Source organism: Prosthecodimorpha staleyi (genome assembly GCF_018729455.1).
In the GTDB taxonomy this organism is placed as follows: domain Bacteria; phylum Pseudomonadota; class Alphaproteobacteria; order Rhizobiales; family Ancalomicrobiaceae; genus Prosthecodimorpha; species Prosthecodimorpha staleyi.
The window spans coordinates 57,672-142,220 of the sequence record NZ_JAHHZF010000012.1 but is presented as its reverse complement, the minus strand read 5'-3'; the positions used below and the strand labels follow the sequence as shown (position 1 = coordinate 142,220).

Genomic DNA, 84,549 nt, shown 5'->3' with positions numbered 1-84,549 from the left:
CCGGAAGGGTCTATCGGGTGGGCGGCGCGGCGGGCGCCGCCCGGCGCCCGAGACGACTGCCCTGTCGGCGGCCGAGATCGTCGATCCGGCCCGCCACGACGACATGGCCATTGCGGTCGCGCGCCGTCTCGGCGGCACCTCGAATCTCTGGGCCGGCCGCTGCCAGCCGTTCGACCCGATCGATTTCGAGCCGCGGGCGATGGTCGGCGATGCCCGCTGGCTGTTCGGCCTCGACGAACTGGCGCCCCACTATGCCGCCGCCTGCGCCTATGCCGGCTGCGGTGCGCCGGTCTTTCGCGATCCGCTGCCGGCTTCCGGCCGTGCCGCGCCGGACGACGCCTTCGATGCGGGGCGCCTGGAGCGCTTCAGCAACCAGCCCAAATTCCACAAGGCCCATGCGGCCGCGCTGGAGGGCGATCCGCACATCGACCTGCGGCTGAATGCGACCGTGGTCGACGCGGTATTCGCGGAGACCGGCCGGATCGCCGGCCTCGTCGTGGCCGGCCCGGACGGGACCCGGTATAGGGTGGCCGCCGATCGGGTCGCCATCGCCTGCGGCGGCCTTGAATCCGCGCGCCTGCTGCTCGCCTTCCGGCGCGACCGGTCGGATCGGTTCGGCGGGGCCGACGGGCCGCTTGGGCGCGGCTATATGGGCCACCTGATCGGCGAGGTGGCCGACATCACCTTTGCGGATGCGGCGACGGAAGCCGCCTTCGATTTCTATCGCGACGGCCGCGGCTCCTATGCCCGCCGCCGGATGATCCCGTCCGACGCGCTCCAGCGTGCCGAGGCCCTGCCGAATGTCTCCTTCTGGCCCGTGGTGGCGCCGAGCGCCGATCCGCGCCACGGCAGCGCCATCCTGTCCGCCGTGCTGCTCGCCCTGTCGGTCGGGCCGCTCGGGCGAATGGTCGTCGCGGAGGCGATCCGCAGGCGGCATGTTCCCGACCGCTTCAACCGCTGGCCGCATGTCGTCAACGTTCTGAAGGGGCTGCCGGCGGCCGCGGCCTTCCTGCCGGCTTTTCTGTTGCGCCGGCGGTTCGCCCGCGAACGCCTGCCGGGCTTCTTCGTGCGCAATGCCGCGCGCACCTATGGGCTCTCCTATCATGCCGAGCACTGGCCGGACCGGGCCAGCCGCGTCTGGCTGACGGGCGAGACAGACCGCCTCGGCCTTCCGCGGCTCGGCATCGACCTGCGCTTCGCGCGCGACAATGCCGAAGGGGTGGTGCGTGCGCATGATGCGCTTAAGGGCTGGCTGGAGCGCACCGGCCTCGGCCGCATGGCCTGGCGCGGCCCGCGCGAAATCGCGGTCGACTCGATCCTCGCCAAGGCGTCCCACGGCACCCATCAGATCGGCGTCGCCCGCATGGGCGTCAGCCGCACGACGGCAGTGGTCGACGGCAACCTCGCCTGCTTCGACTGCCCGAACCTGCATGTCGTGGGAACGGCCGTGCTGCCGACCTCCGGCCAGGCCAATCCGACCCTGACGGCGATCGCCCTCGCGGTCCGACTTGCCGCCCATCTCGCCGGTTCAGGCCGATAGGTCCCGGGCGCCTGACGGCGGGCGCCAAGGGGGCGGCCGGCCGCGGGGAATCGGTCATCGGGGCATCGAGCAAGGCGGCATCAGGCGACGCAAAAAAGCCGCCCGAAATCGAGCGGCTCTTCGCAAGGCCAGTCAGTCGGCCGGAACGGCCAAGATCACTTGATCTTGGTTTCCTTGAACTCGACATGCTTGCGCGCGATCGGGTCGTACTTGGTGAACGACAGCTTCTCGGTCTTGGTGCGCGAGTTCTTCTTGGTCACGTAGAAGAAGCCGGTATCGGCCGAGGAGAGCAGCTTGATCTTGATGGTGTTGGCCTTGGCCATGGAGGCACCTTCCGGGTGGCGGGCCCGGCATTCGGCGTGCCGGTCCGATGAAGTCGGATGCAGAAGGCCCGCGTGATGAGCGCGGGCCCGCTGACGTTGGGCGGATAACTGACCGATGCGCGCCGGATTGTCAAGCGCGCGCGCCGTCCCGGGAACCGGCACGAACGATCGCGACCACGGCCAGATAGGCCAGAAAGAACACCGCCGTGACCAGGATCGCGCCATGCGGCGCGAAGGCGTCGAGACCGAGCCCCATGGCTGGCGGACCGGCCATCATGCCGACCGCATACATCATCACGAAGGTGGCGTTGGCGGCGGCCAGATTGGCGCCGGAATAGCGCGCGCCGAGATGGGTCAGGCCGACGGTGTAGAGCCCCGCGATGATTCCGGCCCAGACGAACACGACGGCGAGCAGCGCCGGAAAGCGATCGGCCACCAGCGGGATCACAAAGGCGCCGGCCAGCCCGGCCAGCGCGCAGGCAACGAGCACGGTGACGCGGTCGATTCGATCGGCGATGAGCCCGATCGGGATCTGCAGGGCGACGTTGCCGAGCGCCGCCGCGGTCACGATCAGGGCCGCCTGGCCCTCCTCCAGGCCGAGGCGGAGGCCGTAGACCGGCAGGATCGCCATGGCGCCCGATTCGACCGCGCCGAACACCAGGGCCGCCACGCTGGCGATCGGCACGCCGACCACGAAGGCGAAGACCGAACGGCGCTTGCCGGTCTGGTGCAGGTCCGGCCGCTGCCCGCGCGCGAACAGGACCGGGATCGTCGCCAGCGCGATGATGGCGGCCCCCAGCCCGAAGGGCAGGAAGCCGTGGCTGCCGACGAAGCGCAGGATCAGCGGCCCGACCGCGAAGCCGAGTGAAAGGACGGTGGCATAGATGCCCATCACCAGACCGCGCCGCGCGCCGGGAGCGAGCGAGGCGATCCAGAATTCCGACAGCACGAAGGCCGTGCCGAGCGCGCCGTGGAAGACCAGCCGGAGCGGAAACCACAGGCGGAAATCGGTCGCGAAATAGAAGCCGATCAGCGCCACCGCGGTGGTCAGCAGCGCGCCGATCAGCAGCCGCATGGCGCCGATCCGGGCCGCCAGCGGCGTCACGAAGGGCGTGATTGCCAGCGCGGCAAACCCGGCCACGGCCGTGTTGAGCCCGATCCAACTGCCCGTGATGCCGCGGCTTTCCAGCACCAGCGCCAGCAGAGGCAGGCCGAGACTGAGTCCCGCACCGACGCCGCCCGCCGACGCGATCATGGCGACGAGAGCCGCTGTCCGGGCGCCGTTGTCGGGGGCGGAAGCGGACAGGGCGGAAGGCCCGGCGGAGGCGCCGGCCGCCCGGACAGACGGCTCGGTCATGTTAGATCATGCTGCGCTGGAAGGTCTTGCCGACCCAGCGGTAGTAGGGGATCGGCGCCGTCGGATCGAGCGCCGGATCGGAGGCGAGCCGGTCCTCGATCTCGTCCAGGATGGCGACCGTGATCGGCGGGATCTGCGTCTTCTTGGCTTCCTCGATGGTCAGCCAGGCGACGTCCTCCAACTCGCCGGAAGGGCCGACACCGGCCTCCAGGCGATCGACGACGTCGCCGGCGAAGCAGGCGAAGAAGCGAGTGTCGAAGCGGCGCGGCCGGCGCGGCGGCGTGATGGCGCGGGCGACGAAGCGCAGCCGGTCGAGGGCGATGGCGATGCCGCGCTCGGAGAAGGCCGCCATGTCGCCCTTCAGGGACGGGGCGCCGCGCTCCATCCGTGTCCCGATGAACAGGCCGGCCTCCTCGAAGGTCTCCCGGATGGCGGCCACCCCGAAGGCGCGGGCGCGCGCAGCCGTCTTCGGCCGCTTCAGGTCGAGGTTGATCTTGGCCGCGGTCGCCTCGTCATAGGGGGCGGCGACGGGGACGAAGGAATCCGCCGCATCGACCTTGCCGCCCGGGAAGACGTAGGCGCCGGGAAAGAAGCGGTGGCGCATGTGCCGCCGGCCCATCAGCACCCGCAGGGGCGCGCCGGCCGTGCGGTCCAGGATCAGCAGCGTCGCGGCATCCTTGGGGCGTTGGTTGGCGTGGGTCGTGTCGCGGATTTCATTGTTGAGCTTGGCCAGGCGATCCGAAAGTCCTGCCACCGCCTTCTCGTTCATGTTGCCGGTCCACCCGTCTGCCCGCTCGGGGCGTCGTCCTCGGCGCCTCCGGGATGGAACCCGTGCATATAGAGCGCCCATTGCAGGCCGATGATGGCGCCCTTGATCGGACGCAGCAAGGCGACCGAGAGGATGAGTGTCAGCGGCAGCCAGAGCGCCGCATGGATCCAGAGGTCCGGGTGCCAGAGCTTCTCGACGAAATACATCGCCGGAACGACGACGTGGCCGACGATGAAGATGGTGACATAGGGCGGAAAGTCGTCGGCGCGGTGGTGGTGCATGGCCTCTCCGCAGGCCGGGCATTGGGCCGCGACCGTCACGAAGCCGTCGAACAGACGGCCCTCGCCACATTTCGGGCAGCGCCCGAGCGCGCCGCGCCGCATCGCCAGCCCGACCGGACGCTTCGGCAGCGCCGGCTCCGCTGCGCCGTCTCCATAGACCAAAGACATTCCGACCCCTTTCCCGGCCTGCAGGCCGCCCGACCTGTCGCAGGCCGCCGCATTTCAGCTCCGAAGCCTGTCCGCGGATGCCGCATCGCGAAAGTCTAGCCGCGTCCCGGCCGCCCGCCGGACCCGCGACTGCGGTCCGTCCGTCCGGTCCGGACGCCCGCCGGACGCCCGGCGCGCCCGCCCGGTCCGCCCGGACGGCGCCCCGGCGCCTTCTGGTACGCGCCTTCGCTCAGAAGTTCAAATCGCAGCGCCCCTGCAAAAGGCTGGGCCTCGACCAGTTTGACGTCGACCCGATCGCCGAGCCGCCAGGTCTCGCCGGTCCGCTCGCCGATCATCGAGCGGGTCTTCTCGTCGAAAAGGTAGTAGTCTCGGCCGATGGTCGAGGCCGGGATGAAGCCGTCGGCGCCGGTCTCCTCCAGTCGCACGAACAGGCCGGACTTGGTGACGCCCGAGATGCGCGCCCGGAAGGTGGCGCCGATCCGGTCCATCAGCCAGCGCGCGATCAGGCGGTCGATCGTGTCGCGCTCGGCCGCCATGGCGCGCCGTTCGGCGGCCGAGATCTCCGCGCCGATCGCCGTCAGCTTGTCGTCGATGGTTTCCGGCAGGCCGTCCCGGCCGAGCCGGAGCGCGCGGATCAGGGCGCGGTGCACGATCAGGTCGGCATAGCGGCGGATCGGGCTGGTGAAATGCGCGTAGCGCCTCAGATGCAGGCCGAAATGGCCGATATTCAACGGGTTGTACTCGGCCTGGGCCTGCGAGCGCAGCACCACCTCGTTGACCAGCCCGGATTCCGGCTTGTCGACGAAACGCGCCAGGATGCCGTTGAAGGCCGCCGGCTTCAGACCGCCCTTCATCCCGATCTTGACATCGAGCGTGGCCAGGAAGTCCTTGAGGCCCTGCAGCTTTTCCGGCGAAGGCTGGTCGTGGATGCGATACAGCAACGGCGTGTGGTGCTTCTCCAGCGTCTCCGCCGCGGCCACATTGGCCATGATCATGCATTCCTCGATCAGCTTGTGGGCGTCGAGGCGCTCGGGAATGACGATCCGGTCGACCGTGCCCTCAGGGGTCAGCAGCACCTTGCGCTCGGGAAGGTCGAGGTCGAGCGGCTCGCGTGCGTCGCGGCCGCGCTTCAGCACCGCATAGCCGGCCCAGAGCGGCTTCAGCACGCCTTCGAGGAGCGTGTCGGTCTTGGCGTCCGGCCGCCCGTCGATTGCCGCCTGGGCCTGCTGGTAGGAGAGCTTGGCGGCCGAACGCATCATGATGCGGTGGAAGCTGTGCTGCTGCTTGCGCCCGTCGGCGCCGAAGATCATGCGCACGGCGAGCGCCGGGCGGTCCTCCTTTTCGCGCAGCGAGCAGAGATCGTTGGAGATGCGCTCCGGCAGCATCGGCACGACGCGGTCGGGGAAATAGACCGAATTGCCGCGATGCAGGGCCTCGCGGTCCATGGCGGTGCCGGGCTTCACATAGGCGGCCACGTCGGCGATGGCGACGGTGACGACGAAGCCGCCCGGATTGGCCGGGTCGGTGTCGGGCTCGGCATGGACGGCGTCGTCGTGGTCCTTGGCGTCGGGCGGGTCGATGGTGATGAGCGGCAGGCGGCGCCAGTCCTCGCGCCCGTCGAGCCCGACCGGCGTGGCGGCCTCGGCCTCCTTCAGCACCGCGGACGCAAAGACATGCGGAATGTTGTGCGAGAACAGGGCGATCTGGCTGACCGCCTTCTCCGACGCCGTCGAGCCGATGACCTCGCGCACCCGGGCGCGCGGCAGGCCGAGCCGGCCGGAGCGGATCACGTCGAGGGCGACCAGATCGCCGTCGCGGGCCTCCTTCAGGTCGGCCTCGGCGACGGTGAATTCCTTCGACTTCTTGTCGATCGGCATGATCCGGGCGCCGCCCGGCTGCAGGCGCACGATGCCGAGCGCGGCGGCGGGCTTGCGATCGAGGATGCGGGTGACGCGCCCTTGAGCCCCGATGCCTGCGGGCAGCGCCTCGTCGGATTCGGTCAGGCGCAGGAGCACGCGGTCGCCGACGCCGGCATGGGGCACGCCCGGCCGCTTGGAGCGCTCGGGCATGAGCAGGATCTTCGGCGCCGGGCCGAATTCGTCCTCGTCCCATTCGTCCGGCACGGCCAGCAGCTCGCCGTCGCCGTCGCGGCCGACCACGTCGGCGACCAGTACGGCCGGCATCTGGCCGGCCGGCGCCAGCTTGCGCCGATGCCGGGTGACGGTGCCGTCCTCGGCCAGTTCCTTCAGGAGCTTCTTCAGGGCGATCTTGGCGCCGCCCGTGATGCCGAAGGCGCGAGCGATCTCGCGCTTGCCGGCCTGCCCGGGATGCTCGGCCAGGAAGGCAAGGATTTCGTCGCGGGTCGGGAAGGTCGGGGCGGCGGTGGATTTCGGGCTTCGGGCCAAGGTTTCGGTTCCGGTTCGATCAGGATGCGACCATAGCCCCGATTGCCCGGTCCTGTCGTCCCGTTCCGGCGCGGACCTGGCTGCGGATCCCGCAGCGGTCCTGGATCCGGCGGATCGGGGCCGCGTGGCCCCGACGATCCCGGCGATCAGTTGATCAGCCGGCCGCCTTCTTGCGCGGTGCCGCCTTGTCGGACTTGGCGGCGGCAGCCTTCTTTGGGGCCGCGGCCTTCGGCTTGGCCTTGGCGCCCGCGGTCGATTTTGCAGCGGCGGCCCGGGCGGGCTTCGCGGAGGCCTCGCCGTCCGGGGCGGCCTTGTCCTTGGCGGCCGGCTTGGTCGACGCCTTCGCGGTTCCCGTCTTGGCGGCACCGCGGGCGGGCTTCTTTGCCGGGGCGTTGGCGGCGCGCTCGGCGAGGAGCGCGGTCGCGATCTCCATCGTCACGGTCTTCGGGTCCATGCCTTTCGGCAGGGTCGCGTTGACCTTGTCGTGGTTGACATAGGGGCCGTAGCGGCCGTCGCGGACGGTGACCGGGCCGCCGAGCGTCGGATGGTCGCCGAGTTCGGCCAGGGCGGCAGGGGCGGAGCGGCCCTTGCCGCGGCTGGCGGCCTTCTCGGCGATCAGAGTCACGGCGCGGTTGAGGCCGACGGTGAAGACCTCGTCGACGCCGGGCAGGTTGGCATAGCCGCCGTCATGCAGCAGGAACGGCCCGTAACGGCCGATGCCGGCCTGGATCGGCTTCTTGGTCTCGGGATGCAGGCCGACCTCGCGCGGCAGGTTGAGCAGCGCGAGTGCCTTTTCCAGGTCCAGGGTCCCGGCATCCCAGCCCTTCGGCAGGCTGGAGCGCTTCGGCTTGTCGCCCTCGCCGAGCTGGACATAGGGTCCGAAGCGGCCCGACCGCAGCGTGACGACCTGTCCGGTCGCCGGATCGGTGCCGAGTTCGCGCATGCCGTCGACGGCGAGCGCCGGATCGGCGGAATCGCCTTCGGCGCCGCTCGCCTGCAGCTGGCGGGTATAGCGGCAGTCGGGATAGTTCGAGCAGCCGATGAAGGCGCCGAACTTGCCGAGCTTCAGCGACAGCCGGCCGCCGCCGCAAGTCGGGCAGGCGCGCGGATCGACGCCGTCGCCCTTGTCGGGGAAGATGTGCGGGGCGAGCAGGGCGTCGATCGCGTCCAGCACCTGGCCGACGCGCAGATCCTTGGTCCCGTCGATGGAGGCCGAGAACTGGCGCCAGAAGTCGCGCAGCACGTCCTTCCAGGACAGTTCGCCGGCCGATATCTTGTCGAGGCTCTCTTCCAGCCCGGCCGTGAAGCCATATTCGATATAGCGCTCGAAGAAGCTCTCCAGGAAGGCGGTGACCAGCCGGCCCTTGTCGCCGGGGATCAGGCGCCGCTTCTCCAGCGTCACATAGTCGCGGTCGCGCAGCACCTGCAGCGTCGAGGCATAGGTGGACGGCCGGCCGATGCCGAGTTCTTCCATCTTCTTGACCAGGGTCGCCTCGGTGAAGCGCGGCGGCGGCTCGGTGAAATGCTGGTCGGCGGTGATCTTGCGCCGGGCGAGATCGTCCTTCTCGCGCATCGCCGGCAGGCGCTTGCCCTCTTCGTCCTCCTCGTCGTCGCGGCCTTCCGCGTAGAGGGCGAGGAAGCCGTCGAAGCGCACCACGCTGCCGACCGCGCGCAGGTCGCAGCGCTCGGACCCGTCCTCGGCGACGATCTCGACTGTCGTGCGCTCCAGCACGGCGGCCTCCATTTGGCTGGCGACGGCGCGCTTCCAGATCAGTTCGTAGAGCTTGGCCTGCTCGGCATCGAGGTAGCGGGCGACATCGCGCGGCCGGCGCGTCAGGTCGGTCGGCCGGATCGCCTCGTGGGCCTCCTGGGCGTTCTTGGCCTTGGTCTCGTAGTGGCGCGGCTTCTCGGGCAGGTAGCGGGCGCCGAAATCCTCGCCGATCACCTGGCGGATGCCGGTCACGCCTTCCGGGGCGATCTGCACGCCGTCGGTTCGCATATAGGTGATCAGGCCGACGGTCTCGCCGCCGATGTCGACGCCCTCGTAGAGCTTCTGGGCGGTCTGCATGGCGCGGCTGGCCGACAGGCCGAGCGCATAGTTGGCCGCCTGCTGCAACGTGGAGGTGGTGAAGGGCGGATAGGGGTTGCGCCGGACCGGCTTCGATTCCACCGAGGCGACGCGGAAGGTCGCGCCTTCCAGCATGGTCCGGATCTGGCCGGCCTCGCCGCCGGTCTTGACATCGAGCCGGCCGAGCTTGCGGCCCGAGAAGGCGGTGACGCGGGCGTCGAACTCCTCGTTGGCCGGCGTCGCCAGGCGCGCCACGATCGACCAGTATTCCTGGGCGACGAAGGTCTCGATCTCCAGTTCCCGGTCGCAGATCAGGCGCAGGGCGACCGACTGGACGCGGCCGGCCGAGCGGGCGCCGGGAAGCTTGCGCCACAGCACCGGCGACAGGGTGAAGCCGACCAGATAGTCGAGCGCCCGGCGCGCCAGATAGGCGTCGACCAAATCGACGTCGATCGCGCGCGGATGGCGCATGGCCTCCAGCACGGCCTGCTTGGTCACCGCATTGAATACGACCCGCTCGACCGGCTGCGCCTTGAGGGCACGCTTCTCTTTGAGGATCTGCAGGACATGCCAGGAGATCGCTTCGCCCTCCCGATCCGGGTCGGTGGCGAGGATCAGCTTGTCGGCGCCCTTCACCGCCTGGGCGATCTCGGCCAGCCGCTTGGCCGACTTGCCGTCGATCTCCCAGTCCATCGCAAAATCTTCGTCCGGGCGGACCGAGCCGTCCTTGGCCGGCAGATCGCGCACATGGCCGTAGGACGCGAGCACGGTGAAGCCGGACCCGAGATACTTGTTGATGGTCTTCGCCTTGGCGGGGGATTCGACAATGACGACGTTCATGGGTTCGGGTCGCTCGGCGGCTATCAATTGTGATATGAATGGCCGGCGAGTGCCGACATGCGAATGTCCGGAAGCGCCAGCGCCCCTCGCGGTCGCGCTCCGGAACCCTCGACCGGCGAGGGAACTGGCGGACGACTTCCGGCCAGCGGCGTCATGCATGAGCCGGGCCGCCCTTCAATTGGACGCATGCGGGGTCCCGGTCAAGCCTCCCTGCGGAAGGCAGCCTTCGCAGGTACACGCGACATGCAACCTGCGATAGATAGACGTTCAGTCAACTCGTATTAGTATGAGATCGGGCGCGGCAGGCCGCCGTGCCGGAAGTCCTGCCGAGCGCGCTGCCGCTGGGGAGGACGCGCAACGGCTGCGGCGCATGGCACGGGATCGGGGCTGGTGCATAGATGGATATTTCGGTTGAGAAGGCGCACAGGCGGGGGGATGCCGCAACCTATGTCGAGCAGGTCGCATCGGAATTGCGCGACCTCGCGGTCCGCAACGACCTCGATTTCCTGGCCTACATGCTGGATATGACCCGTCAGGCCGCCGCGATGGAATCCGCCAAGTCGCGCCGTCCGTCGACGGTCGCGACGGCAAAGTGATCCGTCTCCTGTGGCGGGTATGCAACGCCGCGCATCCGAGCACGCCGGATGGTCTCTCGGCCATAAACGTGCCCCCGTGCAGTCACGATCCTTCGCAAAGGTCTGCATGACATCGTGCAGGGCACAGGTTGCGAAATGGTCTCTTCTCTTCGGGCGCGTCGGCTCGGCGCGCTCGCCGTCTCCCTGACCACGGCTTTGGTCGCCGGCTATGTCGCGTCGAGTGGCGGCGAACTGCAGCCGGTCGCCTTGCCGGTGGTATTCGGCGTCGCCCTTGCGACGGCGATCGAGCCGCGTCTGTGGCTCGTCCATCTGACCCTGGTCGCGATCGGTCTTGCCGCTTTCGACATGGTTCCCGATCTCGCCCGCGGCGGCATGGACCGATTCAGTTTCGATCTCCGCACGAGCCTGTCCGCGCTCGGCCCTGCCTTCATAGGGGCCGCAATGGTGCGGCTGGCATGCCGTTCGGCCATGTAGCCGCCCGACGGGCACAGTGCAGACCCGCTCCGACTTCGCGGCTCCGGCGACCTTCCCGGCCCCGGCAGGTCGATGCCGGCCGCCGGTCGAGACCGGCCGGACGGCTACGAGGCCGGGTAGGTGTAGTCCACGATCCCACGGGCATCAAAACGGGCATCGAGCATGCCGTAGCTCGCCCGCCAGCCGCCGGCGAGGCGGGTATCGATGAAGGCATCGGTGATCGCACGCGGCGCGAAGCGGTGCAGGGCGGCGGCGGCCGTGGTGATGGCCAGTTGCTCGACGAAGATGCGGGCCGATCCCGGATCGTCCATGCAGGCATTCGCGGCGCCGCGAATCGCTTCCGCCGAAGCGCTCGCCTCGCGGCCGAGCACGGCGGTCACGTCGCCGAGGACGGCGTCGAGGGTTTCCGGCACCGATTCGATCATCGATAGGGCTTCGAGGGCGAGCTGATTGCTCGCGCCGCCCCAAATGCCGAAAGCTTGGGCATCGCGATAGGCTCGTGCCGCTTCCGAGCTTTCCGTGTAGCCGTTGATGCCCTGGCACTCCAGAGCCTCGGCGGCGATCATCGGGGCGACGCGGCCGATCCAGAACTTGGCGACCGGGATCATCAGGCGGGCGATGGCGTCTTCGATCACGTCGCTGGCGGCGCGGTCGCGGGCATTGGCGAGACGGATAACCAGCGCGGTCGCCGCGGCCACGTCGATCGCCATATCGGCCAAGACCCGCGCCATCAGCGGCTTGTCGAGCAGGCGCGTGCCGCCGGAGGCGCGATGCCGCACATGATGGACGGCATTGGCCAGCGCCCCGCGCATCACGCCTGTCGCCATGACGGCCGCGTCGTGGCGCAGGGTCAGATGGGCGTCGGCAACGAGCTTCGCCCCGTCGCCCTCGGCGCCGATCAGATGGGCCTCGGCATCGGCAAACTCGACCTCCGCAATTCCATTGCCCCGGAGCCCGATCGTCTCCTTGAGCCGTTGGATGCGGACCCGATTCAAACTTTCGTCCCGGCGGAAGCGCGGGACCAGGAATACGGAAGGCCCCCCGGCCGCGTCGGCGAGGACGATCAGCGCATCAGCCATCGGCCCGGACATGGCCCATTTGTGGCCGATCAGACGATAGCGGCGGCCTTCGAAGCGGGACGCCTGGGTCAGGTTGTCGACCCCCGGCACGCTGCCCTGCTTCTCAGTCAGGGCGAGAGAGAGCGTCAGCCCGGCCTTGCTGGCGGCGGGCTGGGGACGGTGGTCGTAGCGTCGGCCGGCGATCCTGGACATCCAGGGTTCGGCGAATTCCGGCGCGACGAGCGCGATGCCGGCCGCCGCGCAGGTCGTCGTCCACGGCACCAGATGGCTGCATTCGGTCTGCGCGGTCATGTAGAGCCGCGCCGAGCGCATGGCGTGGGCGCGGCCGGAATCATCCTCGCGGTCCGCCTGCCAGATCGAGATGCCGAGCCCGGCCTCTGCGCTACGCCGCATCAGCGCATGGTAGGCGGGGTGATACTCGACCAGGTCGATCCGGCGTCCCTGGCCGTCATGGGTCCGCAATTGGGGGGGATGGGCATTGGCAAGCCGCGCCAGTTCCCGCGCCTCGGCCGTGCCCCAGAAGCCGCCATGCTCCGACAGCAGCCGTTCACCGGTCTCGTCGAGAGCCGCCTCCAGGGCGCCGTAGAGGATCGGATCGGTCTCGAACACGTTCCGCACCGGCAATTGTGGCGGCTGGTTGTAGACGTCGTGCGTCTCAAAAGCCGAAGGAGCCATCCGCCTGTCTCTCGATTCGTGCCCTTTTCATGGAGACTAACACGCCGGAGCGAAAGCCAAATCGTTCACGCAGGGGGGATTGCCGCGGCAGGCAGCGGGCATGTAAACGTCCCTTGCAAATTGTTGCCTCAAGTATACCACACAGTTATCGCTGCGTAACATTTTGACAGTGCGGGGCGACCGGCGTATGGTAACTATCAGACCCGCTGTTTGAATACATCGGGTAATCAACCTCCTGCGCGCCGCGCGGGGGCAGCCCGGCCAAGCCATGCGCTCCGGGCCTTTGGATCGGGCACGATCTCCGGGTGGGATCGTGCCCTTTCCTGTCTGGTGGATGCGGTTCGCGAAGGTCCGTTCTGACGGTGCAGGCTTCATTCGCCTTCGGCTCCCGGCGTCCCATCCCGGTCTCCCGGCACCAGTTGGCTGAGTCTTGTGAATCTCGGCCGCAGCAGGGCCGGGTGGATGGGGGAGGGGCGGCGCCGATCGACACCCTCTCGGATTTCGGTGGATAGGCAATCTTGAGGCGGTCTCGTCCCTTGCCGACGGCAGCCGTTCCACCTATAGCGACGGCTTTAATGATCAGCTCCGAAACGTCCGCCCGCGCGCCTTTCGCGCACAAGCACCTCCTCGGGATCGAAGACCTCGCTCCCGACGAGATCGTCGCCCTTATCGATCGCGCGGAAGCGCAGATCGAGGTCTCTCGACAGGTCGAGAAGAAGCGCACCGTCCTGCGTGGACGCACGCAGATCAACCTGTTCTTCGAGGCGTCGACCCGAACGCAGTCGTCCTTCGAGATTGCCGGCAAGCGCCTCGGCGCCGACGTCATGAACATGTCGGTCGCCTCATCGTCGGTGAAGAAGGGCGAGACCCTGATCGACACCGCGACGACGCTGAACGCCATGCACCCGGATATCCTTGTGGTGCGCCACCATGCGGCCGGGGCGGTGCATCTGTTGGCCCGCAAGGTGTCGTGTTCGGTGGTCAATGCCGGCGACGGCGCGCACGAGCACCCGACCCAGGCGCTGCTCGATGCCCTGACCATCCGGCGGCACAAGGGCACCATCCGCGGGTTGACGGTGGCGATCTGCGGCGATGTCGCCCACAGCCGGGTGGCACGCTCCAACATCATCGCCTTGAACGCACTCGGCGCGCGCGTCCGCGTCATCGGCCCCTCGACCCTGATGCCCCGGGGCATCGAGCGGATGGGGGTCGATGTCTTTACGGACATGCGCCGGGGACTGGCCGATTGCGACATCGTCATGATGCTGCGCCTGCAGCGCGAGCGCATGGCCGGCGCCTTCGTGCCCTCGGTGCGCGAGTATTTCCACTTCTGGGGTCTCGACCAGGAGAAGCTCGGCCATGCCAAGCCGGACGCCTTGGTGATGCATCCCGGCCCGATGAACCGCGGCGTCGAGATCGACCCGGAGGTCGCCGACGGGCCGCAGAGCCTGATCGCCGAACAGGTCGAAATGGGCGTCGCCGTACGCATGGCGGTGCTCGAGACGCTCGCCGAACACCTTCCGAACGCGTGACCGGAGACGCCGCCTTGTCCATCTCCGAGGTCTCTTCACCCCGCGGCCGCCGCGGCGACGACCGACCGCTGGTCATCACCGGGACCCGCGTCGTCGACCCGACGCGCGATCTCGATGCGGTCGGAACCGTCGTGGTCATCGAAGGCCGCATCGCGGCGGCCGGCCCGGACGCACTGAACCAGGGCGTTCCGGATGGCGCGGAGGTCATGGACGGAGCCGGTCGGCTGGTCCTGCCCGGTCTCGTCGATGCCCGGGTCTTCGTCAGCGAGCCCGGTCACGAATATCGCGAAACCTTCGCGTCGGCGAGCCGGGCGGCGGCGGCCGGCGGCGTCACCACCATGATCACCATGCCGGATACCGATCCGGTCATCGACGACCCGGCCCTGGTCGATTTCGTCATGCGGCGTGCCCGCGACACCGCGGTGGTCCGCGTGCATCCGATGGCGGCGCTGACGCGCGGCTGCCTCGGCCAGGAGATGGTCGAGATCGGCCTCCTGCAGGATGCCGGCGCGGTCGCCTTCACGGATGGGCGCCGCTCGGTCGCCAGTGCCGCCACCATGCGCCGGGCATTGACCTATGCGCGTGATTTCGGCGCGCTGGTCGCCCATCACGTGGAGGATGCGACGCTCGCCGGCAGCGGCGTCGTCAACGAGGGCGAATTCGCAACCCGGCTCGGCCTGCCGGGAATTCCGCGCGAAGCCGAGACCATCATGCTCGAGCGCGACATGCGGCTCGTCGCGCTGACGCGGGGGCGCTATCACGCCGCACAGGTCTCGACCGCCGCCAGCGTCGACATCCTGCGCGCCGCCAAAGGGCGCGGGCTCGATGTCACCGCCGCGGTCTCCATCGCGCATCTGACGCTGAACGAACTCGACATCGGCACCTACCGGTCCTTCCTGAAGCTGTCGCCGCCACTGCGCGCCGAGGACGACCGGCGAGCGGTGATCGAAGGGCTCGCCGACGGGACCATCGATTTCGTGGTGTCCAGTCATGATCCGCAGGATGTCGAGACCAAGCGCCATCCCTTTGCGGAATCGGCCGACGGCGCCGTCGGCCTGGAGACCCTGCTGGCCGCGGCGCTGCGTCTGGTCCACAATCGCGATATCGGCTGGTCGACGCTGGTCGCCGCGCTGTCGACGCGGCCTGCCGCGCGTCTCGGCCTTGAAGGCGGCACGCTGAAGCCGGGAGCGCCGGCCGATCTGATCGTGGTCGATCCGCAGGTCGGCTGGGTGCTCGACCGGGCGGCTCTGCTGTCGCGCTCGAAGAACACCCCCTTCGAGGATGCCCGCTTCGAAGGCCGGGTGCTCCGGACCCTGGTTGCGGGGCGCACGGTGCACGCCTACCGTTGACCGTCGCCATTCCGTCCGCCGCCCGCTTCCGGAAACGCCCATGCCCGATCTCGCCTCCGCCTTTCCCCTGCTCGCAGTCGCCGCGCTATACGGCTACCTGATGGGCTCGGTGCCCTACGGGCTGCTGATCACCAAGGCGGCCGGGCTCGGCGACGTGCGCAATATCGGCTCCGGCAATATCGGCGCCACCAACGTCTTGCGCACCGGCCGCAAGGGGCTCGCCGCCGCAACGCTGCTCGCGGATGCGCTCAAGGGCACGATCGCGGTGCTGGTCGCCGGGCGCTTCGGGCAGGACGCCGCGCTCGCCGCTGGCGCGGCCGCACTGATCGGCCATTGTTTCCCGGTCTGGCTCGGCTTCAAGGGCGGCAAGGGGGTTGCGACCTATCTCGGCGTGCTGGCGGGCCTCTATCCGCCCGGGCTTCTGGTCTTCGCGGTCGTTTGGCTGGCCGTCGCCTTTTTCAGCCGCTATTCTTCGGCCGCCGCGCTCAGCGCCATGGTGCTGGTGCCGCCGGCGATCTGGTTCGGCCCCGGCATCGCCTTGTCCGCCGAGAAACGGACCGCCTTCGAGGGCGATCATCGGGTTGCGGTGGTCATGGCGGCGATGAGCCTGCTGGTGATCGCCAAGCATCACACCAATATCAGGCGCCTGCTCACCGGCACCGAGACCAGGATCGGCTCGAAGGGGTAGGGGTGCGATCCGCATCGCCCCCGAGGCGAGCGGCCAATTCCATTCGACGGTGGCGTCATCGGACCTTCGGATCGGCTACCGCGATCCGAGGGCTCTCGTTTTGGGCGCCGAGTGCGCCGCCCCCCACATGCGTGCGTTCTCCAGACCACCGCTCGATCCTTCGCGGGCGATGGTTCGGGCCGGCGATGCCTATCCGCAAGCCGGCACCCGGTCGACCGACGGCCGCACGGCATCCCTTCGACGACGCGACGAAATCCGGGTGCAGCGAAAATGAAAACCCCGCCAGGCCGGAAGCCTGGCGGGGTGAAAGCAGTCCGGACGGGCTCTCGCGCGGTCAGCCCTTCTTGGCCCACCAGCCGGAACGCTTCGGCTTCGACGGATCGATCTCGGTCGAGGTGAGTTCGGTCCGAACGCGGGCCGGCGGTGCGGGCTCCGGCTCCGGCGCGGGCTTGGGTGCAGCCGGTTCGGCGACCGCAGTCGGCTCGGGCTTCACCGCCGGGATCTCGACGGCGTCCGCCGTCTCGACCGATGCGGCGGCGGTTTCCGGCGCGGCCGCATCGCCATCCGCGGCCTGCGCCGCAGCCGCCTCGGCAGCCGCTTCCGCAGCCTTCGCCTTGGCCGACTTGCGCGGCGTCCGAGGCTTGGCCGGCTTGGGCTCCTTGGCGACCGCTTCTGTCTCGGTCGCGGCGTCCTTTGCGGAAGCCGTGCCCTTCGCGGAGGCGGCCTTGGCGCCGGCCGCCTTGCGGGTCGACTTGCGGGCGGCCTTGGCCGGCGCCGGTGCCTCACCCTCGGCGATCGGCGTCTCCGCCGCAGCCTCGTCGGTCACGGCTTCGGCGACGGGCTCGGACGCGACATCCGACGGCATCGGCGTCTCGATTCCGCCTTCGTCCAGTTCCTGGGCCGTCGGTCCGGTATCGATCTCTCCGTCGCCCGCAAACTCCCCGTCACCCGCGAAGCCTTCCTCGCGCTGATCACGGGTCTCGCCCGGCAGGCCGCCGTCCTCGCCTTCGCGACGATTGCGACGGCCGCCGCGGCGTCCGCGGCGACGGCGCTTGCGCGCCTCGTTGTTGGCGTTCTGGCGGTCGCCCTCGGCACGCGGCGTGCGGTTGCCCTCGGCATCGCCCTCGTCGTCGCCATCGGCGTCATCGACGCCCTCGCCTTCGTCCTCGTAGGAGACGCGGTCGGAAGCGTCGTCGTTGTCGGCCGCCTGTGGCGCGGCGCCCTGCACCTGGCCCTCGCCGTTGCGGCCGCGGCCACGCCGACGCCGGCGGCGCTTGCGACGATTGGCGCCTTCACCGTCGGTCTCCGCACGCGGACTGCCCTCGCTGCGGCGCCCGCCGTCGCTCTCGGCCTCGCCCTCGGCTTCGATCTCGTCCTCGTCGATCTCGTCCTCGATCTCGTCTTCCGGCTCCACCGTCTGCGGCGTGACCTGGGCGGGCGGCGGCGGCGCGATGGCCGGCCGGCTGACGGGTTCACCCTTCTCGACGACGAACAGATGGCCGCCCGTGGAGGCGTGATCGTCGGCCAGGATGGTGATGTCGAGGCCGAAGCGCCGTTCCAGGTCGGCGAGATGCGCGCGCTTCTGGTTGAGGATGTAGAGGGCCACGCCGGTGCGGGTCCGCACGATCAGATCGTTGGTCACCGACTTGATCAGCGCCTCCTCCAGGCTGCGCAGGACATGTAGCGCGACCGACTCGGTCGACCGCACCATGCCGGAGCCGCCGCAATGCGGGCAGACGATCATGGAGGATTCCAGCACGCCTGTGCGGATGCGCTGGCGCGACATCTCCATCAGGCCGAAATGCGAAATCCTGCCGACCTGGATGCGCGCACGGTCGTTCTTCAGGCAATCCTTGAGCTTGCGCTCGACCGACCGATTGTTGCGCTTCTCCTCCATGTCGATGAAGTCGATCACGATCAGGCCGGCCAGATCGCGCAGGCGCAGCTGCCGGGAGACCTCCTCGGCGGCCTCCAGGTTGGTCTGCAGCGCGGTATCTTCGATATTGTGCTCGCGCGTCGACTTGCCCGAGTTCACATCGATCGAGACCAGCGCCTCGGTCTGGTTGATGATGATGTAGCCGCCCGAGCGCAGGGTCACGCGCGGCGAGAACATCGCATCGAGCTGGCTCTCCACGCCGAAACGGGTGAAGACCGGAGCCGGCTCCTTGTAGGCCTGGACGTTCTTGGCATGGCTCGGCATGAGCATGCGCATGAAGTCCTTGGCCTCGCGATAACCGTCGTCGCCGGCAACCAGGATTTCGTCGATATCCTTGTTGTAGAGATCACGGATCGACCGCTTGATCAGGCTGCCTTCCTCATAGACGAGCTTGGGCGCCTTGGAACTCAGGGTCAGTTCGCGCACATTCTCCCACAGGCGCAGGAGATATTCGAAGTCGCGTTTGATCTCGGCCTTGGTGCGGGCGGCGCCGGCGGTGCGGACGATGACCCCCATGCCCTCCGGAACTTCCAGCTCCTGGGCGATCTTCTTCAGGCGCTTGCGGTCGGTCGGATTGGTGATCTTGCGCGAAATGCCACCACCGCGTGCAGTGTTCGGCATCAACACCGAATAGCGGCCGGCGAGCGACAGATAGGTGGTCAGAGCGGCGCCCTTGTTGCCGCGCTCCTCCTTCACCACCTGCACCAGCAGAACCCGGCGGCGCTTGATCACTTCCTGGATCTTGTAGTGGCGCTTCAGCTTCGGGGCCGAACGGCGCTCGGGCAGTTCCTCGAGGGCGTCCTCCGAGCCGACCGATTCAACCTGGTCCTCATCGCCGTCGCCGTCGTCGGCGGCATCGTCGCCGTTATTCGCGGCCGGCTTGGCGCGGCGCGGACGGCTGTCCTCGCGGTCCTCGGCCGAATGCATGCGCGACTCTTCCTCGAGCAACGCCACGCGGTCGGCATGGGGGATGTCGTAATAGTCCGGATGAATCTCGGAGAAGGCCAGGAAGCCGTGCCGATTGCCGCCGTAGTCGACGAAGGCGGCCTGGAGCGAGGGCTCCACGCGCGTCACGACGGCGAGATAGATGTTACCTCTGAGCTGCTTCTTGTTGGCGGCCTCGAAGTCGAATTCCTCGACCCGGCTGCCGCGCACCACCACGACCCGGGTCTCCTCCGGGTGGGTGGCGTCGATGAGCATCTTGTTGGCCATGGATGAATTGCTCCGCGGCCCACGCGCCAAAGCCCGGCAACCGCATGCGGTGACCGGGCTCAGGGGAGGCCGTCTTGTTGGGATTCATGAGAATTGACAGGTCGGTCGCGGAGGCGGCGAAACGCGTGGGCACGGACGGACAGTGACGGTAGAGCGTCCGGACCTGTGCCGACCCCCCTTCCGTCACGCTGCGACCGTTCGTACCCCTCATGGCCTCGGCATGGACCCTGTCGCTCGAGTATGTCCGCCGACGCGTGCCCCGCGCAGCGGTGGAGCCAGCCTCCCGACGCGCCCTCGCGAGGCAGCCGTTCGGGACGGTTGGCGGTTTTTGTTTCGCGTCGGAGCCGGACGGTATACGCACGGCACGTCGGCGGATGCTCCGATGTCCGCGCAACAGCGCCGGCAAGGAGCCCCGGAGACGCCTCCCGGTCGAACGTCCGGTGGGAAGATCACGATGCTCAAGCGCTCCTCGTGGTCGGCCGCTCTGGCGAACCTGACGGGCACTCGGTCGCGACATCGTTTACCGGACGCATGTTCGGACGGAGGACGGATTCCTTGTCCCCATCTTTTAAGGAGGCCGGTACTCCATTGCAAGGAAAAGCAGCGTGCCTCATCCAAACCCTTCGACCGTCTCGACGGTTGCTGTCGCGCGGCTAAAGTGCGGTTGATCCGGCATGACGAGTGGGGGGAATAGGGTGGCGACGACGCTGAAGATGACCCGGGAGGAGGTTTCCGACTTCCTCGACCGCGAATTTCCGCAGATTCACATCGGCGGGCGTGCCTTTTCGATCGACGACCTCTCGCCTGGAATAGCCGTGATGCGCCTGAGCGCGCAGGATCGGCACCTGCGACCCGGCGGCACAGTGTCGGGGCCGTCGCTGTTCGCCCTTGCCGATCTCGCCGCCTATGTGGTGGTGCTCGGCCATCTCGGGCCGGTCGGGTTGGCGGTGACGACCAGCGCGACGATCAACTTCTTGTCAAAGCCCGACCCCGGCGATCTTCTGTGCACCTGCCGTATCCTGAAGGCCGGCAAGCGGCTGTTCGTGGTCGAATGCGCGACGCGCGCCGAGGGCAGCGATACGGTCGTCGCGCATGTCACCATGACCTACTCGATCCCGACGCGATGAGGGGGCTTCGGATCGGGTCTGGCGAGACTTAGAATTCTCTTAGGCGATGGATCGATTCCGTGCCGGAACGCCGCCCGAAAGGGTTCTGCGTCTTAGGGATTTCCCAAGTCCTTCCGTGGATTGTCACCGTCCGGCCACAGTCCGGACGCTGCGTCCGTCGGGCTCTATCCGCCGGTTGCGGGGCGGATCACGGAGCGGCACTCTTCGGGGCAACTGGGGGATGCGAAGATGACGTTGAATCGGTCCGATCGCCGTGTGGTTGCCGCACCGTTGGCTGGATGGCTGCTTGCCTGCGTTGCTGCGACGCTTTTGACCTGCGCGGCGAGCGGCGCACAGGCGGCCTCCGCGAAGGCCCCCGTCAAGCCGGCGCCGGTCGCGGCGGCCAAGCCCGCGCCGGCACCTGCGGCGGCGGTCGAAGTCGAGGACGACGGTTTCGAGGTCGAGGACGCCTTCGGCTTCAGCCAGGGCGCGGCCACCGCCGGCGAGGGCAAGTGGGAGGCGAGCTCGACGCTGACCGGCGCCTTCGGCCGTTCCAAGGGCAGCTATCGCGCCTTCCAGACCGAGACCGAGGCCGAATACGGCATCACCGATCGCATCCAGATGGGCTTTGCGGCCTTCACCGACGCCCATCGCGTGCGCAAGGTTCCGGAGCTCGACAACATTTCCAGCTTCGGATTTGACGGACTGTCGGTCTCGCCGAAGATCGCCATCCTGCAGAAGGATATCGACGGCCCGGTCGGCTTCGCGGTCGAGGGCGAGCTCGAATGGCGCCGCCACGATGAGGCGAGCGGCCAATCCGGCCGATTCTATCAGGGCGGATTGACGGCGCTGAGCGACTGGGTCGTGATGCCCAACACGCTCTATGCGGCCGCCAATGCCGGCTTCGAGCTCGGCCGCGGCCGCGAGAACGGCGAGGCCTGGGAGAGCGAATCCTCGGTCTTCGCCTCGGGCGCGCTGTCCTGGCGCTTCACTAAGCGGGCCACGGTCGGCGCCGAGGCGCGTCTCGAATCGGCTTTCGAGGACGTGTTCGGCAAGCGCGAGGGGACGGCCCTGTACCTGGGGCCGACCTTCTTCTGGAAGATCAGCGGCAAGGTGTCGGTCGCGGCGGCCTGGAGCACGCAGGTCTGGGGCAACGGCCCGGACAGCCACGGCCGGCTCAATCTCGATGCCTTCGACCGGCATCGCGGCATGCTCAAGGTCGGCCTCGAATTCTGACGGCAACATCATACCGTATAGCGGTATTATATGGCCACATAGTTCTAACATTATGATCTTGAACGGATAATTGGATTTGACGCGCCCAATGTGACGCTTGACTTGTGGGCTTCGTGCCAGTACATCAGACCCCGAACGCGGCGGCCGGCGACGGCCGTCGTCTCGTTTTCGGACGATCCCGCAGGGTTCGCCCGATCCGTGCCGGGCGCCGAGGTGCCGGCAGCGGGTCCGGGAGGGCAGGGGAGCCGGTCCGACTCCTTCTACCTTTCTCCTGAACCAGGACGAAACCCATGAGCACCTATTCGGCGAAGCCGGCCGAGGTGGAGAAGAAGTGGATCCTGATCGACGCCGAAGGCGTCGTGCTCGGTCGCCTCGCTTCCCTCATCGCCATGCGCCTGCGCGGCAAGCACAAGCCGACCTTCACGCCCCATGTCGACTGCGGCGACCATGTCATCGTGGTCAATGCCGACAAGGTCGTGCTGACCGGCAACAAGTATAACGACAAGGTCTACTACTGGCACACCGGGCATCCCGGCGGCATCAAGGAGCGGACCGCGCGCAAGATCATCGAGGGCCGCTTCCCGGAGCGCGTGCTCGAGAAGGCCGTGCTGCGCATGCTGCCGCGCGGCCCGCTGGCCCGCAAGCAGATGACGCATCTGAAGCTCTATGCCGGCGGTTCGCATCCGCATGACGCCCAGCAGCCGGTGGCGCTCGATGTGAAGTCGCTCAACCGCAAGAATGTGGGGGCCTGATCATGACCGAAGTCCAGTCTCTCTCCGAACTCGGCCAGGCCATGGGCGTCGCCGCCTCCACGCAGGCGGCCGCTCCGGTGCATGAGCGCAAAGTCGACCAGCTCGGCCGTGCCTATGCCACCGGCAAGCGCAAGAATGCGGTCTCCCGCGTCTGGCTGGTTCGCGGCTCGGGCAAGATCACTGTCAACGGCAAGGACTTCACGAGCTATTTCGCTCGCCCGGTCCTGCAGATGCTGATCATGCAGCCGATCCTGGCGGCCAACCGCGACGGCCAGTTCGACGTGATCGCCACCTGCGAGGGCGGCGGTCTGTCCGGCCAGGCCGGCGCTCTGCGCCACGGCATCTCCAAGGCCCTGACCTATTTCGAGCCGGAACTGCGCGGCGCTCTGAAGCCCTACGGCTTCCTCACCCGCGACAGCCGCGTCGTCGAGCGCAAGAAGTACGGCCGCGCCAAGGCCCGCCGCAGCTTCCAGTTCTCGAAGCGCTGATCGGTTCCGATCGGCTTTCGCCACGGTTTCGAAGCGCCCCCTTGTGGGGCGCTTCGTCGTTTTCGGGTGGGCGTCTGCCGATGGGCGCGGGAGGGCTGGCCGCTCGCGCGGGAGCATGCTAGCCATCGGCCATGGCCGAGCCCACCAACGATCCCCTTCGCCCGCGTCCGACCGACAATGCCGTGTTCGGGCCGTCGCTGCTCGGCGGCGCGGCCGAGCCGACCTATGGCGGCGTGTTGTCCTTCATGCGGCGGCGGCTGACGCGCGATCTCGCCGGCGTCGATGCGGTCGTCTGGGGCATCCCGTTCGATAGCGCCGTCTCCAACCGCTCCGGCGCCCGCTTCGGTCCGCAGGCGATCCGTCGGGCCTCGGCGATCTTCGACGGCGACCCGCAATATCCCTTCGAGGCCGATCCCTTCGCCGCCCTCGCGGTGGTCGACTATGGCGACGCGGTCTGGGACTACGGCCGTCCCTGGGAGGCGCATGGCCTGATCGCGCGCCAGGCGCGCGAGATCCTGGATGCCGGCTGTCATCTTTTCTCGCTCGGCGGCGACCATTCCGTCACCTGGCCGCTGCTCAAGGCGCATGCGGCGGTCTACGGCCCGCTCGGCCTGGTCATGTTCGATGCCCATCAGGACACCTGGCCCGACGACGGCGAGCGGATCGACCATGGTTCCTTCGTCCTGCGCGCCGTGCGCGAGGGGGTGATCGATCCGGAGCGTTCGATCCAGGTCGGCATCCGCACCCATGCACCGGAGACCTGCGGCATCGAGATCATCCACGGCTACGAACTCGACGATATCGGCATTTTCGGCGTCATCCGCCGGATCGAGAACCGCGTCGGCTCCGGGGCGGCCTACATGACCTTCGACATCGACTGCCTCGATCCGGCTTTCGCGCCCGGCACGGGCACGCCGGTGGCGGGCGGGCTGTCCTCGCGCGAGGCGCTGTCGATCCTGCGCGCGCTCGGCGATATCGGCTTCGTCGGTGGTGACGTGGTCGAAGTGGCGCCGGCTTACGATCACGCCGACATCACCGCCATCGCGGCTTCGACGGTCGCACAGACCTATCTCGGCGTCCTGGCGGAAAGCCGTCGCGGCGACTGATCCGATTTCGTTAGCCGGCAATGACGCGCCGCCGATTGCCCAGGAATGATGCGGTACGACGTTACGGCCTGCCGCGCGAAACGGCTTTTGCCGACGCGCCGACCCGAGTAGCATCCCGGCGGGTGGGCGTGTCACGACGGGGACCGGATGGCGGAGGAACATCAGCAGCGGCAGAATGCTGTCACGCAGTTGCGCAACAATTTCGTGACCGGCATCGTGGTGGTCGGCCCGCTGGCGATCACCTTCTATATCGCTCGATCGCTGATCGACTGGGTCGATGCGACCGTCAAGCCGCTGATCCCGCCGTCCTGGAACCCGGATACCTATCTCCCCTTTGCCCTGCCGGGCTTCGGGCTGCTGGTCGGCATGATCGGCATCACCATGCTGGGCGCGGCGACCGCCTCGCTGATCGGCCGCTCGCTGATCTCCTATGGCGAGCAATTGCTTGACCGCACGCCCTTCGTTCGCCCGGTCTACAAGACGCTGAAGCAGGTCTTCGAGACCGTGGTCGCCAATCGCGCCAACAGCTTCACCCAGGCCGGCCTGATCGAATGGCCGCGCAAGGGGGTGTGGTCGATCGTCTTCGTCTCGGCCCCCGCCCGCGGCGAAATCCGCGCCCGGCTCGGCCCGGATTCAGACTTCCTGACCGTCTTCATCCCGACCACCCCGAACCCGACCGGCGGCTACATCATGTTCGTGCCGCGCCGCGATGTGATCCTGCTCGACATGTCGATCGAGGATGCGGCCAAGCTGGTCATTTCCGCCGGCCTCGTGGTGCCCGAGGAACGCCTGCGCTTCCCCGTCGCCGACACGCCGGGCTGAGGGCAGCGCACATTCAGTGCCCGCCCGGAAACCGCAATCCCGGCCGAAGCGCAGCGGAGAGCCGGGACCCACTCTGCTGGCGACGCGCCTTAAGCTCATGTTTTTGGGGATGAAGTTGATGTCGCTGTGAGGCGAGTGGGCCCCGGATCGGCGGCCCTGCGGGCCTTGTCCGGGGATACGCCGAGAGATCGACATACACTCGCCACGTGGTCGCGAGGCCGAAGTGCTGCCCGATATGCGCTCTATCGGAACGTATGGGCGAGCTTCTGGCGCAGGCCGTGGTCGGTCAGGTCGAGGCGGAGGGGGGTGACCGAGATGGCGCCCTGGTCGAGGGCCCAGAGGTCGGTACCTTCGAGCGGTTCCAGGCGCTTGGGGCGATAGGCGATCCAGTAGTAGGGGAAGCCGCGGTTGTCCATGCGCTCGTCGACATGGATCAGGTCGCCGTTGCGTTCGCCCTGGGCGGTCGCGATCACGCCGGTGACGGCGTCGGCCGGGCGGTTCGGGAAGTTGACGTTCATCAGTACGCCGTCCGGAATGCCGGCCTCGATCAGGCGCCGAATCACGTCCGGGCCATGGGTACGCGCGGTGTCCCAGGGCACGTCCGAGCCCTTCGGCCAGCCGAAGGCCTGGCTGAGCGCGATCGACGGCACGCCCAGGATGGTACCCTCCATGGCGCCCGCCACGGTGCCCGAATAGGTCACGTCGTCGGCGATGTTGGCGCCGCGGTTGACGCCCGACAGGACGAGATCCGGCCGCGCCGGCAGGACGTGGCGCAGGCCCATGATCACGCAGTCGGTCGGCGTGCCGCGCACCGCGACATGGCGTGCGTCGATCTCGCGCAGGCGCAGCGGATCGGACAGGGTCAGCGAGTGCGCCTTGCCTGACTGGTCGGTCTCCGGTGCCACCACCCATACGTCGTCGGACAGCGCACGGGCGATCTCTTCCAGCACGGCGAGGCCCGGCGCATGGATGCCGTCGTCATTGGTGATCAGGATGCGCATGGAAACCTCGGCGAGAGAATAGTGACCGCGGGCGGCCGACGGTGCGGGTGAGGGCGGAAGTGTGGAGCCGACGGCCGCGGAGCCGGTCAGCCGATCACCTCCAGGCCGCCCATATAGGGCCGCAGCACCGACGGGACCGTGACGCTGCCGTCGGCATTCTGGTAGTTTTCCAGGACCGCGACCAGGGCGCGGCCGACGGCGACGCCCGAGCCGTTCAGCGTGTGCACGAAGCGGGTGCCCTTGCCCTCCTGCGGCCGGTAGCGTGCATTCATGCGCCGGGCCTGGAAGTCGCCGCAGTTCGAGCAGGACGAGATCTCGCGATAGGCGTTCTGCCCGGGCAGCCAGACCTCCAGGTCGTAGGTCTTCTGCGAGGCGAAGCCCATGTCGCCGGTGCACAGCGCCATGGTGCGATACGGCAGTTCGAGCCGCTTCAGCACCTCTTCGGCCGCCGCCGTCATGCGCTCGTGTTCAGCCGCCGAATGCTCCGGCGTGGTGATCGAGACCAGTTCCACCTTGAGGAACTGATGCTGGCGGATCATGCCGCGCGTGTCGCGCCCCGCCGAACCGGCTTCCGAGCGGAAGCACGGCGTCCAGGCGGTGAAGCGGAACGGCAGGGCGGTCTCGTCGAGGATCTCTTCGCGCACGATATTGGTGAGCGGGATCTCGGCGGTCGGCACCAGCCAGAAGCCCTCGGTCGTGCGGAACAGATCCTCGGCGAATTTCGGCAGGTTGCCGGTGCCGTAGGCGCTCTCGGTCTTGACCAGGAACGGCGGGTCGATCTCGGTATAGCCGTGCACGTCGGTGTGCAGGTCGAGCATGAACTGCCCGAGCGCGCGTTCGAGACGGGCGAGCTTGCCCTTCAGGAACACGAATCGGGCGCCCGAGACCTTGCCGGCGGTCTCGAAATCCATCAGGCCCAGCGCCTCGCCGATCTCGAAATGCTGCTTGGGCGCGAAGTCGAAGGCGCGCGGCGTGCCGACCCGGCGCACCTCGACATTGCCGTGCTCGTCGGCCCCGACCGGCACGTCGGCCTGCGGGACGTTCGGGATCTCGGCGAGCGCGGCCTCGAGCTCGGCCTGGATGGTGCGGTCGGCCACCTCGCCGGCCTGGATGTCGGCCTTCAGCGAGGCGACTTCGGCCATCAGGGCCTGCGCCCGGGCCTCGTCCTTGGTCGCCTTGGCCTTGCCGATATCCTTCGAGGCGGCGTTCTGGCGCGCCTGCATTTCCTGCAGGCGGGTCATCTGTGCGCGGCGGCGGTCGTCGATTTCGAGCAGGCCGGCCGACAGCGGAGCCTTGCCGCGGTTCACCAGCGCGCGGTCGAAAGCCTCGGCATTGTCGCGGATCCAGCGGATATCGAACATCGTCGTCCCTCGGCACGGTCGGGCGCGCGATCTGCGCGGATCCGACGGAAAGCGGCGTCATGCCTTCGGGGGAAGAGGTCGTTGCCATCCCGGCGGGATCATGCGCCCGCGAGGGGCCGACCCCGCCCGGGCCTCACGCTCACGAAGCGTTCGCCGCGGATTTCTCTTTCTGCCGCTCGACGAAGCGGACGGCCAAGATGGTGAGTTCGTAGAGGAGGATGGTGGGTATCGCAAGCGAGATCTGGCTGAGCGGATCGGGTGGCGTCAGCACCGCGGCGGCCACGAAGGCGATCAGGATCGCCCAGCGGCGGCGCTCGCGCAGGTCCGTCGAGGTCAGGAAGCCGATCCGGGCGAGCAGCGTGAGCACGACCGGCATCTGGAAGACGATGCCGAAGGCGAAGGTCAGCGACATGATCAGCGACAGATACTCGCTGACGCGCGGCAGGAGCTCGATCTTGATCTCGCCCTCGCCGGTCTGCTGCATGCCGGCGAAGAAGCCGAGCACCATGGGCAGCATGAAATAGACCAGCGCGGCGCCGAGAACGAAGAAGACCGGCGTGGCGATCAGATAGGGCGTGAAGGCCTGCTTCTCGTGCTTATAGAGCCCCGGGGCGACGAATTTGTAGATCTGCGTCGCGATGACCGGGAAGGCGAAGAACAGGGCGCCGTAGAAGGCCACCTTGATCTGCGTGATGAAAAATTCCTGCGGCGCCGTGAAGATCATTACGGCGGGCTTGCCGGTCATGTGCCGGATGGTCAGGTCGTAGGGCCAGACCAGGAAGTTGTAGATCGACTTCGCGAAGGCGAAGCAGACGATGAAGGCGATCACGATTGCGATGATGGCGCGGATCAGGCGCGACCGCAATTCGATGAGATGCTCGATCAGCGGCGCCTTGGAGGCTTCGATATCGTCCTCTTCGCTCATGGAATCAGGCGCTCTTCGGCGGTACGGGGTCGATCGGATCGGGCGTAGCGGCCGGCATGGCGGCAAGGTCCGGCATCGGCGGCGGGCCTTCGAGGCCCATCGGGCGCGGCGGCATGGCCGGCGGCTCGTAGGGGGCGATCTCGGGCAGAGACAGGCTTTCGGCGCTCGGCATGGGCAATGGCTCAGCGGAGGCAGTCACGGTTTCGGCCGGCGCCGGATCGGCGGCAAAGCCTTCGGCCTGTCCGGCCGGCGTTGTCGCCGGCGTGGAGTCAAGCCCGGCCTCGATGCGCGACAGTTCGGCGTTCAGGTCCTGCGAGACCTGATGCACGGGCGCCATGGCGGCGTCGATCTCGCTGCGGATCATGTTGGCGGGGTTGAGGGCCTTCAGGTCCTCGACGCTCTTCTTCACGTCGTCGAGTTCCGCCTCGCGGATCGCCTCGCTAACCTGCCCCTGGAACTCCGCCGCCATGCGCCGGACCTTGCCGATGGTCTGGCCGACCATCCGGAGCATCTTGGGGAGATCCTTGGGGCCGATGACGACAAGCGCCACGACCCCGATGATGAGCATTTCGCTCCAGGCAATGTCCAGCATCTCGTCCCGCGGGCTGCCCCGGTCCCTGATGGGAGCCGGGGTCTGTTCGCCCGTCCCGTATTACCGCCAAGTCGCATGCCGGACGCCTCCGGCGCAAGTCGGCCGATGCGGAATTCCGCGCCGGCAGCGCCTGCCGGGCGTGTAGATCAGACGGCCTTGGACTTGTCCTCGGACGTGGCCCGGCTGTCGGTCGGATGGTTCTCGATGGTCTTCGGGGGCACGGTGGAAGCCGGCGGCGGGGGCGTATCGGCCTTTGCCTCGTCGTCCTGCATGCCCTTCTTGAAGTTCTTGATGCCCTTGGCGAAGTCACCCATCAGTTCGGGGATCTTGCCGCGGCCGAACAGAAGCAACGCGATCACCAGGACGATCAGCCAATGCCAGATGCTCAAGGAACCCATTTCGTCTTTCTCCGTGCGAGACGGTCCGGGGCCGGTCTGGTCCCCGCGCCGTCCGCGTGTCGTCGATGTCCCGTGATCGCTTCGCGCCGGGACGGGGTCCCGATTTCCTCGCGGAGATCACCTTTGGCGGCGATGCGGCCGGCACTATGGCAAAACTGCTGTTGTGCCGCAACATGACTGGCACCGCCGGCGCGAGATACGGTTTCCGCGTCCGGTCGCCCGGCGGCGGATCCGCGCGGCGGAACACGATCATGGCGGTCTATATGGGGCCGGCAGCCTCCTTGGGGAAGACCAGAACTTCCGCGGGATCGATTGTGACGCCGACATCCGCGCCGGGCGCCAGTGCGCCGCCGCCGCGCAGGCGCGCCTTGACGGTACCGTCGAGGCCTTGGACGGCGACATCGAACAGGTCGACCTCACCCAGGAAGCGTCGCTCCATGATGCGGCCGGGAATGCCGGTGCCGGGCCGGTCGAGCAGTACGCCTTGCGGCCGGATCGCGACATCCGCCCAGGCGCCTTCCGCCAATCCGGCCGCCGCGAAGCTGCCGACCGGCGTCGCTACCGCGCCCTGGGTGCCACGGCCCTGGATGACGTTCAGTTCGGAGAAGAAGCGCGCGGTAAAGAGGTCGGCCGGCGCATTGTAGATTTCGGCGCCCGTACCGACCTGGATCAGCAGTCCCTGACGCATCAGGGCGATCCGGTCGCCCATGCGCATCGCCTCTTCCGGATCGTGGGTGACGACCAGCGATGTGGCACGCGTCTCGCGCAGGACGGCGAGGGTCTCATCGCGCACCGAATCGCGCAGCCGACGGTCGAGGCCCGAGAAGGGTTCGTCCATCAGCAGGACCGAGGGCCGCGGGGCAATGGCGCGTGCGAGCGCGACGCGCTGCTGCTCGCCGCCGGACAGTTCGTGCGGATAATCGAAGGCGTGGCTCTCCAGCCCGACTCGGGCGAGCGCCTGCAGCGCCTCGCGCTCGCCCTCGCGCTTCGGCAGTGCGGTCAGGCCGAACATGACGTTGGCCAGGATGGTCAGGTGCGGAAACAGCGCATAGTCCTGGAACATCAGGCCGATGCCGCGCCGCTCGGGCGGCAGGAAGACGTTCGGACCGCTCACTTCGCGCCCGTTGACGAGCACGCGGCCGCCGGCCGGCCGCTCGACGCCGGCGGCAAGCCGGAGCAGGGTGGTCTTGCCGCAGCCGGAATGCCCGAGCAGGCACAGCACCTCGCCGGGCTCGACATCGAGCGTCACGCCGCGCAGGGACGGGGCTCCGTCATAGGCATGGCTGACGGCCTCGAAAGTCAGGCGGGCGGCGATGGTCGCAGCGGCCTTGGCGCGCGGGGCGGGCGTCGTTCGAAGCGGTGATGCGTGACGATCGATCGTGAACAAGGCGGCTCGGCTCTCCGCGGGACCGGCGGCTGGCTCCGCCAGGTTCCTCTATAGGGCTTCGGACCCGGCATTTCATCCCGGACCTTGGACATGTGATGCCGGCACGCGCCGCGATGCCGGGTCAGGTTCCATCGGCCTCTTCGGGCTCGTCTGCCTCGTCGGCGGTCAGCAGATCGGCGAGTTCGCCCGGCTCGATCGGGTCCTCGTCGGGCGTCAGTGCGGGATCGTCGGTCGGCATGGGCACATGGAAGCCGGGCGGAATGCGTCCTTCGAGCAGGCCTGCGCCCTTCAATTCCTCGAGACCGGGCAGATCGCGCAGGCTGTCGAGGCCGAAATGGATCAGGAAGGCTTCGCTTGTCCCGTAGGTGACCGGGCGGCCCGGCGTCCGCCGGCGCCCGCGCATCCGGACCCAGCCGGTTTCGAGCAGGACATCGAGCGTGCCCTTGGAGAGGCCCACGCCGCGGATCGCCTCGACCTCGGCCCGTGTCACCGGCTGGTGATAGGCGATCGCCGCCAGGGTCTCGAGCGCCGGGCGCGACAGGCGACGGGTCTCATGCGCCTCGCGCGCCATCAGCCAGGCGAGATCGGAGGCCGTGCGGAACATCCACTTGCCGGCGACGCGCAGGAGATTGACCCCCCGGGCCCGGTAGTCCGCCTCCAGGTCGCGCAGGGCGCCGCGCAGGTCGGCGCCGGCCGGCAGGCGCTCGGCCAGGGTCCTTTCGTCGAGCGGCTCGGCGGCGGCGAACAGCAGCGCCTCGACCATGCGCCGGACGTCGGCCCGTTCGGGACCACCGCCGGGCGCCGGATCCGGGGCTCCGTCGGCTGCGGTCGAGGCGTCCGGATCGGCGGATGGCGCGTCGTCCCGGTCCTGAGGGTCGCCGTCGGGCCGGTTCATTCCGACCCTCGCGCTGGTTCGTCGCGCGGGGCGGGCGGGGTGCGGATGAAGAGGGGTTCGAAGGCCTCGGCCTGGCGGATCTCCAGCTTGCCCTCGCGCACCAGTTCCAGGCTCGCCGAGAAGGAGGATGCGATCACGGTGGCGCGCATCTCCGGCGACAGATAGGCGCCGAGGAAGGTGACGATCGGTGTCCAGTCGGCGATCCGCCCGACCAGGCGCTCCAGGATGACGCGCGCGTCGGCGAGCGCCCAGACCTGGCGCCGCGCGACCCGCACGGTGGTGACCATTTGGCGCTGGCGCAGGCCCGCATAGGCGGTCAGGAGATCGTAAAGGCTCGCCTGCCAGACATCCTGCCGGTCGACCGCTACCGCCTCCGGGCGCCCGCGCGCGAACACCTCGCGGCCCAGCCGGCGCCGCTCCATCAGGGCACCGGCGGCGGCCCGCATGGCCTCGAGCCGCTGCAGGCGGAAGGCGAGCGCGGCGGCCAGCTCCTCGCCGCTCGGCTGGTCGTCGCTCGGCGGCGAGGGCAGCAGCAGGCGCGATTTGAGATAGGCGAGCCAGGCGGCCATGACCAGATAGTCGGCCGCCAGCTCCAGCCGGGTCTCCCGGGCGGCCTCGACGAAGGCCAGATACTGTTCGGCCAGCGCCAGGATCGAGATGCGCGCCAGATCGACCTTCTGGGCGCGGGCAAGACTCAGAAGCAGATCGAGCGGCCCCTCGAAGCCGTCGACATCGACCACCAGTGCGGGGCCGCCGTCTTCGGCCGGGCCGGCGGCCGGCGCGGTGCGCACCGGCCGGTTCCAGTCCTCCGCGGCGTCCGGCACCGGGCCGACGCGGCCTGCGGCAGCGGAGGCGGGGGGCACGGTCCGGGTGCTTTCGGCCGGCATCGTCGGATCCCCGGGTTCGGGCCGCCCGGTCAGACGACCGCCGCGGCCATCAGATCGGCGAGTTCCGCGCGCGCGGCCGCCAGATCGATCGGCTCCGGCCGCCGCCGCGCGTCGAGCGCCGCCTGCGCCCGCAGGGCCGCCGCACCGTCGAGCGGTCGGCAGGCGCCAGCGACCATCCGCATCTCCTCGAGGCGGCCGCTGCAATGAAGCACGAGGTCGACCCCGGCGTCGAGCGCAGCCCGGCTGCGTTCGCGCAGCGATCCGGCCAGGGCCTGCATGGAAATGTCGTCCGTCATCAGGCAGCCGTTGAAACCGATGCGGCCGCGGATGATCTCCTCGATCACCACGGGCGACAGGGTGCCGGGCCGATCGGGATCGATCGCCGTGTAGACGACATGCGCGGTCATGCCGAGCGGCAGGCCGGCGAGCGCGGCGAAGGGCGGGAAGTCGGTCGCCTCGAGATCTGCGCGCGGCGCATCGACCACCGGCAGCGACAGATGGCTGTCGACACCGGCGCGGCCGTGGCCGGGAATATGCTTGGCGACCGGCAGCACGCCGCCGGCCATCAGCCCCTCGGCGGCCGCCCGGCCAAGCGCCGACACGATCGTCGGTTCGCGGCCATAGGCGCGGTTGCCGATCACGTCATGGGCGCCTTCCACCGGCACGTCGAGCACCGGCAGGCAGTCGACATCGATGCCGACCTCGGCCAGGTCGGCCGCGATCAGCCGTGCGCCGAGCCAGGCTGCGCGCAGCCCGGCGGCGGAATCCCGCTCGGCAAGTTGGCCGAAGGCGCGCCCCGACGGATAGGCCGGCCATTCCGGCGGCCCCATCCGCTGCACGCGACCGCCCTCCTGGTCGATCAGCACAGGCGCGTCCGGCCGACCGACGACGTCGCGCAATTGCGCTGTCAGGGCAGAGACCTGCCGGCGATCCTGGATGTTGCGCTTGAAGAGGATGAAGCCCCAGGGCCGCGCGTCGCGAAAGAAGGCGACCTCTTCGTCGGTCAGTTCGAAGCCGGCACAGCCGGAAATGAAGGCGGCGTTGGACGACATGGCCTCGATCTCCTCGGAGCGGATGGGGGCGATCCGTGACAAGACGGCGATGCCGCAGGCTGCAGGCGCGATGGTCAGGCGGCCATTCCGGGGATCGGCCCGGCGCATGCTCCCGTTCCGGCCCCCGTCACGCGCTGCGGCCGCCGTTCAGAGAGCGGCGGCCGCCATGGCGATGCGTTCTCGCGCGGTCAGCGTCGGGTGGTGAAGCAGACGCCGCCCTGGGATTTGATCTGCTCGCAGAGCGCCTTGGCTTCGCTCTCCGAGCCCGCCGAAACGCGCGCCCGATGATAGTTGCCGAACACCTGCACGTAGGTCGACCGGCCGCCCAGGACGCCGGAATATTTGCGCTGAGCATCGGCGATGACCCGGCGCGCTTCTGCATCGGACGGAGCGGCAGCAAGTTGCACGGCCCAGGCGCCGTCGCCGGACGCTGCGGGAGGCGGAGCGCTGATCGGAGCGGGCGGCGCCAGCGCGGCGGGAGCGGGCGTGGACGTGGTTGCGGCCGGACCGTTCGAGGCGAGCCGGGTCGGCGGAACGGCGCCGAGCGCAAGCGGCGCGCCGGTCGCGGCGGGCAGAGGCTGCGAGGCGACGGCCGGCTTCGGGGCCACGACGGGCTTCGGCGGTGCCGGCGGCGTTCCGGGCAAGCCGAGATTGGCACTCGGCGGCGCCGTGACCGGGGTCGCCACAACGGGTTTGGGCGCGGCCGGCGGCGGGGTTGCGGCGGTGGTGACCGGCGCCGGGCCGGGGGCCGGCAACGGAGGCGCACCGGACCCGACCGACGTGACCGGGCCGGTCGACGGCGCCTTGGGGGCCGACAGCGCCGCGATCGGATCGTTGGCCCGCGGCGGCAGGGAGACGACCGGCTGCGCCGGTCCCGGCGGCAAGGCGGGCTCGCCGATGCGGACCGGCGTGGTGGTCACCGTGCGGGCCGGATCGCCCGACGGTACGATCGTGCCGTCCGGACGAACGACGACGGTGCGCACCGTGCGCGGCTGCTCGGCGACGGCGGAGTTCGGCGCGCCCGGAATGACCCGGACGTTGCGGCCGTCCTGGGTGCGGCCGGCGACCTGGTCGAGCGGTTCTTCCTGGCGGGTGACCAGACGCGACTTGTCCTCACCGCTGCCGTCGGTGGTCAGTTTCGGGCCGCTCGGTCCGGTCGCCTGACCTTCCGGCTTGACCTTCATCGGCTTGGGATCGGCCGCGATCAGGGGCGGCGTGCCGCCATCGCCGGGCGTCGCGAAAGCGCGCCAGCCGAGAAAGCCGAGGCCGCCGAGCACGAAGACGCCGAGCGCCATACCCGCCGCCATCAGGCCGCGGCGGGGCTCACGTGCGACGTGGCGCGCGGCGGACCGTTCCGAATGCGGATGTTCCGGCATGGCCGGAGCGCCGCCGAGATAGGGCTGCGCTTCCCGGGCGGCGGCGGCGATCTCCTCGCGTCCGAACTCGCCGAAGGTCGGCTCGACCTGCGGTGCGCGCACCCGGCTATCGACGGACGGCGGCATCGGCGGGGTGGCGAAATCGGAGGCAGCCGGCGCCGGCCGCTGGCTGCCCGGTTGCGCGCCGGGGAGGGGGCCGTGGCCACCCTGAGTGCGGCCGGAATACCCCTGGGAACCGCCCTGGCTCTGACCGCCGAGCGCATGGCCCGTGGCGCCGTGATGCGCCGCAGCGCCCTGATGGGCGCCGGCCTGCTGGCCGGTCCGCTGCTGCTGCGGATCGATCAGCATGGTCGGCTCGTCGAAGAAATCGTCGAAGGCGGGATCGTAGGACCCGGCCGCGACGCCGCTCTGCACGTACCGATACTGTTCGTTGGCAAGATGCGAGGCGAAGTCGCCGCCGGCAGCCTGGGACGGTGCCGGCGCGGGTTCGCGGCGGACGGGCTGCGGAGCGGGTTGCGCGGACATGGCGGCTCTCTGTGCGACCGGCTGCGCGGCGGCAGGCGGTTGGGGGGCCGGAGGCGGAGCGGCGCTCGCCGCGGGCTGGACGCGGGCGCGCGGGGTGCGATCGGGATCGACCGTCGAGCGCAGTTCGCTGAACAATTCCTGTTCCAGGGCGGACAGTTGATTCGGCATCGGCTGGCGACCGATTTCGGCACGCGGCTGGGGCTCGGGGATCGCCGCCCGCGGCTCCGGCGCGGCCGCACGGCCGCGCTGCGCCGGCTCCGGGAAAGGAGCGCCGCCACTGACGATTCGGGCCAGTTCGACCAGCGGATCATCCTCGTAGGAGCGATCCTGAGGTCCGCGATCGTCATAACCGGTTGGCAGTCGCTTCAGTTCGGCCATCGGATCTGTCCACCTCCGTCGCGCGACGGACTTCGTCGCGCGGAGCACCGCACCCGGAGTGTGCTCGCAATCCGATTATCGCATTTCATCGGGTGCCGTGACACCCAATATAGCGAGCCCGGACTCGAGAACCAAAGCAACGGCACGCACCATTGCCAATCGGGCTGAGGACGACAATGGATCGTCAACGTTAATAAAGCGTAATTGCGGCAGTTCCTTGCCCCGATTCCAGTGTCCGTGCAGTTCACTGGCGAGGTCGTGGAGGTAGAAGGCGAGCCGGTGCGGTTCGTGTGCGCTGGCTGCGGATTCGACCAGCCGGGGCCACTCGGCAAGGCGACGCACCAGTGCCAACTCGCCCTGATCGCTCAAAAGGGCCAGAGGCGCCGCCGCCAAGGCCGCGTCCGACAGGTCCAAATGCGGCAATTCCGCGGCAGCCTGACGGAAGACGGATCGGCAGCGGGCATGGGCATATTGCACGTAGAAGACCGGATTATCCTTGGATTGGTCTGTCACCTTCTGGAAGTCGAAGTCGAGCGGCGCATCGTTCTTCCGGTAGAGCATCATGAAGCGGACCGCGTCGCGGCCGACCTCTTCGACGACGTCGGCCAGCGTGACGAAGGATCCCGACCGCTTGGACATCTTGACCGGCTCGCCGGCCCGAAACAGCTTCACGAGCTGGCAGAGCTTTACGTCGAGCCCGCCCTCATCGCCGGTCATCGCCTTGACGGCGGCCTGCATGCGCTTCACGTAGCCGCCATGGTCCGCGCCCCAGACGTCGATCATTTCGTGGAAGCCGCGCAGATACTTGTCGTAGTGATAGGCGATGTCCGAGGCGAAATAGGTGTAGCTGCCGTCCGACTTCATCAGCGGGCGGTCCGTATCGTCGCCGAATGCGCTCGACCGGAACAGGACCTGCTCGCGATCCTCCCAATCGTCGGGCAGCTGCCCCTTGGGCGGTGCCAGCCGGCCGCGATAGATTAGGTCCTTGGCCTCCAGCGCGGCGATCGCCTGGCGGACCCGATCGTGACCCGGCTCCTGCAGGCTGGCCTCGGAGAAGAAGACGTCGTGATGGACGTTGAGGAGCTGCAGATCCTTGCGGATCTCCGCCATCATGGCATCGATCGCCGCCCGCTTGACGACAGGAAGCCATTCGGCCTCCGGCTTCGACAGCAAAGCGTCGCCATGGGCGGCGGCCAGCGCCGCGCCGACCGGCTTCAGATAGTCGCCCGGATAGAAGCCCTCCGGGATCTCGATCGTCTCGCCGAGCGCCTCGCGGTAGCGCAGATAGGCCGACCGGGCCAACACATCGACCTGGGCACCGGCATCGTTGATGTAATATTCCTTGGTCACCGACCAGCCCGCATAGCCCAGCAGATTGGCCAGCGCGTCGCCGAACACCGCGCCGCGACAGTGGCCGACATGCATCGGGCCGGTCGGATTGGCCGAGACATATTCGACGTTGACGGGTGCATTGCGGCCGAGGCCGGAGCGGCCGAAGGCGTCGCCGGCGCGCAGGATCGCACCGAGGAGGTCGGTCCAGTAGGCCGGCACCAGACGCAGGTTGATGAAGCCCGGCCCGGCGACCTCGGTTTCGGCGATGTCGGGATCGGCGGCGAGTTCGCCGACCAGCTTCAGGGCCAGCTGACGCGGGTTCTCGCCGGCCGCCTTGGCGAGCACCATGGCGGCATTGGTGGCGAGGTCGCCATGGGCGGGATCACGCGGCGGCTCGATCAGGATCCTCGTGAGATCGAGCGCCGATCCGTCGGTCGCCGTCAGCCCCAGGCTTTCGACCGCCTTGCGGACACGGATCGTGAAATCGACGAAGACGTTCATAAGGGTGGTCTCTGGCGTTGGTCGGAGCGGACGCGTGCCCGTCCCGCGTCCGCTTGCGGCCGCTGCCGGAGGGGCGCGCGGGGCCTAACGCAAATCCGGGGTCGCGTCAAACAGGCGCCGGTGCTCGATTTCGGCGAAGCGGTCGGTCATGCCGGCAATGTAGTCGGCCACCCGCCGGGCCCGGCGGCCGGCGTCGTCGGCGTCGAGGCCGCGACGCCATTCCGGCGGCATCTCCTCCGGCGCGGCCGTGTAGGCCGCATAGAGCGCCTGGACGACCTGCTCGGCGTTTCTCATCACCGCCATGACGCTGCCCGCCCGGTAGACATGGGCATAGAGGAAACGCTTGATGCCGCGATCGGCTTCGGCCATCGCCTCCGAGAAGGCGGCCATCGGTCGGGCCAGGTGGCGGACCGCGTCGGCATCGGCCGGGCGGTCGGCGGCAATCCGGGCAAGCGTCTCGGCGATCACGTCCTCGACCATGCGGGTGATCACCCGGCGGGTCACCTCCTGGATCAGGCGCCCGAGGTCCAGGTCGGGATGGCGTGTGCGCACCTCGCGCAGGATGTCGCCGACCAGCGGGACCTCGGTCAGCTGGTCGGGCGCGATCAGGCCGGCTCTCAGGCCGTCGTCGATGTCGTGGGCGTCGTAGGCGATATCGTCGGCAAGCGCGGCGACCTGGGCCTCCAGCCCGGCATGGGACCAGAGCCGGAGATCGTGCCGCGCCTGATAGACCCGAATGGCATAGGGCAGGGGGCCGACCTCGCCATGCACCGGCAGCGGCACGCCGGCGGTGTCGGTCAGCGGGCCGTTGTGCTTGACGAGGCCTTCGAGCGCTTCCCAGCTCAAATTGAGGCCGTCGAAACCGGCATAGCGTCGCTCCAGGCTGGTGACCACGCGCAGCGTCTGGGCATTGTGGTCGAAGCCGCCGTGATCGAGCATGGCGCGGTTCAGCGCGCGTTCGCCGGCATGGCCGAAGGGCGTGTGGCCGAGATCGTGGCCGAGCGCGAGCGCCTCGGCGAGATCCTCGTCGAGCCGGAGCGCCCGAGCCAGTGCGCGGGCGATCTGGGCGACCTCGATGGTATGGGTCAGACGGGTGCGGAAATGATCGCCCTCGTGATAGACGAAGACCTGCGTCTTGTGGGCGAGGCGGCGGAATGCGGTCGAATGCACGATTCGGTCGCGGTCGCGCTGATAGGGCGTCCGGGTCGGGCTTTCCGGCTCGGCGACGAGGCGGCCCCGGGTCGTGCGCGGATCGGAGGCATAGGGCGCGCGCGGCTCGCCGCCGAAGCCGATCCCGCTCAAACCGGTCGCGCCCACTGGCCCCTCCTCGATCGCGTCGCCCGGGCGCCGACAGCGCAAGCCCTTGCCCGTCCCCGGTGGCATCCCGCCCCTGCGCCCGGAAGGCCTTGAATCCTTGGACGCGCGAGGGCACTTAATTCCATGCTGATCGTGACGCAAGCACGACCGGCACACCCGATTGCAAGACTGCGCAGGCGAGGTCCCCATGGACGGCGGCATGCCCCCACTCTCCCAGACCCCCATCGCGGTTTCAGAGCGCGCGGCGAAGCGCATCCTGAAGATCACGGCCGCCGAGCCGGAGGGAACGGTGCTGCGCGTCTCCGTCTCCGGCGGCGGCTGCTCGGGCTTCCAGTACGGCTTCGACCTGACCCGCGAGCGCGCCGACGACGACCTCGTCATCGAACGCGACGGCGCCACGGTGGTGATCGACCCGGTTTCGATCGAATACATGACCGGCTCGGAGATCGATTTCGTCGACAGCCTGATCGGCCAGTCGTTCCAGATCCGCAACCCGAACGCCACCGCCAGCTGCGGCTGCGGCACCAGCTTCTCGCTCTGAGGACGGTCTGCAGGGCGGCGAATTCGTCTGTAGCCGCTCGTCCCATATAGAAAAGGCGCCGGATTGCTCCGACGCCTTTCCCGTTTGTAGCCGCGACCTTGACGGCTGCGATCAGAAGTCCATGCCGCCACCCGCGACGGCTTGGCCGTCGCTACCTTTCAAAGCTGGGCGGCGGCCCGGAACGGCCTGATCAGAAGTCCATGCCGCCCATGCCGCCACCCGGCATCGCCGGACCGGCGTCGGCCTTCTTCGGCCGCTCGGCGATCATCGCCTCGGTGGTGATCAGGAGACCGGACACCGACGCGGCGTCCTGCAGCGCGGTGCGGACGACCTTGGCCGGGTCGATCACGCCGAACTTGAACATGTCGCCATATTCGCCGGTCTGCGCGTTCCAGCCGAAGGCATTGTCCTGGCTCTCCAGAATCTTGCCGACCACGATCGAGCCGTCGTCGCCCGCATTGATGGCGATCTGACGGGCCGGAGCCTGGATCGCCTTGCGAACGATCTCGATGCCGGTCTTCTGGTCGCTGTTGGCCGGCTTGAGGCTGTCGAGCGCCTTGATGGCGCGCAGCAGGGCGACGCCGCCGCCCGGCAGGATGCCTTCTTCGACCGCCGCACGGGTCGCGTGCATGGCGTCGTCGACGCGATCCTTCTTCTCCTTGACCTCGACCTCGGTCGCACCGCCGACGCGGATCACCGCGACGCCGCCGGCGAGCTTGGCCAGACGCTCCTGCAGCTTCTCGCGGTCGTAGTCCGAGGTGGTCTCCTCGATCTGCGCCTTGATCTGCCCGACGCGGCCCTCGATCTCCTTCTTGGAGCCGGCGCCGTCGACGATGGTGGTGTTCTCCTTCTCGATCATCACGCGCTTGGCGCGGCCGAGCATGTCGAGCGTGACATTCTCAAGCTTGATGCCGAGATCCTCGGAGATGACCTGGCCGTTGGTCAAGATGGCGATGTCCTCGAGCATCGCCTTGCGGCGATCGCCGAAGCCCGGCGCCTTGACGGCCGCGATCTTGAGGCCGCCGCGGAGCTTGTTGACCACCAGGGTCGCGAGCGCCTCGCCCTCGACATCCTCGGCGATGATTAGCAGCGGCTTGCCCGACTGGACGACCGTCTCGAGCACCGGCAGCATGGCCTGCAGTCCGGACAGCTTCTTCTCGAAGATCAGGATGTAGGGGTCTTCCAACTCGACACGCATCTTGTCGGCGTTGGTGATGAAGTAGGGCGAGATGTAGCCGCGGTCGAACTGCATGCCCTCGACCACGTCGAGCTCGGTCGTCAGGCTCTTGGCCTCCTCGACCGTGATCACGCCCTCGTTGCCGACCTTCTGCATCGCCTCGGCCAGGAAGCGACCGATTTCGGTATCGCCGTTGGACGAGATGGTGCCGACCTGGGCGATCTCCTCGTTCGAGGTGACCTTCTTGGCGCGGGCCTTGAGGTCCGCCACGACGGCCTCGACGGCGAGATCGACGCCGCGCTTCAGGTCCATCGGGTTCATGCCGGCGGCCACCGCCTTGGCGCCTTCCTTCACGATCGCCTGGGCGAGCACGGTGGCGGTGGTGGTGCCGTCGCCGGCGATGTCGTTGGTCTTCGAGGCCACTTCGCGCACCATCTGGGCGCCCATGTTCTCGAAGCGGTCCTCCAGCTCGATCTCCTTGGCGACGGTGACGCCGTCCTTGGTGATCCGCGGGGCGCCGTAAGACTTCTCGATGACCACGTTGCGGCCCTTCGGGCCGAGCGTCACCTTGACCGCATTGGCGAGGATATCGACGCCGCGCAGCATCCGGTCACGCGCATCGAGGGAAAAACGTACGTCTTTGGCAGCCATGGGCAAATGCTCCGTTCAAAGTGTTCTTGGGGGCGGGAAAGGGTCAGGCGGCCTTCTTGGCCGCAGCGGTCGCCTCGACGATGCCCATGATGTCGCTCTCCTTCATGATCAGGAGATCCTGGCCGTCGATCTTGACCTCGGTACCGGACCACTTGCCGAACAGGACGCGGTCGCCGACCTTGACGTCGAGCGCCACGAGCTTGCCGCTGTCGTCACGCGCGCCGGTGCCGACGGCGATGACTTCGCCTTCCTGCGGCTTCTCCTGGGCAGTGCCCGGAATGATGATCCCGCCGGCAGTCTTCTGCTCCGCTTCGACGCGCTTGACGACAACGCGATCGTGCAGGGGACGGAATGCCATGATGCTTGCTCCTCCGAGTGAACGGAACTTCTGAAGTCGAACGTTCCGGTGGTTCGATGGAATGCCCGCCGGGCACGTGCCGATCGGCCCCGTGCCGGGTCGTGCGAACCTCAGGTAGGCAAGCGGAGCAATCGGCACAAGGGGGGTGGACCAGAAATTTGGCACTCTCCCCATCGGAGTGCCAGCGCAGGTCCGTAGTCCGGTCCGAGGACTGCGGGCCGAGGGACGAACGCCGCGTCCCGAAACGGCCTCCGCCTCTATCATGCCTCGGTCGGCCCAGCGAGGCCCCTCAGCCTGCGCCGAGCAGCCGGATGCCCTCGTCGCGGCCGAACAGGTAGAGCAGGGTGCGCAGGGCCGCCCCGCGCGGCGAGGTCAGGTCGGGGTCGCGCGCCAGAATCAGGCGGGCGTCGTCGCGGGCGGCCTGCATCAGGTCGCCATGGAGTTCGAGCCGGGCAAGGCGGAAGCCGGGCAGGCCGGACTGGCGCGTTCCAAGAATTTCGCCGCCCCCGCGCAGGCGCAGATCCTCCTCGGCGATGCGGAACCCGTCCTCGGTCTCGCGCATGATGGCCAGACGGGCCCGCGCGGTCTCGCCGAGCGGGCCGCGATAGAGCAGCAGGCAGGTCGAGGCCGCGGAGCCACGGCCGACCCGGCCGCGCAGCTGGTGCAACTGCGACAGGCCGAAACGCTCGGCATGCTCGATCACCATCACGGTCGCCTCGGGCACGTCGACGCCGACCTCGATCACCGTTGTGGCGACCAGTACCGAAAGTTCGCCGGCGGCGAAGCGGCGCATCACCTCGTCCTTCTCGGCGCCCTTCATCCGGCCATGCACCAACCCGACGACCGGCCCGAAGATATGCTCCAGGTCTCGCGCCCGGTCGCTCGCCGCAGCAAGGTCGATGGCCTCGCTCTCCTCGACCAGCGGACAGACCCAGTAGACCCGTGCGCCGCCCGCCATGGCGCGAGTGAGGCCCCCGACCACCTCGCCGATGCGTTCGGTCGGCACGGCCCGGGTGGCGATCGGCTGCCGCCCGGCCGGCTTTTCGTCCAACCGAGACACGTCCACGTCGCCGAACGAACTCATCATCAGCGTGCGCGGGATCGGCGTCGCCGTCATGATCAAGAGATCGGTGCCCCGGCCCTTCTGGGTCAGGGCGAGCCGCTGGTGGACGCCGAAGCGGTGCTGCTCGTCGACGACGGCGAGCGCGAGGTCGCGGAATTCGACCCCCTCCTGAAACAGGGCATGGGTGCCGACCGCGATCGCGATCGAGCCGTCCGCCAGGCCGGCCAGGATCGCCTCGCGCTCGCGACCCTTCTCGCGCCCGGTCAGGATGGCGATGCCGAGGCCGCCGGCACGGGCGAGGGCGGCGATGGTGCGGAAATGCTGGCGGGCGAGCAGTTCGGTCGGTGCCATGAAGGCGGTCTGGCCACCGCTCTCCGCCGCGTGCGCCGCCGCCAGCAGCCCGACCACGGTCTTGCCGGAGCCGACATCGCCCTGGAGCAGGCGCACCATCCGTTCCGGCCGCGCCATGTCGGCGGCAATCTCGGTGACGGCGCGGGCCTGTGCGCCGGTCAGCGCGAAGGGCAGGCCGGCGCGGACCGCCTCGACCAGACGGCCGTCGCCGGTCCGGGGCGGTTTCGGGCGCCGGCGCAGGTCACGCCGCACGATGGCAAGCGCCAACTGGCCGGCGAGGAGTTCGTCATAGGCGAGGCGGGCGAGCGCGGTCGCCTGGGCGGGCTGGCCGTCGTTTCCATCGGGGCGGTGCAGTCGGGTCAGCGCGGTGGTGAAATCGGGGAAGCGGCGCTGCCTCAGCCATTCCGCATCCTGCCATTCGGGCAGGTGGGGCAGGCGGGCGAGCGCGGCCGCCACCGCGCGGCCGACCAGTTTCGGCGACAGGCCCTCGGTGAGGGGATAGACCGGCTCGACCGCCGGCATCTCGTCAAGCCGGTCGTGCGGCAGCACATGATCGGGATGCGCCATCTGCGGCGCGCCGTTGAACCATTCGACGCGGCCGGAGACCCAGCGCCGCTCGCCCTCCGGCAACAGCTTCTCGAGCCAGTCCGCCTTGGCGTGGAAGAAGGTGAGGGCGATCTCCCCGGTGTCGTCATAGGCGAAGATCTTGTAAGGGGCGCGGCTGCCGGGCGCCGGCGGGCGGTGCCGATCGATGTGCAGATCGAGCGTGACGACCGCGCCCTCCGGCGCGCGCGCGACGCCCGGACGAAGGCGCCGGTCGACGATGCCGGTCGGGACGTGGAAGACGAGATCGACCAGCCGCGCGCCGATGCCGCCCTCCTCGGCGCCGAGCAGGCGGTCGAACAGCTTGGCGGTCTTGGGGCCAACGCCCGGCAGGCCGGACACGGCGGCGAATAGCGGCGTCAGGACATCGGGGCGCATCGATAGGGACTCGTCGTCGGGATTCCGGACAGGCGAAGAGCCTTAGAGCAAGTTCCGATCGGGCAGAACCCGGCTTGAAGCGGAGATGCGCTCACGGCCGGACAACTGCGCGACTCATCGCGCCGCGGTTCCGACCGGACTTGTGTCCATCGATCCCGCCTTCGTCCGACCGGAGCCGCGATGTCGGCCGCGAACGGTTTGGTCGCGAGGCGTGTGCAACGCGGCTGAGGACATGCAGTATTTCAAGGAAGCACAGGCGGACGACCGAAGTGTTTCCAATTGTTCCCTGAAACGATGGCTTTCAAAAAATGCGTCGCCAATGCGCAAGTTCCATAAAAGAATGATATGAATAAGAAATTCAGTAAATAATGCTAGGGATCAGGCTGGATAATGGATCGAAATGCGGATAATACTACACTGTGGAACGCATAAGACAGGAACATCGTCGATTCAGTATATCCTGAGCTCAAGGCGCGATGAACTGAATCAAGCAGGTCTGTCCTATCCGGCCAACGAACACCGGGATTATGCCGGGCAGAACTCGCACAATTGGATCGCCAAGGCGTTCACCGGCGTCTACGACTGCGCCAAGGAGGATGTCGCCGAAGCCCTGCGCCGCCATGCCGGGTCACCGACGGTCATCGTGTCGAGCGAAGACCTGAGCTGTTCGCTTCTGGGCTTCAACTTGTGGTCGGGTCTCGATCGGGACGATTTTCGAAGGCGCCAGAAGGAATATCTCCAGGTTGTCGCCGATACGCTGGGGGATTGGGAGGTTCATCCAGTGCTGGTCTTCCGGCGTGGTGACGAATTCGCACAGTCGCTGTACCAGCATCTGGTCCGCAAAGATCATTTCACCGGATCGTTTGCAAAATTTATAGAATATGCACGACCGCTCTTCGAGTATCACGAGCAGGCGATGGCATTCGAGAACGCGTTCGGTCGGGTCGATCTTCTCTCCTATCATGATCTGGCGGACGACATCTGCGGCAAATTCTTGGCCCGAGTCGGACTGCCCGGCTTCGAAGGCGGCAGCCCTCGACGCAATCGCTCTCCGGACGCGCGGCTGACCTATTGGCTCGCGGCGCGAAACGATCCCGAGGTTCGGGGGGCCCAGTCCCGCCTGGAACGGACCATCTTCGTCACGACGGCCGGTGCCCGCAGTCTGTTTGCTGATCGGCCCGGTGCCGGTTTCTGGCCGGACAACACCGAGGGGCAAGCCTTTCACGACCGCTGCGCGGCGGGTCTTGACGGATTGAACTTTCCGAAATCGGCGCTCGCCGAAGCCGGCTCGGCCGTGCTCGAGGCCGAAGACCTGACGACCGTCGACCGAGCCTTCGAGATCTGGCGGACGGCGCGCCGAAAGGTCGGCGCCAGGCGCCGTCCCTGGTGGCGGTTCTGGCGCCGGTCATCCGATCGCAATGCATGAATTCGCGGGCTCGGCGCCCGCCGGCATGTTTCGGGGGCGATCGTCTGCGATCAATCCGAGATCGTCGGCGGCCCCGGTTCGGGGCGGGTGCCGGCAGCGCGCCGCAACGGACGCGGCAGTCTGGCCCGCATCCAGTCCCAGAGGCGCCTCAGCGTACCGCCTGCACGGCGCGTATCGCCGACCGCCCGCTCCAGGCGTTCGACCAGGGCGTCGACCGTTTCGGACTGCCAGGGAGCCGGTGCATCCGGGTAGCGCGGGCCGCGCGGCTGGACATCGACGCCGTAATTTTCCCTGAGCCAGGCGATTTCAGGTTCCGCGCGGGCCTGAACGCGCTCCAGGGTGGCGCGCGGCAGCGAGAAGCGTTCGCCGGGAAGGCGCATCAGGGCAAATCTCAGCCGCCGGGATGCCGGCGATTGCTGCCCGTTGCGGGTCTCGTCGAGTCGTTTTAGCGCGTCGACCAGTTGAACGGCTTCCTGGGAGAGCGTCAGGTTCTTGTCCTGCCGCGGCAGCGGCTCGGCAAGTTCAGTCCGTCCGATCGCGGCGAAGAAGTCGGCGATCAGGTCGCCGTTCGGGAAGGCTTCGCGCGCAAAGGGCCGCAGGATCAGAGCGTCGCGGCCGAACACATCCTCCCAGATCCGGATCGCCCTGTAGGGCGGCACGAGCGGGCTCTGCTCCTGCTCGATCGAGGCGATGATCCGCTCCAGGGTGTCGGCGCCGTTCTTGATCTTCTGCTGCGTGCGGCTGCTCGCCCAAGACAGCGGCTCGCGCAGATAGGCGACGATCGAGATGCGGTCGAAATGGGGTCGAAACACATCCCGGATCTTTTCGACCTGTTCGTGCGTGAACGAGATCAGCGCCTCGCCCGAGACGATGCCCAGATCCTCGACCTTGCGCGCCTCCTCGACGATACGGCCGCCATAGGCCTCGGCCGTGCGTTTCAGGCCCTGCAATTCGATCGCGGTGGTGGCCGGAATGTCGCTGCGCGGGTGCGCGGCGCCGCAGAAGGTACGAAAGACTTCGTTATGGCATTCGCCAAGCCGCAAATAGTAGACGCCGGCCGCCGCCAGGACTTCGCGGTGGGTCCGGAGGGCGAACTGCAAGGTGCTGGACCCCGCCTTCGGCATTCCGATGTGGATGAAAAGCGTTTTGCCCATTCCGCGTCCGGCCCGCCTCCCGCTGCGCCATGAGGACGGGAACGGTGCCAGGCCGTGTCGCCGTCCTCACAATTTCAGGGGTTGGAACGAGATGCCTGGTTCCCGGCAAGTGGTTGTGCCGAGCGGCTGCAGTGACCCCGCCTCTGTGTGCCCGAGGCCGCCCGAGATGACAAGGGCAGGGCGGCTCGACGCGGTCCGGGCGGGACAGGATCGACGCGGGGAAGCCAGACGCAAGTCCTTGGCCGAGGTCTCGACGGGACCGATGCGAGGTCGCAGACGCACCTACTCCGGCGCCGAGAAGACGGGCGAAGCTCCATCGACGCCCAGTCGGGTTCGCGCTTCCCGATCGGGAAGAGCGGCTGCGTGCCGTTCGATTTCAGCCCGGATATCGTCCTCGCCGATCAGGCTGAGCGTCTGAAGTCCCTGCAACCAGGCTGCGGCGATTGCGCTCCAGTCTTCGATTCCAAAGCGTTCACAGATGCGCCGATCACAATGTTGGGGATCGGCGATGTCCGTAAAAAGTCCGCAGGACCCGCCTTCTCGCAAACCCTGCAACAATACGGGATCCGGTCCAACCGCCACCGTAACGATCGCATCATGGAGGATATGGATCGATCAGCCCTGATCGGGACATGCCTCTCGCGATCGGGCGAAAAATGAACGCAAGGTCCAGTCTTGGACAATCGGCATTGGGAAAAGCGAAGGTGCCGCGCCGTGGGCGCCTTGCGAGCGCAGATCCGGAGGTCGAAGTCGGGTCCGCACGCCCCCATTGCCTTCACGGTCCGTCTCCCTCCGATCGGGGAGACGGGCTGCGAAGGGAGGTGGATTTTCCGCCCCGACCGCTGGAGAAACCCGGCGTCAGTGCGTCGAGGTTGCTGTGCCCGTCGAATCGGCCGATGCATCCGACGACGCGGCGATCTCCACGAAGGCCGGGCCGATCAGGCTCGTCACGGTGGTGTCGACACGCGCCGTCGCGCGGCAGCGCACCCGCCTTGCCTTGCGATCGACCGCCACCGTGACATTGGCGATATCGGTCTCGGTCAGCAGGCGCGTCTGGATCATATGCTGGACGCGAGCCTTCACCTCTTCGTCCGACCGTGCGTCGAGATCGCCGACCGCCGATCGGGCTGCGGAGTCCAGTGCATTCTGCAGATCGGCCTTGGCCAGGACGGCATTGTTGTAGTCTACCACCGCGCCGATCACGCCGAAGGCGATGATGGTCGCGGCCAGAAGCGACATCCGCGGATGGCCGCTCACGAAGGAACTGACCGGCTGGATGGCGCGCACGATCCTACGCCGGATCGCGATGATCCCATGTGCAGACATGACTATCCCCCCGCCGTCGAGCCTGTTTCTTGTGTGGCCGTACGACGTCTTTTAATTCTGCCATTTCGGCAGACCCCGCGTCAATGGCAATGGCTCTGGTTCGAGGACTGTTGCTGAAACGTATTGCCGCAATAGGGACCAGCCGTGCAAAGCACAGCGCCGCCCGGGAGCGAAGAATAAAGCGCCGGCTTCGTGGTGTTTGCTGCGCTGCACACGAAGCGTAGCGAGGGATTTCGAGACGGAATCGCATGGAATTGCGTCGCTGAAACGGCGACCGTATGGGTGGCCCGTAAAACGTTTGGCTGGCGCTGCAGCTCAACTGAAGGATCGGCGGGTGTGGGGTGGCGACGCAGGGAAAGCCGAACCCGTGTCTGTCCCGCTACGGCCGTTCGCGGTCCCGCCAATGCCGGCTGCGGCCGCAAAATGGGCCTTGGCGCCAGGATTTCTGTTGGCAGGGGACTCGTCCGCGAGCGAAGTTTCGCGGCGCCGCTCCGGGACTCGAGACGATCGGTCCCAATGCGAAACGGGGACCGGATTTTCCATCCGATCCCCGCCCGAAACTGGCTCCGCGAGCAGGACTCGAACCTGCGACCATTCGATTAACAGTCGAACGCTCTACCAACTGAGCTATCGCGGATCACGCCATCGGCGCGCCGGGGAGCCTATAGCAGTGCGAATCCGGCTTGCCAAGCCCGGACTTGGATGCTGTGGAAAAAGGTGAGCCGGCAGGAAAGTCCCCGATCGTCTCCGTCCGGCGGGCCGCCGGACGGCGAAACACAAGCCCGCCGTAACCCCTTTGACCCTCAAGTCGTCCCCCGTGACGAGGAGTTGCCCCGCCCGTGCCGTCCCCATCCGAACGACCCAGGATCGATTTCGTGCTGGGCGGCGCCCGCTCCGGCAAGAGCCGGCTCGCGCAGACCCGCGCCGAGGCCTCCGGTCTCACCCCCGTCCTGGTCGCCACGGCGACGGCGGGTGATGCCGAGATGGCCGAGCGTATCGCGCGGCATCGAGCCGAGCGTGATGCCCGCTGGCTAACAGTCGAGGAGCCGCTCGACCTCGCCGGAACTCTGCGGCGCGAAGCCCGCCCGCACCGTATCCTGGTGGTCGACTGCCTGACGCTCTGGCTGACCAACCGGATGTTCGCCGCCGCCGACATCCCGCCGGAGGATGTCGATGCTGCCGGACGGGCCTTGGCGGCGTCGCTGCCGGACCTGACCGGACCAGTCGTTCTGGTCTCCAACGAGGTCGGGCTCGGCATCGTCCCCGACAATGCGTTGGCACGCCGGTTCCGCGATCATCAGGGGCGCCTCAATCAGACGATCGCCGCCGCAGCCGATCGCGTCACCTTCGTGGCCGCCGGCCTGCCGCTGGTGCTCAAGGGCCGGCTCCCGGAAGAAATGTGACGGCCGGCGACCGCATGCGTGGTCTGCATGGGCGATCGGCATCTTTCCATTGTCACCGAGATCCGCCATATCCAGCGTCCCCATTCGAGAGGGTCGTCATGTCAGAGAAGATCGCCGTCGCCATCCTCGGTGCGTCCGGCTACACCGGCGCGGAACTCGTGCGGATGCTTGCCCTGCATCCGCGCGTCCGCATCGCGGCTCTGACGGCCGACCGAAAGGCCGGCTCGACCATGGCCGAGGCCTTCCCGCAGTTCACCGGTCTCGACCTGCCGCGCCTGATCGCCATCGGCGAGGTCGATTGGGCGTCGATCGACCTGGTTTTCTGCGCCCTGCCGCATGCCACCACCCAGGAGGTGCTGAAGGCGGTCCCGGCCTCGATCAAGATCGTCGATCTGTCGGCCGATTTCCGCCTGTCTGACCCGGAGGCCTATGCCTATTGGTACGGTCATCCGCATAAGGCGCTCGAACTGCAGGCTGAAGCCGTCTACGGCATCACCGAGCTCGATCGTGCCGCCGTCGCCAAGGCGCGGCTGGTCGCCAATCCGGGCTGCTACACCACCTGTGGACAGCTGCCGGTGATCCCGCTTCTGGAAGCCGGCGCAATCGATCCCGACCAGATCGTGATCGACGCCAAGTCGGGCGTCTCGGGTGCCGGCCGGGCTGCCAAGGAAGCCAATCTGTTCACCGAGGTGTCCGAGGGCTTCCACGCCTATGGCGTCGGCCACCACCGGCACATGGCCGAATTGGAGCAAGGCTTCAGCAAGGCCGCTGGGCGTCCGGTCCGGGCAGCCTTCACGCCGCATCTGGTGCCCATGAACCGGGGCATCCTGTCGACCATCTATGTCAAGCTGCAGCCCGGACGGACTGCCGAGGATCTTCATGCGATTCTCGCCGAAAGGTACCAGGGCGAGCATTTCGTCAAGGTGCTGCCTTTCGGAACTTCGCCGCAGACCCGGCACGTCCGCGGGTCCAATTTCGTGTTCATGTCGGTCGCAGCGGATCGTCGCCCGGGTCACGCAATCCTGCTCTGCGTGCTCGACAACCTGGTCAAAGGGGCGTCCGGACAGGCGATTCAGAACATGAACGTGATGATGGGCTGGCCGGAAACGACCGGTCTGGAGCAGATCGGACTGTTTCCCTGACCCTCCGCGCCGTGCGCGGCGGGACTCTGCGGAGCTACAGTTTGTCGCGGCCCGTGCCGGTCAAGGTGCGGGCCGCATTGACTCTCACGGTCGGGCGGGCAGACTGCGGTCACCTTTTCCAAGGGTGGGAGGCCGGGATGCGGCGCGTCGGATTGTTGATGGTTTCTGTACTTGCATTGGCTCTGGCCGGTTGCGAAGGCAAGCCTGGCGAGAAGGGCGCCCAGGGGGCTGCCGGTTCCGCTGGGCCTGCCGGCGCGAAGGGCGATGCCGGCCCGGCGGGTCCCGCCGGCCCGGCCGGTCCTGCCGGCGCGAAGGGTGACGCCGGACCCGCCGGCCCTGCCGGTCCCGCGGGCCCTGCCGGCCCGCAAGGTCCTGCCGGTCCCGCCGGCCCTCAGGGCCCTGCAGGTCCTTCCGGTGCTCAGGGACCGACCGGTCCGGCCGGCCCGTCGGGCATCGGCGGCGGCATGACCCTGCGCAAGATCACCGGCAGTGCCAGCGCCTCCTGCGCCACCGGCGAAATGCTGATCTCGGCGATGTGCACGGGTACGATGCAGGGTCCGATCATGACCAGCGACGACGGCGCGACCTGCAATGGCGACGGCGCCAAGGTCGTGCTCGTCTGCGCCAAGTAATCTGATTTCGGCCAGTCCGGCCGACGATGAGGCCGCGCTCGCAAGGGCGCGGCTTTTTCTTTTGCCCACGCTGCCGTTCGAAGCGGACTGCGGGCCGGTGCTGGCGACATCCCCGGGCCGCGAGGACCGCCACTAAGCCGTCGGTGCGCGTCCGGCGTCATACGCGATGATCAGGGTTCCTGGCGATCATGCCGGGTCAACGGTCCGCGTGGCTGGCAGCACTCTGCCGGCTATGCTGCCAACCTATTGAAGTGACACATATTTAATCGACTTCCGTCTTGATGGGAAGCGCGCTTTTTGCTCTCATTTCCGTGCGCTGACCATGACGGAGGGGCTCCATGATGGAAAGACAGGTCGATGTTGCATTCGCCCGCCAGCTTGAAGGCTACGGGCTCACCACTGCCAACATCCTCTATCGCATGCCGGACCACCGGGCGATCCTGCAGGCCTTCGTCTGGCAGGATTACGACCTCGCCCCCAAATTTCCCGAGCTGGAGAAGTTTCTCGATTTCTGGAACCGAGAACTGGACGGACCGATCGTGAAGGTCGAAGTCGCCCACAAGCGCCTGGTCGGTCCCAACGAGTGGACGGCGGTCAACGGCCTCTACCGGATGCACTGACGGGGCGGCTCCGATCTCGATTTCTATCGAATGGTGTAGAATCAACCGAAACACCTTGAAATATAGGAATGTGTGTCGCATGGTCGCCTTCCGGCGGTACGCAGGGGGGCGACCATGAAGCGTCTGGTGCTTTTTCTCGACGGGACCTGGAACAAGACGGGCAAGTACGATGTACCGTCCAACGTCGCCCGATTGAAGGAACTGGTCGAAAGCGCCAACACCGATCCGACGCGCACGGACACGGTCGAGCAGAGGCTCTATTACGATTCCGGCGTCGGGACGGAGGGGTGGATCGATAAATTTCTTGGCGGGATGCTGGGACTCGGGTTGAGCGAAAAGGTTCGTGCGGCGTATCGCTTTCTCAGTCAGTTCTACCAGCCGTCCGACGCCAATGGCGTACCGGACGAGATCTATATCTTCGGCTTCTCGCGCGGTTCGTTCACGGCGCGGAGCCTGGCCGGCTTCATCGGGGCGAGCGGTTTGCTTCGTCCGGAGTTCTGTTCAGCGGACGGACTGGCCGAAGCATGGTCCTACTACCGGACAGAACCCAAGAAGCGGCTTCCGGCTGACAAGGCGAAACTGTCCGACCGCTGCCATCCGAGCGTCAAAATCGAATTCCTGGGCGTGTTCGACACGGTCGGTTCGACGGGGATCCCCCTCGCGTCGGCAGGAAACTGGGCCGGCTCGCGGGATCGCTTCCACGATACCAAGCTTGGGTCGGCCATCGTCCATGCCGTGCAGGCTTTGGCGATCGACGAGCATCGCGGCCCCTTCGTTCCCGCCCTCTTCGCTCGCCCGGATCATCTGAATGCGCGCCGGGTCGAACAGGTCTGGTTTCCCGGCGTGCATGCCGATATCGGGGGTGGCTACTCGGCCGCCTCGGCAGCTCTGAAGCCGATTTCCGAAATCACCTTGGCCTGGATGGTCGGCAGGGTGAGAGCTCTGACCGGCCTTCAGATCGAGCAACCGCGCTGGCCGACCGAAGCACCGGCTGACCCGCACGATTCACTCAGTTAGTTCGTGATCAGCCGCATCTTTCCGATGTATCGACTGCTCGACGCGACCGAACTCGGCGGACGATTGCGGAGGCACTATCGCCCCTTCGCGATGGCCTATCCGGATCGTAGCTGGAAGGAGGCCATCCACCGCTCCGTCTTCGATCTGATGATCGCGACGGCCGGCCCCAGCCGGCGCCCGACCTATCGGCCACCGCAAGTGGAGGTGGTCGCGGAGAAGTTCGGCCGAGAACTGCCGGTGATCGACCACGACGGCAGTCCGATGACGATGGCGGCGATCGAGGCGCTTTTGGCGGATGTCGACAAGGCCGCCAAGGACAGCAATCTCCTGCCCCGCTGGAAGGCGCGCAATCAACCCCTGCCGGCCGCCGCCGAGACCGCCGGCCCATCGCGAGGGACGCTCGGACCGGGGGATCCGATCCCGATCTCCTGAAGCAAGGTCCGATCACGGCGACCCACCCTGATCGGAGAATGCATGTGAAAACAGGATCATGCGGGGCCTCATCCGATTCCCTCGGATCAGATGATGCTCCAGTCCCGGCTCCATATGCCTTGACCCTGCCGGAGAGGGCACCTTTATCTGACGGCGGGTTCTTTGCCGGAGTGCGTCCGATGAACATTGCTGCCGCCGCCGGAGCCGCAGGCCTGACCGCCAAGGCGGTTCGCTATTACGAATCGGTCGGTCTGCTGGCCGCCCCTCGTCGGGACAACGGCTATCGGGACTATGGTCCGGCCGAGATCGCGCGACTGAAATTCCTGGCGCGCGCCCGCAATCTCGGCTTCTCGGTCGACGAGTGCCGTGCCTTGCTGTCGCTGTGGAGCGACAGCTGCCGGTCGTCTGCAGATGTGCGGGCCATGGCGCAGACGCGGATTCGCGAGATCGAGGCCAAGATCGCCGAACTGGAGAGCTTGAAACGGTCGCTCGGCAGCCTGGTGGCCGCCTGCCATGGCGACGACCGCCCGGATTGCCCAATCATCGACGATCTGGCCGGATGCGGACACGCCCACTGAGGCGGGACCGAGCCGCTCGCCGCCTCGCAGATGGGATGCCGTGCCGCCGGACCAACCGGTCGCGGCGCCAGATTCGAGCAATCCTCACGCGACCGCGCGGATCCGTTCGCTCAGCGGGTGCTCGAGGAAGCGGCTCACCTCGGTTGCCGGCATGGGGCGTGCGCAGAGATGCCCCTGGACGGTCTGGCAGCCGGCCGCCTGGATGAAGCGGAACTGACCGAAGGTCTCGACACCCTCGGCGACCGTCTCCAGACCCAGCTTGTTGGCGAGTTCGACCATCGCGTGGACGATCGTCGCCACCTCCGGCGAGGTCTCCAGCTTGCCGACGAAGCTGCGGTCGATCTTGATCGTGTCGAAGCGGAAGCGGGACAGGTAGTTGAAGCTCGACTGGCCCGAGCCGAACTCGTCGAGCGCCACCCGGATGCCCGCCTTGCGGAGCGTCGCGATCGCCGTGATGGCGGCATCCGCATCGGTCAGGAGGATGTTCTCGGTGATGTCGACCTGCAGCCGGGCGGGATCGAAGCCTTCGTCGTCCAGGATGCGCATCAGGCTATCGGCGAAATCGGACTGCCGGATTTCCAGCGGGGAGACGTTCACGGCGAGCCGCACGCCGGGCCAGCGATGCATGTCGCGGGCCGCCCTGTGCAGGATGAAGGCACCGATCTCCCGGATCAGGCCGCATTGCTCGGCAACCGGAATGAATTCGCCGGCCGACAGCCGGCCGCGCGTCGGGTGGTCCCAGGCGACCCGCGCCTCGACGCCGATCGCCCGCATCTCGGCGACCGAAAAATAGGGCTGGTACAGGACCGTCAGCCGGCCCTCGTTGATCGATGCGCGCAGATCCTGGCGCATCTGCTGGACGCGGCGGAAGCCGTCATCCATCTCCGGCGAGAAGATCAGCCAGCGTCCGCGACCACCGGCCTTGGCCCGATAGAGTGCCAGATCCGCCTTGTGCTGGAGATCGGCGCGCTCCTTGCCGTGTTCGGGGGCAAGCGCGCAGCCGACGCTGCCACCCGGATAGACCGTCCGGTCGCCGATGGCGATCGGACGCGCGATCTCGCGAACGATCGCGCCGAGGCGCTGCTCCAGTTCCGCCCGGTCGGGCGCCGAGCGAACCACCATGGCGAATTCGTCGCCGGAGATGCGGGCGGCGGTGTCGCCCGGGCGCATGATCGACTCGAGCCGTTTCGCCGTGACGCGGATGACCTCGTCGCCGGCCTGATGGCCCAGCGTATCGTTCACGTCCTTGAAGCGATCGAGATCGACATAGACGATGGCGCAACTGCGCTTCGGGTCGACCTCGACTTCGAGCAGTGCCGCTTCCAGGCGCTCGGCGAACAGAACCCGGTTGGCGAGACCGGACAGGGCATCGTGCATCGCCGAGCGCTTCGCCCGCTCCTCGCTCTTGGCCAGTTCCGCCGTGCGGCGTTGAAACTTCACGACCACGATCAGCGCAAAAATGACGAACAGCGCGGTCGCGATCACGATCAGCGGCGCGAGATGCCGCATCATCTGGTAGCCGGGCTGCGACGGGGCCCAGACCAGGAAGCCGAGTGTCTGGTCGCCGCTGGTCTTCACGGTCGCCGAGGCGCGGCCGACGGCCGCAACGGCTTCGTGATTCTCGATCGGGACGAACTGCAGTTCCGGCAGAACGAACTGGCGCGCCATCCGGGCCAGCAGGTCGCCGGCGACGAACTTGACCGCGACGACCACGGTTGGCGGCGCGCTTTTCTTGAGGCCCTTGCCATCCTCCGGTACCAGCGCCGATACCGCGACCAGCGCGGCCCTGTCTCCAACCCGCAGCACCGCGGTCTCCCGGACGATCTTGCCGACCATCAGTTCCGGGTCGTCCTGCCCAAGCGGCCGGCGCACAATCTCGGCGATCTGATTGCGCACCCGTTCGAGGGGGCCGCTGACATCGACCAGAACGGATTTCAGATCCTTCGGTTCGGTCATGCGGCCGGCGACATGGGCCTGGAGAATGGCGCGGCCCGGTCCGACCAGCAGCGTCATGTCGTGGCGGTAGTCGCGCCACAGCCGGGCTCCGAAGGCGCGCTCGGCGAAATCCGGATCGAAGCGGATATGGATCCGGCGATAGGCATCGTCAGATACCGAGCCGGTCTGCACCTCCGTGCCGATCCGCTCGATTTCCTGCTCCAGGCCGTTGGTGGCGAGGCGCACCTGCCGGTCGACCGCAAGGTCGTTGGCCTGTTGCGACGTCCATGCTGCCGTCATGGTCAGGAACAGGAGGGCGAAGCAGACCAGCGCGGCGATCGATTGCATGATCGACGCTTCGCGCATGGCCTGTTCCCAGCCGGATCTGATCGCCTTCAGCGCCATTCATCCACTCGGGTCGGAACGGCCGACTCGGGGTGAGCCCGGCGACCAACGGACGAATGTTAGAATGGCGCCGCTTGTTTTGGCGTTCAGACTTTCTCGCGAATTTTATCGGTTCAGTGCGAAGAAGCCGGTTCGGTCTGGGCCGGCGGCAAGGCCGTCGGCTGCAGGATCGGCGGCTGCGGCGTGACCGGGCCGTAGGGCGGGCGGGGGATATTCTGATGGGCAGCGCGCAAGGCTGCCGACCAGCGCTCGCGCAGATCGTGGAAATAGGGCTCGCCCGGTTCGATCCGATGCACCAGTTGGGTGGCGATGGCATCGCGCGGGATCACCGCAAGATCGATCGGCATGCCGACGCCGAGATTCGAGCGCATGGTCGAATCCATCGAGATCAGACCGATCTTCAGGCTGTCCTGCAGGTCGACGTCGTATTTGATCGCGCGGTCGAGGATCGGCTTGCCGTATTTGTGCTCGCCGATCTGCAGATAGGGTGTGTCGACCGTCGCCTCGATGAAATTGCCGGCCGAGTAGACCATGAACAGCCGGAGGCGGCCGCCCTTGATCTGGCCGCCGAGCAGCATCGTCACGTCGAAATTGAGGTTTTTCTGTTCGAGCATGCGGCCGTCGAGGCGATAGACCTCGCGGATGGCGCGACCGAGCAGCTGCGCGGTCTTGAACATGGTGCCGGCGGACTCGATCGTCTCGATCTCGCCGGTCTCCGGATTCTCGAAGCCTTCCGTCACCAGCGAGACGATCGACTGGCTGATGGCGAGGTTACCGGCCGTCGCGATCGCGATCGAGCGCTCGCCGGGGCGGTTGAAGACGTTCAGCTTGCGGAAGGTGGCGATGTTGTCGAGCCCCGCATTGGTGCGGGTGTCGGCGATCATCACCAACCCTTCCCGAACCAGAATTCCGCAACAATAGGTCATGACGCGCCCCCGTTCCGCCCCGTCGCCGGACTGCCGCTGTGGCACAGGCATCCTTCGTCTGCAAGGGAAAGGTGGCCCATCCTTGCGAGCTGCACATGTCGGTCAGGGTTGCATGGAAACGTTGTGTCTGCGCGACGGTCAGCGGGATCAGAATTCCCCGGTCTTCTCGATCTTGACCTTGACCTTCATGACTTCGCCCTGGCCGCCGTAGCGGGTCCCGCGGATCGGGGCCGCGTCGAGATAGTCGAGACCGGAGGCGACCCGCACATAGGCTTCGGTCGGGCAGATATCGTTGGCCGGATCGAAGCCGACCCAGCCGAGCGCCGGGCTGACGAAAGCCTCCACCCAGGCATGGCCGGCCGCCTGGACGTTCTCACCATCATCCCGCAACATATAGCCACCGACATAGCGGGCTGGGATCTCGAGGGAACGGGCCGCGGCGATGAACACATGGGCCAGGTCCTGGCAGACCCCGTGGCCCGCCTGAAAGGCATCCGCGGCCGTCGTCGAGGGCTCGGTCGCATCCTCGTCGTAATGCATCGCGTCATGCACTTCTGCCATCAGCTTGTGCAGGACGGCAAGGCGGTCTTCCTCGCCTTCCGCGATCGCCGCCGCAAACGCGCGGATCGCCGGATCGGGTCGGGTCAGATCGGTGCTGCGCAGGAACAGCGACAGCGGCAGCCGTTCGGGCGTGCCGCGCAGAACGCCGGTGGTCTCCTCGGTCACGACCTCGCCGGAGGCCACAATCGACAGTTCGTCGATCGGCCCGTCGATCGAGAAGGCGTGGGTCAGATTGCCGAAATGATCCTCCACCGGGGACAGGCGGCAATCCTGGCTGACGTCGATGCGCCAATCGGTCACGAACTGCTGTTGCGAGCCGCGTGGCATCAGGCGGAGCGTCTGGATCGCGTATGAGGCCGGCTTCTCATAGGTGTAGACGGTCTCGTGGGTGATCCTGAGGCGCATCGCGTTTTCCGGGCGGCAAGGGGCGGGAACCAAAGGCGGACAGTCACTCAGATCAGATATTGCTCGTTGATCTGCGACCCGAGCCGGTTGTTGTCGGCAATGAATTCCGACAAGAACTCGTGCAGGCCAGACTGGAAGACATCGTCCAGATTGGCGTTCTGAAGCCGCGTGAAGGTGCTGCGGGCATGCCGCTGGCTCGGGCCCTGGCGGCCGTAGTGGCGTGCCAGCATGTCGAGATAGCGGGTGAGGTTCTCGTAGCAGCTGGCGATCGAGCGCGGCATCTGCTGGTTGAGGATGAGCAGGTCGGCGACCAGCCAAGGCTTCAGGTTCTGCCGGTAGACCCAGTGATAGGCGGTCAGGGCCGACACGGAGCGCAGGATCGAGGACCATTGGAAATAGTCGAGGCTGCCGCCGACCTGCGCGCCGGGCGGCAGAAGGACGTGATACTTCACGTCCAGAATCCGCGCGGTGGCGTCGGCGCGCTCCATGTAGACGCCGATGCGGGTAAAGCAGTAGCTGTCCGAGCGCAGCATGGTCCGGTAGGCCGATCCGTCGAAGGACAGCGAGGTCTGCTTCACGAAGCGCAGGAAATCCGCCAGCCGGGACAGATTGTGGTCGCGCGGGCTGTAGTTCTTCAATTCCAGCCAAGCCGAGTTGATCGTCTCCCAGAGCTCGGTCGTCAGAGCGGTGCGGACCGAGCGCGCATTGGTGCGCGCATTCTCCAGGCAGTTCTTGATCGAGGACGGATTCTGCGGCGAGAAGGCGAGGAACTCGACCACGGTCTCCGGCGTCGCCTCGTCATAATGGGCGGCGAAATTCTCCTTGCTCCCGGTCGCGGCGAGGGCCGATTCCCATTCATTCGTGGCGCTGCCGTAGCCGGCCGGCAGGGCGGCCAGGCGGGAGGCGGCGTCGATGATGCGGGCGGTGTTCTCGGCGCGCTCGACGTAGCGGGAGAGCCAGTAGAGGCTGTCGGCTGTGCGGCTCAGCATCGGACAGGGTAACCTTTCGGCAGCGCGGGACCAATGGCGGCGGTTCGGGTCTGGTGTGGCTCCCGTCAGGGACGGTGGCGGGATTGCTGCTGTTGCTGCTGCTGGAACTGCATGATGGCGGCATCGGTGATCGGCACGTCGACCACCCAGGTGTCCTTGGTGCCGCCGCCCTGGCTGGAATTGACCACCAGAGAGCCTTCCTTGAGGGCGACCCGGGTCAATCCGCCCGGCACGGTCTTCACCCCGTCGGCGCCGGTCAGCACATAGGGGCGCAGGTCGACGTGCCGGGGCGCGACGCCTTCGCCGACGAATGTCGGCACGGTGGACAGTGCGAGCGTCGGCTGGGCGATGAATTTCGACGGATCGCGGATCAGCTTCTGCCGGAAATTCTCGATCGTGGCGCTGTCGGCCTTCGGCCCGACCAGCATGCCGTAGCCGCCGGAGCCGTCGACCTCCTTGACCACCAGTTCGGGCAGGTGCTCGAGCACATATTTCAGGGCATCGGGCTCGCGGCAGCGCCAGGTCGGCACATTGGAGAGGATCGGCTCGGCGCCCGTATAGAAGCGGACGATCTCCGGCATGTAGCTGTAGACCGCCTTGTCGTCGGCGCAGCCGGTTCCGACCGCGTTGGCGAGCGTCACGTTGCCGGCGCGGTAGGCCGACAGAAGCCCCGGCACGCCGAGCACCGAATCGGGCCGGAAGGCGAGGGGATCGATGAAATCGTCGTCGACACGGCGATAGATCACGTCGAGCCGCTTCGGTCCCTCGGTGGTGCGCATGTAGACGATGTTCTCGCGCACGAACAGGTCGCGGCCCTCGACCAGCTCGACGCCGAGTTTGTCGGCCAGGAACGAGTGCTCGTAATAGGCCGAGTTGAAGGCGCCGGGCGTCAGGACCGCCACGGTCGGCTCGCCGGGCGCCGAATCCGGCGCGACCGATTTCAGGGTCGCGAGCAATTCGTCGGCATAGTTCTCGACGGGGGCAATGCGATGGCGGGCGCAGAGATCGGGGAAGAGGCGCATCATCACCTCCCGGTTCTCCAGCATGTAGGAGACACCCGACGGCGTGCGCGCATTGTCCTCCAGCACATAGAAGGTGTCAGCGTCGACGCGGACAATGTCGATGCCCGCGATCATCACGTAGATGTCGTGCGGCAGCTGCATGCCCTGCATCTCGGGCCGGAAATACGGGTTCCGATAGACCAGATCCTCGGGCACGACGCCCGCCTTGAGGACCTCGCCCTTACCGTAGATGTCCTTGAGGAACATGTTGAGCGCGTTGACGCGCTGCTCCAATCCCTTGGACAGGCGCTGCCATTCCGGTCGGGTCAGGACGCGCGGCACGATGTCGAACGGAATCAGCCGCTCCTCGCCCTCGGCGTCGCCATAGACCGCGAAGGTGATGCCGATCCGCCGGAACAGGAGTTCGGCTTCCTGCTGCCTCTGGCGCAGCGTCTCCGCCGGGGTCGCGGCGAGCCATGCCTGGACGAGTTCATATCCCGATCGGCAACCGTCCCCCAGAGCCGTCATCTCGTCGAACGCCTTGGCGATCATGCGGGTCGCTTCCTTGCCGATTTGCTGATCCCATTTCCGCAAAGGTCGTGCCGTCGCGCAAGCCGGATTCATGACCAGCAAAGACCCGGAACTCTACTTTTTCTGCCGCAGGCTTCGGCAACATGCCTGTTTTTGCGACATTCGCAGTTGACGTGTCTGCCTTTCCGTGAGGCGCCGGGATTTCGCCTGCATGCGAGTCTCCCGGCGCCGCAGGCCGTGGTCCCTGCCATCGTGCGACGGGCGGCGGGAATCGGATAGGGCATGGGACCGAACCTGCACTTCAGCCCCGAGGTCCCATGCGCTTTCCCCGTCCCCTGATGGCCGGCCGTCTCGTCCGCCGGTACAAGCGCTTTCTGGCCGATGTCGAACTCGACACCGGCGAGAGCGTCACCGCCCATTGCGCCAATCCCGGCTCGATGCTCGGCCTTGCGGCGCCGGGCATGCGGGTCTGGTTGTCGCGGTCCGACGATCCCAAGCGCAAGCTCGCCTATTCCTGGGAACTGGTGGAAGTCGACGGGGCGCTGGTCGGAATCAACACGGCCTGGCCGAATGGACTGGTCGAGGCGGCAGTCCGGGAGGGCACGATCGGCGAACTTGCCGGCTATGCGGCGTTGCGCCGGGAGGTCAAATACGGTCGCAACAGCCGCATCGACCTGCTGCTGGAAGACGAGGCGCGCGGCCGCGCCTATGTCGAGGTCAAGAATGTCCATCTGCTGCGCCGCGCCGGCCTGGCCGAATTCCCCGACAGCGTGACCGCACGCGGTGCCAAGCATCTCGACGAACTGGCCGATCAGGTCGCCGAAGGCCATCGGGCCATGATGGTCTACCTGATCCAGCGGCCGGACGCCGACAGCTTCGCGCTGGCCGCCGACATAGACCCCACCTATGCGCGCGCCTTCGACCGCGCCGCCGCCCGCGGCGTCGAGGCCGTCGCCTATGCCTGCCGGATCACGCCCGAGGAGATCGTCGTCGAACGCAAGGTGCCGATGGCATAGCGCTGTGGAATTGACGGGGCAGGGAGGGCTCGCCGGCCTGCCGTCCCGGGCTCCGGCGTTTCGTCGGCTTTGCGGCCGGGATGCGCTCGCCAGCGATTGCAAAGCTGCAGGCCGCCCGAAGTTCATGGCGAAAGTCTTTGCGACGATTTATATGGACAACCATGATGAGCGGCCCGCCCGCGTCCCGAACTCATGCGGATCTTTCTCCATGGTCACCTATGTCGACGCGGCGACGGCGCCGCACCGGAATACCGGCGCCATCCGGCTCTACGGCCCCGACGGTTTCGCCGGCATGCGCAAGGCCGGGCAACTGGCGGCGCGCTGTCTGGACGAACTCGCCGCGCTGGCCAGGCCGGGGACCACGACCGACGAGATCAACGATTTCGTCTATGCCTTCGGCCTCGATCACGGCGCGCTCCCGGCGACGCTGAACTATCGCGGCTACACCAAGAGCACCTGCACCTCGATCAACCATGTCGTCTGCCATGGCATCCCGAACGAGAAGCCGCTGCGCGACGGCGACATCGTGAATATCGACGTGACCTACATCCTCGACGGCTGGCATGGCGATTCCTCGCGCATGTACCTGATCGGCGAGGTCAAGCGGGCAGCCGAGCGGCTGGTCGACGTGACCTACGAATCGCTGATGCGCGGTATCGCCGCGGTGAAACCCGGCCGGACGACCGGCGATATCGGCGCTGCCATCCAGGATTATGTCGAGGCGGAGCGTTGCTCGGTGGTGCGCGATTTCTGCGGCCACGGCGTCGGACTGCTGTTCCACGACGCGCCGAACATCCTGCACTACGGGCGGCCGGGCGAGGGGATCGAGCTGAAGCCGGGCATGATCTTCACCATCGAACCGATGGTCAATCTGGGCCGACCGCACGTGAAGGTGCTCGCCGACGGCTGGACGGCCGTGACGCGCGACCGCTCGCTTTCCGCGCAATTCGAGCATACCGTCGGGGTCACCGAAACCGGTTGCGAGATCTTCACGCTTTCGCCGGCCGGATTGCACAAGCCGCCCTACAGGATCTGACGCCGGCCATGACAGGCTTCGACGAAGCGAGTCTTCCCGCATCGCAGGAGCCCCATTGGCACGGCCACCGCGAACGGCTGAAGGCGCGCTTTCGCGAGTCCGGCGCCGACGGCATGCCGGACTACGAACTTCTCGAACTGTTGCTGTTCCGCTCGATTCCGCGGCGCGACGTGAAGGGACTGGCCAAGACGCTGGTCGCCCGGTTCGGTTCCTTTGCCGAGGTCCTCGCCGCGCCGGTCGACCGGTTGACCGAAGTGCCGGGCATCGGCGAGGCTGTCGCCGCCGATCTGAAGCTGGTGCAGGCGGCCGCCCAGCGTCTCGTGCGCGGCGAAGTGTTCAAGAAACCGATCCTGTCGAGCTGGAGCCAGGTGATCGACTATTGCCGCACCGCCATGGCCTTCGAGACCCGCGAGCAGTTCCGCATCCTGTTCCTGGACAAGAAGAATGGCCTGATCGCCGACGAGGTGCAGCAGGTCGGCACCGTCGACCACACGCCGGTCTATCCGCGCGAGATCATCAAGCGGGCGCTGGAACTTTCCGCCACGGCCGTGGTGCTGGTTCACAACCATCCGTCCGGCGATCCGACGCCGTCGCAGGCCGACATCACCATGACGCGCCAGATCATCGATGTCGCCAAGCCGCTCGGCATTCTGGTGCACGACCACATCATCGTCGGCCGCGACGGCCACGCCAGCTTCCGCGGGCTGAAGCTGATCTGACGGAGGCGCACGATTGCCTTTTCGGTGGGCTGCCTAAAAATGCGCTCGACAGGGACGTGGGCGCAGTGTGAACTGACGCCCCGATGACGGTGGCCCGCGCGGGCCGCCGGGCCAGTTCGGAGGCGTCCATGTCGATCGGAATCGCGAAATCGTTCTTTGCCGGCGCGGTCGCGCTGGTGTTTGGCGCCGGGGCGGCGCTGGCGCAGACCAAGGACGTGAAATTCACCCTCGATTGGGCCGTGCAGGGCAACCACGCCATCTGGACGGTCGCGCAGGAGAAGGGCTACTTCACCAAGGAAGGCCTGAACGTCAAGATCGACCGCGGCTTCGGCTCCGGCGACGCGGTCACCAAGGTGGCCAGCGGCGCCTACGATATCGGCTTCTCGGACATCAATGCGGTTATCAAATTCGTCGGCGACAATCCGTCCAATCCGGTGCTCGGCGTCTTCCAGACCTTCGACAAGACCCTGAATTCGATCATCACGCTGAAGAAATCGGGCATCAAGTCGCCGAAGGACCTGGTCGGAAAGACGCTCGGCGCGCCGGAAGCGGACAGCTCCCGCCTGATGTTCCCGGCCTTCGCCAAGGCGGCCGGCATCGATGCCGCCGCTGTGAAATGGACCTCCATGCAGCCGCAGCTGCGCGAGGCGATGCTGGTGCAGGGACAGGTCGACGCCATTTCGGGCTTCGCCTCGACTTCGGTCTTCAATCTGACCGGGATCGGTGTCGCGGCGGACGACATCGTGATCTTCCCCTTCCCGGAGAACGGTCTCGATCTCTACGGCTCGACCGTGATCGTCCGGAAGGACTATGCCGAGAAGAACCCTGATATCGTAGCCGCCTTCGTGCGTGCCACCGTCGCGGGTCTCAAGGATGTCGCCAAGGATCCCGACGGTGCGGTGCCGTCGCTCTCCAAGGTCGATCCGCTGGTCAAGGCCGATCTTGAAAAGGCCCGCCTGAAATTCGTGCTCGACCGCGCGATGCTGACCCCCAGCATCAAGGCGAACGGCTTCGGCCATGTCGACCCGGCCCGCATGCAGAAGTCGATCGAGGTTGCGGCCGAGGCCTACGCGCTGAAGGTGGTGCCGAAGCCCGAGGACATCTACACGACCAAGTTCCTGCCGCCGGTCGACCAGCGCAAGCCCTGACGGGCAATCGGCCTGAACTTAACGGGACGCGGGCCCCGCCGGGGCTCGCGTCTTGTCGATTGCAACGCCGGTCCCGAAGCGGCTCCGCGATAGCGCGATCCGATTCGGGACCCGCGTCGCAAGACGGGCGCCGGAGGCGCGCACGGCGCCGTCTCCGTGTCGTGATGCGCGCCGCGATCTCCGGGCATTCCCGGGCGTCCTGAAGAGCCCCCGATCTCGCGGGCTCTGACCATCTTCCGTAGGTTTTTGTTCTCGCGAGCTTTTCCGTACGGAGCGGATCGCTCTTTCGGGACCCTGTCCTAGCGGCCGTGTGCGGCGGCAGCGACGGTCGCCTTGACGCCGGATTCGAACAGGCGATCGAGCGCCTCGATCACCGGGCCGGTGAAACGGGGATCGGCCGGAAGATCGGTGCCAAAAATCTCGCGGATGGCCATCAAGCCGCGCGCGATCTGATGCGAATCGCCGTCGGCCTCGGTGATCACGGCGGCGAAGCGCGCCGCCATCGGGTCGCGGATGTCGATCGGATCGCCATTCTCGTCGGTGCCGGTCACGTAGCGCATCCAGCCCGCGACAGCGAGAGCGAGCCGGTCGATCGATGCCCCGGCCGCGAGGCGGTCGCGGATCGTCCCGAGCAGGCGTTGCGGCAGCTTCTGCGAGCCGTCCATGGCGATCTGCCATGTGCGATGCTTCAGCGCCGGATTGCTGAACCGCTCGATCAGCGCATCCTTGTAGCCTGTCAGATCGGTGCCCTCCGGCATGGCCAGCGTCGGCGTCACGTCCTCGTCCATCAGGGCGCGCACGAGGCGGGCGAAGTTGCGGTCGGCGATGGTCTCCGCGACCGTCGGGTAGCCGGCCAGATAGCCGAGATAGGCGATCGTCGAGTGCGCGCCGTTGAGGAGCCGCAACTTCATGTGCTCGAACGGCTCGACATCCTCGACCAGTTGCACGCCGACCGCGCCGAAATCGGGCCGACCGTTCGGGAAACGATCCTCCAGGACCCATTGCGTGAAGGGTTCGGTCATGACCGGCCAGGCGTCCTCGGCCCCGAGCGCTCCCGCGACGCGAGCGCGGTCCTCCTCGGTCGTCGCCGGTACGATCCGGTCGACCATCGAGCACGGGCACGAGACTTCGTCGGCCACCCAGGCGCCGAGTTCCGGCGAGACCAGGGCCGCGAAACGGTCGAGCACGCGCTTCAGCGTCTTGCCGTTCGAAGGAAGGTTGTCACAGGAAACGATGGTGAAAGGCGGGGTTCCGGCCGAGAACCGGCCGGCCAGCGCCGCCACCAGATAGCCGATCGCGCTCCTCGGCTGGAACAGATCCTTCAGGTCATGGAGGATGTCCGGATGGGTCTCGTCCAAAGTGCCCGTCGCCGGATTGTGGCAGTAGCCTTTCTCCGTCACCGTCAGGGTCACGATGCGGATCTGGGGATCCGCGAGCAGGGCGATCAGCCGTTCGGGATCCTCGGGGGCGACCAGCACCTCGCCGACCGCGCCGATCACCCGCAGGCTCTCGCCCGCCGCCGAACGCACGGCGATCGTATAGAGGCCGTCCTGCGGTGCCAGGGCATCGCGCGTGTCGGCGCTGCGCAGGCTTGCGGCGATGATCCCCCAATCGGTTTCGCCCCGTGCGAGGATGTCGTCCAGGTAGACCGCCTGATGGGCGCGGTGAAAGGCCCCGATGCCGAGATGGATCACGCCGGGCGTGACGCCCGCGCGGTCGTAGGCGGGGCGGGCAATGGCGGGCGGAAGGGCGTCGAGGGTCGCGGCGGCGAGGCGCATCGGACGTCTGGCTCCTTGGGACTGCTTTTCGATTGTGGCGGGACCTTGACACGACCCCGTGAGATGCGTCAACGTTCAGGTCAATTGGTCTGACCAATAGACCGAGCCGTCGATGCATCTCCCGCACGAAGATGCATGGCCGGAGAAAAGGTTCCGCTCAAGTCGGAATCGGGGGGAATTCGTTCGGGGGTTCGCGTGCCGCTCGAAGCCATCGCACCGCGCCGGCTGTATCGCCAGGTCGCCGACCAGTTGAGGACCCTGATCGATCAGGGCGAATATCCCGTAGGCGGGCGGCTGCCGACGGAGCGTGAGCTCGCCGAGCAACTCGGCGTGTCGCGACCGACCGTGCGCGAAGCGCTGATCGCGCTCGAGGTGGAAGGTCGCCTGCGCATTCGCGTCGGCTCCGGAATCTATGTGGTCGAGCCGCCGGCGGTGCCGGCGTCCGTCGATCATGCCGGGGAGGGGCCGTTCGAGGTCCTCGCCACCCGCGAATTCCTGGAAGCCGCGGTCGCCGCGGAAGCCGCGCGCCGCGCCACCGCGGCGGAAATTGCCGAGATCGACGAAATCCTCGCACGCATGCAGGATGCGGAGAATCCGAGCGAGGAAGCGATCGTGCTGGATCGCGCCTTCCACATCACGCTGGCCGGCATCGCCGGCAACGGCGTGCTGGTCCGCATCGTTGGCGAGCTGTTCGACCAGCGGATCACGCCCTTCTTCCGCCAGCTCGCCAGCTACTTCGAAAATCGCGACAGCTGGGCGGCTGCCCATCGCGAGCACTGCGCCATCCGCGATCGGATCGCCGCCCGGGATCCGGACGGCGCCCATGCGGCCATGCGCGAGCATATGCGACGCTCGCAGGAGCGCTTTTCCGCTACCTTCGGAGAGGGCGGCCCAGCGTCGTCCCCGCCCGTCGACCGGACCCGTTCGCGGGGCCCCAAGCAACCGGCCGGTTGATCCGATCAGGTTGCAAGCCTGCTAAAATCTTCACGCAAGGGAGGAATTCCATGTTTGGACGGACCACGCTACTGATCGCCGCCGCGCTCGGGCTGACCCTCGGCACAAGCGCCGCCGAAGCCCAGATCAAGCTCAAATGGGCGCACGTCTACGAGACGTCGGAGCCCTTCCATACCGAATCGGTCTGGGCCGCGCAGGAGTTCGCGAAGCGCACCAATAACAAGTACCAGATCGAGGTCTTCCCGGCCTCGCAGCTCGGCAAGGAGACTGACATCAACCAGGGCCTTTCGCTCGGCTCGGTCGACATTATCATCTCCGGTTCGTCCTTCGCGGCGCGCGCCTATCCGCCGATCGGCGTGACCTACTACCCCTTCATCTTCCGTGACGCCGATCATCTCCTCGCCTACACCAAGAGCGATACCTACAAGGAACTCGCCAAGGGTTACGAGGACAAGACCGGCCATCACATCGTCGCGACGACCTATTACGGCGCGCGCCATGTCACGTCCAACCGGCCGATCAAGGCCTGCGCGGACATGAAGGGCCTCAAGATGCGCGTGCCGGACGTGCCGGCCTATCTGGCGATGCCGCGCTCCTGCGGGGCCAACACGACGCCGATCGCGTTCGCCGAAGTCTATCTCGCCCTGCAGAACGGCACCGTCGAGGCTCAGGAGAACCCGCTGACCACGATCGAGGCGAAGAAGTTCTACGAAGTGCAGAAGCACATCGTGCTGACCGCGCATATCGTCGATCACCTGAACACGATCGTCGCCAAGGGCACGTGGGACAAGTGGAGCGCCGAGGATCGCGCCACCTTCGTGGCCGTCGCCCAGGAAGCGGCCGCGCGCGCCACCAAGCAGATCCAGACCCGCGAGGCGGAACTGGTCGGCCTGTTCAAGGAGAAGGGCCTGACCGTCACGGAAGTCGACAAGAAGGACTTCATCGACGCCGTCGCCAAGGGCGTGACCTTCGAACAGTTCGGCTATCGCAAGGCCGACTACGACAAGATCGTCGCCATCAAGTGATCGGCGCCGGGGCGGCGCCCGCGCCGCCCTCGTCCTTCCCGTCCTGAGGCCGGGGCGCCGTTCGCGCGGCGTTCCGAGCCCCCGGCCACTTTCTCATTCCCAGACGATTCCGAGCCGAGGTCGCGCATGGCCCAGGAAATCCACACGCCGGTCACGGCGGAAGAACTCGCCCAGGTCTTCGACGAAGCGCCTCCGGCCGCCGACATCAGTGATTTTGCCATCGAGGACTGGGTCGCCATTGCCCTGTTCTGGATCATGGCCGGCATGGTCTTCGTCCAATTCTTCACCCGCTACGTCCTCAACGACAGCTATGCCTGGACCGAGGAGATCGCGGTCTATTGCCTGATCGGCGTGGTTTTCGTCGGCTCGGCCATGTGCGTGCGCATGACGCGGCACATCCATGTCGATTTCCTGTATCGCTACCTGCCGTCGATCCTCGGTCGGATCCTGTCCCTGATGGTCGATCTGGTCCGGATCGCCTTCTTTGCGTATCTCGGCTACGTGTTCCTGAAATACATGAACATTGTCTCCGACGAGCAGATGACCACGGTCAATCTGCCGAAGGCCTGGGTCTTTACGATCGTCTTCCTGTCGTTCGAGCTGATGGCGCTCCGAGCCTGCGAAGTCTTCCTGGCCAATCTCCATCGCGGCTACTCGCCCCTCGAACGTCCGTCGGCCTTCGACGGTTCGGAGGACTGAATCCCATGCTGTTGTTGCTCGGTTCCTTCATCGTCCTGATGATTCTTGGCGTACCGGTCGCGGTTTCGATGGCGACGGCGTCGATCCTCTACATCCTGACTTACGGCGTCGCGCCGGACGTGATCGTCGCGCAGCGCATGTTCGCGGGTGTCGAAAGCTTTCCGCTGCTTGCGGTGCCGTTCTTCATCCTCGCCGGCAACCTGATGAACATCGCCGGCGTCACGGGGCGCATCTATTCCTTTGCGGTCTCGCTGGTCGGCTGGATGAAAGGCGGCCTCGCCCAGGTCAACATCATCGGCTCGGTGATCTTCTCGGGCATGTCCGGCACGGCGATCGCGGACGCGGCCGGCATCGGCACGATCGAGATCAAGGCCATGAAGGATCACGGCTATCCGACCGAGGTCGCGGTCGGCGTCACGGCCGCCTCGGCGACGCTCGGGCCGATCATCCCGCCGTCCTTGCCCTTCGTCATTTACGGCATGATGTCGAACGTCTCGATCGGCGCGCTGTTCCTCGGCGGCGTGATCCCGGGCGCCGTCATGACCATCTTCATGATGCTGACCGTTGCCATCTTCGCCCGCCGCTACGGCTGGGGCTCCGATGCGCCGTTCGAGTTCAAGCGACTCGCCGAGGCCGGGCTCGAGGTCTTGATCGTGCTGGCCTTCCCGGTCGCCGTCTATGTCATGCTCGAGTACGGTCACCTGTCCCAGAATGTGGCGATCGGCATCGCCCTGGTGGCCCTGCTGGCACTCGACTGGACCTTCAACTTTTCGGCCGTGATGGCCCTGATGACGCCGGTCATCCTGATCGGCGGCATGACGCTCGGCTGGTTCACGCCGACCGAAGCGGCTGTTGCGGCGGTCCTTTGGTCCCTGTTCCTCGGTCTCGTGCGCTACCGCTCGATGACCTTCAGGTCGCTCGCCAAGGCGACGCGCGACACCGTCGAGACGACGGCCTCGGTGCTGTTCATCGTCACCGCCGCGTCCGTCTTCGCCTGGCTCCTGACCGTCAGCCAGGCGGCGCAGCTGCTTTCCGACGCGATCCTGTCGGTCACCCAGAACAAGTGGGTGTTCCTGATCCTCGTCAACCTGCTGCTACTGTTCATCGGCTGCTTCCTGGACACCATCGCGGCGATCACCATCGTGGTGCCGATCCTCTTGCCGATCGCCCTGAAGCTCGGCGTCGATCCGATCCATTTCGGCCTGATCATGACGCTCAACCTGATGATCGGCTTGCTGCATCCGCCGCTCGGCATGGTCCTGTTCGTGCTCTCGCGCGTTGCCAAGCTGTCGGTCGAACGCACCACGGTGGCCATCCTGCCCTGGCTGGTGCCGCTCTTCCTCGCGCTGTTTGCGATCACCTTCATTCCGGAGCTGACGCTCTGGCTGCCGAAATACATGGGAATGGTGAAATGACCGGCTCCACGCTCGCCGCAACTCTTTTCGGCCCGGAAGACCTCCGGATGATCGAGCATCCGCTCGGTCCGCTCGCCCCCGGCATGGTCCGCATCCGCTTCGGCGCGGCCGGCATCTGCGGCTCCGACATGCACTATTTCCGCCATGCCCGGACGGGCGACTTCGTGGTCAAGGATCCGTTGATCCTCGGCCACGAGATCGCCGGCGAGGTGGCGGAGATCAATGCCGATGCGCCGGGGCTGAAGGTCGGTCAGCGCATCGCCGTCAATCCTTCGCGCTGGTGCGGGCATTGCGCCCGCTGCCGCGAGGGCCGCGCCAATCTGTGCGAGAACATCTACTTCATGGGCTCCGCCTCGAAGTATCCGCACATGCAGGGCGGCTTCGCGACCCTGTTCGATGCGGTGCCGGCGCAATGCGTGCCGGTGCCCGACCATGTGCCGCTGAAGGCGGCGGCGCTCGCCGAGCCGCTGGCGGTTTGCCTGCACGCCGTCCGCCGTGCGGGCGACATCGCCGGCAAGCGCATCGTGCTGTTCGGTTCCGGCCCGATCGGGCTGCTCACGCTGCTCGCCGCCAAGCGGGCCGGCATCGCCTCGTCGGCCATGGTCGACATCGCGCCCGCACCCCTGGCCTTTGCGGCCCGTCTCGGCGCCGACGACATCGTCGATGTCTCGGCCGGCGACGACGGGTTGAAGGACCTGGCGGCCCGTAAGCCCTTCGACGTCGCCTTCGAGGTCTCGGGCACGGCCGCCGGCCTCGCCTCGGCGATCGCCACCGTCCGGCGCGGCGGCACGATCGTGCAGATCGGCAATCTGCCGGGTGGCGCGATCCCGGTGCCGGCCAATGCGATCATGGCCAAGGAGATCGACTTCCGCGGTTCGTTCCGCTTCGACCGCGAATTCGACGAGGCCATCGCGCTGATCGCCGATGGCGGCGTCGACGTGCTCCAACTCGTTACGGCCGAGCGCCCGCTCGCGGAGGCGCCCGATGCGCTCCGCCTGGCGCTCGATCGCTCCCGCAGCGTGAAAGTCGTTCTGACGGCGAACTGAAGGCAATCGACAGATGCGTGAAGGCTGGCGGTGGTACGGACCGAACGATCCGGTATCCCTTGACGACGTGCGGCAGGCGGGGGCGAAGGAAATCGTCACGGCGCTGCACCAGATTCCGATCGGACAGGCCTGGACGGTCAAGGAGGTCGAGGAGCGCAAGCGGATCGTCGAAGGCGGTTCGCGCACGCCGCTCGCCTGGACCGTGGTCGAATCGATCCCGGTTCCGGACGACGTGAAGCGGCTCGGCGGCCGGGCAAAGGCATCGATCGAGGCCTGGATCGCGTCCATGGAGGCCCTGGCCGCCTGCGACGTGAAGATCATCTGCTACAACTTCATGCCGGTCGTCGACTGGTGCCGCACCGATCTCGAATGGGAGCTTCCGAACGGCGCCCGCGCGCTGCGCTTCGACCGCGACCGCTTCGCCGCCTTCGAGCTCTTCATCCTGGAGCGACCGGCGGCGAAGCTCGAATATTCGGCCGAGGTCCAGGCCCGTGCCAAGGCGGTCTATGACGGCTTCACCCAGGCGGATATCGACTACCTGATCATGGTCATCGCCAGTGCCCTGCCGGGCTCGACCACCGAACCGCTGACCATTCCGCAGTTCCGCGACAAGCTGGAAAGCTACCGGGACATCGACGCCACGGTGCTGCGCCGCCATCTGGTCGAGTTCCTGGAACCGATCTGCCGCCGCGCCGACGAACTCGGCGTCAAGCTGACGCTGCATCCCGACGATCCGCCCCGCCCGCTGTTCGGCCTGCCGCGCATCGCCTCGTCGGCCGAGGACTACCGGGCGCTGTTCGCGGCCGTGCCGTCGCCGGCCAACGGCATCTGCTTCTGCACCGGTTCGCTCGGCGTTCGCGCCGAGAACGATCTGCCGGCCATGGCGCGCGAATTCGGCCCGCGGATCGGCTTCGCGCATCTGCGCGCGACCAAGCGCGAGGCTGACGGCGTCTCGTTCCACGAGAGCGATCATCTCGACGGCGATGTCGACATGGTGGCGGTCGTGCGGGCGCTGCTCGAAGAGGATCACCGCCGGGCGGACGGCTCCAAGATTGTGTTCCGGCCCGACCACGGCCACCGCATGCTCGACGATCTGGCCGCCGCCAAGCGCACGAACCCGGGCTATACGGCGATCGGCCGCCTGCGCGGCCTGGCGGAATTGCGCGGCGTCATCCGTGCGCTCGAGACGGTGATGTAGGTCGGCGAATGGCTGTCCGCCCTTGGCTCGCCAGGGGCGGCCGCGGCCCGCCCGAGGGCTGGGGCATCCGATCCCGAGACCTGCCGGCCTGCCGTTCAGGCCACGGACTGGATGGCCGACAAGGCCGGCAGGCGGCGATGCGCCGAGAAGTAGCCGACCTGATCGGCGGCGATCGGCCGGCCGAACAGGTACCCCTGGCCGTAGCTGCAGCCGGATTCGACCAGCATCTGCGCCTGTTCTTCCGTTTCGATGCCTTCTGCCACCGTCGCGATGCCGAGGCTGCGTGCCAGCATGGTCACCCCATGGACGATGGCGGCGTCCTCGCGGTCGGTGGTCATGTCGCGCACGAAGGAGCGGTCGATCTTCAGGGTCGCGATATTGAACTGGCGGAGATGCACCAGCGAGGAATGCCCGGTGCCGAAATCGTCCAGTGCGATGTAGACGCCTTCGGCATCAAGTGTTTCGAGCACCTTGGCGACAGCGACATTGTCCTGTTCGACGAGCGAGTTCTCGGTGGCCTCGATAATCAGCCGGTTGGGCGGTATGCCGCGGGCCGCGAGGGTATCGAGCACCCGTTCCGCAAATCCTTCGGATTTCAGATCCGCTGCGGTGACGTTGACGGCGACGCATCCGAAATCGATGCCGGCATCCAGCCAGGCGCGCATGTCGCGCGTGACGGCATCCAGCATGTAGCGGCCGATCGCCACCGCCAGTTCGGGAATGTCGAACACCTCGGCGAAGTCCGCCGCCGTGAGCAGGCCTTCCTGCGGATGGTTCCAGCGCAGCAGCGCCTCGTAACCGCGGATGGTGAAATGGCTGAGATTGACCACGGGCTGGTAGTTCGGAACCAGTTCCCCGTCGCGCAGGGCCTGCCGGAACCGCACCGTCAGGGTGTTCAGGCGGACCAACTTGGCGCGCATGTTCTGGTCGAACAGTGTCAGCCGGTTGCGCCCCTCCGCCTTCGACGCATAAAGGGCCACGTCGGCATTCTGCATCAGGGTGACGGGCTCGGTGCCATCCTCCGGAACGATGGCCGCACCGGCGCTGCCCGAAATCTGGATGATCTCGCCGTTGCAGATGATCGGATCATCGAAGATGCGTGGAACGTCGGCCAGCACGGTGGCCGGATCGCGTCCCGAACCGGCGACGACCAATGCGAATTCGTCGCCGCCGAGGCGGGCGACCATGTCGGTCGGGCCGGCCAGCCGCGCCAGCCGGCGCGCCACCACGCGCAGCACGGCGTCGCCGGCGGCATGGCCGAGTGTGTCGTTGATCATCTTGAACCGATCGAGATCGACCAGGCACAGAGCGACCTGACTGCCTTCCTCCTTCGCCTGGGCGATCGCCTCGGCGAGGCGATCCTGGAACAGGGCGCGGTTCGGCAGGTCGGTCAGAGGATCGTGATGCGCCAGATGCTTGATCCGCGCCTCGGCCCGAAGGCGTTCGGTGATGTCGACAACGCCGACCAGCAGCGCCGGCCGGTCCTCGAAATCGATGGTCCGAATGAATGGCAGTACATCGATCGGGGTGCCGAAGGCGCGCCGATGGCGCTGTGGACGCGGCGCGGCATGCCCGTCGGCGGTCGCCTGCAGGTCGATTTCCGATCGCATGACATCCGGACAGCCGATGCAGATGTCCGGCAGCGCCATGGTCAGGGCCTCGGCGCGCGAATAGCCGTAGAGATGCAGCGTGGCGTCATTGACGGCGATGACCCGCAGCGTCTCCGCATCGCAGAGCCAGAGGGGCACAGGGTTGCGGTCGAACAGAAGCTTGATGCTGGTTTCGCGCTGCTTCAACTCGGTGATATCGACGCGAATGCCGATCGTGCCGCCGTCGGCGGTCTGGCGCTCGTCGTATCGGAACCAGCGGCCGTTCTCGAACCGCTGCTCGCGCACTGCCATCGGGGGCGGCGTCGGCCGGTCGAGCAGGGGGCCGATATCGGCGGCATTCTTGCCGGTCGGCGGCACGGGCCGCCATGGCGCCACGACATCGGGAAACAGTTCGCTGTAGCGCCGGTTCCACAACTCCAACCGCTTTTCGGCATCCATGAACACGATGGCCTCGGGCAGGATGTCGATGGCCTCGCGCAGCCGCGCGTGCGCCGCCCGCGCCACCGCCTCGGCCGCCTCGGCCTTCTTCTGCGCCTTCGCCAGAACGACGCTGCGGCGGCGCAGTTCGAGGCGGTCGACCGTGATCCGCGCGAGGCTGGCGATCGCGTCGAGTTGGCTCTGAAGCACCTCGGTTCGCGGGTTGGAATCCAGGCAGCAGATGGTGCCGATCTGATAGCCCTCGGCATCCGTCAGCGGACAGCCGAGATAGAAGCGAAGGTGGGGAGCGCCGAGCACGAAAGGATTGGTTGCAAAGCGCGGATCGGTCGCGGCGTCCAGCACCACGAAAATCTGTCCGCTGGCGAGGGTGTGGTCGCAGAAGCTCACGTCGCGCGGCAGGAAAGGCAGATCGATGCCCACGCTCGCCTTCGTCCAGTGACAGGACTCGTCGGCAATGCACAGCAGGGCTATCGACGAATTGATGACGGTCGCGGCGAGGCGCGCGATCTCGTCGAACGACGCCTCCGGGGCGGTTTCCAGAATATGGTACTGGCGCAGCCGCCGCAGGCGTTCGGCCTCCGTCGGCGGGGTCGGGCGGCCGGCTTCGGCCCTTTCGGAAAGCGCGATCGACTGCATTCCTTCAGTTTAAGCCGGCAGCCGTTAAAGTGGGGTTTCGTGAATATGTGAGAAAAGGCTGCTTGCCGCCTTTCATTGGTTTATGTTGCAGTGCACAAAGAAGCCTTAGTGCGACGCTATCCTTGAGACAGACCGAGACCGAGGATGTCCTCGAGGCGGCCGCCAGAGGTGATCAGGAATGACGATCTCGTTCGAACCGCGCAGCGACAACGGCCTGACCGACGGAACGTCTCTGTCCGGGTTCTTCACCGGCAGCGCATTGGCCGGCGCGGCGCGATTGACCGAGATCGAAGATTTCGGCACCAATCCGGGCCGCCTGACGATGCTCTGCCATGTACCGCAGGATGTCGATGGCCCGATGCCGCTGGTCGTGGTCCTGCACGGCTGTCAGCAGACGGCGTCGATCTACGATCGGGGCGCCGGATGGGCGGCCATGGGGGACCGACACGGCTTTGCGGTCCTCTATGCCGAGCAGCAGCGGCGCAACAATCCGCATCTGTGCTTCGATTGGTACCTCCGCAACCATTCCTCGCGCGACCGCGGCCAGCCCGCCTCGATCCGGGAAATGATCGACCGCATGGCTGCCGACCATCCGATCGATCCGACGCGGATCTTCGTCACCGGTCTGTCGGCGGGGGGCGCGATGGCGTCGATCCTGCTCGCCACCTATCCGGAACTGTTCGCCGGCGGCGCCATCCTTGCCGGGCTGCCGTACCGGGCTGCCACCACCCTGCGCGGCGGCGTCGACGCCATGACCCGGGGCACCGGCCGCAGTCATGCGGCGCTGGCCGATGCCGTGCGCGAAGCGACCAGCCATGCCGGCCCCTGGCCGCGGATCAGCATCTGGCATGGGACGGCCGACGATACCGTGGCGCCGGCGAACTCGGAGGAGATTGCGGGGCAGTGGCTGGCCTTGCAGGGACTGGACCGCACGGCGCCGAGCCATGACCGTCACGACCGGTCCGGGCGTCATGTGGTCTGGTCGGACGGCGGCGACCGGCCCGTCGTCGAACTGCGTCTTCTCGATGGGCTCGGCCATGGGACCCCGGTCCGCGCCGGCGCCGCGAACTGGCCGATGCCCTTCTTCCTGCCTGCCGCGGTCTCGTCGACCGAGGAGATCGCGAAGTTCTTCGGACTGGTGCCGGAAGCGGCCGCGCGGCCGGCACCGGCCCTTGCAGCCATCGACGACAAGGGGGGCTTCGGCGCCTGGATCGCGAGCCATCTGGGATCGCTGCTCGACCGGTTGCGCTTGCGCGGCTGAGGCGGCGGGCCGATCCTGCGCCGAGATCGGCGAATGGAGGCGCGCCGGGCAGGGAGCCGGGGATTGCCATGCCCGGGAGCCGGGCCTTGTCGGCAGGGAGCGGGACAATGCTGTTCATGGTCATCGAACGGTTTCGGGATTGCGACATGGTCCCGGTCTACGATCGGCTGCGCGAGCGCGGGCGGATGCTGCCCGAGGGGCTCGACTATGTCGACAGCTGGGTCGAAGCGGGCTTCGGCCGCTGCTTTCAACTGATGCGCTGCGACGATCTCGCGCTGCTGCAGGCCTGGGTGCTGTCCTGGCGCGGCACCGGTGTCACCTTCGAGATCGTTCCGGTGTTGCCGTCCGCGCTCAATCGCGCAGTCGTGGAGGCCGCACCCGGCCCTGGCGCGCCACCGGCCGGCGCCTGAGCGCGGCCGGGTATCCAAATCCCGTCGGGCCCGCGCCTGCGCGAGCCGCGTTCGCGGCGGCGCAATCCGGTCATAGTCCCATTCTGCACCGGTCTGTGCCGGGAGCATGGGCTTGCGCGTTCCAGCGCGAAAACGCAATTGTAAAAATATATAGATTTAATATTCTATCGGCATGGAGGTGCCGCATGTTCCATTCTCTTCTGCTGACCCCGGACGATCTTCTGCAGGGGGCCGGCTACACCGACGATCCGCTGCCCAGCCGTCTTGACGGCGAAGCCGAAACGCCCGTGACGCGACTCGGCCGTCGCCTGCGCCACGCGGCGACGATCCTGGCCGTCATCGGCGCCGAAATTGACCAGCGGACGCGCCTTCTGGTCGCCGAACTGGTCCAATAGGCGGCCGAGCCCCGACTCACGTCCGCCGCGCAGTCGGTCGCTGCGGCTGGGTGCTGCGGTCGGGCGCCGTTGCGATCGCCACGACGCTACCGCGACGGCTCGGACTCGCCATGCTGCCGATCTGGTGATTGACCGCACCGCAATCCCGGCGTAACGCTCGCGCGCGTCCGGGAAAAGCGGCTATGTTGACCAACAAAGGGAAGTATGGGCTCAAGGCCCTCGTCCATCTTGCCGGTCTGGTGCCGGGGACGACGACCTCGATCGCGGCGATCGCCGAGGCCGAGAACATCCCGAAGAAGTTCCTCGACACGATCCTTCTGGAACTGCGCAATGCCGGCCTGGTGCGCTCGAAGAAGGGTCCGGGCGGCGGTGTCGCGCTCGCCAAGGCGCCGGAAGAGATCCGGGCCGGAACCGCGATCCGCATCCTGGACGGGCCGCTCGCCCCGATCGGCTGTGCCAGCCGCACCGCCTACCAGCCCTGCGACGACTGCGCCGACCACGACAGCTGCGCGATCCGGCTGACCATGGTCGATGTGCGCGATGCGATGTCGCATATCCTCGACAATACGAGCATCGCCCAGATGGCGTCCCGCGCCAAGAATGCCGCCGCCTGGTCGGGCGGGACGCGCTGACGTCGCACGGGGGGCGCGGCGTCGCGGGCCTTGCCGTTCACGGTCCTTCGCTTGCCTCCGTCGACTGTTGCTGGTGGTTCGATCGAGACGGATGGTTCTCATCCGTCTCGTGAATCTGAGCCACTAACTCTTTGATGACGTGGTCAATTCAATCTGACATTTGCGGGACGCAAATGTCAGACTTAGACCACTGGCTGCTCTCCTTCCGGACAGCGGCACCGTCCGGGTCGAGAAGGACGTGATCGTCCGGCCGCCTGCCTCAACCGTGGAGATTGGGCCGGCACGCCGGAGCGCCAACCCCGGCGGCGGCTGCGAAACGGACCCGGCCATCCCGCTGATCCAGCAAGGATTCGCCCATAGATCGCGGCCGCAGAATTCTCGCCTCATGCGCTTTTGAAGTATCCTGTTGCTGCGTCGGCCGAGCCCGCCCCCTCGGGCGCCCCCATGGCGCCGTCTTCCGGCGAACCGCATGCTTATTTGATTGCGCACTTGTGCGGAGGTTGCATTCGAACCGTTAAAGATCATAATTACGATAGACTAACAATAGAAATGGAGCGGACGGATGGCCAGACTCGATGCAGCTCCCGCGCCGGTGTCAGGTCGCGATGCGCCACTGCCGTCCTTCGGACCGAACTGGTTCGCGCCGGTGCTGAACATCTTCCGGGACCCGCCGGATGCCCCGCTAGCCCGCGTCGACGATCGGATCGCGGCGCTTCGGGCAGCTGCCGACAACCGCATTCCGGCCCTTCCGGCCGCCACCCGGCTGGCCAAGATGCTGTTCGATTTTCGCGGGCCGACGCCGCAGACCCTGCGTGCCCTTGAAGGTCTGCAGGCGCGCGTCCCGGCGCTCGCACGCAGTTTCGCCGGCCGTCTGAGCGCGATCCAGGCCGCGGCCTATGGCGAGGCCTTCAACTGGGGCAAGGCGGTCGAGGTGACGGCACCGCTCTATCGGCGCAACAAGGTCGCGGCGGTGGCGATGTCCAGCCTCGCGGTGATCGAGAAGATGCACCTCTTCGGGCTCGACCCGTCCGGGGTCGGCGCGTCGGCCGGCGAAGCGCTGCAGCGCAGCCAGGAACACGAGGCGGGATTTCTGGAGCGTCTGGCCGATCGGTCGGTGTCGATCGCCGTCGTTGGCAATTCGCCGGTCGAGATCGGCCGCGGGCAAGGCGCGGCGATCGACCGCCACGACCTCGTCGTGCGCTTCAACAACTATTCGGCCGACCCCGCCTTCCGCATCGACTATGGCGGTCGGGCCGACATCTGGGTGCGCGCGGCCGGCCATACCGGCGTCTGGGCGCGACCGGGCAGCAAGTTCTCGTCGGTCGTGTTCAGCGGTCCCGACCGCCGGCACCATGGCTTCGCGCCTTGGGACATCCTCGATGTCGTGCGCTCCGGCGGCAATCCGGTCTTCGTGCCGACGCCGCTCTATGTCGACCTCGCGGCCGAACTGCAATATGCGCCGAGCGCCGGATTGACCTTCCTCTATTGGCTGCGGCGCCTGCGCGGTGCGTTCCAGGACGCCAACGTATCGGTCTATGGCTTCGCCCTGACCGACCAGCCGCAGGGCGGCTCCCGGCACTATTTCGAACGCCCGCGGTCGGTCGCTCCCGCCGCCAGCTCGCACAATTGGACGGCCGAGGCCGAACTCTTCCAACGGATCCTGCAATCGTGACCACGCTCGCCTTGGCTCGCCGTTCCGCGCTCGAGCCCCTGGCCGCCTATCTGGCCCTGCGCCTGCCGCGGTTTTCGGGTTCGCCTGCGCTGCTCTCTGCTGCCGACCGGCTGTTCGCCGCACTTGGCCGCGATCCGAGCCGCAGCTTCCTCTATGCGGCCCGCCTCCGCCGTCGCCAGGAGCCGGTCCCGTCCGGGCGCCGGCTCGCGACCCTGGCCCAACTCCTGACCCGCGCCGGGGCGCATGGCGATGCTTTCGCGGTGGTGCGGGATGCGGTGGCAGCGGCCGGCCATGACCGCGACGGGACCGCGGTGGCGCTACTGACGACGATCGCTCAGGAATGGATCGTCCATGCCGATGGCGACGCCGTGCTCGACCGGGTCCGCGGCCTCGCCGAACTGCCCGGCCTTGCCGGCGCGGTCCCTGACCTGCTGCTCGCCGTTTGCGCGCGCCGATCGCTGATCGAGCCGGACGTGCTGGCGCGGGCGGCCGACATCCTGGCGGATCCGGCGCTCGAACCGACGAACGGCCATGCCGCTCTGGAACTGCATCTGAGCCGGTATGGCGTCGACGACGCGGCCGTTCAGGCGGCGATCCGGCTAGCCGCACGGCCCGACGCGGCGGCGGGGCCGCCGAGCCTAAGGCTCGCGGCCATCCTGGAGGCGGGCGGCGAACACGACCGTCTCGTCGCCTACACCCGCCGGCTCGGCACCGCCATCCGTGCCCTGGTGCCTGAAAGCCCCGCCTTGGCCGGCGCCTGGCTGTCGCTTCCCGGCGGCGATGCGGACCTCCGTCATGCGGCCGAGGCCACTCTCGAGCGCCGCATCCAGGTCCGTGCAGCCCAGGCACGTCTCCTCGCCGATCTAACCGACCCCGCGCAGGACTGGGCGATCGTCGGCAATGCGCCGGCCGGTCGCGGCAGCGGGCAGGGCGCCGCGATCGACCGCCACGTCCAGGTGGTCCGCTTCAACCGCTTCTCGGTGGAGCCGGAATTCGCGCCGGATTTCGGCCGCAAGACCACCCTCCATGTCCGCCCGTTGTGGTTCGGAGGCGGCGAGACGGCCGCGCGGCGCGTGGTCGTCACGGGGCTGCATGGCGAGATCCTGTGCCGGTCGTGGTCGGCGATCGGGACGCTTCAGGCCCGCGGTCACGAGGTCGCGTTCTTCCCGCCCGATATCCAGACGCGCCTCGTCGCCGAACTCGGCCGGGCGCCGAGTGCCGGGCTGACCTTCGCCGCCCTGGCGGCGGACCGGCGCGGCGGTGCGCCCGGTGTCGACCACTACGGTTTCTCCTTCACCGACCAGACACAGGGCGGGCGCATCGCGCACTATTTCGACGCCAAGGCACCATCCGGGCGCCATGCCTGGTCGCGCGAAAGGACGCTGTTCGAAGCCATCACGGGCACCCGGTTGCCGGCGCCGCCGATCGTAGCGTTGCGTGCCGAGCGCGACGATCGTCTTCGCATCCGATTTGCCGGCGATCATACCGGCTACCATGCCGGTTCCGATGCCGTGACCGCCTATTTCCGGCAGGAATTCGAGGCGGTCGGGCGGGTCGTCGAGGCACATGAGGACTACGATGTCGTCGTGGTCAACGGCGAAGGCTCGATGCATCACGGCGTCCATTCCTTCCACCAGAAGATGCTGCTGCTCGGCGAGGCGGTGGCGCGCCGGCGGCCGGCCTTTCTGGTCAACACCGTGTGGCAGAGGAACGGGCGCCTGTTCGACCATGTCCTGCGCCATCTCGATGCTATCACGGTGCGTGAGCGGGCCAGTCAGCGCGACCTGAAAGCCCGGCACGGCATCCAAGCCGAGCTGCGCCTCGATGCCTCGTTCTGGGCACCGGTGGCGCCGGTCGCGGCCCGCGAGGATTTCGGCGGCGGCACGGTGGTGACCGACTTCTACTCGCGCCAGTTCGGCAATTTCGTGCGCATGACCGGCGGCCTGCTGAAGGCCAAGCCCTATATCGACATGGGTGAATACGGCTGGCCGGAGCTTATCGCGAGCCTGCGCACCGCCTCCCTGCTGGTCACCGGGCGGCACCATGCCGTCTATGCGGCCTGCCGCGCGCGGCTGCCCTTCGTCGCCATGGCCGGCAACACGCACAAGATCGAAGGCCTGATCGAAGCCTCCGGCCTGCCGATCCCGATCGCCCGCGAAGCCCGGGAACTGCCAGGCCTGATCGACTGGGCCGACCGCCACCGGTCGACCTATGTCGAACTGTTCGACTGGATGGAGGCGCAACCCCGTCTCGACCTGCAAGAGAGGCTCGCCGCCCTGCCGATCCGGCGCCGCTGAACGGCGCCGGCGGCCCCATTCCCCCAATCCCTCCGGCCCGGATCGGTCTGCTCGAAATCTCCAGAGTGGACCTTATGGGCAGTCCAATTCGAGTGACACACTGTTGTCATCGAATTGCAACGTCCTGGCAGCGATGGTTCCAGGCGTGGGAGGCTCCGGGTGACGGCCGAATTGTTCACGGCAGACTTCAGACCCGATTGCTATTGGTGGGACCGGACGCCGCGTCCGGCTCCAGAAACGGCATCTTTGCCGGCTAAGGCCGATGTCGTCGTCATCGGATCCGGCTATACCGGCCTGCACGCCGCGCTGCAGACCGCCCGTGCCGGGCGCTCGACGGTGGTGATCGATGCCGAGGATCTGGGCTTCGGCTGCTCGACGCGCAACGGCGGGCAGGTCTCGACCAGCGTCAAGCCGGGCTTCGACGCGCTCGCCCGTCGGCATGGGCCAGAGCGCGCCTTCCGGATCATCAAGGAAGGGCAGAACTCGCTCGCCTTCCTGAAGGATTTCATCGTCGCCGAAGGGATCGACTGCGACCTCGTCCGGCGCGGCCGTTTCCATGCCGCCCACAGCGCGGCCGAGTACGAATCCCTGGCGCAGACCTTCGCCAACCAGCCCAAGGGCCTGGAGACCGAGGCCCATATGGTCGCCCGCAGCGGCCAGCGCGCAGAGGTCGGCTCGGACTTCTATCATGGCGGCGTGGTCCAGCCGCAGCATGTCTCGGTCGACCCGGCGCGCTACCATCAGGGTCTCGTCGACCGCGTCCGCCAGGCCGGCGCGACCCTGGTCGCCCGGTGCCCGGCGACGGCCATCGAGAAGACCGCGACCGGCTTCACGGTCACGACGCCGAAGGGGCGGATCGCCGCCCGCGACGTGCTCGTCGCCACCAACGGCTATACCGGGCCGCTGACGCCCTGGCTGCGGCGCCGGGTGATCCCGATCGGCAGTTACATCATCGCCACGGAGGAACTGCCCCAGGCGACCATCGACCGGCTGTTTCCGAGTGGCCGCCATATCACCGACAGCCGCAAGGTGGTCTACTACTACCGCGCCTCGCCGGACCGGCGTCGCATCCTGTTCGGCGGTCGGGTCTCGCTGTCGGAGACCGATCCGCGCGCGAGCGGGCCGAAGCTGCTCGCCGACATGGTGCGCATCTTCCCCGAACTCGCTGGCACGCGCATCGCACGCTCCTGGATGGGCTTCGTCGCCTATAGTTTCGATGAGCTGGCTCATGTCGGTCGGCACGAGGGGCTGTGGTACGCGATGGGCTATTGCGGCTCCGGCGTCGGCATGGCGAGCTATCTCGGCATGCGCATCGGCCAGCAGATGGTCGGCCTGAAGGAAGGCGCGACCGCCTTCGACGGGCTCACCTTCCAGACCCGGCCCTTCTATGCCGGCAATCCTTGGTTCCTGGCGCCTTCGATCCTCTACTACCGTTGGAAGGATCGGTTGGCCTGAGGCGCCTGCAGTCAATCCGCAGGGGTGGAGACGGCCCCCTGTGCAAAAAGCCAAGTCCCGTCGACACGTCGTTTGCAGGGAGAGACGAGATGCACAGCCTCAAAGCCGGAATCCTTGCCGCCTTCGCCACCGTTCTGGCTGCCACCACGGCCATGGCCCAGGAACTGACGGTGGTGTCCTTCGGCGGTTCCTATCAGGAAGCCCAGAGCAAGGCCCTGTTCCAGCCGGCCGCCAAAGCGCTCGGCATCCGCCTCAAGGAGGAGACCTATACGGGCATCGCTGACCTGCGCCTGAAGGTGAAGGCCGGGGCGGTCGCCTGGGACGTGGTCGCCAGCGGCTCGGGCAGCGCGGCGCGCGCCGGCGCCGAGGGCATCCTCGAAAAGCTCGACTACAAGGTGATCGACGTCTCGAACTTCCTGCCCGGCACCGCGCAGGACTTCTGCGTCGGCGGCGACGTGTTCTCGACCGTGCTCGCCTGGAACACCAAGACCTACGGCGATGCCGGCCCGCAGAGCTGGGCCGACTTCTGGGACGTGAAGAAGTTCCCCGGCAAGCGCGCCTATCGCAAGGGCGTCGCCGGCGCGCTCGAACCGGCGCTGATGGCCGACGGCGTGCCGCCCGAGAAGGTCTACGAGGTGCTGTCGGCTCCCGGCGGCATCGATCGCGCGATCAAGAAGATCCGCGAGCTGAAGCCGCATATCGCGGTCTGGTGGTCGTCCGGCGCGCAGCATGCGCAGCTGATGAAGGACGGCGAGGTCGACATGGTTACCGGCTGGAACGGCCGCTTCGACGTGGTCGCCAAGGACGGCGCGAAGGTCGCCTATACGTTCAATCAGGCCCTGCTCGACTATGATTGCTACGCCATCGCCAAGGGCGCACCGAACAAGGACCTGGCGATGAAGTTCCTGGCCGAGATCAGCAAGCCGCAATACCAGGCCGAATTCACGAAATACATCACCTACGGCCCGACCGACAAGCGCGCCTACGAGATCGGCGCGATCGAGGCCGGCTATGCCAAGCGGCTGCCCTCGCATCCCGACAACGCCAAGAAGCAGCTGACCGTCGATCTCGACTGGTACATCAAGAACGAGGCCGCCGCGGCGGCCGCCTATCAGAACCTGTTGACCGAGTGATACGGTCGGCCGGGGCCGACGCCCAACGTCCCGTCCGCGTCGAGCGGACGGGGCGCACGGCGCGCGCCTGGACCATCCGAACCATGCGCCGATGCTGCCGCCCGGCGGCATCGGTCGCCCGGGCGACGGCCAGGCGGACGGTCTGCCGGCGTCCGAGACCGGCACCGGACCGTTTCGGCGCGATGGCGCCCGCGATGTCGCGGGCGGTGCGCCCGGGCCTGCCACGACATCCGATCGAGAAG

General features: G+C 67.5%; 71 protein-coding genes, 1 tRNA gene and 1 pseudogene. 40 read left to right on the top strand and 33 right to left on the bottom strand.

What is annotated here, in order from left to right; translation table 11 throughout:
- On the top strand, nucleotides 1-1,540 hold a 1,540-nt coding region (locus KL771_RS22435), incomplete at its 5' end, for a GMC family oxidoreductase (RefSeq protein WP_261970742.1).
- A gap of 155 nt (nucleotides 1,541-1,695) precedes the next feature.
- Here KL771_RS22435 and rpmG read toward each other — a convergent pair.
- The 6 genes from rpmG to topA form a co-directional block, all read right to left on the bottom strand.
- Entirely contained in the window at nucleotides 1,696-1,863 is a 168-nt protein-coding gene (gene rpmG / locus KL771_RS22430; RefSeq protein WP_140940805.1) for a 50S ribosomal protein L33, read from the bottom strand.
- A 130-nt stretch (nucleotides 1,864-1,993) separates the two neighbouring features.
- Nucleotides 1,994-3,220 (bottom strand): MFS transporter, encoded by a 1,227-nt coding sequence (locus KL771_RS22425; RefSeq protein WP_261970741.1) that lies wholly within the window; start codon nucleotides 3,218-3,220, stop codon nucleotides 1,994-1,996.
- Between the two features lies 1 nt (nucleotide 3,221).
- Nucleotides 3,222-3,989, bottom strand: a complete 768-nt coding sequence (locus KL771_RS22420) for an NUDIX hydrolase (protein WP_261970740.1) — start codon at nucleotides 3,987-3,989, stop codon at nucleotides 3,222-3,224.
- Nucleotides 3,986-4,438, bottom strand: coding sequence for a DUF983 domain-containing protein (locus KL771_RS22415; RefSeq protein WP_261970739.1), 453 nt, complete (start codon nucleotides 4,436-4,438; stop codon nucleotides 3,986-3,988). Before KL771_RS22415 ends, KL771_RS22420 begins: the two co-directional genes overlap by 4 nt.
- A 95-nt stretch (nucleotides 4,439-4,533) precedes the next feature.
- Entirely contained in the window at nucleotides 4,534-6,843 is a 2,310-nt protein-coding gene (gene rnr / locus KL771_RS22410; protein WP_261970738.1) for a ribonuclease R, read from the bottom strand.
- 154 nt (nucleotides 6,844-6,997) lie between these two features.
- The gene (topA, locus tag KL771_RS22405; RefSeq protein WP_261970737.1) at nucleotides 6,998-9,751 is read right to left on the bottom strand and encodes a type I DNA topoisomerase; all 2,754 of its coding nucleotides are present in this window, start codon (nucleotides 9,749-9,751) and stop codon (nucleotides 6,998-7,000) included.
- 398 nt (nucleotides 9,752-10,149) lie between these two features.
- Between topA and KL771_RS22400 the strand changes: the two genes are divergently transcribed.
- Both KL771_RS22400 and KL771_RS22395 read left to right on the top strand, forming a co-directional pair.
- Nucleotides 10,150-10,347 (top strand): hypothetical protein, encoded by a 198-nt coding sequence (locus tag KL771_RS22400; RefSeq protein WP_261970736.1) that lies wholly within the window; start codon nucleotides 10,150-10,152, stop codon nucleotides 10,345-10,347.
- Between the two features lie 135 nt (nucleotides 10,348-10,482).
- Nucleotides 10,483-10,821, top strand: a complete 339-nt coding sequence (locus KL771_RS22395; RefSeq protein ID WP_261970735.1) for a hypothetical protein — start codon at nucleotides 10,483-10,485, stop codon at nucleotides 10,819-10,821.
- A 104-nt stretch (nucleotides 10,822-10,925) separates the two neighbouring features.
- Here KL771_RS22395 and KL771_RS22390 read toward each other — a convergent pair whose 3' ends face one another.
- Nucleotides 10,926-12,575: an acyl-CoA dehydrogenase family protein gene (locus KL771_RS22390; RefSeq protein WP_261970734.1), complete on the bottom strand. Its 1,650-nt coding sequence runs from the start codon at nucleotides 12,573-12,575 to the stop codon at nucleotides 10,926-10,928.
- A 575-nt stretch (nucleotides 12,576-13,150) separates the two neighbouring features.
- Here KL771_RS22390 and KL771_RS22385 point away from each other — a divergent pair.
- Genes KL771_RS22385 through plsY form a run of 3 tightly spaced genes read left to right on the top strand, consistent with a single transcriptional unit; the run spans nucleotide 13,151 to nucleotide 16,144 of the window.
- Nucleotides 13,151-14,107, top strand: a complete 957-nt coding sequence (locus KL771_RS22385) for an aspartate carbamoyltransferase catalytic subunit (protein ID WP_261970733.1) — start codon at nucleotides 13,151-13,153, stop codon at nucleotides 14,105-14,107.
- A gap of 14 nt (nucleotides 14,108-14,121) precedes the next feature.
- Nucleotides 14,122-15,456 (top strand): dihydroorotase, encoded by a 1,335-nt coding sequence (locus KL771_RS22380; protein WP_261970732.1) that lies wholly within the window; start codon nucleotides 14,122-14,124, stop codon nucleotides 15,454-15,456.
- Between the two features lie 40 nt (nucleotides 15,457-15,496).
- Nucleotides 15,497-16,144: a glycerol-3-phosphate 1-O-acyltransferase PlsY gene (gene plsY / locus KL771_RS22375; protein ID WP_261970731.1), complete on the top strand. Its 648-nt coding sequence runs from the start codon at nucleotides 15,497-15,499 to the stop codon at nucleotides 16,142-16,144.
- A gap of 997 nt (nucleotides 16,145-17,141) precedes the next feature.
- Here the strand turns inward: plsY and KL771_RS22370 are convergent.
- Nucleotides 17,142-19,292, bottom strand: a pseudogene (locus KL771_RS22370) (Rne/Rng family ribonuclease); the annotation flags it as partial.
- A gap of 713 nt (nucleotides 19,293-20,005) precedes the next feature.
- Between KL771_RS22370 and KL771_RS22365 the strand changes: the two are divergent.
- From KL771_RS22365 to KL771_RS22340, 6 genes are all read left to right on the top strand, one after another.
- Nucleotides 20,006-20,419, top strand: coding sequence for a PaaI family thioesterase (locus tag KL771_RS22365; RefSeq protein WP_261970832.1), 414 nt, complete (start codon nucleotides 20,006-20,008; stop codon nucleotides 20,417-20,419).
- 228 nt (nucleotides 20,420-20,647) lie between these two features.
- Nucleotides 20,648-21,634: a hypothetical protein gene (locus KL771_RS22360; RefSeq protein WP_261970729.1), complete on the top strand. Its 987-nt coding sequence runs from the start codon at nucleotides 20,648-20,650 to the stop codon at nucleotides 21,632-21,634.
- A gap of 290 nt (nucleotides 21,635-21,924) precedes the next feature.
- Complete coding sequence (rplM, locus tag KL771_RS22355) at nucleotides 21,925-22,386, top strand: 50S ribosomal protein L13 (protein ID WP_261970728.1); 462 nt, start codon at nucleotides 21,925-21,927, stop codon at nucleotides 22,384-22,386.
- A 2-nt stretch (nucleotides 22,387-22,388) separates the two neighbouring features.
- Nucleotides 22,389-22,874 carry a 30S ribosomal protein S9 gene (gene rpsI / locus KL771_RS22350; RefSeq protein WP_261970727.1) on the top strand — a complete coding sequence of 162 codons (486 nt, stop codon included), beginning with the start codon at nucleotides 22,389-22,391 and terminating at the stop codon, nucleotides 22,872-22,874.
- 131 nt (nucleotides 22,875-23,005) lie between these two features.
- Complete coding sequence (speB, locus tag KL771_RS22345) at nucleotides 23,006-23,980, top strand: agmatinase (RefSeq protein ID WP_261970726.1); 975 nt, start codon at nucleotides 23,006-23,008, stop codon at nucleotides 23,978-23,980.
- A gap of 147 nt (nucleotides 23,981-24,127) precedes the next feature.
- Complete coding sequence (locus KL771_RS22340) at nucleotides 24,128-24,802, top strand: DUF502 domain-containing protein (protein ID WP_261970725.1); 675 nt, start codon at nucleotides 24,128-24,130, stop codon at nucleotides 24,800-24,802.
- Nucleotides 24,803-25,044: 242 nt separating this feature from the next.
- Here the strand turns inward: KL771_RS22340 and surE are convergent, their stop codons facing one another.
- The 12 genes from surE to KL771_RS22280 all read right to left on the bottom strand — a co-directional run bounded on the left by surE (nucleotide 25,045) and on the right by KL771_RS22280 (nucleotide 38,729).
- Nucleotides 25,045-25,803 carry a 5'/3'-nucleotidase SurE gene (gene surE, locus KL771_RS22335; RefSeq protein WP_261970724.1) on the bottom strand — a complete coding sequence of 253 codons (759 nt, stop codon included), beginning with the start codon at nucleotides 25,801-25,803 and terminating at the stop codon, nucleotides 25,045-25,047.
- Nucleotides 25,804-25,889: 86 nt separating this feature from the next.
- Nucleotides 25,890-27,164 carry a serine--tRNA ligase gene (serS, locus tag KL771_RS22330; protein ID WP_261970723.1) on the bottom strand — a complete coding sequence of 425 codons (1,275 nt, stop codon included), beginning with the start codon at nucleotides 27,162-27,164 and terminating at the stop codon, nucleotides 25,890-25,892.
- A 139-nt stretch (nucleotides 27,165-27,303) separates the two neighbouring features.
- Nucleotides 27,304-28,089, bottom strand: a complete 786-nt coding sequence (gene tatC / locus KL771_RS22325) for a twin-arginine translocase subunit TatC (RefSeq protein WP_261970722.1) — start codon at nucleotides 28,087-28,089, stop codon at nucleotides 27,304-27,306.
- A 4-nt stretch (nucleotides 28,090-28,093) separates the two neighbouring features.
- The gene (gene tatB / locus KL771_RS22320; protein ID WP_390867472.1) at nucleotides 28,094-28,657 is read right to left on the bottom strand and encodes a Sec-independent protein translocase protein TatB; all 564 of its coding nucleotides are present in this window, start codon (nucleotides 28,655-28,657) and stop codon (nucleotides 28,094-28,096) included.
- Between the two features lie 170 nt (nucleotides 28,658-28,827).
- Nucleotides 28,828-29,079: a twin-arginine translocase TatA/TatE family subunit gene (locus tag KL771_RS22315; RefSeq protein ID WP_261970720.1), complete on the bottom strand. Its 252-nt coding sequence runs from the start codon at nucleotides 29,077-29,079 to the stop codon at nucleotides 28,828-28,830.
- Nucleotides 29,080-29,338: 259 nt separating this feature from the next.
- Nucleotides 29,339-30,466, bottom strand: a complete 1,128-nt coding sequence (locus tag KL771_RS22310; RefSeq protein WP_390867469.1) for an ABC transporter ATP-binding protein — start codon at nucleotides 30,464-30,466, stop codon at nucleotides 29,339-29,341.
- Nucleotides 30,467-30,587: 121 nt separating this feature from the next.
- A complete protein-coding gene (scpB, locus tag KL771_RS22305) occupies nucleotides 30,588-31,229 on the bottom strand; it encodes an SMC-Scp complex subunit ScpB (protein WP_261970830.1) in 642 nt (213 codons plus the stop codon).
- A gap of 128 nt (nucleotides 31,230-31,357) precedes the next feature.
- The gene (locus KL771_RS22300; RefSeq protein WP_261970719.1) at nucleotides 31,358-32,248 is read right to left on the bottom strand and encodes a segregation and condensation protein A; all 891 of its coding nucleotides are present in this window, start codon (nucleotides 32,246-32,248) and stop codon (nucleotides 31,358-31,360) included.
- Between the two features lie 29 nt (nucleotides 32,249-32,277).
- On the bottom strand, nucleotides 32,278-33,300 hold the full coding sequence (nagZ, locus tag KL771_RS22295) for a beta-N-acetylhexosaminidase (RefSeq protein WP_261970718.1): 1,023 nt from the start codon (nucleotides 33,298-33,300) through the stop codon (nucleotides 32,278-32,280).
- Between the two features lie 188 nt (nucleotides 33,301-33,488).
- Nucleotides 33,489-35,579, bottom strand: coding sequence for an SPOR domain-containing protein (locus KL771_RS22290; protein ID WP_261970717.1), 2,091 nt, complete (start codon nucleotides 35,577-35,579; stop codon nucleotides 33,489-33,491).
- A 75-nt stretch (nucleotides 35,580-35,654) separates the two neighbouring features.
- Entirely contained in the window at nucleotides 35,655-37,412 is a 1,758-nt protein-coding gene (gene argS, locus KL771_RS22285) for an arginine--tRNA ligase (protein ID WP_261970716.1), read from the bottom strand.
- A gap of 84 nt (nucleotides 37,413-37,496) precedes the next feature.
- Nucleotides 37,497-38,729 (bottom strand): deoxyguanosinetriphosphate triphosphohydrolase, encoded by a 1,233-nt coding sequence (locus KL771_RS22280; protein WP_261970715.1) that lies wholly within the window; start codon nucleotides 38,727-38,729, stop codon nucleotides 37,497-37,499.
- Nucleotides 38,730-38,928: 199 nt separating this feature from the next.
- Between KL771_RS22280 and erpA the strand changes: the two genes are divergently transcribed.
- Nucleotides 38,929-39,270: an iron-sulfur cluster insertion protein ErpA gene (gene erpA, locus KL771_RS22275; protein ID WP_261970714.1), complete on the top strand. Its 342-nt coding sequence runs from the start codon at nucleotides 38,929-38,931 to the stop codon at nucleotides 39,268-39,270.
- A gap of 190 nt (nucleotides 39,271-39,460) precedes the next feature.
- Here the strand turns inward: erpA and groL are convergent, their stop codons facing one another.
- From groL to recG, 3 genes are all read right to left on the bottom strand, one after another.
- Nucleotides 39,461-41,098, bottom strand: a complete 1,638-nt coding sequence (groL, locus tag KL771_RS22270; RefSeq protein ID WP_261970713.1) for a chaperonin GroEL — start codon at nucleotides 41,096-41,098, stop codon at nucleotides 39,461-39,463.
- Between the two features lie 43 nt (nucleotides 41,099-41,141).
- Nucleotides 41,142-41,456 (bottom strand): co-chaperone GroES, encoded by a 315-nt coding sequence (groES, locus tag KL771_RS22265; protein WP_261970712.1) that lies wholly within the window; start codon nucleotides 41,454-41,456, stop codon nucleotides 41,142-41,144.
- Nucleotides 41,457-41,745: 289 nt separating this feature from the next.
- Entirely contained in the window at nucleotides 41,746-43,851 is a 2,106-nt protein-coding gene (gene recG / locus KL771_RS22260; protein ID WP_261970711.1) for an ATP-dependent DNA helicase RecG, read from the bottom strand.
- Between the two features lie 400 nt (nucleotides 43,852-44,251).
- On the opposite strand from recG, the gene KL771_RS22255 reads away from it, so the two are divergent.
- Nucleotides 44,252-45,277 (top strand): hypothetical protein, encoded by a 1,026-nt coding sequence (locus tag KL771_RS22255; RefSeq protein WP_261970710.1) that lies wholly within the window; start codon nucleotides 44,252-44,254, stop codon nucleotides 45,275-45,277.
- 50 nt (nucleotides 45,278-45,327) lie between these two features.
- On the opposite strand, the gene KL771_RS22250 is transcribed toward KL771_RS22255, so the two are convergent.
- Nucleotides 45,328-46,431, bottom strand: coding sequence for a hypothetical protein (locus KL771_RS22250; RefSeq protein ID WP_261970709.1), 1,104 nt, complete (start codon nucleotides 46,429-46,431; stop codon nucleotides 45,328-45,330).
- Between the two features lie 363 nt (nucleotides 46,432-46,794).
- Between KL771_RS22250 and KL771_RS22245 the strand changes: the two genes are divergently transcribed.
- Nucleotides 46,795-47,091: a hypothetical protein gene (locus KL771_RS22245; RefSeq protein ID WP_261970708.1), complete on the top strand. Its 297-nt coding sequence runs from the start codon at nucleotides 46,795-46,797 to the stop codon at nucleotides 47,089-47,091.
- Between the two features lie 198 nt (nucleotides 47,092-47,289).
- Here the strand turns inward: KL771_RS22245 and KL771_RS22240 are convergent, their stop codons facing one another.
- Nucleotides 47,290-47,757, bottom strand: a complete 468-nt coding sequence (locus tag KL771_RS22240) for a Tad domain-containing protein (RefSeq protein ID WP_261970707.1) — start codon at nucleotides 47,755-47,757, stop codon at nucleotides 47,290-47,292.
- Nucleotides 47,758-48,318: 561 nt separating this feature from the next.
- Nucleotides 48,319-48,394 (bottom strand) — tRNA-Asn (locus KL771_RS22235).
- A 202-nt stretch (nucleotides 48,395-48,596) separates the two neighbouring features.
- Here KL771_RS22235 and cobU point away from each other — a divergent pair.
- From cobU to cueR, 7 genes are all read left to right on the top strand, one after another.
- Nucleotides 48,597-49,160: a bifunctional adenosylcobinamide kinase/adenosylcobinamide-phosphate guanylyltransferase gene (gene cobU, locus KL771_RS22230; protein ID WP_261970706.1), complete on the top strand. Its 564-nt coding sequence runs from the start codon at nucleotides 48,597-48,599 to the stop codon at nucleotides 49,158-49,160.
- Nucleotides 49,161-49,258: 98 nt separating this feature from the next.
- Nucleotides 49,259-50,302, top strand: a complete 1,044-nt coding sequence (argC, locus tag KL771_RS22225; protein ID WP_261970705.1) for an N-acetyl-gamma-glutamyl-phosphate reductase — start codon at nucleotides 49,259-49,261, stop codon at nucleotides 50,300-50,302.
- Between the two features lie 464 nt (nucleotides 50,303-50,766).
- Entirely contained in the window at nucleotides 50,767-50,934 is a 168-nt protein-coding gene (locus KL771_RS22220; RefSeq protein ID WP_244471941.1) for a hypothetical protein, read from the top strand.
- Between the two features lie 341 nt (nucleotides 50,935-51,275).
- Entirely contained in the window at nucleotides 51,276-51,554 is a 279-nt protein-coding gene (locus KL771_RS22215; protein WP_261970829.1) for an usg protein, read from the top strand.
- Between the two features lie 114 nt (nucleotides 51,555-51,668).
- Entirely contained in the window at nucleotides 51,669-52,571 is a 903-nt protein-coding gene (locus KL771_RS22210) for a DUF2235 domain-containing protein (RefSeq protein ID WP_261970704.1), read from the top strand.
- A 3-nt stretch (nucleotides 52,572-52,574) separates the two neighbouring features.
- Complete coding sequence (locus KL771_RS22205) at nucleotides 52,575-53,003, top strand: hypothetical protein (RefSeq protein WP_261970703.1); 429 nt, start codon at nucleotides 52,575-52,577, stop codon at nucleotides 53,001-53,003.
- A 179-nt stretch (nucleotides 53,004-53,182) separates the two neighbouring features.
- A complete protein-coding gene (gene cueR / locus KL771_RS22200) occupies nucleotides 53,183-53,581 on the top strand; it encodes a Cu(I)-responsive transcriptional regulator (protein WP_261970702.1) in 399 nt (132 codons plus the stop codon).
- An 84-nt stretch (nucleotides 53,582-53,665) separates the two neighbouring features.
- On the opposite strand, the gene KL771_RS22195 is transcribed toward cueR, so the two are convergent.
- The 5 genes from KL771_RS22195 to KL771_RS22175 all read right to left on the bottom strand — a co-directional run bounded on the left by KL771_RS22195 (nucleotide 53,666) and on the right by KL771_RS22175 (nucleotide 60,352).
- Nucleotides 53,666-55,882, bottom strand: a complete 2,217-nt coding sequence (locus KL771_RS22195) for a putative bifunctional diguanylate cyclase/phosphodiesterase (RefSeq protein ID WP_261970701.1) — start codon at nucleotides 55,880-55,882, stop codon at nucleotides 53,666-53,668.
- A 152-nt stretch (nucleotides 55,883-56,034) separates the two neighbouring features.
- Complete coding sequence (locus tag KL771_RS22190; protein ID WP_261970700.1) at nucleotides 56,035-56,847, bottom strand: peptidase; 813 nt, start codon at nucleotides 56,845-56,847, stop codon at nucleotides 56,035-56,037.
- A gap of 147 nt (nucleotides 56,848-56,994) precedes the next feature.
- Nucleotides 56,995-57,813, bottom strand: a complete 819-nt coding sequence (locus tag KL771_RS22185) for a transglutaminase family protein (RefSeq protein ID WP_261970699.1) — start codon at nucleotides 57,811-57,813, stop codon at nucleotides 56,995-56,997.
- Between the two features lie 47 nt (nucleotides 57,814-57,860).
- Nucleotides 57,861-58,802, bottom strand: coding sequence for an alpha-E domain-containing protein (locus KL771_RS22180; RefSeq protein ID WP_261970698.1), 942 nt, complete (start codon nucleotides 58,800-58,802; stop codon nucleotides 57,861-57,863).
- Between the two features lie 65 nt (nucleotides 58,803-58,867).
- Nucleotides 58,868-60,352, bottom strand: coding sequence for a circularly permuted type 2 ATP-grasp protein (locus KL771_RS22175; protein ID WP_261970828.1), 1,485 nt, complete (start codon nucleotides 60,350-60,352; stop codon nucleotides 58,868-58,870).
- A 299-nt stretch (nucleotides 60,353-60,651) separates the two neighbouring features.
- Between KL771_RS22175 and sfsA the strand changes: the two genes are divergently transcribed.
- The 4 genes from sfsA (at nucleotide 60,652) to KL771_RS22155 (ending at nucleotide 64,253) form a co-directional block, all read left to right on the top strand.
- Nucleotides 60,652-61,350, top strand: a complete 699-nt coding sequence (sfsA, locus tag KL771_RS22170) for a DNA/RNA nuclease SfsA (protein WP_261970697.1) — start codon at nucleotides 60,652-60,654, stop codon at nucleotides 61,348-61,350.
- A gap of 208 nt (nucleotides 61,351-61,558) precedes the next feature.
- Complete coding sequence (gene map, locus KL771_RS22165; protein ID WP_261970696.1) at nucleotides 61,559-62,386, top strand: type I methionyl aminopeptidase; 828 nt, start codon at nucleotides 61,559-61,561, stop codon at nucleotides 62,384-62,386.
- An 8-nt stretch (nucleotides 62,387-62,394) separates the two neighbouring features.
- Nucleotides 62,395-63,105, top strand: coding sequence for a RadC family protein (gene radC, locus KL771_RS22160; RefSeq protein WP_261970695.1), 711 nt, complete (start codon nucleotides 62,395-62,397; stop codon nucleotides 63,103-63,105).
- 128 nt (nucleotides 63,106-63,233) lie between these two features.
- Nucleotides 63,234-64,253, top strand: a complete 1,020-nt coding sequence (locus tag KL771_RS22155) for an ABC transporter substrate-binding protein (protein ID WP_261970694.1) — start codon at nucleotides 63,234-63,236, stop codon at nucleotides 64,251-64,253.
- A 299-nt stretch (nucleotides 64,254-64,552) separates the two neighbouring features.
- Here the strand turns inward: KL771_RS22155 and KL771_RS22150 are convergent, their stop codons facing one another.
- Nucleotides 64,553-66,031 (bottom strand): mannitol dehydrogenase family protein, encoded by a 1,479-nt coding sequence (locus KL771_RS22150; RefSeq protein WP_261970693.1) that lies wholly within the window; start codon nucleotides 66,029-66,031, stop codon nucleotides 64,553-64,555.
- A 195-nt stretch (nucleotides 66,032-66,226) separates the two neighbouring features.
- Between KL771_RS22150 and KL771_RS22145 the strand changes: the two genes are divergently transcribed.
- The 6 genes from KL771_RS22145 to uxuA all read left to right on the top strand — a co-directional run bounded on the left by KL771_RS22145 (nucleotide 66,227) and on the right by uxuA (nucleotide 72,368).
- The gene (locus KL771_RS22145) at nucleotides 66,227-66,985 is read left to right on the top strand and encodes a FadR/GntR family transcriptional regulator (RefSeq protein WP_261970692.1); all 759 of its coding nucleotides are present in this window, start codon (nucleotides 66,227-66,229) and stop codon (nucleotides 66,983-66,985) included.
- Between the two features lie 50 nt (nucleotides 66,986-67,035).
- Nucleotides 67,036-68,010, top strand: a complete 975-nt coding sequence (locus tag KL771_RS22140; RefSeq protein WP_261970691.1) for a sialic acid TRAP transporter substrate-binding protein SiaP — start codon at nucleotides 67,036-67,038, stop codon at nucleotides 68,008-68,010.
- Between the two features lie 126 nt (nucleotides 68,011-68,136).
- On the top strand, nucleotides 68,137-68,709 hold the full coding sequence (locus KL771_RS22135) for a TRAP transporter small permease (protein ID WP_261970690.1): 573 nt from the start codon (nucleotides 68,137-68,139) through the stop codon (nucleotides 68,707-68,709).
- Nucleotides 68,710-68,714: 5 nt separating this feature from the next.
- A complete protein-coding gene (locus KL771_RS22130) occupies nucleotides 68,715-70,124 on the top strand; it encodes a TRAP transporter large permease (protein WP_261970689.1) in 1,410 nt (469 codons plus the stop codon).
- Nucleotides 70,121-71,170: an L-idonate 5-dehydrogenase gene (locus KL771_RS22125; RefSeq protein ID WP_261970688.1), complete on the top strand. Its 1,050-nt coding sequence runs from the start codon at nucleotides 70,121-70,123 to the stop codon at nucleotides 71,168-71,170. Before KL771_RS22130 ends, KL771_RS22125 begins: the two co-directional genes overlap by 4 nt.
- A gap of 13 nt (nucleotides 71,171-71,183) precedes the next feature.
- On the top strand, nucleotides 71,184-72,368 hold the full coding sequence (gene uxuA / locus KL771_RS22120) for a mannonate dehydratase (protein ID WP_261970687.1): 1,185 nt from the start codon (nucleotides 71,184-71,186) through the stop codon (nucleotides 72,366-72,368).
- A gap of 95 nt (nucleotides 72,369-72,463) precedes the next feature.
- Here uxuA and KL771_RS22115 read toward each other — a convergent pair whose 3' ends face one another.
- Complete coding sequence (locus tag KL771_RS22115; RefSeq protein ID WP_261970686.1) at nucleotides 72,464-75,052, bottom strand: sensor domain-containing phosphodiesterase; 2,589 nt, start codon at nucleotides 75,050-75,052, stop codon at nucleotides 72,464-72,466.
- A 178-nt stretch (nucleotides 75,053-75,230) separates the two neighbouring features.
- Between KL771_RS22115 and KL771_RS22110 the strand changes: the two genes are divergently transcribed.
- From KL771_RS22110 to KL771_RS22075, 8 genes are all read left to right on the top strand, one after another.
- Complete coding sequence (locus tag KL771_RS22110) at nucleotides 75,231-76,313, top strand: extracellular catalytic domain type 1 short-chain-length polyhydroxyalkanoate depolymerase (RefSeq protein ID WP_261970685.1); 1,083 nt, start codon at nucleotides 75,231-75,233, stop codon at nucleotides 76,311-76,313.
- Between the two features lie 107 nt (nucleotides 76,314-76,420).
- Complete coding sequence (locus KL771_RS22105) at nucleotides 76,421-76,723, top strand: DUF3303 domain-containing protein (protein WP_261970684.1); 303 nt, start codon at nucleotides 76,421-76,423, stop codon at nucleotides 76,721-76,723.
- A 185-nt stretch (nucleotides 76,724-76,908) separates the two neighbouring features.
- Nucleotides 76,909-77,118 (top strand): hypothetical protein, encoded by a 210-nt coding sequence (locus KL771_RS22100; RefSeq protein WP_261970683.1) that lies wholly within the window; start codon nucleotides 76,909-76,911, stop codon nucleotides 77,116-77,118.
- A 182-nt stretch (nucleotides 77,119-77,300) separates the two neighbouring features.
- A complete protein-coding gene (locus KL771_RS22095; RefSeq protein ID WP_261970682.1) occupies nucleotides 77,301-77,750 on the top strand; it encodes an RrF2 family transcriptional regulator in 450 nt (149 codons plus the stop codon).
- 562 nt (nucleotides 77,751-78,312) lie between these two features.
- A complete protein-coding gene (locus KL771_RS22090) occupies nucleotides 78,313-79,422 on the top strand; it encodes a glycosyltransferase family 29 protein (protein ID WP_261970681.1) in 1,110 nt (369 codons plus the stop codon).
- Complete coding sequence (locus KL771_RS22085) at nucleotides 79,419-81,719, top strand: glycosyltransferase family 29 protein (RefSeq protein ID WP_261970680.1); 2,301 nt, start codon at nucleotides 79,419-79,421, stop codon at nucleotides 81,717-81,719. The genes KL771_RS22090 and KL771_RS22085 overlap by 4 nt, the downstream gene beginning before the upstream one ends.
- Nucleotides 81,720-81,965: 246 nt before the next feature.
- Nucleotides 81,966-83,174 carry an NAD(P)/FAD-dependent oxidoreductase gene (locus KL771_RS22080; RefSeq protein ID WP_261970679.1) on the top strand — a complete coding sequence of 403 codons (1,209 nt, stop codon included), beginning with the start codon at nucleotides 81,966-81,968 and terminating at the stop codon, nucleotides 83,172-83,174.
- 89 nt (nucleotides 83,175-83,263) lie between these two features.
- On the top strand, nucleotides 83,264-84,307 hold the full coding sequence (locus tag KL771_RS22075) for an ABC transporter substrate-binding protein (protein ID WP_261970678.1): 1,044 nt from the start codon (nucleotides 83,264-83,266) through the stop codon (nucleotides 84,305-84,307).
- Nucleotides 84,308-84,549: the final 242 nt, after the last annotated feature.

Bases quoted from the DNA above. Each gene is read 5' to 3' on its own strand.
- rpmG (WP_140940805.1), bottom strand. From the start codon at position 1,863: ATGGCCAAGGCCAACACCATCAAGATCAAGCTGCTCTCCTCGGCCGAT.
- KL771_RS22425 (WP_261970741.1), bottom strand. From the start codon at position 3,220: ATGACCGAGCCGTCTGTCCGGGCGGCCGGCGCCTCCGCCGGGCCTTCC.
- KL771_RS22420 (WP_261970740.1), bottom strand. From the start codon at position 3,989: ATGAACGAGAAGGCGGTGGCAGGACTTTCGGATCGCCTGGCCAAGCTC.
- KL771_RS22415 (WP_261970739.1), bottom strand. From the start codon at position 4,438: ATGTCTTTGGTCTATGGAGACGGCGCAGCGGAGCCGGCGCTGCCGAAG.
- topA (WP_261970737.1), bottom strand. From the start codon at position 9,751: ATGAACGTCGTCATTGTCGAATCCCCCGCCAAGGCGAAGACCATCAAC.
- KL771_RS22400 (WP_261970736.1), top strand. From the start codon at position 10,150: ATGGATATTTCGGTTGAGAAGGCGCACAGGCGGGGGGATGCCGCAACC.
- KL771_RS22395 (WP_261970735.1), top strand. From the start codon at position 10,483: ATGGTCTCTTCTCTTCGGGCGCGTCGGCTCGGCGCGCTCGCCGTCTCC.
- KL771_RS22390 (WP_261970734.1), bottom strand. From the start codon at position 12,575: ATGGCTCCTTCGGCTTTTGAGACGCACGACGTCTACAACCAGCCGCCA.
- KL771_RS22385 (WP_261970733.1), top strand. From the start codon at position 13,151: ATGATCAGCTCCGAAACGTCCGCCCGCGCGCCTTTCGCGCACAAGCAC.
- plsY (WP_261970731.1), top strand. From the start codon at position 15,497: ATGCCCGATCTCGCCTCCGCCTTTCCCCTGCTCGCAGTCGCCGCGCTA.
- KL771_RS22365 (WP_261970832.1), top strand. From the start codon at position 20,006: ATGACCCGGGAGGAGGTTTCCGACTTCCTCGACCGCGAATTTCCGCAG.
- KL771_RS22360 (WP_261970729.1), top strand. From the start codon at position 20,648: ATGACGTTGAATCGGTCCGATCGCCGTGTGGTTGCCGCACCGTTGGCT.
- rplM (WP_261970728.1), top strand. From the start codon at position 21,925: ATGAGCACCTATTCGGCGAAGCCGGCCGAGGTGGAGAAGAAGTGGATC.
- rpsI (WP_261970727.1), top strand. From the start codon at position 22,389: ATGACCGAAGTCCAGTCTCTCTCCGAACTCGGCCAGGCCATGGGCGTC.
- speB (WP_261970726.1), top strand. From the start codon at position 23,006: ATGGCCGAGCCCACCAACGATCCCCTTCGCCCGCGTCCGACCGACAAT.
- KL771_RS22340 (WP_261970725.1), top strand. From the start codon at position 24,128: ATGGCGGAGGAACATCAGCAGCGGCAGAATGCTGTCACGCAGTTGCGC.
- surE (WP_261970724.1), bottom strand. From the start codon at position 25,803: ATGCGCATCCTGATCACCAATGACGACGGCATCCATGCGCCGGGCCTC.
- serS (WP_261970723.1), bottom strand. From the start codon at position 27,164: ATGTTCGATATCCGCTGGATCCGCGACAATGCCGAGGCTTTCGACCGC.
- tatC (WP_261970722.1), bottom strand. From the start codon at position 28,089: ATGAGCGAAGAGGACGATATCGAAGCCTCCAAGGCGCCGCTGATCGAG.
- tatB (WP_390867472.1), bottom strand. From the start codon at position 28,657: ATGCTCATCATCGGGGTCGTGGCGCTTGTCGTCATCGGCCCCAAGGAT.
- KL771_RS22315 (WP_261970720.1), bottom strand. From the start codon at position 29,079: ATGGGTTCCTTGAGCATCTGGCATTGGCTGATCGTCCTGGTGATCGCG.
- scpB (WP_261970830.1), bottom strand. From the start codon at position 31,229: ATGGTCGAGGCGCTGCTGTTCGCCGCCGCCGAGCCGCTCGACGAAAGG.
- KL771_RS22300 (WP_261970719.1), bottom strand. From the start codon at position 32,248: ATGCCGGCCGAAAGCACCCGGACCGTGCCCCCCGCCTCCGCTGCCGCA.
- nagZ (WP_261970718.1), bottom strand. From the start codon at position 33,300: ATGTCGTCCAACGCCGCCTTCATTTCCGGCTGTGCCGGCTTCGAACTG.
- KL771_RS22290 (WP_261970717.1), bottom strand. From the start codon at position 35,579: ATGGCCGAACTGAAGCGACTGCCAACCGGTTATGACGATCGCGGACCT.
- argS (WP_261970716.1), bottom strand. From the start codon at position 37,412: ATGAACGTCTTCGTCGATTTCACGATCCGTGTCCGCAAGGCGGTCGAA.
- erpA (WP_261970714.1), top strand. From the start codon at position 38,929: ATGCCCCCACTCTCCCAGACCCCCATCGCGGTTTCAGAGCGCGCGGCG.
- groL (WP_261970713.1), bottom strand. From the start codon at position 41,098: ATGGCTGCCAAAGACGTACGTTTTTCCCTCGATGCGCGTGACCGGATG.
- groES (WP_261970712.1), bottom strand. From the start codon at position 41,456: ATGGCATTCCGTCCCCTGCACGATCGCGTTGTCGTCAAGCGCGTCGAA.
- recG (WP_261970711.1), bottom strand. From the start codon at position 43,851: ATGCGCCCCGATGTCCTGACGCCGCTATTCGCCGCCGTGTCCGGCCTG.
- KL771_RS22255 (WP_261970710.1), top strand. From the start codon at position 44,252: ATGCGGATAATACTACACTGTGGAACGCATAAGACAGGAACATCGTCG.
- KL771_RS22250 (WP_261970709.1), bottom strand. From the start codon at position 46,431: ATGGGCAAAACGCTTTTCATCCACATCGGAATGCCGAAGGCGGGGTCC.
- KL771_RS22240 (WP_261970707.1), bottom strand. From the start codon at position 47,757: ATGTCTGCACATGGGATCATCGCGATCCGGCGTAGGATCGTGCGCGCC.
- argC (WP_261970705.1), top strand. From the start codon at position 49,259: ATGTCAGAGAAGATCGCCGTCGCCATCCTCGGTGCGTCCGGCTACACC.
- KL771_RS22220 (WP_244471941.1), top strand. From the start codon at position 50,767: ATGACCCTGCGCAAGATCACCGGCAGTGCCAGCGCCTCCTGCGCCACC.
- KL771_RS22215 (WP_261970829.1), top strand. From the start codon at position 51,276: ATGGAAAGACAGGTCGATGTTGCATTCGCCCGCCAGCTTGAAGGCTAC.
- KL771_RS22210 (WP_261970704.1), top strand. From the start codon at position 51,669: ATGAAGCGTCTGGTGCTTTTTCTCGACGGGACCTGGAACAAGACGGGC.
- cueR (WP_261970702.1), top strand. From the start codon at position 53,183: ATGAACATTGCTGCCGCCGCCGGAGCCGCAGGCCTGACCGCCAAGGCG.
- KL771_RS22195 (WP_261970701.1), bottom strand. From the start codon at position 55,882: ATGCGCGAAGCGTCGATCATGCAATCGATCGCCGCGCTGGTCTGCTTC.
- KL771_RS22190 (WP_261970700.1), bottom strand. From the start codon at position 56,847: ATGACCTATTGTTGCGGAATTCTGGTTCGGGAAGGGTTGGTGATGATC.
- KL771_RS22185 (WP_261970699.1), bottom strand. From the start codon at position 57,813: ATGCGCCTCAGGATCACCCACGAGACCGTCTACACCTATGAGAAGCCG.
- KL771_RS22180 (WP_261970698.1), bottom strand. From the start codon at position 58,802: ATGCTGAGCCGCACAGCCGACAGCCTCTACTGGCTCTCCCGCTACGTC.
- sfsA (WP_261970697.1), top strand. From the start codon at position 60,652: ATGCGCTTTCCCCGTCCCCTGATGGCCGGCCGTCTCGTCCGCCGGTAC.
- map (WP_261970696.1), top strand. From the start codon at position 61,559: ATGGTCACCTATGTCGACGCGGCGACGGCGCCGCACCGGAATACCGGC.
- radC (WP_261970695.1), top strand. From the start codon at position 62,395: ATGACAGGCTTCGACGAAGCGAGTCTTCCCGCATCGCAGGAGCCCCAT.
- KL771_RS22155 (WP_261970694.1), top strand. From the start codon at position 63,234: ATGTCGATCGGAATCGCGAAATCGTTCTTTGCCGGCGCGGTCGCGCTG.
- KL771_RS22150 (WP_261970693.1), bottom strand. From the start codon at position 66,031: ATGCGCCTCGCCGCCGCGACCCTCGACGCCCTTCCGCCCGCCATTGCC.
- KL771_RS22140 (WP_261970691.1), top strand. From the start codon at position 67,036: ATGTTTGGACGGACCACGCTACTGATCGCCGCCGCGCTCGGGCTGACC.
- KL771_RS22135 (WP_261970690.1), top strand. From the start codon at position 68,137: ATGGCCCAGGAAATCCACACGCCGGTCACGGCGGAAGAACTCGCCCAG.
- KL771_RS22130 (WP_261970689.1), top strand. From the start codon at position 68,715: ATGCTGTTGTTGCTCGGTTCCTTCATCGTCCTGATGATTCTTGGCGTA.
- KL771_RS22125 (WP_261970688.1), top strand. From the start codon at position 70,121: ATGACCGGCTCCACGCTCGCCGCAACTCTTTTCGGCCCGGAAGACCTC.
- uxuA (WP_261970687.1), top strand. From the start codon at position 71,184: ATGCGTGAAGGCTGGCGGTGGTACGGACCGAACGATCCGGTATCCCTT.
- KL771_RS22115 (WP_261970686.1), bottom strand. From the start codon at position 75,052: ATGCAGTCGATCGCGCTTTCCGAAAGGGCCGAAGCCGGCCGCCCGACC.
- KL771_RS22110 (WP_261970685.1), top strand. From the start codon at position 75,231: ATGACGATCTCGTTCGAACCGCGCAGCGACAACGGCCTGACCGACGGA.
- KL771_RS22105 (WP_261970684.1), top strand. From the start codon at position 76,421: ATGCTGTTCATGGTCATCGAACGGTTTCGGGATTGCGACATGGTCCCG.
- KL771_RS22100 (WP_261970683.1), top strand. From the start codon at position 76,909: ATGTTCCATTCTCTTCTGCTGACCCCGGACGATCTTCTGCAGGGGGCC.
- KL771_RS22095 (WP_261970682.1), top strand. From the start codon at position 77,301: ATGTTGACCAACAAAGGGAAGTATGGGCTCAAGGCCCTCGTCCATCTT.
- KL771_RS22090 (WP_261970681.1), top strand. From the start codon at position 78,313: ATGGCCAGACTCGATGCAGCTCCCGCGCCGGTGTCAGGTCGCGATGCG.
- KL771_RS22075 (WP_261970678.1), top strand. From the start codon at position 83,264: ATGCACAGCCTCAAAGCCGGAATCCTTGCCGCCTTCGCCACCGTTCTG.